This is a genomic window from Pseudomonas sp. S2_A10 (assembly GCF_054668465.1).
Map to the genome: position 1 here is coordinate 3,415,369 of NZ_CP162773.1, position 112,349 is coordinate 3,527,717.

Annotated in this window: 108 protein-coding genes, 1 tRNA gene and 1 pseudogene (2 of these 110 only partly in view); 63 read left to right on the forward strand and 47 right to left on the reverse strand. The window is 60.1% G+C overall.

Annotated features, from left to right (window positions below; translation table 11 throughout):
* Together AB4N41_RS15370 and AB4N41_RS15375 are read left to right on the forward strand one after the other, a co-directional pair.
* Positions 1–365, forward strand: the end of a protein-coding gene (locus AB4N41_RS15370) for a hypothetical protein (RefSeq protein ID WP_056783506.1). The gene continues 490 nt to the left of window position 1, outside the view; the window shows 365 of its 855 coding nt (coding positions 491–855); its start codon lies beyond the left edge, outside the window; the stop codon is at positions 363–365.
* A gap of 2 nt (positions 366–367) precedes the next feature.
* Entirely contained in the window at positions 368–5,899 is a 5,532-nt protein-coding gene (locus tag AB4N41_RS15375; protein ID WP_290127525.1) for a calcium-binding protein, read from the forward strand.
* Between the two features lie 64 nt (positions 5,900–5,963).
* Here the strand turns inward: AB4N41_RS15375 and AB4N41_RS15380 are convergent, their stop codons facing one another.
* Positions 5,964–7,076 carry an enoyl-CoA hydratase/isomerase family protein gene (locus AB4N41_RS15380; protein ID WP_252877640.1) on the reverse strand — a complete coding sequence of 371 codons (1,113 nt, stop codon included), beginning with the start codon at positions 7,074–7,076 and terminating at the stop codon, positions 5,964–5,966.
* A 132-nt stretch (positions 7,077–7,208) separates the two neighbouring features.
* Here AB4N41_RS15380 and ung point away from each other — a divergent pair, with 132 nt between their 5' ends.
* Positions 7,209–7,901 carry a uracil-DNA glycosylase gene (ung, locus tag AB4N41_RS15385; RefSeq protein WP_252877641.1) on the forward strand — a complete coding sequence of 231 codons (693 nt, stop codon included), beginning with the start codon at positions 7,209–7,211 and terminating at the stop codon, positions 7,899–7,901.
* A 119-nt stretch (positions 7,902–8,020) separates the two neighbouring features.
* Here the strand turns inward: ung and AB4N41_RS15390 are convergent, their stop codons facing one another.
* The 4 genes from AB4N41_RS15390 to AB4N41_RS15405 are packed head-to-tail and all read right to left on the reverse strand — an operon-like array spanning position 8,021 to position 12,055.
* Complete coding sequence (locus AB4N41_RS15390) at positions 8,021–9,055, reverse strand: AbrB family transcriptional regulator (protein ID WP_056783516.1); 1,035 nt, start codon at positions 9,053–9,055, stop codon at positions 8,021–8,023.
* The gene (locus AB4N41_RS15395) at positions 9,048–10,562 is read right to left on the reverse strand and encodes a tripartite tricarboxylate transporter permease (RefSeq protein WP_016771277.1); all 1,515 of its coding nucleotides are present in this window, start codon (positions 10,560–10,562) and stop codon (positions 9,048–9,050) included. The genes AB4N41_RS15390 and AB4N41_RS15395 overlap by 8 nt, the downstream gene beginning before the upstream one ends.
* Position 10,563: 1 nt before the next feature.
* The gene (locus AB4N41_RS15400; RefSeq protein WP_095180598.1) at positions 10,564–11,022 is read right to left on the reverse strand and encodes a tripartite tricarboxylate transporter TctB family protein; all 459 of its coding nucleotides are present in this window, start codon (positions 11,020–11,022) and stop codon (positions 10,564–10,566) included.
* Positions 11,023–11,077: 55 nt separating this feature from the next.
* A complete protein-coding gene (locus AB4N41_RS15405; RefSeq protein ID WP_024011991.1) occupies positions 11,078–12,055 on the reverse strand; it encodes a Bug family tripartite tricarboxylate transporter substrate binding protein in 978 nt (325 codons plus the stop codon).
* Positions 12,056–12,499: 444 nt separating this feature from the next.
* On the opposite strand from AB4N41_RS15405, the gene AB4N41_RS15410 reads away from it, so the two are divergent.
* Complete coding sequence (locus tag AB4N41_RS15410; RefSeq protein ID WP_024011992.1) at positions 12,500–13,171, forward strand: response regulator; 672 nt, start codon at positions 12,500–12,502, stop codon at positions 13,169–13,171.
* On the forward strand, positions 13,164–14,549 hold the full coding sequence (locus AB4N41_RS15415; RefSeq protein WP_039760888.1) for a sensor histidine kinase: 1,386 nt from the start codon (positions 13,164–13,166) through the stop codon (positions 14,547–14,549). The genes AB4N41_RS15410 and AB4N41_RS15415 overlap by 8 nt, the downstream gene beginning before the upstream one ends.
* Before the next feature lie 129 nt (positions 14,550–14,678).
* Here AB4N41_RS15415 and AB4N41_RS15420 read toward each other — a convergent pair whose 3' ends face one another.
* A complete protein-coding gene (locus tag AB4N41_RS15420) occupies positions 14,679–15,500 on the reverse strand; it encodes an HDOD domain-containing protein (protein WP_016770675.1) in 822 nt (273 codons plus the stop codon).
* 34 nt (positions 15,501–15,534) lie between these two features.
* Positions 15,535–16,476, reverse strand: coding sequence for a CAF17-like 4Fe-4S cluster assembly/insertion protein YgfZ (gene ygfZ / locus AB4N41_RS15425; protein ID WP_252877642.1), 942 nt, complete (start codon positions 16,474–16,476; stop codon positions 15,535–15,537).
* A gap of 150 nt (positions 16,477–16,626) precedes the next feature.
* On the opposite strand from ygfZ, the gene AB4N41_RS15430 reads away from it, so the two are divergent.
* Together AB4N41_RS15430 and AB4N41_RS15435 are read left to right on the forward strand one after the other, a co-directional pair.
* On the forward strand, positions 16,627–16,881 hold the full coding sequence (locus tag AB4N41_RS15430; protein ID WP_007911418.1) for an FAD assembly factor SdhE: 255 nt from the start codon (positions 16,627–16,629) through the stop codon (positions 16,879–16,881).
* A complete protein-coding gene (locus AB4N41_RS15435) occupies positions 16,865–17,317 on the forward strand; it encodes a protein YgfX (protein WP_095180600.1) in 453 nt (150 codons plus the stop codon). Before AB4N41_RS15430 ends, AB4N41_RS15435 begins: the two co-directional genes overlap by 17 nt.
* On the opposite strand, the gene nadB is transcribed toward AB4N41_RS15435, so the two are convergent.
* A complete protein-coding gene (nadB, locus tag AB4N41_RS15440) occupies positions 17,286–18,902 on the reverse strand; it encodes an L-aspartate oxidase (protein WP_150742396.1) in 1,617 nt (538 codons plus the stop codon). The two genes, AB4N41_RS15435 and nadB, sit on opposite strands and share 32 nt — an antisense overlap.
* 557 nt (positions 18,903–19,459) lie before the next feature.
* Here nadB and rpoE point away from each other — a divergent pair.
* The 4 genes from rpoE to AB4N41_RS15460 all read left to right on the forward strand — a co-directional run bounded on the left by rpoE (position 19,460) and on the right by AB4N41_RS15460 (position 23,275).
* A complete protein-coding gene (gene rpoE / locus AB4N41_RS15445; RefSeq protein ID WP_003172477.1) occupies positions 19,460–20,041 on the forward strand; it encodes an RNA polymerase sigma factor RpoE in 582 nt (193 codons plus the stop codon).
* A gap of 30 nt (positions 20,042–20,071) precedes the next feature.
* Positions 20,072–20,659, forward strand: coding sequence for a sigma-E factor negative regulatory protein (locus tag AB4N41_RS15450; protein WP_008077804.1), 588 nt, complete (start codon positions 20,072–20,074; stop codon positions 20,657–20,659).
* A gap of 8 nt (positions 20,660–20,667) precedes the next feature.
* Complete coding sequence (locus tag AB4N41_RS15455; protein WP_122691665.1) at positions 20,668–21,633, forward strand: MucB/RseB C-terminal domain-containing protein; 966 nt, start codon at positions 20,668–20,670, stop codon at positions 21,631–21,633.
* 208 nt (positions 21,634–21,841) lie between these two features.
* The gene (locus tag AB4N41_RS15460; RefSeq protein ID WP_150742398.1) at positions 21,842–23,275 is read left to right on the forward strand and encodes a DegQ family serine endoprotease; all 1,434 of its coding nucleotides are present in this window, start codon (positions 21,842–21,844) and stop codon (positions 23,273–23,275) included.
* Positions 23,276–23,356: 81 nt separating this feature from the next.
* Here the strand turns inward: AB4N41_RS15460 and AB4N41_RS15465 are convergent, their stop codons facing one another.
* A complete protein-coding gene (locus AB4N41_RS15465; RefSeq protein ID WP_024011999.1) occupies positions 23,357–24,790 on the reverse strand; it encodes a M48 family metalloprotease in 1,434 nt (477 codons plus the stop codon).
* 98 nt (positions 24,791–24,888) lie between these two features.
* Here AB4N41_RS15465 and AB4N41_RS15470 point away from each other — a divergent pair, with 98 nt between their 5' ends.
* On the forward strand, positions 24,889–25,128 hold the full coding sequence (locus tag AB4N41_RS15470) for a sulfurtransferase TusA family protein (RefSeq protein ID WP_016771269.1): 240 nt from the start codon (positions 24,889–24,891) through the stop codon (positions 25,126–25,128).
* A gap of 32 nt (positions 25,129–25,160) precedes the next feature.
* A complete protein-coding gene (locus AB4N41_RS15475; RefSeq protein WP_016771268.1) occupies positions 25,161–26,231 on the forward strand; it encodes an AI-2E family transporter in 1,071 nt (356 codons plus the stop codon).
* A 119-nt stretch (positions 26,232–26,350) separates the two neighbouring features.
* Here the strand turns inward: AB4N41_RS15475 and AB4N41_RS15480 are convergent, their stop codons facing one another.
* Positions 26,351–26,824: a peroxiredoxin gene (locus AB4N41_RS15480; protein WP_041478861.1), complete on the reverse strand. Its 474-nt coding sequence runs from the start codon at positions 26,822–26,824 to the stop codon at positions 26,351–26,353.
* A 10-nt stretch (positions 26,825–26,834) separates the two neighbouring features.
* A complete protein-coding gene (locus AB4N41_RS15485; RefSeq protein ID WP_024012001.1) occupies positions 26,835–27,395 on the reverse strand; it encodes a glycine cleavage system transcriptional repressor in 561 nt (186 codons plus the stop codon).
* A gap of 328 nt (positions 27,396–27,723) precedes the next feature.
* On the opposite strand from AB4N41_RS15485, the gene dapA reads away from it, so the two are divergent.
* The 7 genes and pseudogenes from dapA to AB4N41_RS15520 all read left to right on the forward strand — a co-directional run.
* The gene (dapA, locus tag AB4N41_RS15490; RefSeq protein ID WP_016771265.1) at positions 27,724–28,602 is read left to right on the forward strand and encodes a 4-hydroxy-tetrahydrodipicolinate synthase; all 879 of its coding nucleotides are present in this window, start codon (positions 27,724–27,726) and stop codon (positions 28,600–28,602) included.
* 17 nt (positions 28,603–28,619) lie between these two features.
* Entirely contained in the window at positions 28,620–29,735 is a 1,116-nt protein-coding gene (gene bamC, locus AB4N41_RS15495; RefSeq protein ID WP_016771264.1) for an outer membrane protein assembly factor BamC, read from the forward strand.
* A gap of 6 nt (positions 29,736–29,741) precedes the next feature.
* Complete coding sequence (locus tag AB4N41_RS15500; RefSeq protein WP_024012002.1) at positions 29,742–30,503, forward strand: MBL fold metallo-hydrolase; 762 nt, start codon at positions 29,742–29,744, stop codon at positions 30,501–30,503.
* 28 nt (positions 30,504–30,531) lie between these two features.
* On the forward strand, positions 30,532–31,245 hold the full coding sequence (gene purC, locus AB4N41_RS15505) for a phosphoribosylaminoimidazolesuccinocarboxamide synthase (RefSeq protein ID WP_150636519.1): 714 nt from the start codon (positions 30,532–30,534) through the stop codon (positions 31,243–31,245).
* An 84-nt stretch (positions 31,246–31,329) separates the two neighbouring features.
* Positions 31,330–31,419 (forward strand) — tRNA-Ser (locus tag AB4N41_RS15510).
* Between the two features lie 120 nt (positions 31,420–31,539).
* A complete protein-coding gene (gene chrA / locus AB4N41_RS15515; protein ID WP_252877643.1) occupies positions 31,540–32,895 on the forward strand; it encodes a chromate efflux transporter in 1,356 nt (451 codons plus the stop codon).
* A pseudogene (locus AB4N41_RS15520) lies at positions 32,895–33,014 on the forward strand (manganese catalase family protein); the annotation flags it as partial. The gene chrA and the pseudogene AB4N41_RS15520, both read left to right, overlap by 1 nt.
* Positions 33,015–33,052: 38 nt before the next feature.
* Here the strand turns inward: AB4N41_RS15520 and AB4N41_RS15525 are convergent.
* Entirely contained in the window at positions 33,053–34,051 is a 999-nt protein-coding gene (locus AB4N41_RS15525) for a ribonuclease Z (RefSeq protein WP_252877644.1), read from the reverse strand.
* 196 nt (positions 34,052–34,247) lie between these two features.
* On the opposite strand from AB4N41_RS15525, the gene AB4N41_RS15530 reads away from it, so the two are divergent.
* Positions 34,248–35,825, forward strand: a complete 1,578-nt coding sequence (locus AB4N41_RS15530) for a histidine kinase famiy protein (protein WP_252877645.1) — start codon at positions 34,248–34,250, stop codon at positions 35,823–35,825.
* Between the two features lie 152 nt (positions 35,826–35,977).
* On the forward strand, positions 35,978–36,955 hold the full coding sequence (locus AB4N41_RS15535) for an SDR family oxidoreductase (RefSeq protein ID WP_252877646.1): 978 nt from the start codon (positions 35,978–35,980) through the stop codon (positions 36,953–36,955).
* Between the two features lie 113 nt (positions 36,956–37,068).
* Here AB4N41_RS15535 and AB4N41_RS15540 read toward each other — a convergent pair whose 3' ends face one another.
* Positions 37,069–37,260 carry a YegP family protein gene (locus AB4N41_RS15540; RefSeq protein WP_016771242.1) on the reverse strand — a complete coding sequence of 64 codons (192 nt, stop codon included), beginning with the start codon at positions 37,258–37,260 and terminating at the stop codon, positions 37,069–37,071.
* 275 nt (positions 37,261–37,535) lie between these two features.
* Here AB4N41_RS15540 and AB4N41_RS15545 point away from each other — a divergent pair, with 275 nt between their 5' ends.
* The 6 genes from AB4N41_RS15545 to AB4N41_RS15570 all read left to right on the forward strand — a co-directional run bounded on the left by AB4N41_RS15545 (position 37,536) and on the right by AB4N41_RS15570 (position 43,241).
* Complete coding sequence (locus tag AB4N41_RS15545) at positions 37,536–38,501, forward strand: glycosyltransferase family 2 protein (RefSeq protein WP_150636528.1); 966 nt, start codon at positions 37,536–37,538, stop codon at positions 38,499–38,501.
* A gap of 3 nt (positions 38,502–38,504) precedes the next feature.
* Positions 38,505–39,215: a class I SAM-dependent methyltransferase gene (locus AB4N41_RS15550; protein WP_252877647.1), complete on the forward strand. Its 711-nt coding sequence runs from the start codon at positions 38,505–38,507 to the stop codon at positions 39,213–39,215.
* Complete coding sequence (locus AB4N41_RS15555) at positions 39,212–39,598, forward strand: GtrA family protein (protein WP_252877648.1); 387 nt, start codon at positions 39,212–39,214, stop codon at positions 39,596–39,598. The genes AB4N41_RS15550 and AB4N41_RS15555 overlap by 4 nt, the downstream gene beginning before the upstream one ends.
* A complete protein-coding gene (locus AB4N41_RS15560; RefSeq protein ID WP_252877649.1) occupies positions 39,595–41,700 on the forward strand; it encodes a DUF6311 domain-containing protein in 2,106 nt (701 codons plus the stop codon). Before AB4N41_RS15555 ends, AB4N41_RS15560 begins: the two co-directional genes overlap by 4 nt.
* 89 nt (positions 41,701–41,789) lie before the next feature.
* A complete protein-coding gene (locus tag AB4N41_RS15565; protein ID WP_056783563.1) occupies positions 41,790–42,710 on the forward strand; it encodes a LysR substrate-binding domain-containing protein in 921 nt (306 codons plus the stop codon).
* Between the two features lie 165 nt (positions 42,711–42,875).
* Complete coding sequence (locus AB4N41_RS15570) at positions 42,876–43,241, forward strand: 5-carboxymethyl-2-hydroxymuconate Delta-isomerase (RefSeq protein WP_041478855.1); 366 nt, start codon at positions 42,876–42,878, stop codon at positions 43,239–43,241.
* Positions 43,242–43,244: 3 nt separating this feature from the next.
* On the opposite strand, the gene AB4N41_RS15575 is transcribed toward AB4N41_RS15570, so the two are convergent.
* Together AB4N41_RS15575 and AB4N41_RS15580 are read right to left on the reverse strand one after the other, a co-directional pair.
* Positions 43,245–44,180: a LysR family transcriptional regulator gene (locus AB4N41_RS15575; RefSeq protein ID WP_150742405.1), complete on the reverse strand. Its 936-nt coding sequence runs from the start codon at positions 44,178–44,180 to the stop codon at positions 43,245–43,247.
* 176 nt (positions 44,181–44,356) lie between these two features.
* Entirely contained in the window at positions 44,357–45,529 is a 1,173-nt protein-coding gene (locus AB4N41_RS15580; RefSeq protein WP_252877651.1) for a cyanate transporter, read from the reverse strand.
* 403 nt (positions 45,530–45,932) lie between these two features.
* Between AB4N41_RS15580 and AB4N41_RS15585 the strand changes: the two genes are divergently transcribed.
* From AB4N41_RS15585 to AB4N41_RS15605, 5 genes are all read left to right on the forward strand, one after another.
* Positions 45,933–47,582 (forward strand): phosphoethanolamine transferase, encoded by a 1,650-nt coding sequence (locus tag AB4N41_RS15585; protein WP_252877652.1) that lies wholly within the window; start codon positions 45,933–45,935, stop codon positions 47,580–47,582.
* A gap of 163 nt (positions 47,583–47,745) precedes the next feature.
* Entirely contained in the window at positions 47,746–48,879 is a 1,134-nt protein-coding gene (gene rnd / locus AB4N41_RS15590) for a ribonuclease D (protein WP_056783576.1), read from the forward strand.
* The gene (locus AB4N41_RS15595) at positions 48,876–49,169 is read left to right on the forward strand and encodes a YcgL domain-containing protein (protein WP_041478850.1); all 294 of its coding nucleotides are present in this window, start codon (positions 48,876–48,878) and stop codon (positions 49,167–49,169) included. Before rnd ends, AB4N41_RS15595 begins: the two co-directional genes overlap by 4 nt.
* 105 nt (positions 49,170–49,274) lie before the next feature.
* A complete protein-coding gene (locus AB4N41_RS15600; RefSeq protein ID WP_041478849.1) occupies positions 49,275–50,207 on the forward strand; it encodes a D-2-hydroxyacid dehydrogenase in 933 nt (310 codons plus the stop codon).
* 254 nt (positions 50,208–50,461) lie between these two features.
* Complete coding sequence (locus AB4N41_RS15605; RefSeq protein WP_016771232.1) at positions 50,462–50,911, forward strand: YcgN family cysteine cluster protein; 450 nt, start codon at positions 50,462–50,464, stop codon at positions 50,909–50,911.
* A 121-nt stretch (positions 50,912–51,032) separates the two neighbouring features.
* Here the strand turns inward: AB4N41_RS15605 and AB4N41_RS15610 are convergent, their stop codons facing one another.
* The 4 genes from AB4N41_RS15610 to AB4N41_RS15625 all read right to left on the reverse strand — a co-directional run bounded on the left by AB4N41_RS15610 (position 51,033) and on the right by AB4N41_RS15625 (position 53,249).
* On the reverse strand, positions 51,033–51,410 hold the full coding sequence (locus AB4N41_RS15610) for a YgaP family membrane protein (protein WP_252877654.1): 378 nt from the start codon (positions 51,408–51,410) through the stop codon (positions 51,033–51,035).
* Between the two features lie 81 nt (positions 51,411–51,491).
* Entirely contained in the window at positions 51,492–51,962 is a 471-nt protein-coding gene (locus tag AB4N41_RS15615; protein ID WP_007911337.1) for an RNA methyltransferase, read from the reverse strand.
* A gap of 127 nt (positions 51,963–52,089) precedes the next feature.
* Positions 52,090–52,515: a YajD family HNH nuclease gene (locus AB4N41_RS15620; protein ID WP_460060184.1), complete on the reverse strand. Its 426-nt coding sequence runs from the start codon at positions 52,513–52,515 to the stop codon at positions 52,090–52,092.
* A 47-nt stretch (positions 52,516–52,562) separates the two neighbouring features.
* Positions 52,563–53,249 (reverse strand): spermidine synthase, encoded by a 687-nt coding sequence (locus tag AB4N41_RS15625; RefSeq protein ID WP_252877655.1) that lies wholly within the window; start codon positions 53,247–53,249, stop codon positions 52,563–52,565.
* Positions 53,250–53,329: 80 nt separating this feature from the next.
* Here AB4N41_RS15625 and AB4N41_RS15630 point away from each other — a divergent pair, with 80 nt between their 5' ends.
* Entirely contained in the window at positions 53,330–53,614 is a 285-nt protein-coding gene (locus AB4N41_RS15630; RefSeq protein ID WP_016771228.1) for a hypothetical protein, read from the forward strand.
* Here AB4N41_RS15630 and AB4N41_RS15635 read toward each other — a convergent pair.
* Both AB4N41_RS15635 and AB4N41_RS15640 read right to left on the reverse strand, forming a co-directional pair.
* Positions 53,611–54,084, reverse strand: a complete 474-nt coding sequence (locus AB4N41_RS15635) for a cyclic nucleotide-binding domain-containing protein (RefSeq protein ID WP_016771227.1) — start codon at positions 54,082–54,084, stop codon at positions 53,611–53,613. The genes AB4N41_RS15630 and AB4N41_RS15635 overlap by 4 nt on opposite strands.
* A 235-nt stretch (positions 54,085–54,319) precedes the next feature.
* The gene (locus tag AB4N41_RS15640; protein ID WP_252877656.1) at positions 54,320–56,374 is read right to left on the reverse strand and encodes a S9 family peptidase; all 2,055 of its coding nucleotides are present in this window, start codon (positions 56,372–56,374) and stop codon (positions 54,320–54,322) included.
* A gap of 236 nt (positions 56,375–56,610) precedes the next feature.
* Between AB4N41_RS15640 and AB4N41_RS15645 the strand changes: the two genes are divergently transcribed.
* From AB4N41_RS15645 to AB4N41_RS15655, 3 genes are read left to right on the forward strand one after another with little or no spacing between them, the layout of a single operon-like run.
* Positions 56,611–57,108 (forward strand): hypothetical protein, encoded by a 498-nt coding sequence (locus tag AB4N41_RS15645; protein ID WP_056783588.1) that lies wholly within the window; start codon positions 56,611–56,613, stop codon positions 57,106–57,108.
* 15 nt (positions 57,109–57,123) lie between these two features.
* The gene (locus tag AB4N41_RS15650; protein WP_041478844.1) at positions 57,124–57,900 is read left to right on the forward strand and encodes a class II glutamine amidotransferase; all 777 of its coding nucleotides are present in this window, start codon (positions 57,124–57,126) and stop codon (positions 57,898–57,900) included.
* Between the two features lie 12 nt (positions 57,901–57,912).
* Positions 57,913–58,455, forward strand: a complete 543-nt coding sequence (locus tag AB4N41_RS15655; protein ID WP_016771223.1) for a DUF2937 family protein — start codon at positions 57,913–57,915, stop codon at positions 58,453–58,455.
* Positions 58,456–58,683: 228 nt separating this feature from the next.
* Here the strand turns inward: AB4N41_RS15655 and AB4N41_RS15660 are convergent, their stop codons facing one another.
* On the reverse strand, positions 58,684–59,598 hold the full coding sequence (locus AB4N41_RS15660) for a LysR family transcriptional regulator (protein WP_095180652.1): 915 nt from the start codon (positions 59,596–59,598) through the stop codon (positions 58,684–58,686).
* Positions 59,599–59,757: 159 nt separating this feature from the next.
* Between AB4N41_RS15660 and AB4N41_RS15665 the strand changes: the two genes are divergently transcribed.
* From AB4N41_RS15665 to AB4N41_RS15680, 4 genes are all read left to right on the forward strand, one after another.
* Complete coding sequence (locus AB4N41_RS15665; RefSeq protein ID WP_016771221.1) at positions 59,758–61,044, forward strand: MFS transporter; 1,287 nt, start codon at positions 59,758–59,760, stop codon at positions 61,042–61,044.
* 62 nt (positions 61,045–61,106) lie between these two features.
* The gene (locus AB4N41_RS15670; protein ID WP_252877657.1) at positions 61,107–61,859 is read left to right on the forward strand and encodes a 5-oxoprolinase subunit PxpA; all 753 of its coding nucleotides are present in this window, start codon (positions 61,107–61,109) and stop codon (positions 61,857–61,859) included.
* A complete protein-coding gene (locus tag AB4N41_RS15675; RefSeq protein WP_252877658.1) occupies positions 61,856–62,560 on the forward strand; it encodes a 5-oxoprolinase subunit B family protein in 705 nt (234 codons plus the stop codon). Before AB4N41_RS15670 ends, AB4N41_RS15675 begins: the two co-directional genes overlap by 4 nt.
* Positions 62,557–63,480, forward strand: coding sequence for a 5-oxoprolinase subunit C family protein (locus AB4N41_RS15680; protein ID WP_252877659.1), 924 nt, complete (start codon positions 62,557–62,559; stop codon positions 63,478–63,480). Before AB4N41_RS15675 ends, AB4N41_RS15680 begins: the two co-directional genes overlap by 4 nt.
* Positions 63,481–63,568: 88 nt before the next feature.
* Here the strand turns inward: AB4N41_RS15680 and AB4N41_RS15685 are convergent, their stop codons facing one another.
* Both AB4N41_RS15685 and AB4N41_RS15690 read right to left on the reverse strand, forming a co-directional pair.
* The gene (locus tag AB4N41_RS15685; protein ID WP_252877660.1) at positions 63,569–64,747 is read right to left on the reverse strand and encodes a vWA domain-containing protein; all 1,179 of its coding nucleotides are present in this window, start codon (positions 64,745–64,747) and stop codon (positions 63,569–63,571) included.
* 12 nt (positions 64,748–64,759) lie between these two features.
* On the reverse strand, positions 64,760–65,605 hold the full coding sequence (locus AB4N41_RS15690) for an AAA family ATPase (RefSeq protein ID WP_007911294.1): 846 nt from the start codon (positions 65,603–65,605) through the stop codon (positions 64,760–64,762).
* A 225-nt stretch (positions 65,606–65,830) separates the two neighbouring features.
* Between AB4N41_RS15690 and AB4N41_RS15695 the strand changes: the two genes are divergently transcribed.
* Complete coding sequence (locus AB4N41_RS15695; RefSeq protein ID WP_095180658.1) at positions 65,831–66,328, forward strand: helix-turn-helix domain-containing protein; 498 nt, start codon at positions 65,831–65,833, stop codon at positions 66,326–66,328.
* Here AB4N41_RS15695 and AB4N41_RS15700 read toward each other — a convergent pair.
* Complete coding sequence (locus AB4N41_RS15700; protein WP_056783605.1) at positions 66,325–67,401, reverse strand: DUF748 domain-containing protein; 1,077 nt, start codon at positions 67,399–67,401, stop codon at positions 66,325–66,327. The genes AB4N41_RS15695 and AB4N41_RS15700 overlap by 4 nt on opposite strands.
* Positions 67,402–67,542: 141 nt before the next feature.
* On the opposite strand from AB4N41_RS15700, the gene cysK reads away from it, so the two are divergent.
* Both cysK and AB4N41_RS15710 read left to right on the forward strand, forming a co-directional pair.
* Positions 67,543–68,517, forward strand: coding sequence for a cysteine synthase A (gene cysK, locus AB4N41_RS15705; RefSeq protein WP_095180659.1), 975 nt, complete (start codon positions 67,543–67,545; stop codon positions 68,515–68,517).
* Between the two features lie 184 nt (positions 68,518–68,701).
* Positions 68,702–69,640 carry an aspartyl/asparaginyl beta-hydroxylase domain-containing protein gene (locus tag AB4N41_RS15710; RefSeq protein WP_252877661.1) on the forward strand — a complete coding sequence of 313 codons (939 nt, stop codon included), beginning with the start codon at positions 68,702–68,704 and terminating at the stop codon, positions 69,638–69,640.
* A gap of 46 nt (positions 69,641–69,686) precedes the next feature.
* Here AB4N41_RS15710 and AB4N41_RS15715 read toward each other — a convergent pair whose 3' ends face one another.
* Entirely contained in the window at positions 69,687–69,863 is a 177-nt protein-coding gene (locus AB4N41_RS15715) for a hypothetical protein (protein ID WP_252877662.1), read from the reverse strand.
* Positions 69,864–69,906: 43 nt separating this feature from the next.
* Positions 69,907–70,443 (reverse strand): hypothetical protein, encoded by a 537-nt coding sequence (locus AB4N41_RS15720; RefSeq protein ID WP_056783608.1) that lies wholly within the window; start codon positions 70,441–70,443, stop codon positions 69,907–69,909.
* A gap of 446 nt (positions 70,444–70,889) precedes the next feature.
* On the opposite strand from AB4N41_RS15720, the gene AB4N41_RS15725 reads away from it, so the two are divergent.
* Positions 70,890–71,753 (forward strand): DMT family transporter, encoded by an 864-nt coding sequence (locus AB4N41_RS15725; protein ID WP_252877663.1) that lies wholly within the window; start codon positions 70,890–70,892, stop codon positions 71,751–71,753.
* Positions 71,754–71,866: 113 nt separating this feature from the next.
* Here the strand turns inward: AB4N41_RS15725 and AB4N41_RS15730 are convergent, their stop codons facing one another.
* Positions 71,867–72,775 (reverse strand): DMT family transporter, encoded by a 909-nt coding sequence (locus tag AB4N41_RS15730; RefSeq protein ID WP_236167958.1) that lies wholly within the window; start codon positions 72,773–72,775, stop codon positions 71,867–71,869.
* A 214-nt stretch (positions 72,776–72,989) separates the two neighbouring features.
* Between AB4N41_RS15730 and aceK the strand changes: the two genes are divergently transcribed.
* The 5 genes from aceK (at position 72,990) to AB4N41_RS15755 (ending at position 81,398) form a co-directional block, all read left to right on the forward strand.
* Positions 72,990–74,711 carry a bifunctional isocitrate dehydrogenase kinase/phosphatase gene (aceK, locus tag AB4N41_RS15735; RefSeq protein WP_056783617.1) on the forward strand — a complete coding sequence of 574 codons (1,722 nt, stop codon included), beginning with the start codon at positions 72,990–72,992 and terminating at the stop codon, positions 74,709–74,711.
* Positions 74,712–74,985: 274 nt separating this feature from the next.
* Complete coding sequence (hrpA, locus tag AB4N41_RS15740; protein ID WP_252877664.1) at positions 74,986–78,897, forward strand: ATP-dependent RNA helicase HrpA; 3,912 nt, start codon at positions 74,986–74,988, stop codon at positions 78,895–78,897.
* Between the two features lie 399 nt (positions 78,898–79,296).
* A complete protein-coding gene (locus AB4N41_RS15745) occupies positions 79,297–80,418 on the forward strand; it encodes a beta-ketoacyl-ACP synthase III (RefSeq protein WP_016771207.1) in 1,122 nt (373 codons plus the stop codon).
* A 135-nt stretch (positions 80,419–80,553) separates the two neighbouring features.
* Positions 80,554–81,165, forward strand: a complete 612-nt coding sequence (locus AB4N41_RS15750) for an RNA polymerase sigma factor (RefSeq protein ID WP_041478829.1) — start codon at positions 80,554–80,556, stop codon at positions 81,163–81,165.
* On the forward strand, positions 81,159–81,398 hold the full coding sequence (locus AB4N41_RS15755) for an anti-sigma factor family protein (protein WP_252877665.1): 240 nt from the start codon (positions 81,159–81,161) through the stop codon (positions 81,396–81,398). Before AB4N41_RS15750 ends, AB4N41_RS15755 begins: the two co-directional genes overlap by 7 nt.
* 264 nt (positions 81,399–81,662) lie before the next feature.
* On the opposite strand, the gene AB4N41_RS15760 is transcribed toward AB4N41_RS15755, so the two are convergent.
* The gene (locus AB4N41_RS15760) at positions 81,663–82,985 is read right to left on the reverse strand and encodes a putative porin (protein ID WP_095180665.1); all 1,323 of its coding nucleotides are present in this window, start codon (positions 82,983–82,985) and stop codon (positions 81,663–81,665) included.
* A gap of 280 nt (positions 82,986–83,265) precedes the next feature.
* Here AB4N41_RS15760 and AB4N41_RS15765 point away from each other — a divergent pair, with 280 nt between their 5' ends.
* Positions 83,266–84,390, forward strand: coding sequence for a GNAT family N-acetyltransferase (locus AB4N41_RS15765; RefSeq protein ID WP_252877666.1), 1,125 nt, complete (start codon positions 83,266–83,268; stop codon positions 84,388–84,390).
* Between the two features lie 118 nt (positions 84,391–84,508).
* On the opposite strand, the gene AB4N41_RS15770 is transcribed toward AB4N41_RS15765, so the two are convergent.
* The 4 genes from AB4N41_RS15770 to AB4N41_RS15785 all read right to left on the reverse strand — a co-directional run bounded on the left by AB4N41_RS15770 (position 84,509) and on the right by AB4N41_RS15785 (position 88,738).
* Positions 84,509–86,341: an ABC transporter ATP-binding protein gene (locus tag AB4N41_RS15770; RefSeq protein WP_252877667.1), complete on the reverse strand. Its 1,833-nt coding sequence runs from the start codon at positions 86,339–86,341 to the stop codon at positions 84,509–84,511.
* A gap of 88 nt (positions 86,342–86,429) precedes the next feature.
* Entirely contained in the window at positions 86,430–86,993 is a 564-nt protein-coding gene (locus AB4N41_RS15775) for a peptidylprolyl isomerase (RefSeq protein WP_150742416.1), read from the reverse strand.
* A 3-nt stretch (positions 86,994–86,996) separates the two neighbouring features.
* Positions 86,997–87,800: an alpha/beta fold hydrolase gene (locus AB4N41_RS15780; protein WP_252868971.1), complete on the reverse strand. Its 804-nt coding sequence runs from the start codon at positions 87,798–87,800 to the stop codon at positions 86,997–86,999.
* Between the two features lie 14 nt (positions 87,801–87,814).
* Positions 87,815–88,738 carry a LysR family transcriptional regulator gene (locus AB4N41_RS15785; protein ID WP_016771199.1) on the reverse strand — a complete coding sequence of 308 codons (924 nt, stop codon included), beginning with the start codon at positions 88,736–88,738 and terminating at the stop codon, positions 87,815–87,817.
* 49 nt (positions 88,739–88,787) lie between these two features.
* Between AB4N41_RS15785 and AB4N41_RS15790 the strand changes: the two genes are divergently transcribed.
* The 3 genes from AB4N41_RS15790 to AB4N41_RS15800 all read left to right on the forward strand — a co-directional run bounded on the left by AB4N41_RS15790 (position 88,788) and on the right by AB4N41_RS15800 (position 91,421).
* Entirely contained in the window at positions 88,788–89,102 is a 315-nt protein-coding gene (locus AB4N41_RS15790; protein WP_016771198.1) for a hypothetical protein, read from the forward strand.
* Between the two features lie 232 nt (positions 89,103–89,334).
* Positions 89,335–89,934: an FMN-dependent NADH-azoreductase gene (locus AB4N41_RS15795; RefSeq protein WP_252877668.1), complete on the forward strand. Its 600-nt coding sequence runs from the start codon at positions 89,335–89,337 to the stop codon at positions 89,932–89,934.
* Between the two features lie 620 nt (positions 89,935–90,554).
* The gene (locus tag AB4N41_RS15800) at positions 90,555–91,421 is read left to right on the forward strand and encodes a carboxylate/amino acid/amine transporter (protein WP_122699726.1); all 867 of its coding nucleotides are present in this window, start codon (positions 90,555–90,557) and stop codon (positions 91,419–91,421) included.
* Between the two features lie 106 nt (positions 91,422–91,527).
* On the opposite strand, the gene AB4N41_RS15805 is transcribed toward AB4N41_RS15800, so the two are convergent.
* Positions 91,528–92,826, reverse strand: coding sequence for a mechanosensitive ion channel family protein (locus AB4N41_RS15805; protein ID WP_056783642.1), 1,299 nt, complete (start codon positions 92,824–92,826; stop codon positions 91,528–91,530).
* Between the two features lie 191 nt (positions 92,827–93,017).
* On the opposite strand from AB4N41_RS15805, the gene AB4N41_RS15810 reads away from it, so the two are divergent.
* Complete coding sequence (locus tag AB4N41_RS15810; protein WP_024012040.1) at positions 93,018–94,358, forward strand: DEAD/DEAH box helicase; 1,341 nt, start codon at positions 93,018–93,020, stop codon at positions 94,356–94,358.
* Between the two features lie 51 nt (positions 94,359–94,409).
* Here AB4N41_RS15810 and AB4N41_RS15815 read toward each other — a convergent pair whose 3' ends face one another.
* The 3 genes from AB4N41_RS15815 to AB4N41_RS15825 all read right to left on the reverse strand — a co-directional run bounded on the left by AB4N41_RS15815 (position 94,410) and on the right by AB4N41_RS15825 (position 95,962).
* Positions 94,410–94,685 (reverse strand): hypothetical protein, encoded by a 276-nt coding sequence (locus AB4N41_RS15815; protein WP_460137850.1) that lies wholly within the window; start codon positions 94,683–94,685, stop codon positions 94,410–94,412.
* Between the two features lie 103 nt (positions 94,686–94,788).
* Positions 94,789–94,962, reverse strand: coding sequence for a YhfG family protein (locus tag AB4N41_RS15820; protein WP_110645024.1), 174 nt, complete (start codon positions 94,960–94,962; stop codon positions 94,789–94,791).
* A 256-nt stretch (positions 94,963–95,218) separates the two neighbouring features.
* Positions 95,219–95,962 (reverse strand): DUF899 domain-containing protein, encoded by a 744-nt coding sequence (locus AB4N41_RS15825; protein WP_252877669.1) that lies wholly within the window; start codon positions 95,960–95,962, stop codon positions 95,219–95,221.
* 174 nt (positions 95,963–96,136) lie between these two features.
* Here AB4N41_RS15825 and AB4N41_RS15830 point away from each other — a divergent pair, with 174 nt between their 5' ends.
* The gene (locus AB4N41_RS15830) at positions 96,137–96,529 is read left to right on the forward strand and encodes a transcriptional regulator (protein ID WP_095180673.1); all 393 of its coding nucleotides are present in this window, start codon (positions 96,137–96,139) and stop codon (positions 96,527–96,529) included.
* 120 nt (positions 96,530–96,649) lie between these two features.
* Here the strand turns inward: AB4N41_RS15830 and AB4N41_RS15835 are convergent, their stop codons facing one another.
* The 3 genes from AB4N41_RS15835 to AB4N41_RS15845 form a co-directional block, all read right to left on the reverse strand.
* Positions 96,650–97,519, reverse strand: coding sequence for a DUF6279 family lipoprotein (locus tag AB4N41_RS15835; protein WP_252877670.1), 870 nt, complete (start codon positions 97,517–97,519; stop codon positions 96,650–96,652).
* A gap of 77 nt (positions 97,520–97,596) precedes the next feature.
* On the reverse strand, positions 97,597–98,313 hold the full coding sequence (locus tag AB4N41_RS15840; protein WP_252877671.1) for a TorF family putative porin: 717 nt from the start codon (positions 98,311–98,313) through the stop codon (positions 97,597–97,599).
* Positions 98,314–98,516: 203 nt separating this feature from the next.
* Complete coding sequence (locus AB4N41_RS15845) at positions 98,517–98,705, reverse strand: hypothetical protein (RefSeq protein ID WP_016985943.1); 189 nt, start codon at positions 98,703–98,705, stop codon at positions 98,517–98,519.
* Positions 98,706–99,044: 339 nt separating this feature from the next.
* Between AB4N41_RS15845 and AB4N41_RS15850 the strand changes: the two genes are divergently transcribed.
* The 3 genes from AB4N41_RS15850 to AB4N41_RS15860 all read left to right on the forward strand — a co-directional run bounded on the left by AB4N41_RS15850 (position 99,045) and on the right by AB4N41_RS15860 (position 101,551).
* The gene (locus AB4N41_RS15850; RefSeq protein ID WP_460137851.1) at positions 99,045–99,881 is read left to right on the forward strand and encodes a CvfB family protein; all 837 of its coding nucleotides are present in this window, start codon (positions 99,045–99,047) and stop codon (positions 99,879–99,881) included.
* Between the two features lie 94 nt (positions 99,882–99,975).
* Complete coding sequence (locus AB4N41_RS15855; protein WP_056783671.1) at positions 99,976–100,368, forward strand: DUF2177 family protein; 393 nt, start codon at positions 99,976–99,978, stop codon at positions 100,366–100,368.
* A 253-nt stretch (positions 100,369–100,621) separates the two neighbouring features.
* Positions 100,622–101,551, forward strand: coding sequence for a DMT family transporter (locus tag AB4N41_RS15860; protein WP_041478962.1), 930 nt, complete (start codon positions 100,622–100,624; stop codon positions 101,549–101,551).
* Here the strand turns inward: AB4N41_RS15860 and AB4N41_RS15865 are convergent.
* Positions 101,499–102,680, reverse strand: a complete 1,182-nt coding sequence (locus AB4N41_RS15865) for an MFS transporter (RefSeq protein WP_252877672.1) — start codon at positions 102,678–102,680, stop codon at positions 101,499–101,501. The genes AB4N41_RS15860 and AB4N41_RS15865 overlap by 53 nt on opposite strands.
* 103 nt (positions 102,681–102,783) lie before the next feature.
* Here AB4N41_RS15865 and ptrR point away from each other — a divergent pair, with 103 nt between their 5' ends.
* A complete protein-coding gene (gene ptrR, locus AB4N41_RS15870; protein WP_252877673.1) occupies positions 102,784–103,677 on the forward strand; it encodes a putrescine utilization regulator PtrR in 894 nt (297 codons plus the stop codon).
* A 142-nt stretch (positions 103,678–103,819) separates the two neighbouring features.
* Complete coding sequence (locus AB4N41_RS15875) at positions 103,820–103,948, forward strand: PA1414 family protein (protein ID WP_003184145.1); 129 nt, start codon at positions 103,820–103,822, stop codon at positions 103,946–103,948.
* 161 nt (positions 103,949–104,109) lie between these two features.
* Here AB4N41_RS15875 and AB4N41_RS15880 read toward each other — a convergent pair whose 3' ends face one another.
* The 4 genes from AB4N41_RS15880 to speB all read right to left on the reverse strand — a co-directional run bounded on the left by AB4N41_RS15880 (position 104,110) and on the right by speB (position 108,590).
* Positions 104,110–105,489 (reverse strand): sodium:solute symporter family protein, encoded by a 1,380-nt coding sequence (locus tag AB4N41_RS15880; protein ID WP_041478965.1) that lies wholly within the window; start codon positions 105,487–105,489, stop codon positions 104,110–104,112.
* Between the two features lie 163 nt (positions 105,490–105,652).
* Positions 105,653–107,155 carry a purine-cytosine permease family protein gene (locus AB4N41_RS15885; RefSeq protein WP_056783681.1) on the reverse strand — a complete coding sequence of 501 codons (1,503 nt, stop codon included), beginning with the start codon at positions 107,153–107,155 and terminating at the stop codon, positions 105,653–105,655.
* A gap of 51 nt (positions 107,156–107,206) precedes the next feature.
* The gene (locus AB4N41_RS15890; RefSeq protein WP_252877674.1) at positions 107,207–107,629 is read right to left on the reverse strand and encodes a YybH family protein; all 423 of its coding nucleotides are present in this window, start codon (positions 107,627–107,629) and stop codon (positions 107,207–107,209) included.
* Between the two features lie 10 nt (positions 107,630–107,639).
* Entirely contained in the window at positions 107,640–108,590 is a 951-nt protein-coding gene (gene speB / locus AB4N41_RS15895) for an agmatinase (RefSeq protein ID WP_003222717.1), read from the reverse strand.
* Between the two features lie 396 nt (positions 108,591–108,986).
* On the opposite strand from speB, the gene AB4N41_RS15900 reads away from it, so the two are divergent.
* Both AB4N41_RS15900 and AB4N41_RS15905 read left to right on the forward strand, forming a co-directional pair.
* Positions 108,987–109,880 (forward strand): LysR family transcriptional regulator, encoded by an 894-nt coding sequence (locus AB4N41_RS15900; RefSeq protein WP_095180681.1) that lies wholly within the window; start codon positions 108,987–108,989, stop codon positions 109,878–109,880.
* 7 nt (positions 109,881–109,887) lie between these two features.
* Entirely contained in the window at positions 109,888–110,484 is a 597-nt protein-coding gene (locus AB4N41_RS15905) for a tRNA-uridine aminocarboxypropyltransferase (protein ID WP_252868978.1), read from the forward strand.
* Positions 110,485–110,602: 118 nt separating this feature from the next.
* Here AB4N41_RS15905 and AB4N41_RS15910 read toward each other — a convergent pair whose 3' ends face one another.
* Both AB4N41_RS15910 and AB4N41_RS15915 read right to left on the reverse strand, forming a co-directional pair.
* Positions 110,603–111,964 (reverse strand): HlyD family type I secretion periplasmic adaptor subunit, encoded by a 1,362-nt coding sequence (locus AB4N41_RS15910; RefSeq protein ID WP_039761043.1) that lies wholly within the window; start codon positions 111,962–111,964, stop codon positions 110,603–110,605.
* A gap of 10 nt (positions 111,965–111,974) precedes the next feature.
* Positions 111,975–112,349: the 3' portion of a type I secretion system permease/ATPase gene (locus AB4N41_RS15915; RefSeq protein WP_252877675.1), read on the reverse strand. It continues 1,785 nt past the right edge of the window; 375 of the gene's 2,160 nt are visible here — the last part of the coding sequence; its start codon lies off the right edge, out of view; the stop codon is at positions 111,975–111,977.

A 112,349-nucleotide genomic window follows, 5' to 3' on the forward strand; every position in this document is an offset into this window, starting at 1 on the left:
GGCTGGAGATTTGGCTCGATGCACCTCCGCCGCATTTCAAGAATGAAGATTCGGTTAGAACGTTTGTCATTACTGGCTGGCCGCGGCGAGATGGAACCCCTCGGTTGATCAACTGTGACGGCTTGATTCGCCCGGCTTCGGAGGAAAAGCTGACTGACGAGAAACTGGCAAGGTTCAGCAGAACTGAATTGGAAAATCTTGATTTCGACAAACTGAATTTCTTCTGCGCTATCAATCTGGATAACTTCGACTTCGCTGGTGGGCACGGTGGCGTAAAACTCGGATTAGCGTCATTACGCGAAGCACCTGAGATGCTCAAGTATCTCAGTGGTTATCTTTCACGGGCTGTTATTACAAGGAAGTAACAATGAGTTATGTTTTTAGCGACATGGAAAAATCAGAGATTTTCAACGCGGCTAATATTTGCAAAGGAATGAGGCTGAGCTCAAAACGAATTCAGTACGATGCGCTGAAAATAGCAGGGGCAAGCTGCGCCCCCCTGTACCAAAAGCTGTTCGATATTATTGGTGAAAAAGTTTCTGACGTTGTAACTGCCGATAAAGAGGCCGGAGAAGTGCTGAAAAGCGCCAGACTCTGGCTTGCCGTGGCCATTGATGCCAACGGTGGAAACGGTGCCTACTCTGCCCTGATTCGTGGTTACACCTCCCGCCAGGGTGAACTAAGACTGAATACAATTTTCAGTGAAGACCTGATGCAGCTTTCATCCAACCAGGTTGCCGTCAACTTCATCAATACCCTGATCAACGGATCCCTTGCCGGTCAACTGGCACCCTGGACCGTGCCGTCAATCAGCCAGATCGCAGAAATCGACGCCAGCGCGATTGGCGAGGCTCTGTTCAAGGAGGTTTGCGGGGAGGACGACACCGCCGTTAAGCGTAATGCCGGCTGGTCTGGAACGGTCGGTTTCAGCTTGTTAGGTGGAAAGCCTCCCTATGAAACGTGGAGACTGATCTCTGCGGGCGACCCGGATGCGGAAGATGGCGGCCCACCCATCCAGGCAAAGCCCAACCGGCTCGACGACTATAAAAACATTCTCTTCGCCATCGACGCCTACAGCGTCGGCCTGCGAGCGGCGATCAGCAATTTCGGCATCAATCCACTGCAAAGTCTGCTATCGGTCGTACCCGAGCAAATCAACATCGCGCTGGCCAGTGGCAGTGTGAATCCGCTGATTCAGCATGTAGTCAAAGGCACGCCTGTTGCCGCCGTGGTCGAGCTGATCTTGCGCTACGGCCAGAACGAATTTCTCGACATGTTCAAGCGCACTTACGACGGCGATTCTGCTGCCACACCCACCACCAACGACACCTTCGCCAGCAATGCTTACGCCTTCTTCTCGGCATTCTCCCCAGAGCAGTCGCAAAGCATCGTCACCCGAACAATAGGCGAGTTCGGCAATGCCAATGCATGGGCGAAACTGGCAGGCGAGGCGACGCCGCTCGGTCTGGCGTTGCGCAACTCTTTGCAGCAACTCAGTGAAGTCGTCATAGAGCGAGCCGACGGTTATCCCGACCGCAACCTCGAGCTTTACGATCCGCACACTGGCGAAGGCTTTATCACCGCGCAGTGGCTGGCGGACCGTGCGCAGATGCTCGCCCGTTTGATTGCCCGAACCCAAGGCTCGTTTGGAGAACACTCGCTGCAGCAGTTTTCCTACTCCGATCTCGCCTCCGGCAAACAGGCGCCGATGACCACCGGAGTGCTGAACTCGTTGGCCATGTTCGGTGATGACGGCGGGCGATCTTTCGCCGGTGGCGCCAATGCCGATCATCTGTATGGCGGCGAGGGCAATGACTCAATCGATGGGATGGCCGGTCACGATGTCATTGAAGGTGGTCACGGCAATGACTCGCTAACCGGAGGTGACGGCAATGATGAGTTGTACGGGATGGCCGGTGACGATGTTCTGATCGGAGGAAAGGGTAACGACTCCTTGATCGGGGGCGAAGGCAACGACCGTTATGAATTCGCCAGCGGCGATGGCATCGACGAGATTCTTGATGCCAACGCCGATGGGCAACTGTGGATCAATGGCGCACCGATTCCCGCACTCAAACGCCGCGCGCCTCTGAGCAATATCTGGTCTACCGAGGATCGGTCCATCACCCTGGCGCTTGTTGAAAACACCCTCAACATCAAATACGGCCAGGGCGATCTGGTGGTGATCAAAAACTTCCAGCCCGGGATGCTTGGCATCCGCCTCCCTGAATACGAGGGGCAGCCGCTCACTGCTGCGGATCTGACGCTTCAGGGCGACTGGAAAGCCAAAGACGCCGATCCCACTGTCCCCGGCGATCAGCCCTCCTTTGATGAGCTGGGCAACGTGGTGCTGCTGCCCAAGGTCAAACAGCGCAACAAGGCCGACGTACTTTACGGTTCCGCCGCAGACGATGTCATTCTCGGCCTGGGCGGTTCTGATCGATTGTTTGGCAAGGCTGGAGACGATCGGTTATTCGGCGACAAGCAGACGACAATCGAAAAGGCCATGGCCGACGGTGACGCCAAGGGCAAGGCGAATCGCGGAGACTGGCTCGACGGCGGGCAAGGTGACGATTTGCTTATCGGTACGGCATCCCGAGATGTTCTGCTCGGTGGCAATGACCGGGATACCTTGATCGGCGGTGCTGGCGACGATGTGTTATCCGGAGACGAAACCACCGGTGCGCTGGAACAAGGTTGGTCGGTTAAGCGCGCTGCCGTCACGATTGCTCGCGGTGTGACCAGTCACCGAGCGGTCTATTCAAAGGCCTCGATAAACAGTGCGCCCGAAGGCGGTAGTGACGTGCTGTATGGGCAGGGCGGCAAGGACATTATCAACGGCGGCTGGGGAGAGGACCTGCTTGACGGCGGAGCTGACGACGATTTTCTCAAAGGCGATCAAGGTAACGACACCCTGACCGGTGGCAGCGGCAACGACGTGATGCTTGGTGACAACCTCGATTGGGGCGGTGGCCTGCCCAGCAGACACCATGGCAACGATGTGCTGGACGGCGGCAGTGGTGATGATTCACTCGGCGGTAACGGTGGCAGCGACGCTTTGTATGGCGGCCCTGGCAACGACATTTTGCAGGGTGATGACGGCGTACTGGACGGCGTCGAAGGCGATGCCGCGCATTTTTTTGGCGATGATCTGCTGGACGGTGGCCTCGGCGATGACACGCTCTGGGGCGGCGGTGGCGATGATTTGCTCTTCGGCGGCGAAGGCCATGACGATCTGATCGGCGACAGCCCTGACCATCCGGTTCGTTATCACGGCAACGACTTTCTCGATGGCGGCGCGGGGAATGACACCCTGCGCGGCATGGGTGGCGCGGATACGCTGGTGGGTGGCGCAGGGGCTGATTTCCTCGATGGCGATGTGTCTGACCTGCAACCGGGCGGGAGCAACAACGACGTGCTTCAGGGCGGCGAAGGAAACGATACGTTACAGGGTGGTTTCGGTGCCGACACGCTGTACGGCGGCGCGGGTGACGACATTCTTGCCGGCGATTACGAAAACAGCGCTGAGGCCGAGCAGAATGCCGATTATCTGCACGGTGGCTCAGGCAACGACACGCTGCTCGGAGGCGCTGGCAACGACACCTTGCTGGGCGGGGAAGGGACGGACTACCTTCGCGGCGATTCTGGCGACAACGTGTTTGATGGCGGTCCCGGTGCTGACGTGCTGGATGGCATGGATGGCGCTGACATCTACTATTTCGGCGCTGGCGACGGTCTGGATATCGTCACCGATGCCGGCGGCCGCAACATCATCAGGTTCGGTGCAGGGTTTTGCGCGCAAAGCCTGAAGGCCGACGTTATCGACGCTACCGTCGGCACGGTGTTGCGACTGGCCAATGGCACGGGCGACGCGATACTCATCAAGAATCACGAGCGGTGGAAGGATTCCACATTCAGTTTCAGCGACGGCGTGGTACTTGATTACGCAGATGTCCTGCGCAACACATTGCCACCGATAGAGACGGCCGAGTCACCCGTACCGGAACCTGTCACCGCCCCGGCAACCCCTGAAAGCAAAGTTGCGGATCCGGTTAAGCCAGATGATGTGACCGCTGCGGCGCAAGGCCCAGTGGCATCTGTTCAAACGGTGAACTGGACCGATGAGTTCCTCGCGCAAATCAAGTCAAAACGCTCCGCCCGCAGACACGCCACAGGTTTTACCTTGAATGAGCAAGGCGTCTGGGTTCGCAGCCATATCACTACCACCGACACCGGTTACACCACTCACACCGAGCTGATCGATGGCAGCGTCGGAGCGGGAGCACTGTCTGAAACGCCGCCATGGATGAAGGTTGATGCAGGGCACGCCGTGGTCAGTGAAAGGCAGTCGACAACCACAACCCGTGTCGAACATAAACCGGTGAAAGCCGAGGGAGCAATGCCTTCCTCTGCTCAGGCGCCTCGCTATTATCGATCCGGTTCGGCCAACGGGTTTTCATTCAATACGGGCGACGTATTGGTTGAGGGCCGAAAGGAATCCGGCGCGCTTGAAGGCTGGTACGTCTATCCGGCGGCAAGCTTCAGTTCGGGCGCAACAGTGCCCAAGGCGTTTCGCTGGGATGTCACAACTGAAACGATCAAACGCAAAATCGTCCATGGCGACGATGCCGGCGGGCGAGTCAACGTCGAAGTGGAAAACGTTTTCCACGGCGGCGCGGGTGATGATCTGATCGTCGCTTATGCAGGCTCCCCACTTGACTACGGCACTGTCGGCGACAGAACACCGGGCGCGTTTTTATCCGCAGGTGCAGGTGACGATACCTTGCTGGGCGCCGAGGGCGCCGACTATCTGGTCAGCGGGGCAGGGGATGACTGGCTTTACGGCGAAGACGGCGCCGACACCTACATCGTGCAAGCGTACGCCGCAGCGACCACCACGATTGCGGATGTGCCGAACCCTGTTTTCCACCGCGCAGAAGTTGGCGCAGCGGAGTGGAAAGACGAGTACGGAATGTCCGATCAGGACACGGTCGTCCTTCCAGCAGGCGCGCAGCGCGATGCACTGCAATTGAGCTGGGGTGCTGCGCTGATAGAGACCACTCATGTCGAGCTGGAGCCCAACCCGGATCGCGCGGCTTACCGCAACCCGCCGAAAGCGAAAATGCTTCATCCGACACTCGATATCCAATGGGGCGGGACGCAAAAAGTCCGCATCGTCTTGCCCCACAACGGTGAACTTGAGGGGGCCGGTATTGAACTCGTCAAGTTCGCCGATGGGTCGGTCGCAAGTTTGAAGCAGCTCCTGGAATCAAGTCAGCTCGGCTCTGCGCCCGAGACTTTTCATACGGGTGTCATCGTCAACCATCCCATCCGTTCAACTTCCTTGCGAGACGAACGAGCGCTGCCACTCGTGGGCGGTCGGGGCAACGACACGATAAGCGGCGCGGGGGAGATCCGAGGCATGCACGGGGATGACGTGCTCACGGGCAGCCTCGGTGATGATCTGCTGGTGGGTGGGTCGGGCAATGACACGCTGACCGGCGGTGCTGGAAATGATATCTACCGATACGATGGCCTCGGCAGGGACGTAATCATCAACAACGGAGGCGGCCTGGACGGGATCGATTTTTCCGAACGCAGGCTGACGATCGACAACCTGAAGTTTCACCGTGAGCGTGATGATCTGGTGATCGTGGTCGACTACGGCATGGCACCGAAAATCCGGGTTTCCAGGCACTTTGCCGAAGGTGAAAGCGCTATTGGCTTCATAAGAGTCAGCGAAGGAACAGCGACTCAAGACTACAGCGCGACGCAGATTGCCGAGCGCCTGCACCCGCTTCCGCCATTAAGGGATGTCGAGGATATTTTGATAAAGGGCGACGATGAAGCGCAGCGGGCCATGAGGGAAATCATTGAGTTCTACGAACTGAATGTCTGACAAGACGACCGATTGAGCCGGCCCGCGATGGCAATTCAGTCGCCATAGCGGGCCTCGCGTCACCTCAATACTGGGTCAGATCCGCCAACGGATGCCGTCCCTCCCAGACTTTATGAAAGTGTGCCTCGACCACCGCATCCGGCACGCTACTGATATCCGGCCAGTGCCAGTGCGGCTTCTGATCCTTGTCGATCAACCGCGCACGCACGCCTTCGCTGAATTCCGGATGACGGCAGCAATTGAGGCTCAGGGTGTATTCCATCTGGAATACTTCGGCCAGCGACATGTGCCGCGCGCGGCTGATCTGTTCCCAAACCAGATGCGCGGTCAGCGGCGAGCCCTCGGTCATGGTTTTCGCCGCTCGGGCGATCAATGGATCGCTGCTGTCGAGGTGCAGACTGATGGCTTTCCACGCACAGGTGACGTCGCTGACATCGAGCAGTTCGTCGATCAGCTGGCGACGCGGCAGCCACTGCGCTTCGGGCATTTGCTCAAGTGCCTCCTGCTGCAGAGCCTTGAGCAGGCTGTTGAGCTGCATGGCGGTCTGTTCCTGCCAGTTCAATTGCAGCAAGCCTTCGATCAATTGCGGTTGCTGTTCGTCGAGCAGGAAACGGTCGGCCAGATCCAGATCCAGTGCATCACGGCCGTTGATGTGCGCGCCGGTCAGGCCGAGAAACAAGCCGAGCTTGCCCGGCAATCGGGCGAGAAACCAACTGGCGCCGACGTCCGGATACAGTCCAATAGTGATTTCCGGCATCGCCAGACGGCTGCTCGGCGTGACGATCCGCGTGCTCGCGCCCTGCAGCAGACCCATGCCGCCACCGAGCACATAACCGTGACCCCAGCAGATCAGCGGCTTGGGATAGGTATGCAGGCTGTAATCGAGGCGATATTCCGCGCTGAAAAACTGCGCGGCCAACGGCGGGACTTCGCCGGGGTGAGCGCGGCAGGCTTCGACCAGGCTGCGCACCTCACCGCCGGCGCAGAAGGCTTTGGCGCCGTTGCCGCGCAGCAGCACGCAGACGATTTGCGGGTCATTGGCCCAGGCGTTCAATTTGTCGCTGAGGGCGTTGATCATCGACAGTGACAGCGCGTTCAACGATTTTTCGGCATCCAGGCTGGCGATGCCGATGCGTGCGCCGTCGGTGCCGGTAAGTTCTTCGAAGTGCAGATTCATCGTGACCTCGATCGGAAATTTGAGCGATCAGTATGATCGCTATGGGGGAAAGTGCCGGATCTGCGTCAGATCAATTGACAAGCGTGGTCGGCTTTCCTAGGGTTCGCCCCATTGTTTTTGCCGGAAATGACCATGACTGCTGACGACCGTATCAAACTCGAACCGAGCTGGAAGGAGGCACTGCGTGCTGAGTTCGACCAGCCTTACATGGCAGAGTTGCGCAGCTTTCTGCAGCAGGAGCGGGCAGCCGGCAAGGAGATCTATCCGCCGGGACCGCTGATTTTCAACGCACTGAACTCAACGCCGCTGGACAAGGTGAAAGTGGTGATCCTCGGCCAGGACCCGTACCACGGCCCGGGCCAGGCCCACGGTCTGTGTTTCTCGGTGCAACCGGGCGTGCCGGCGCCGCCGTCGCTGGTCAACATCTATAAAGAGCTGAAACGCGACCTCAATATCGACATTCCCAACCACGGCTACCTGCAGAGCTGGGCCGAACAGGGCGTGCTGCTGCTCAACACCACCATGACGGTTGAGCGCGCCAACGCCAACGCGCACAAGGACAAGGGCTGGCAACACTTCACCGACCGCATCATTGAGGTGGTCAGCGAACGGCAGCCGCATCTGGTGTTCATGCTCTGGGGCGCCCATGCGCAGAGCAAGCAGAAGCTGATCGACGCGACCAAGCACCTGGTGCTGACCTCGGTGCATCCGTCGCCGTTGTCGGCCTATCGCGGGTTTTTGGGCTGTGGGCATTTCAGCCGGACCAACAAGTTTCTCGAACAGAATGGCGAAACGCCGATCGACTGGCGCTTGCCACCGATTTGATGTGTCGACCGGGTTGGCCCCTTCGCGAGCAGGCTCGCTCCCACAGGAATTGTGTGCAAGCCACAAACCCCCTGTGGGAGCGAGCCTGCTCGCGAAAAGAGCGACCCGATCTCGCAGACTTAGGCGGGATGACGATTCCAGTACTTGAACAACGGCTCCGCCAGAAACAGCACAAACAACAGCCGCATCACCTGCATCGCCGTCACCAGCGGCACCGACAGTTGCAGGGTCTCCGCCGTCAGGCTCATCTCGGCGATCCCGCCGGGCATCATGCCCAGGGTCAGCGAACGCAGATCCAGATGGGTCAATGCACTCAAGCCCAGCGCCGCCAGCGACGCGATCAACATGGTCAGCGCCGTGCCGATCAACGTCCGGCCCATGAACGACGGCGCGCGGCGGAAGAACTGCCGATTGAAGTGACAGCCCAGGCCGCTGCCAATCAGCCATTGGCCGATCTGACTGCCGCCATTGGGCAAACCGATGTGCAGATCCCAGGTGATGCTGACCGCTGCACTGACCAGTAACGGCCCGAACAGCCATGGATTGGGTTGGCGCAGACGCTGCCAGAGCCAGGCGAGCAGGGCGCCCGCCGGAAACAGAATTGCCAGCCAGCGCCAATCGACGCTGCCGGCGTGAGAAATCGGCGTGCCGTCACCGAGCAGATACTTGAACGCCGCCGGCACGCACAACACCACCACCAACACCCGCAGACTCTGCCCGGCCGCGACATGGCTGAGCAGTGCACCGTTACGCGCGCCGAGGTTGACCATCTCCCCGGAACCACCGGGCATGCTTGAGAAAAACGCCGTGGCGCGATCCTCGCCGGTGCGGCGCATCAGCCATACGCCGACCACCGCCGACAGGCTGGTGACCAATGCACCGAAGAAAATCAAACCGAAATGACTGAGCACCTGTTCCATCACCAGCGGGGTGAAGTGCAGGCCGATACCGATGCCGACGATCCACTGGCCGCACTTGCGCCCGCCAGGGATTTCCGCCAGTTGCCACGGCGTCAGGCAGCGCACCAGGATGATCGCCAGCAACGAGCCGACCATCCACGGTAGCGGCCAGCCGATCTGACTGGCGATGAAACCGCCAAGCAGACCGACCAGCGGGGTGCCCCACCAGGCTTTCAGGGACAAGCGATCAAACATCGGCAATGACGCGCCGTGCCGCCGAACGTTTACGCCAGATGCGAATCAGCGGCATCAGCAGCATGATCGCGGTGAGGATCCAGCAACCGAAGGTGATCGGACTCGACCAGAGAATCTCCAACGCGCCATTGGAGATCGACAGCGCGCGACGCAGGTTCTGCTCCATCAGGCCACCGAGGATGAAGCCCAGCAGCAGCGGCGACAGCGGGAAATCCAGCTTGCGCAGGATGTAACCGAAGATGCCGATACCGATCATCAGGAACAGATCGAAGGTGGTCGCGTGCACCGCGTAAACGCCGATCCCGGTGATGATCGCGATGATCGGCACCAGCGCCCAGTTCGGCACGGCGAGGATGCGGGTGAATACGCGGATCATCGGGATGTTGAGGATCACCAGCATCACGTTGGCGATGAACAACGACGCGATCAGACCCCAGACGATGTCCGGTTGCTGTTGGAACAGCAGTGGACCCGGGGTGATGTTGTACAGCGACAGCGCGCCGATCATCACCGCAGTTGTGCCCGAACCCGGAACGCCGAGGGTCAGCATCGGAACGAGAGCGCCGCACGCCGCGCCGCCGATTGCGGTCTCTGGCGCGGCCAGACCACGCGGATCACCTTCACCGAATTTGCCGCTGGTGCCAGCGATGCGCTTCTCGGTCATGTAGGCCACGGCACTGGCGAGCGTTGCGCCGGCACCGGGCAGCACGCCCATGATGAAACCGAGCACGCCGCAGCGCACGTTGACGACGAAAACCGACGCCGCTTCCTTGAAGTTGAACATCATCCGGCCGGTGGCTTTCACCGCTTCCTGGCCGTGGTGGGTCTTTTCCAGCAGCAGGAGGATTTCGCTGATCGAGAACAGACCCAGCACCAGCACCACGAACTGGATGCCGTCGGTCAGGTGAATGTTGTCGCCGGTGAAACGGTACACGCCACTGTTGGCGTCGATGCCGACGGTGGAAAGGAACAGGCCGATCAGCGCCGCAATAAAGGTCTTCAACGGTCGATCACCAGCCATGCCGCCGAGACAGACAATCGCGAACACCATCAACACGAAGTATTCCGCCGGTCCGAAGGCAATCGCCCATTTCGCCAGCAGCGGCGCAAACAGCACCATGCCGCAGGTGGCGATGAACGCGCCGATGAACGAACTCCACGCCGACAGTGACAGCGCGACACCGGCCATACCTTTACGAGCCATCGGGTAGCCGTCGAGGGTGGTCATGACGGTGGAAGCTTCACCCGGAATGTTCAGCAGGATCGAGCTGATCCGGCCACCGTATTCGCAGCCCAGATACACCGCCGCGAGCAGGATCAGCGCCGACTCCGGCGGCAGGCCGAGCGCGAACGCGATCGGAATCAGCAACGCCACGCCATTGATCGGACCAAGGCCCGGCAACAGGCCGACGACGGTGCCGATCAGGGTGCCGCACAGGGCGGTCACCAGGTTGTACGGGCTCAGCGCGACGCCGAAGCCCTGACCCAAATAGCCAAGGGTATCCATATCAGTTCTCCAGGACGCTGAGCAGGCCGAGGGGCAGCGGAACATCCATCAAGCGATCGAACAGCAGATAGAGACCAACCGCCATCAGGCTGATGATGACCACGCTCGGCAGCCAGCGGCCGCCATAGAGACGGGCCATCGGTACGCCGGTAATGATGCTGGCCACGATGAAGCCAAGGGGTTCGAAGGTGCCGGCAAACACCAGCAGCAACACCACGCACAGACCGATCTTGGTCAGGGTTTCGCGATCCAGCGGCGGCTCATCCGGGTTGTGTTTGATGGGGGCCGGGCGAACCACCATGTACAGCAGCGCCAGCCCCATCAGGCCGAGCATCAGCAGCGGAAAGGCGCGTGGGCCGACGGGTTCATAGGAAAAAGCCGCTTGGTACGGCCACGCCATCAGTGCCAGGCCGGCACACACCAGCAGCAACACCGAGGCGAAAATGCGTTGAATAAGCATGGGAGCTCCTGTGCTGCGTCCCCGCGTAGGAGACGCAGCCACTAGACAGAGACGATCACTGGATCAGGCCGAACTCTTTGGCCAGCACTTTGTAGTCGGCGACCTGCTTCTTCACGTAGGTGTCCAGTTCCGGGCCGGTCATGGCGAACGGGAACAGCTCACGCTGATCGCGCAGCTTGGCGAACTCGTCGGAAGCCAGCAGTTTGTCGAACGAGTCTTTCCACCAGGCGTAGTCTTCGTCGCTGACTTTTGGCCCGAGGTAGAAGCCGCGCACCACCGGCCAGACGATGTCGTAGCCTTGCTCGCGAGCGGTCGGGATGTCCTTCATTTCCGGTTCGTCGAGACGCTTGTCCGAGAACACCGCGAGCAGACGCATGTCACCGCTCTGGATGTGCGGCATGGAGTCGGAGATGTCGGTACTGCCGACCTGGATGTGACCGCCGAGCAGAGCCGTGGCGATTTCACCGCCGCCTTCGAGTGCCACATAACGCAGCTCGCGCGGGTTGATGCCGGCGGCCTTGGCGATCAGTGCGGTCTGCATCCAGTCCTGGCTGCCGACGGTGCCGCCGGAGCCGATAACCACCGAGCCTGGATCTTTCTTCAACGCCTGAACGAGATCATCGAGGGTCTTGTAGGGCGAATCGCTTTTCACTGCGATGGCACCGTAGCTGGTGCCGACGGCCGCGAGCCAGCGCACGTTGGTTTCATCGAAGCGACCGAACTTGCCCTGGGCCAGGTTCAGCAGCGAACCGCTCGACCACGCCACCAGCGTGCCGGCATCCGCCGGACGTTGCGCGACCACCGCGTTGTACGCCACCGCGCCGACACCGCCGGGCATGTAGGTGACGCGCATCGGCTTGCTCAGCAACTTCTGGTTGACCAGTGCGCTCTGCACCAGTTTGCAGGTCAGGTCGAAACCACCGCCGGGGGAGGCGGGGGCGATGCATTCCGGACGTTTCGGCTCGGCCATGAGTTGGCCGGCAAACAGCATCGCGCCAGCGGCGAGAGCAACTTTACGCAGTGATACGTTCATTTGAGTCTCCAGAGGAGTTGTTGTTATGGATGGACCGAATGACCAAAGGGCAACGCGAAAACCTAGCGGCAGGCGCAGTTTTCTCGCGGCGCGCGCGCAACGACTGAAACAACGGAGGGGAAACAGGACTGCGGCGAGAAGCCGACGGTGCAACGGTGGAATCGAGCTAGGCGAGCAGGCATTACAGCCTCGGTGCGCATGGAGGGCATGCTGGGGTACTCCGTTATTGTTCTTATGAGTCGAAAACGCTTCATGGCGTTTTGCGTTGCGCTGTGTGGCGGCAGCGGCGACAGTCGAAACTGTCCGTGGGCCGACTCTAACCGGCTAACCTTTCAACAACCTTTCAGTTGTCTTTCACGGTTTTCGGGCTTCACAGCGGCGGTTGCGGCTGTAAACTCCGCGACAAAGCGTGGCGTCGGCCAACCCTGAACGAGGTAAAAATCCATGCGTGTCCTGCTCGTCGAAGACCATTTGCAACTGGCCGAAAGCGTGGCTCAGGCGCTCAAGAGCACCGGTCTGACGGTGGATGTGTTGCACGATGGCGTAGCTGCCGACCTGGCGTTGGGCAGCGAGGAATACGCCGTGGCGATCCTCGATGTCGGTCTGCCGCGCATGGACGGTTTCGAGGTGCTGGCGCGGCTGCGTGCTCGCGGCAAAAACCTGCCGGTGTTGATGCTGACCGCGCGCAGCGACGTCAAGGATCGCGTGCATGGCCTCAATCTCGGTGCTGACGACTACCTGGCCAAGCCGTTCGAACTGACGGAACTGGAAGCGCGGGTCAAAGCCTTGCTGCGCCGCAGTGTCCTCGGCGGCGAGCGTCAGCAGCGCTGTGGTGTGCTGGCTTACGACCTCGATACGCGGCGCTTCACCCTCGGCGACGAACTGCTGACCCTCACCTCGCGCGAGCAAGCCGTTCTCGAAGCGTTGATCGCGCGGCCGGGGCGAGTGATGAGCAAGGAACAACTGGCCGCGCAGGTGTTCGGCCTCGACGAAGAAGCCAGCCCCGACGCCATCGAAATCTACGTGCACCGCTTGCGCAAGAAACTCGATGGCCAGCCCGTGGCCATCGTCACCTTCCGTGGCCTCGGCTATCTGCTGGAAAGCCGCGATGCATAAGCCCAGCAGCCTGCGCTGGCGGTTGCTGTGGAACCTTGGATGGTTGCTGGTGGTGCTGATGCTCGCCAGCGGCTTGAGTGCTTACTGGAACGGTCGCGAAGCCGCCGACACCGCGTATGACCGCACGCTGCTGGCCTCGGCACGCACCATCGCTGCCGGGTTGTCGCAGCGCGATGGCAGCCTCAGCGCCGATGTGCCTTACGTGGCGCTGGACACCTTCGCCTACGACAGCGCCGGGCGCATCTATTACCAGGTCAACGACATTCACCAGAAGCTGATTTCCGGCTACGAAAATCTTCCCGGGCCACCGCCCGGCACGCCGCGCACCGACAGCTATCCGGCGCTGGCGCGCTTTTACAACGCGAAGTACAACGGCCAGAACGTGCGCGTGGTCAGCCTGCTCAAGGCCGTAAGCGAGCCGAACATGAACGGCATGGCGGAGATCCGCGTGGCTGAAACCGACGAAGCGCGGGTCAGCATGGCGCGCAGTCTGGCGGCCGATACGTTGCTGCGCCTGGGCATGCTGGCCGTGGGCGCATTGTTGCTGGTGTGGTTCGCGGTGAGTGCGGCGTTGCGCCCGCTGGAGCGGTTAAGAACCGCCGTTGAGGAACGCCAGCCCGACGACTTGCGGCCACTGCCGTTGGTGGAAGTGCAGCATGAACTGGGACCCTTGGTCCGCGCGCTCAATCATTTCACCGAAAGGCTACGCGGCCAGTTCGAGCGGCAGGCGCAGTTCATCGCCGATGCCGCTCACGAGTTGCGCACGCCGCTGGCGGCACTCAAGGCACGCCTGGAATTGGGCCTGCGCTCAAACGAACCGGAAACCTGGCGCACCACCCTTGAGTCATCCGCACAAAGCACCGATCGCCTGACCCATCTGGCCAATCAGCTGCTGTCGCTGGCCCGGGTCGAAAACGGTGCGCGGGCGATTGCCGAGGGCGGCGCGCAGTTGCTCGATCTGAGTCAATTGGCCCGAGAGCTGGGCATGGCCATGGCGCCTTTGGCGCACAAACGGGGTGTGGCGTTGGCGCTGGAGGCGGATGAACCGGTGTGGCTGCGTGGTGAACCGACCTTGCTCAACGAACTGTTGAGCAATCTGGTCGACAACGCGCTGGCGCATACGCCACCAGGCGGCAATGTGATTTTGCGGGTGACGGCGCCGGCGGTGCTTGAGGTTGAGGACGACGGGCCCGGGATCCCGCTGCATGAGCGCGATCGGGTGTTCGAGCGGTTTTACCGGCGTAATCAGCAGGTCGCCGGCTCAGGTCTGGGCTTGGCGATTGTCGGCGAGATCTGTCGCGCGCATCTGGCGCAGATCACCTTGCATGATGGCGAGCAGGCAGGGTTGAAGGTGCGGGTCAGCTTTATTGCCGGGTAATACTTTTGTGACCAGGGGTTTTTGTGGCGAGGGGATTTATCCCCGCTCGGCTGCGCAGCAGTCGCGGTTCGGATCGCAGAGTCTAGGGTCGCTTCGCAACCCAACGGGGATAAATCCCCTCACCGCAGGTCAGTAGAACATCGACCGCGATTCTTCCAGATCCGCGCAGAACTGCTTGTTCTCCGGATCAATCCCCAGCTTCCTGAACGCCGGCACGCTAAACGGGTCAATCCGCGCAAACGGATGATCGGTGTCCTTGCGGCAATACAAATTGGCCACTTGCACGACATCGACGTAATCGATGCGCGTCGAGTCGCGGCTGAAGTCTTGATACAGCAACGGCAAATGCACCAGGCGCTCGGGAAACTCCCAGACCCGCAGCAATTTCTCGCCCAGCAATGGGTGAATCTGCTCGATCACATGGGTCAGGCTGACCGCATCCGAGAGCAGTTCATTGTGGTCTTCGGCGTAAGTCAGAATCGGCAGCACGCCAATCTGATGCACCAACCCGCCGAGTGCCGCCTGATCGGGTTTGAGCTGGGTGTGGCGACGACACAGCGCATAGCTGACGCCAGCGATTTCCAGACTGCTGCGCCAGACTTCGCGCATCTTCTGTTCGACCACTTCGGAGCGGGCATTGAAGATCTGCTCCATCACTAGACCGATCGCCAGGTTGCTGCTGTAGTTGATGCCCAAACGGGTAATGGCGGTGTGCAGGTCGGTGACTTCCTGCGCAGCGCGCAGCAGCGGACTGTTGACCACTTTGATCAGGCGCGCCGACAGCGCGGTGTCGCGGCCGATGACTTTGCTCAGATCGCTGACGCTGATTTCCGGATCCTCGGCGGCCTTGCGAATCTGCAGGGCCACTTCCGGCAACGTTGGCAGAACCAGGTCATCGTTATCGATGGCCGCAACCAAATCCTGTTGGACCTTTTCCGCCAGTTCGCTCATTTGGACTCTCTAGGGTGTTGCAACAATGCTGCGATCAACGCTGGATTTCGCGGTCGCGATCCAGTTCGTAAGGCAGGTCGAGCACGTGCAACGCGGGGCCTTCGAGGGCGCCCAGACGCAAATCACCGGCTTCGGCAGCTTCGGCCTGCAACACGGCCAGGAGTTCAATGTTTCCCTCGGCATTGGCCGCCAGCACCACTTCGCCGATCGAGCTGTTGTGGCTGGGCGCGAACAACTGAGTGCCGGGCTCCGGCAACTCGGCCGCGTCGAGGCGCAGGCGGTACAGGCGCCGCTTGAGCTTGCCCAGATACTGCATGCGCGCGACGATTTCCTGGCCGGTGTAGCAACCTTTCTTGAAGCTCACGCCGCCGACCGCCTGCAAATTGAGCATCTGCGGGATAAACAGCTCGCGGGTGGAAGGCATGACCTGGCCGATACCGGCGCGGATCTGGCCCAGCAGCCATTGATTCAGTTCGCCCTCAGCCAGCGTGGCGGACAGTCGGCTTTGAATGTTTGGCGCCTGAGCGGCAGACACCCAGAGTTCGGCGCGCTCGGGCGAAACGCGAATTGCGATCAGGCCTTCGTTGCGCACAACGCTGTCGGTTTCGGCGGGCAGTGCCAGACCGAGGCTGGTCAGGGCTACGTCGCCATGCGCCAGACCGAAGCGCACCCAGGCGGCGCTTTCGTCGGTCAGTTTCGATTTGGAGAACACCGCGTACTTTTTCAGGTCGGCCAGTTGCGGTTCGAGCAGCTCGCTGGCCATCGCCATCACCACGCCGTCACCTTCAAGCAGGATGCGGAAGCTCGACTGCATCCGGCCTTTCTGTGTGCAGCGGGCGCCAAGGCTGGCGCGGGTGTCGCTCAGGTAATTGATGTTGCAGGTCAACTGGCCTTGCAGGAATTTTCCGGCGTCCGCACCGCGAACCGCGAGTACGCCTTCATGAGACAGGGTGCAGAAAAAAGCAGAATCGGCCATGGGTCATCGCAGGGTAAATAGACTGGGGCACATCATAAGGGGGCAGGGTTGAAATGGGTAGTTGATAAAGGATTACGGGTGCCCGACCAAAGCCGACTGTGCGGCCCGCGCCGGGGCTGTATACTGCCCGGCAAATTCGAGGAGGGCTCCATGGTCGAACAAGTTGAACTGAATCGCCTCTTTTGGCACAGCCGTCGCGGCATGCTTGAGCTTGACGTGCTGCTGGTGCCGTTCGTGCAGGAGGTTTACGCGACGTTGAATCAAGTGGATCGCGATCTGTACGTGCGTTTGCTGACCTGTGAGGATCAGGACATGTTCGGCTGGTTCATGGAGCGCAGCGAGTCGGAAGATCCCGAGCTGCAACGCATGGTCCGGATGATTCTGGATCGTGTCCAGCCCAAGTAATACGTTCGAATGCCGCTGGCATGCCTCACGGCAGTTGCTGGCGGCGTATCTGTTGGCCCAGGCGTTCGCCATGGGCTCGTTGTTTCTTCTGTCGATTCCACTCTGGGCCAGTCTGCTCGGCGCTTGCGTCTGTGCGCTGCATGGTTTTTGGGTGCTGCCACGGCAGATTCTGCTGAACCACCCGAAAGCATTCTGCGGCTTGCGCCGCGATGGCGATGGCTGGCAGGTCTGGAATCAGGCTGATGGCTGGCAAGCGGTGCAACTGCGCCCGGACAGTCTGGCGCTGCCATTGATTGTGGTGTTGCGCTTTCGTTTGCGCGGAGAGTGGCGGGTCAGGTCGATCTGCGTACCACGTGACTCGCAGGCGGCGGATCTGCACCGACGCCTGCGAGTGCGGCTCAAGTTCAGCCGGCGTAGGTGGGCGGCACCAGAATAGTGTCGAGCGCTTCGGGCAGCATATCCGGATAGTCGAGGGTGTAGTGCAGCCCGCGACTTTCCTTGCGTTCCATGGCTGAGCTGATCATCAATTCGGCAACCTGTGCCAGATTGCGCAGCTCGATCAGGTCGCGGCTGACTTTATAGTTGCTGTAAAACTCATCGATCTCATCCAGCAGCAGACGCACCCGGTGCTGCGCCCGTTGCAAGCGCTTGTTGGTGCGCACGATGCCGACGTAGTCCCACATGAATCGGCGCAACTCGTCCCAGTTGTGCGCGATGATCACGTCTTCATCCGAGTCGGTGACCTGGCTGGCGTCCCAAGCGGGCAGGGCGTTTGGCGCCGCGACCTCATCAAGTTGCGCGAGAATGTCCGCCGCTGCCGAACGGGCATAAACGAAGCATTCCAGGAGTGAGTTGCTGGCCATGCGATTGGCGCCGTGCAGGCCGGTGAAGCTGGTTTCGCCGATGGCGTAGAGGCCAGGCACGTCGGTGCGACCGTGCTGATCGACCATCACTCCGCCACAGGTGTAGTGCGCGGCGGGAACCACCGGGATCGGTTGTTTGGTGATGTCGATGCCGAAGCCCAGGCAGCGTTCATAAACAGTCGGGAAGTGAGTTTTTACGAACGATTCAGGCTTGTGGCTGATGTCGAGATATACGCAGTCGACACCCAGGCGCTTCATCTCATGGTCGATGGCCCGCGCGACGATGTCACGAGGCGCCAGCTCGGCGCGTTTGTCGAAGCGATACATGAAGCGCTCGCCGTTGGGCAGCTTCAAATGCGCGCCCTCGCCACGCAGGGCCTCGGTGATGAGGAAGCTTTTGGCCTGCGGGTGATACAGACAGGTCGGATGGAACTGGTTGAATTCCAGGTTCGCCACCCGGCAACCGGAGCGCCAGGCCATGGCGATGCCGTCACCGCAGGCGCCGTCGGGGTTGCTGGTATAAAGGTAGACCTTGGCCGCGCCGCCCGAAGCCAGAATCACGAAACGTGCGCCGTAGGTGTCGACTTCGCCCGTGGCGCGGTTCAGCACGTAAGCGCCCAGGCAACGATCGCCTTCCATGCCCAAGCGGCGTTCGGTGATCAGATCGACGGCGACGCGCTGTTCCAGCAATTCGATGTTTTCACGCTCTTTGGCCTGGGCCAGCAAGGTTTTGAAGATCGCGGCACCGGTGGCGTCTGCAGCATGGATGATGCGCCGATGACTGTGGCCGCCTTCGCGTGTCAGGTGAAATTCGAAACCACCATCTTCAGTGCCGGACTGTTCGTCGCGGGTGAACGGCACACCCTGGTCAATCAGCCATTGGATGGCTTCGCGGCTGTGCTCGACGGTGAAACGCACAGCGTCCTCGTGACACAAGCCGCCGCCAGCGTTGAGGGTGTCGTCGACGTGGGATTCGACAGTATCGGTATCGTCGAGCACGGCGGCAACGCCACCCTGGGCCCAGAATGTCGAACCGTTGGCGAGGTCGCCCTTGCTCAATACGGCAATGCGCAGATGACCGGGCAAGGTCAAAGCGAGAGTCAAACCGGCAGCACCGCTGCCAATCACCAGAACATCGTGTTGGAACTGTTGGCTCATTTCAGGATTCCGCTCAAAGCGACCCGGGTCGGGGTTGGCGCAAGACAGCTGGATCGGCGAGTCAAGACAGCCACACAGCCCACTAGTATATAGAGGGGTTGGGCGGCACAATAGCCAGGCCCAGATGGCATTGTGAGACTACTGCGCAGTAAAAAGCGCTGTGCTTCGTCGGAAGTTTTTTTCATCGGTTTTGAAAAATGACACCTGTATCGGCGCTGAAACAGTCTTTTCCGAGCAGGGTTGCGCAATGTCAGGTGGGTACGGCTATAAATAATTGGAACTTTTGCCAAAGGCCCAAGATCAATAGACGGTGCCAGAAACCAGGGACAGTGTCGGCTTCAGTGCGGAATCTGCGTTTGGATTCCTGCCGGCGAAACCGATAACAAGATTATTCGCGCAGCCGGTTTATCCCGCGCTGCGTTTTTCGTGCGTGCCAAATCAGAGCCCGCAGGAAACTTGCTTGGAGGGGGAGAACTTTTGCGAAAAGCCCGAGTCTATGTTTGCAAGTCTGGTCGTTTAGTAATGCAAGTCTCCTCCGGGCTTATCGAGGAGTGTTCATGCTAACCCAGGAAGAGGATCAGCAGCTGGTCGAACGCGTACAGCGTGGCGACAAGCGAGCTTTCGATCTGCTGGTGCTGAAATATCAGCACAAAATTCTCGGGTTGATCGTGCGTTTTGTGCACGACACCCATGAAGCCCAGGACGTTGCTCAGGAAGCCTTTATCAAGGCGTATCGGGCACTTGGAAATTTCCGCGGTGACAGTGCGTTTTATACGTGGCTGTACCGTATTGCCATTAACACGGCAAAGAACTACCTGGTTTCCCGCGGCCGTCGGCCGCCGGATAGCGATGTAAGTTCGGAGGATGCAGAGTTCTACGATGGCGATCACGGCCTCAAGGATCTCGAATCACCAGAGCGTGCATTGCTGCGGGATGAGATCGAAGGCACCGTCCATCGGACCATCCAGCAACTGCCAGAGGATTTGCGTACGGCTTTAACTTTACGTGAATTCGATGGTCTGAGTTACGAGGACATTGCGAGCGTCATGCAGTGTCCGGTGGGTACCGTGCGCTCCCGGATTTTCCGCGCTCGGGAGGCCATCGACAAAGCCCTGCAACCGTTGTTGCAGGAAAACTGAGACAGCGGCGACAGCCAAGAGAGGAACGCCATGAGTCGTGAAGCCCTGCAGGAATCGCTGTCCGCAGTGATGGATAACGAAGCGGACGAACTGGAATTGCGTCGAGTGCTTAGCGCACTGGATGATGTTGATACCCGTGAGACCTGGGCTCGTTACCAGATCGCTCGGGCAGCCATGCACAAGGATCTGCTGCTTCCGCGTCTGGATATCGCTGCGGCAGTGTCCGCTGCGCTGGAAGACGAAACGGCTCCGGCCAAAGTATCCCGCAGCCCATGGCGCAACCTGGGTCGCCTCGCTGTTGCCGCTTCGGTAACCGTGGCCGTTCTGGCCGGTGTTCGCCTGTACAACCAGGACGAAATCGCTGGTGTTGAACTGGCCCAGCAGTCGAATCAGCCTACTCTGGCCACTCCACAGGTCAAAGGTCCGGCAGTTCTGGCTGGTTACAGCGAAAGCTCGGAAGCGACTGGTCCTATGGCTAACGGCGTTCTGCAAGGACAGCCAGGCTGGCATGATCAGCGTCTGCCAGGCTATCTGCGTCAGCACGCTCAGCAGGCTGCACTCAAAGGAACTGAAAGCGCGCTGCCATACGCACGTGCCGCAAGCCTGGAAAACCGTTAAGGAGGATCATGCGCGCCATCCCTCTACTTTCGCTTCTGCTCAGTGGCTGGTTCATCGTTCCAGCCCACGCTGACGAGGCCCAGGACTGGTTGACCCGTCTGGGCCAGGCCGAGCAGCAGCAAAGCTTTCACGGTACTTTCGTTTACGAGCGCAACGGCAGTTTTTCCACGCACAACATCTGGCACCGTGTCCAGAATGGCCAGGTCCGCGAGCGGTTATTGCAGCTCGACGGTTCGGCTCAGGAAGTCGTGCGCATTGATGGACGAACTCAATGCGTCAGCGGCACCCTGATTGCGGGATTGGGTGACTCGCCCAACGCTGCCGCCCGTGCGCTGGACCCCAAAAAGCTGAAGAATTGGTATGACCTTGCTGTCATTGGCAAGTCGCGCGTGGCCGGTCGTGATGCAGTGATCGTGTCGCTGACCCCTCGTGATCAGCACCGATACGGTTTCGAGCTGCATCTGGACAAGAAAACCGGCCTGCCGCTCAAGTCGTTGCTGTTGAACGATAAAGGGCAATTGCTCGAGCGCTTTCAGTTCACCAGCCTCGACACCGATGAAATCCCGTCGGACAAGGATTTGCTGGCAGACGCCGATTGCAAGCCGATCAACATCGCAAGCGACAAGGCTTCTGCGGCGAAGACCGTGCAAAACTGGCGCTCGGACTGGCTGCCGCCAGGCTTCGAGCTGACCAGCAGCAGTTCGCACAAGGATGCGCAGACCAAGACCCAGGTCAGCAGCCTGATGTATGACGATGGCCTGGCGCGTTTCTCCGTGTTCCTTGAGCCGTTGAACGGTGCAACCGTCACCGATACTCGTACCCAGTTGGGCCCTACCGTCGCGGTATCCCGTCGTTTGACTACACCGCAAGGTGAAATGATGGTCACGGTGGTTGGCGAAATCCCGATTGGCACCGCCGAACGAATTGCTCTATCGATGCGTAACAACGATGGCGCTGCGACCAGCAAGCAGTGAGCTGATTTCAGTCATTTCCACCTCGTCGTCGAGACGTCGAAATGTTTGCTGAGCATTTTCATTTGCAAAACCCCTGAAAATTTTTTATAGGTCAGAGCCTCACGGCTCTGGCCTTGTTTGTTGTTCCCGGAACAAAAATACCGGTCTGTGGTTTCCGGTGTTCCTTTGCTCCATATCGCTTAACCCTGCTCGTCGTAACGGGAGCTGTATGTCGATACCTAGTTTGAAATCTTATCTTTCCATCTTCGCCACCGTGCTGTTGCTCGGTCAGGCGGTCCCTGCTGCGCAAGCGGCCGATCTGCCTGATTTCACCCAGTTGGTCGAACAAGCGTCGCCAGCGGTAGTGAATATCAGTACCACGCAGAAACTGCCGGACCGTCGCGTGAATCAGCAGATGCCGGATCTGGAAGGTCTGCCACCGATGCTGCGCGAATTCTTTGAGCGCGGCATGCCGCCTCAGCAGCGCTCGCCGCGTGGCGACGGGCGTCAGCGTGAAGCGCAATCGCTGGGTTCGGGGTTCATCATTTCGCCGGACGGCTACATCCTCACCAACAACCACGTGATCGCCGATGCTGACGAAATCCTCGTCCGTCTGGCTGACCGCAGTGAGATGAAAGCCAAGCTGGTCGGCACCGATCCACGTTCCGACGTGGCGTTGCTGAAAATCGAAGGCAAGGATCTGCCGGTGCTCAAGCTCGGCAAATCCCAGGATCTGAAGGCTGGCCAGTGGGTCGTCGCGATCGGTTCGCCATTCGGCTTTGACCACACCGTGACCCAAGGCATCGTCAGCGCCGTCGGTCGTAGCCTGCCAAACGAAAACTATGTGCCGTTCATTCAGACCGACGTGCCGATCAACCCGGGCAACTCCGGTGGCCCGCTGTTCAACCTGAACGGTGAAGTGGTCGGCATCAACTCGCAGATCTACACCCGCTCCGGTGGCTTCATGGGCGTTTCGTTTGCCATCCCGATCGACGTGGCTATGGACGTTTCCAATCAGCTCAAAAGCGGTGGCAAAGTCAGCCGCGGCTGGCTGGGCGTGGTCATTCAGGAAGTGAACAAGGACCTCGCCGAGTCATTTGGTCTGGACAAGCCAGCTGGCGCGCTGGTAGCGCAGATCCAGGATGACGGCCCTGCGGCCAAGGGCGGCCTGCAGGTTGGCGACGTGATCCTGAGCATGAACGGTCAGCCGATCGTCATGTCTGCCGATCTGCCGCATCTGGTCGGCGCGCTGAAGGCTGGCGCCAAAGCTAATCTGGAAGTGATTCGAGAAGGCAAGCGCAAGAACGTCGAGCTGACTGTCGGCGCAATCCCGGACGAGGATAAAGAGCTGGACGCACTGCCGAAATCCGGCGCGGAAAGCAGCAGCAACCGCTTGGGTGTTGCGGTCGGCGAATTGACCGCCGAGCAGAAGAAAGCCTACGACCTCAAAGGTGGTGTGGTGATCAAGGAAGTGCAGGACGGTCCTGCGGCCCTGATCGGTCTGCAGCCGGGTGATGTGATTACTCATCTGAACAACCAGGCCATCGGCTCGGCCAAGGAGTTCACCGACATTGCCAAGGCATTGCCGAAGAACCGTTCGGTGTCGATGCGCGTGCTGCGTCAGGGCCGTGCCAGCTTCATCACCTTTAAACTGGCTGAATAAGCCAGCAACAAGGTAAAAAAGAAACCGCCTCGAAAGAGGCGGTTTTTTTGTGTCTGAAGTTTTTGTCTTGCTTGGAAAGACTCAGCCCATCATGTCCTTGACCATACGCTCCTGTTCCATCAGCTCACGCTGGCGGGCATCGATGCGTGAGGACAGCGGGAAGTTGTTGCCAGCCTTGCGCTTGGCGAAGTCCAACTGCTGAATGGCCTGGCGGTAATCGCCGACCAGCGCAAAATACTCGGCTCGCGCCTGATGCAGGCCGATGATGTTGCCCGACAAGCCACGGGTTTCAGCAACCTGATACCAGACGTCCGGATCATCCGGGCGGGACTTGAGCAGGCTGTCCAGCGCCTTCTCGGCATCGGCGGCGCGATTCTGTTTCAACAGCAGATCGACACGCACCTGATTCAGCGGATAGTTGCCCGGGAACTGCGTGAGCATGCGGTCGACCCGTGACTGCGCATCGGGCAGGCGATTGTTGGTGATGTCCAGATCGACCTGCGCGAGGTTGTAGATGATCTCGTTCGGCGACTTGGCCAACAATTGCTTGAGGTTCTCGCGGGCTTCGTTGAGCTGGCCGCCCTTGATCTGGGCGATGGCGAGGCCGTAACGCGCGACATCGTTTTTCGGGTTCTCATCGAGCAGGGCGCGGAAACGCTTGGCGCCCAGCCCCGGGGTTTCCTCGTAGATCAACTGCACCCGCGCGCGAATCAACTGGTAGCGCATGCTGTCTTCGATGCCGCCCGGTTTCGCCTGCTCGGCGCGGTTGCGGGTGTCGGCGATACGCGATTCGGTAACCGGGTGGGTCAGGAGGAATTCTGGCGGTTTGGCGTCAAAGCGGTACTGGCGCATCAGGCGTTCGAACATGGTCGGCATCGACCGCGGATCGTAACCGGCCTTTTCCAGGTTGAGGATGCCGATGCGATCCGCCTCCTGTTCGTTTTGTCGCGAGAAGCGCCGTTGCTCCTGCAACGCCGCAGCCTGGGTGCCAGCGATGGTGGCGATGCCGGCATCACCGCCGCCGGCCGCCGCAATGACAATGCCGGCCAGCAACGCGGCCATCATCGGCACCTGCATTCTTTGTGAGGCTTCCACCCCGCGAGCAAAGTGACGTTGCGACAAGTGCGCCAATTCGTGGGCGAGCACCGAGGCGTATTCACCTTCGGTTTGCGCATTGAGGAACAGGCCGCCGTTGACCCCGACTACGCCGCCCGGTGCAGCGAAGGCGTTGAGCTGCGGGCTGTTGATCAGGATGAATTCCAGACGTCGGTCGGAGACCTGGCTGGTCTCCACCAGTTTATAGACGCTGGATTCGACGTAATCCTTGAGTTGCGGATCGTTGAGCTGGGAAACCTGACTGCGCAGCATGGCCAGCCAGGCACGGCCGAGCTGGTATTCCTGTTGCGGCGAGACAATGGCAGAGCTGGCGTCGCCGAGTGACGGCAGATCGTCGGCAAAGCCTGGTGAGGCGAGCAGGCAAGCGAGCGTCAGCAGGGTAGGGCGCAGAAAAGTCATGCACAAAGCCTTGGAGGACAAAGACCTTACTGTAGCCGGACACCGAAGCCGCGACCAGATATTCTAGGCAGCTCGACAACCCGAACCGGAGTGACGCAATGACTGACGCTGTAGCCCACGACGTGGAACTGGACGCCAGTGGCCTGAACTGTCCGTTGCCGTTGCTAAAGGCAAAAATGGAGCTCAATAAACTGCAAAGCGGCGCTGTACTCAAGGTCATCGCTACCGATGCCGGCTCGCAACGCGACTTCCGCACCTTTGCCAAATTGGCCGGTCATGCGCTGTTGCGCGAAGAAGACGAGGCTGGCGTCTACCGTTACTGGTTGAAAAAAGCCTGACGCGAGCGCGTTAACAATCGAAGGGATTATTGATGTTCAAAGTGTTACGCGACTGGATTCAGCGCTACTTCTCCGATGAAGAAGCCGTGGTGCTGGCAGTGCTGCTGTTTCTCGCCTTCACCGCCGTGCTCACCCTCGGCGGCATGCTTGCGCCGGTCTTGGCGGGCATGGTGCTGGCGTATCTGATGCAGGGCCTGGTGGTGACGCTCGAGCGGCTGCGCGTGCCGGGCGGCGTGGCGGTGGGGCTGGTGTTTGCGCTGTTCATGGGCGCGCTGATGCTGTTCATCGTCGTGGTCCTGCCGCTGCTATGGCATCAATTGATCACGCTGTTCAACGAGTTGCCGGGCATGCTCGCCAAGTGGCAATCGCTGCTGCTTCTATTGCCCGAGCGCTATCCGCATCTGGTGTCCGACGAGCAAGTCTTGCAAGCCATCGAGGCGGCGCGGGGCGAGATTGGCAAGTTCGGTCAGTGGGCACTGACTTTCTCGTTGTCGAGTTTGCCGCTGCTGGTGAACATCATGATCTACCTTGTGCTGGTGCCGATTCTGGTGTTCTTTTTCCTCAAGGATCGGGCGATGATCGGTGAGTGGGTGCGCGGCTATCTGCCTCGCGAGCGCGCCCTGATCACCCGTGTCGCCCAGGAAATGAACCGGCAGATCGCCAATTACATTCGGGGCAAAGGTATCGAGATCGTGATCTGCGGCGGCGTGACCTACATCGCCTTCATCGCGCTGGGCCTGAACTACGCGGCGTTGTTGGCGTTGCTGGTAGGTTTGTCGGTGGTGGTGCCGTATGTCGGTGCGGTAGTGGTGACCGTGCCGGTGCTGCTGATTGCGCTGTTCCAGTGGGGCTGGAGCGATCAGTTCATCTACCTGATGGCGGTCTACGGAATCATTCAGACGCTGGACGGCAACGTGCTGGTGCCGTTGCTGTTTTCGGAAGCAGTGAACCTGCATCCGGTGGCGATCATCTGCGCGGTGTTGTTGTTTGGCGGATTGTGGGGATTCTGGGGTGTGTTCTTTGCGATCCCGCTGGCGACGCTGTTCAAGGCTGTGCTCGATGCGTGGCCGCGCAAGGAGCCGGTGGTGGCGCCGTTGCTTTAAATCGGGGTGAGGCTTTTGGCCTCATCGCTGGCAAGCCAGCTCCCACAGGTTTTGTATGTGCTGAACCCTGTGGGAGCTGGCTTGCCAGCGATGGCGTCGGTGACGACGCAGCAAAAACATCAGGCTTTATTCAGAGCCTCAGCCGCCGCCAGCACGGCATCAACATGCCCCGGCACTTTCACGCCACGCCATTCCTGACGCAGCACACCGTCCTTATCAATCAGGAAAGTGCTGCGATCAACGCCCAGGTATTCCTTGCCATACAGCTTTTTCAGCTTGATCACGTCGAACAGCTGGCAAACCGCCTCGTCCTTATCGCTGATCAGCTCGAATGGAAATTCCTGTTTGCCTTTGAAGTTTTCGTGCGACTTCAAGCTGTCGCGGGAAATGCCGAAGACTTCGGTGTTGGCAGCCTTGAATGCCGCATATTGATCGCGAAAGCCCTGGCCTTGAGTGGTGCAGCCCGGGGTGCTGTCCTTTGGGTAGAAGTAGATCACCACTTGCTTGCCCTTGAGTTCGGACAGGCTGACGGTCTGCCCGCTGGTCGCAGGCGCGGTGAAATCCGCAACCGGTTGGTCGATGACAACGGCCATGAAAGCTTCCTTACATTGGGTTTTGTGGGCGCCAAGGCTCGATCAGGGCATCCAGGTTCATCGCGTCGGCGAAATCGAGGAACTGATCGCGCAGCCAGCTGATCTGGGTGTTGGCCGGCAGGGTCACGGTGAACGTGGCGTTGAGCATGGTGCCGCCGGTCTGCGGAGCCTGGTAAGTGTCGCAGGTGAGGTTTTCCAGTTCGACGTTATGGTCCATGAAGAACTGGCACAGCTCATTGATGATGTCCGGGCGATACGCCGAGCTGACGTAAGCCACGTAAGGCAGCGCTTGCGGACGATTTTCCAGAGCGGCGCTGCGCACCACGTTGACGGTGAAAGCGTGACGCTTGGCCAGCAATGGCAGGCTGCCTTCGAGGCGCGCGAGGGCGTCCCAGCTACCGGAAACTTCCAGCACCAGAGCGCTGCACTCGCCGTGGCGGGTCAGGCGAGAGGTGACGACAGCGCAGCGGTTTTCATGGCTGGCGCGGCACAGGACGTTGGTCAGCTCCATGGGGTTGGCGCCGAGGGCACTGATGACAAGGAATTGTTCGCGAACTGTGGGGGTGGACATGCAGCATTCCTAAAGCGATGAGCGGTCGGTAGGTTGACGGGCATTGGTGGCCGGGCGTGCCTGTTCTGGCGGTCCGTATAAAGAGCCCCGGCCAGCGTTCGCGGCTCGCTCCACTGTGCGGGAGCGCGTCGATGCGACGCAGGAACGGGGCCTGGGAGGCCGAAAGGGGAGGCTGAAACCCGGCGTACAAGCTGATCTGTACCGATCAAAGTCTGAAGGGTAGCGAAAAGCGGCGCCAAGGGGAATGGCAGCGGCGCAGTACTTCGCTTGTGCAAGCATCTTGGCGCCAGTACCATTACCGCTCTCTTTTTCCGGCAGGAGCGGTTTCATGATTGCGGGCAGTATGGTGGCACTGGTCACTCCCATGGATGCACAAGGGCGTCTTGACTGGGACAGCCTCAGCAAACTCGTGGACTTCCACCTCAAGAACGGCACCCATGCCATCGTCGCCGTCGGTACTACCGGCGAGTCGGCCACCCTTGATGTAGAAGAGCACATCGCCGTCATCAAAGCCGTGGTCAAACAGGTTGCCGGGCGCATTCCGGTCATCGCCGGCACCGGCGCAAATTCGACCCGCGAAGCCGTCGAGCTGACCCGCAACGCCAAGGCTGCCGGCGCCGATGCCTGCCTGCTGGTGGTTCCTTATTACAACAAGCCGACCCAGGAAGGCCTGTACCAGCACTTCAAGCACATCGCTGAAGCGGTCGACATTCCGCAGATTCTCTACAACGTTCCCGGCCGCACCTCCTGCGACATGCAGGCCGAGACGGTGATTCGCCTGTCCACCGTGCCGAACATCATCGGCATCAAGGAAGCCACCGGCGACCTCAAACGCGCCAAAGCGATCATCGATGGCGTGAGCAAGGATTTCATCGTGCTGTCCGGCGATGATCCGACCGCTGTTGAGCTGATCCTGCTGGGCGGCAAAGGCAACATCTCGGTCACCGCCAACGTCGCCCCGCGCGAAATGGCTGACCTGTGCGAGGCCGCGCTGAAGGGCGACGCCGATACCGCACGCGCAATCAACGAAAAACTGATGCCGCTGCACAAGGACCTGTTCATCGAAGCCAACCCGATTCCGGTGAAGTGGGCTTTGGTCGAAATGGGCCTGATGCACGAAGGCATCCGCCTGCCACTGACCTGGCTGAGCACCCCTTGTCATGAAACGCTGCGCTCGGCCCTGCGCCAGTGCAACGTCCTGGTTTAATTGAGGAAGTACAACGCATGAAGCGAATGGCCGGACTTTCCGCACTTGCCTTGATTATCTCCAGCACCAGTGGCTGCGGATGGGTCTGGGGGCCGGAAGGTTATTTCCGCGACCGTGGAAGCGATTACCTGCAAGCGCAACAGACTGCACCGATGCAATTGCCACCGGATGTGAGCACTGCCAAGCGCCTCGATCCGCTGTTGCCGATCCCGCGCAACGTGGCCGATGACACCGCGACGGGCGAATACGTCGTGCCGCGTCCTCAGCCGCTGTCGGCGGTTGCCGATGCCACTGATTACTCGCTGCAGAAGAGCGGTGATTCGCGTTGGGTCGTAGCCCAGCATCCACCGGCCGAAGTCTGGCCAGTGGCGCTGCAGTTCTTCCAGGACAACGGTTTCCGTCTGGATGAACAGCGTCCGCAGACCGGCGAGTTCACCACTACCTGGCAGCACTCCGACGAGCTGTCCGCTTCGATGGCCAAGCGCCTGAGTGCGGCCGGTATCGCCAGCGACAGCGAAACCCGTGTGCGCGTACGTATCGAGCCGGGCGTGCAGCGCAACACCAGTGAAATCTACGTAGTCAGCGCCGAGCGTCCTGCCGGCAGCACGGCCGACGTGGCCTTCACCAACCGTTCGGTCAACACTGGCCTGGACGCTGCGCTGGTCGACGACATGCTCGCGAGCATGAGTCGCACCTCCGAGAAGGGCGGCTCGGTGTCGATGCTGGCCTCGCGTGATTTCGACGCGCCGAGCCGTGTCAGCCTGAACGAAGACGGCAGCGGCAACCCGGTGTTGAACGTCGGTACCGATCTGGACCGCGCCTGGTCGAGCGTCGGCCGTGCGCTGGAACAGGGCGAATGGCGCGTTGAAGACATCAACCGCAGCCTGGGCCTTTACTACATCAACCTGGCCGAAAAAGCCGAGAAGAAAGACGACAAGCCTGGCTTCTTCAGCAGCCTGTTCGGCAGTGCGCCGAGCAAGGAAGAAGTCGAAGCCCGCGCCGAGCGTTATCAGGTTCGCCTGAGCAAGGTGGGCGAGAACATCCAGGTCACCGTCGAAAAGAACATCAACACCGTCGCGCCGGCCGATGTCGCGCGTAAAGTGTTGAGCGTGATTCAGGACAACCTGGGCTGATCCGATATGCGTTTTGCCGTTCTCGGCAGCGGTAGCCAAGGGAACGGCACGCTGATCGCCAGTGCTGATACGTACGTGCTGGTGGATTGTGGTTTTTCCCTGCGGGAAACCGAAAGACGTCTGTTGCGCCTGGGTGTGCACCCGGCGCAACTGAGCGCGATACTCGTGACCCACGAACATGCCGACCACGTGCATGGCGTGGGTTTGCTGTCTCGGCGCTACAATCTGCCGGTCTACCTCAGTCGCGGCACACTGCGCGGGATGCGCAAACCGCTGGAACCGGCAGGCTTTCTCGCCGGCGGCGAGCAACTGCAGATCGGCGCACTGAACGTCGGGGTCATTGCCGTGGCCCATGACGCGCAGGAGCCGACCCAGTACGTCTTCAGCGATCAGGAACAGCGGCGCTTCGGCCTGCTGACCGACCTGGGATCGTTCTGCGAGCGGGTGCTGGATGGCTATCGGGACCTCGATGCATTGATGATCGAGTCCAACCATTGCCGCGACATGCTGGCTCGTGGTCACTACCCGTACTTTCTCAAGCAGCGGGTGGGCGGCGAACGCGGACATCTGAACAACCATCAGGCGGCATTCCTGGTGGCCGAGTTGGGCTGGCAGGGCTTGCAACACCTGGTCCTGGCCCATCTGAGCAGCAAGAACAACCTGCCGCAGCTGGCCCGGCAATGTTTTGTCGACACCCTCGGGTGCGACCCGGACTGGCTGCAACTGGCCGATCAAGATTCAGGGCTCGACTGGCGCCACATCGCCTAGCCCACCTACTTAGCAAGCGGAGCCCATCATGGAAAAACGTGAAGAACTCTACCGCGGCAAAGCCAAATCGGTTTACAAGACCGACGACGCTGACCGCTTGATCCTGCTGTTTCGCAACGACACTTCGGCGTTCGACGGCAAGCGCATCGAACAGCTCGATCGCAAAGGTATGGTGAACAACAAGTTCAACGCCTTCATCATGCAGAAACTCGAAGCGGCCGGCGTGCCGACCCAATTCGACAAACTGCTGGGCGACAACGAGTGCCTGGTGAAGAAGCTCGACATGATCCCGGTGGAATGCGTCGTGCGTAACTACGCCGCCGGCAGCCTGGTCAAGCGTCTGGGTGTCGAGGAGGGCATGAAGCTCAACCCGTACACCTTCGAACTGTTCTTGAAGGACGACGCCAAGGGCGACCCGTTCATCAACGAATCCCACGTTGTTGCATTCGGCTGGGGCACCGCCGAGCAACTGGTGCGCATGAAGGAACTGTCGCTCAAGGTCAACGAAGTCCTGAGCAAACTGTTCGACGACGCCGGCCTGCTGCTGGTCGACTTCAAGCTTGAATTCGGCGTGTTCAGCGACGGCTCCATAGTCCTCGGCGACGAGTTCAGCCCGGACGGCTGCCGTCTGTGGGACAAGGACACCAAGAAGAAGATGGACAAGGACCGCTTCCGCCAGGGCCTCGGTGACGTCATCGAAGCCTACGAAGAAGTCGCCGCTCGTCTGGGCGTACCGCTTTAATCGACGCAAGCATCTGATAGCACGGAAAAAATTTCGTTTGGGGGGTTCGCAACCGACGAAAGTGTTGTTATGATGCGCGCCGTTGGAGAGATGCCAGAGTGGCCGAATGGGACGGATTCGAAATCCGTTGTACCTTCACCGGTACCTAGGGTTCGAATCCCTATCTCTCCGCCATTATTGAACAAGACGAAGCCCCCGTAATCATTGCTGATTACGGGGGCTTTTTCGTTTCTGGCGTTTTGTTCGCAATGCTTTTCGGGTACAACCTGCCGACTGCATAAAAGGAACAGCTCGATGAGTGAAGTTCAGCCGTTGGCGGGTGATGACGAGGTGAAGCCGCAGAGCGTGAGTCTGCGTGAGGCGTTCTGGTTCTGGTTGAAGCTGGGCTTTATCAGTTTCGGCGGGCCGGCCGGGCAGATTTCGATCATGCACCAGGAGTTGGTCGAGCGCCGGCGCTGGATTTCCGAGCGGCGTTTTCTGCATGCCTTGAACTATTGCATGTTGCTGCCCGGGCCGGAGGCGCAGCAATTGGCGACCTACATTGGCTGGCTGATGCATCGAAGCTGGGGCGGGATTGTGGCCGGGGCGTTGTTCGTGTTGCCTTCGCTGTTCATCCTGATTTTCCTGTCGTGGCTCTATATCGCCTTCGGTGAGGTGCCGGTAGTGGCCGGGCTGTTTTACGGGATCAAGCCTGCGGTGACGGCCATCGTCGTGCAGGCGGCCCATCGGATCGGTTCGCGGGCGCTGAAGAACAATTGGCTGTGGGCGATTGCGGCGGCGTCGTTTACGGCGATCTTTGCGTTCAATGTGCCGTTTCCGCTGATCGTTTTGGGTGCGGCGGTAATCGGCTATTGCGGCGGACGCTTGGCGCCTGAGAGGTTCAGAGCCGGCGGGCATAGTGCGGCGAAGAAGTCTTTCGGTCCGGCGTTGATCGACGACGACACGCCAACACCGGCCCATGCCCGTTTCAGCTGGACGAGACTGGCCATGCTCGCCGTGATTGGCGCCGCGCTGTGGGCATTGCCGATGGGCGTGTTGACCGCGCTGTTTGGCTGGCAGGGCACGCTGACGCAGATGAGCTGGTTCTTCACCAAGGCAGCGCTGCTCACCTTCGGTGGAGCTTACGCAGTGTTGCCCTACGTCTATCAAGGTGCGGTCGGTCACTACGGCTGGCTGACCCCGACGCAGATGATCGACGGCCTGGCGCTAGGCGAAACCACACCGGGGCCGCTGATCATGGTGGTGGCGTTTGTCGGTTTTGTCGGCGCTTATGTGACGCAGGTGTTCGGCGCCGATCAGGTGTTCCTCGCCGGAGCGGTCGCCGCCGCGCTGGTGACGTGGTTTACCTTTCTGCCCTCATTCCTGTTCATCCTCGCCGGCGGCCCGCTGGTGGAGTCGACGCATGACGAACTCAAATTCACCGCGCCGCTGACCGCCATCACCGCCGCGGTGGTCGGCGTGATTCTCAATCTGGCGTGTTTCTTCGGCTATCACGTGCTCTGGCCGCAGGGTTTCAGCGGCAGCCTGGACTGGACGTCGGCGTTGATTGCGCTTGCGGCGGCCATTGCGCTGTTTCGCTTCAAGCGCGGAGTGATTCAGGTGTTGCTGGGCTGTGCGTTGGTTGGGTTGGTGGTGCATTTGCTGCGTTAGTCTCGGCCGGCGTGCCATGGACGGCGGCGTATATCGACACCGTCGGTGAGCCTACCGCCGACATGCGCTCCAACATCGCAGCTGAAGCACGGGCGAAGATCGTCTATGAGCGCTTGATGGGGCGCGCGCTTGACATCAGGCGGCGCGCCCCGGTTAATCACTGTGAAATCTTGGTGACTTGCAAAGATTTGCGCTCGATCGCTACGGGCTGCAAATGCCCCAAACGGTCGAGGTGATAGCGCTGCAGATCCCGCGCCAGAATCAGTTGGCCGTGATACAGCGCTGCCGCTTCGTTGCGCACATCCTCGATCGACGGGCTCACCGCCGGATTGGCCTGATAGCGCGCGCTGAAATGCGTCAACACCAGATTGCGCACCCCGGCTGATTCGGCAAATCCAGCGACAGCGGCGGCGCTGCTGTGGCCGTAACTGGCACGAGCGCGGTCGATTGCTGCCTGCACGAATGTCGCTTCATGCACGAGCACATCCGCCGATTGCGCCACTTCGGCCAGCAGTGCCGGCCGATCGTTATCGCCGCAGACAATGATGCGTCGATCAGGTCGTGAACTCAGCAGATAGTCGCGAGCGTGCAGCATCCGCCCGTCAACCTCCACGTCCTGACCGTGGGCCAACTGACCCCAGAGCGGGCCGCGTTCGATACCCTCGGCATCCAGGCGCTGCACGTCCAGACGCGGTTCCGGGTCGGACTCGGTGAACACATAACCGTGACACGGCACCCGATGCGACAGTTCGACGGTCTGCACCTGAACGTTAACGTTGCGCCACTCCGTGAGCGTTTCCACAGCGTGCAGGTTGATCTCGAACGGCAGATACGATTGCGTCACCTCCAGACTCATTTTCAGCCATGGATGCAGCGATGTTGGCAGGATAATGTCCAGTGATCGCGTGCGTCCGGACATGCCGGTGCTCGCCAGCAGACCCGGCAAGCCCAGGCAGTGATCGGCGTGCACATGAGTGATGAAAATCGCCCGCAACTCGCTCAGCGACAGCGGCGTGCGCAGCACCTGATGCTGAGTGCCTTCACCACAATCGATCAGGTACCAGCCCTTGCCGGCAGACGCGATCAGTGCCGTCGCGCTGACGTTGCGCTGGCGGGTCGGCACGCCGGCAGACGTGCCCAGAAACAACAAATCCACGGTGGTTCTCCCTGGCGGATCGGATTTCAGATATTGCGTGCAGTTCTCGGTGAGCTTTCGACAATCAGCGAGGCGATTCGGATCCATCGATGGACTGCGACAATTCATCGGACACCCGCGCTGTCGGCGGCTGGCCTCGGCACTTCGCTCGCTGATGATGGTCACAGCGAAACGGAGTCACTTAGCGGAGGTCAACTTGCCCAGAAAATCCAGGCCGATCGTCGACCGCGCCGATGCGGCGACCCTTTCGCAAGAACGCAAAGATGTGTTTTTCGCGGCGGTGCAGGTCAGCCGCATGGCCATGATTGTCACCGATCCAGCGCAGCCCGACGATCCCATCATTTTTGCCAACAATGCGTTTCTTGAACTCAGCGGCTACGAGCTGGAAGAAGTGCTCGGGCGCAACTGCAGGTTTCTGCAAGGCGAGCAGACTGATCGTGCGGTGTTGCAACGGGTCAAGCAAGCGCTGAAACATCACCACGAAACCTGCGTGGAGGTGCTCAACTATCGCAAGGACGGCTCGTCGTTCTGGAACGAGCTGTTCATCGCGCCGCTATTCAACGAGCGCGGACAACTGGTGTATTTCTTCGCTTCGCAAATGGACGTCAGCCGCCGCCGTGACGCCGAGGACGGTTTGCGATACAGCGAAAACATGGAAGCACTCGGGCAGTTGACCGGAGGCATTGCCCACGATTTCAACAATCTGTTGCAAGTGATGATCGGCTACATCGAGCTGATCCAGCACACCGCCAAGCGGCCGAGCATCGATCCGCAACGCATCGTGGTCGGCGCCGGCCACGCTCGCGCGGCGGCGGAAAAAGCACGTTTGCTGACCCAGCATCTGCTGGCATTCTCCCGCCGACAACGGCTCGAAGGCCGGGTGATCAATCTCAATGCCTTGCTTGAGCGCTCTACGCTGCCGACGCATGAATCCGCCGATCTGGAACCGCAATTCGAACTGGCCGAGGACTTGTGGAACTGCCGGCTCGACCCGGCGCAGGCGGAGATGGCGCTGAACCATTTGCTCTCCAACGCCTGCGATGCGCTGGTTGACCGGCAACAGCCAGCGATTACCGTGCTGACCCGCAACGTCGTGGTCCCGGACGCGACCGATCCGCACCAGGGCGGACTGGCGGCGGGGCGTTACGTCTGCATCGCGGTTGCCGATAACGGCGTGGGCATTGCCGCTGACGATCTCGACAAAGTGATGGAGCCGTTTTTCACCACCAAAGAGGAAGGCAACGGTGCCGGCCTCGGTTTGTCGATGGTTTACGGCTTCGTCAAGCAATCCGGCGGTGTGGTCAAAATCGAATCGACGCCGGGACTCGGCACCACGGTGCGCCTGTTCTTCCCGGCGGATGACAGTCAGCTATCGGCATCTGGCTCCGCTGAAACCGCAGAAAATCTCAAGGGCACGGAGCGCATCCTGATCGTCGAGGATCGCGCCGAAGTCGCTGAACTGGCGCGCTTTGTATTGTCCGAACAGGGTTACCACACCGACCTCGCTGCAGATGCGAGCGAGGCACTGGCCGTGCTGCAGAGTAGCGAATACGACCTGGTATTCACCGATCTGGTCATGCCGGGCGACATGAACGGGCTGGCACTGGCGCGGGAAATCAGCCAACGCTATCCGGCCATGAAGATCCTGCTGACGACCGGGTACTGCGCGGACGAGTCGACGCCCAATGAGCTGGCTGACAATGAGTTCGAATTGATCGCCAAGCCCTACGCGCCGGTGGACCTTTTGCGCAAGCTGCGCTTGATGCTCGGCTGAAAAAACGAACTGACGGCGCACGTTCGGCGTCCATCCTAAAGACTGCATTGAACAACCAGTGAGGGACCCGATCCCCGAGGAGATATTGGCAGTGAGCGATGACTTGATGATCAATAACGGGCCGATCGACTGAGCGTCAACGAGGACGGTTCATGCAGGAGCAATCTTTGGTGGTGATTAGCGGCGCCAGTGCTGGCGTCGGGCGCGCGGTGGCTCATCGGTTTGCCGCTGGCGGCTACCACATCGGACTGTTGGCGCGTGATCCGGCGGGACTGGCCGCCACGCAAGAGGAGCTGCAAGCGTATGGCGTTCAGGTTGAAACCGTCAGCGTCGACGTCGCCGATGCGCTCGCCGTGCAAGAGGCCGCGCAGCAACTGGAAACCGCGCTCGGGCCGCTGGCGGTCTGGGTTAACGCGGCGATGGTCACGGTGCTTTCGCCGATAGAACAATTGTCTGCCGCCGAGATCGAGCGCGTCACTCAGGTGACCTATCTCGGCACGGTTCATGGCACCTTGGCGGCGCTGTCGTTGATGCGTCCGCGTAACAAAGGATTGATCATTCAGGTCGGCTCGGCGCTGGCCTATCGGGCCATTCCGTTGCAGGCCGCTTACTGCGGGGCAAAATTTGCCGTGCGCGGTTTTACCGATTCGTTGCGCTGTGAGTTGCTGCATGAGCGCAGCCATATTCGCGTGTGCATGGTGCAATTGCCCGCGATCAATACCCCGCAGTTCGACTGGGCGCGCAACAAATTGCCCAAGCGTCCCCAACCGGTGCCACCGATTCACGACCCCGACGTAGCGGCACGGGCGATTTTCAGTGTGGTAAAGCATCCTCCGCGAGAGTTGTGGCTAGGGTGGTCGACGATCAAAGCGATTATTGGGCAGTCGGTCATGCCCGGTCTGCTCGACCGTTTGATGGCGCGAAGTGCATGGTCCGGTCAGCAGACCAACGAGCCTGAAGACAACGAGCACCCGGACAACCTGTTCGAAGTGCAGCCGGATCGGCATCAGATTCGCGGCCGCTTCGTCGGCCGCTCCAGGGACGCGGCGCTGGCGTTGACGTCTACTCAAGTGATGGCGATATCGGCAGTGATTGCCATATTGGTCGGCGTAGTTCTGTTACAGCTCTGATGCTTTCCCGGTTCGCTCCACTGTCGACGCATCTCTGCGCCCGCTGCTAGAGGCGCCGGGGTGCATGGAAGCAACAAATGCAGCACATGCACCTTTGATGACTGTGGTTTCGTTCAGATCTCTTTGATCGGCGTCTCGCCCTGTACGGCTTTGATCAGGTTGATCACGTGCAGGCAATCAGCCTTGTTCACATACGATTCGCCACTGGCCACCGTCTCGTGGTTGCGCGCACGCAGGCGCCAGCGCCATTGGCCTTTGCCAGTGCTGGGGGTGCCTCGGGTTTGTCGGTAGATTTCGAAATACATACGGTTCGCTCCCTGCGATCGATAGGCGCGCCCACCTGTGTGGCGCATCGACGCAAGCCTAGCGCAGCGGTTTTTTTTGGCTATCGGGGATTTGTTTCCAATCGTTCGCGGATGTTTCTGAAAGACGCTGGCCAGAGCGCCGCGACTGCCCGGCGAATTGGCCGATATGACGCCGTGTCCTGCTTGCACGTGCGTGCCGGCTGCTGCTTAATACGGCACGGCTCATGGCCTCGAAAGACTTTCGATGACCGACAAACTATAAAAAGAGCACTCCTTTGACTGAGCACGGAACGCAACAGGCCGGGCAGGTGACGTTGTCGCTGGTGATCCCCGTTTTCAACGAGGCCGACAGCCTCGACAGCTTTCTTTCGCGCATCGACGACGTCTTTCAGACGCAGGCACTGATCGATCTTGAACTGGTCTTCATCAACGATGGCAGCACCGACACCACCCTTGAGCGCTTGCTTGAGCGGCAGCGGCAAGACTCGCGTCTGCGCATCGTCGATCTAAGCCGCAACTTCGGCAAGGAAGCGGCGTTGTCGGCCGGTCTGCAAATGGCCACCGGGCAGATCGTGGTACCGATCGACGCCGATCTGCAGGACCCGCCGGAAGTCATTTTGCAGATGATCGAGCGCTGGCGCGAAGGTTACGAAGTGGTGCTGGGGCATCGTGTCAGCCGCCGCAGCGACACGTGGGCCAAATCGACCTCGGCCCACTGGTTCTATCGCCTGCACAACCGCATCGCCGAACAGCCGTTGCCGGAGAACGTTGGCGACTTCCGCCTGATGGACCGCTGCGTGGTCGATGCCTTGCTGACCCTGCCTGAGTCGCGACGCTTCATGAAAGGTCTGTTCGCCTGGGTCGGTTTCCGCACCACTCATGTCGACTACGAGCGCCCCGAGCGCGTGGCCGGGCAAAGCAAATTCAATGGCTGGCGGCTGTGGAACTTCGCCCTCGAAGGCATCACCAGTTTCAGCACCGAGCCGCTGCGGGTCTGGACTTACCTGGGGGCAACGGTTTCGCTGGTGTCGTTTGCGTTCGCCATGTTCATTGTCCTGCGCACACTGATCCACGGTGTCGACTTGCCTGGTTATGCCTCGCTGATGGTCGCAGTCACGTTCCTTGGCGGTCTGCAATTGATCGGCATTGGCGTACTCGGCGAATACCTTGGCCGCACCTATATCGAATCCAAACGCCGGCCGGTTTTTCTGGTGCGTCGCGTTTACGACCCCAAGGACTGACAGATGGATCTCAAGGAAACCGACATCCTCGGCGACAGCATCGATGAGCATTGGTATTACTGCTGCAAAGCGGCGGCGACCCGGCGATTGCTGGGTAACATGCCGATCCGGCGAATACTCGATGTCGGTGCCGGCTCGGGGTTTTTCTCGCATCATCTGCTGACCCACACCGACGCGCATGAGGCGTGGTGCGTCGACATCAGTTACCCCGCCGATTCAAGCGCCACCACCGCGGGCAAACCGGTGCATTACCGCCGCGGCATCGACAGCATCGATGCCGATCTGGTGTTACTGATGGACGTGCTCGAGCATGTCGACGACGACCTCGGCCTGCTCAAAAACTATGTCGATAAAGTGCCTTCGGGCAGTCGTTTTCTGATGACGGTGCCGGCGTTTCAGTTTCTCTGGAGCGGTCATGATGATTTTCTTGAGCACAAGCGCCGCTACACCCTCGCGCAATTCGAAACCCTGGCGGGCGATGCCGGTTTGACCGTACAGCGCGGCACCTATTATTTCGGTGCGGTGTTTCCTATCGCCGCGGCATTGCGCCTGATACCTCAAGGTTCGCAAACCGCACGGCCGCAGTCGCAACTCAAGCGTCATCACCCGTGGGTCAACAGCGTGCTCAAGACTCTTTGCCGACTGGAGTTGCCGTTGATGGGCAGCAACCGGCTGGCCGGTTTGAGCGTCTTTGTGCTGGCGCAGAAACCGTGATCGACAGTGATCGTTCAGCGTTGGTTCGCCGTGGTCTGCGCTTTGCCCTGACCGGGCTGTTCGTCACTGCGCTGCATGCGCTGGTGGCCGTGATGTTCATCCGCTTCATCGCGCCCGAACCGCCGCTGGCCAATGGTTTCGCCTTTGCCGTGGCGACCGTTGTGTCTTATGTGATCAATACCACCTGGAGCTTTTCAGCTCGCCTGCACGGGCGCACGTTACTGCGCTTTGTGTCGGTCTCGGCGGGCGGTTTTCTATTGGCGATGCTGGTTGCCTGGGCGGCGCAAGTGGCGGGGTTGCATTATCTGCTCGGGATCGGTGCCGTGGCCATGACGGTGCCGGCGTTCACATTCGTTTTGCATAATTTCTGGACGTATCGATGAAGCTTTGCTCAACCTCTCGGGCGGCTGCGCTGTTGCCTGTGCTGCTAGGCATTCTGGCCTTTTTTATCGTGGTCGGCCCACGGGCGTTGAACCCGATGAACATTGCCTGGCTGGGCGACGGCGACCCGGCCACCCATTACCAGGGTTGGGTGTTTTTCCGGCACTCGCCATGGAGCTTTCCGCTGGGGCTCAATCCGTCTTATGGACTTGAATTGAGCAATGGCTTGATCTTTTCCGATTCCAATCCCCTGTTCGCCTTTTTGTTCAAGCCGTTTTCGGCGCTGTTGCCGGAGCCGTTTCAGTATTTCGGACTGTGGTTGCTGACCTGCTTCATTCTGCAGAGCTGGTTTGCCTGGAAACTGCTCGGCCTGGTGACCCGCGACGCGGTTCTGCGGTTGCTCGGCACCGGGCTGTTTTTATTCGTTCCGGCCATGCTGATCCGCATGAGCGTGCACCTGTCCCTGGGCGGGCATTTCATGTTGCTGGCCGCGCTGTACCTGGCGCTGCGGCCCTTCACGCCCAAGCGCTCTCTGGCCTGGGGAACGTTGCTGGCGGCGGCCGCGCTGATTCACGCCTATTTGCTGGCGATGATTGCGCTGATCTGGCTCGCCGATCTCGCAGCGCACACCCTGCGGCGACATCTGGCGCCGCGCAAAGCTGTGGCCGAACTGATCGGTCTGTTTTTGCTGGTGAGTCTGTGTTGCTGGCAGGCGGGCTACTTCAGCGTCGGCGATGACGGTCTGGCACTGATGGGCTACGGTCTGTTCCGCGCCAATGTGCTGAGCTTTTTCGACCCGGGAACCTGGTCGTTTGCCCTGCGCGACATGCCCGGTGTGTTGGGCGATGGTGACGGTTTTGCTTTCCTTGGTTTGGGTGTGGTGTTCCTGTTCATCTGCGCCTTCGCGGCATGGCTGCAACGCGGCACGGATGTTCACCTCAAGCCACGTCGCTACCCGTTGCTGTTGCTCGCGCTCGCCGGCCTGGCGCTGTTTGCGTTTTCCAACAACATCGGGGTCGGCCCATTCGAGTTGCACATCCCGCTGCCGGATGCGGTGGTGGCGGTGGCGACGATTTTTCGCGGTTCGGGGCGGATGATCTGGCCTGTCATGTACATGGCGATTTTCGCCATTCTGTACGTGGTGATTCGCGGCCATACTTCGCGCACGGCACGGATTCTGCTGAGCATTGCCCTGTTGCTGCAAGTGGCGGATACGCGTTCCGGTTGGGGAGAGTCGCGCAACCTGTTCATGGCCACGCCGGCGCCACAATGGCCGACGCCACTGGTTGATCCGTTCTGGGATCAGGCAGCCCACCATTATCAGGCGGTGCGCTGGCTGCGCCCGGAGAATTATCCGGAGCAGTGGCGAACGCTGGCCGAGTATGCGGGACGCCATCATATGCCGACCAATGCGGTCTACCTCGGCCGCATGAGTACCAAGGCCACCGAGGCGGCCCAGGCTGTGGCCGACCAGATGGTCAGCTCTGGTCAATACGCCGCCGATACGTTGTATGTACTCGATAGCCGCACTGTGCTGCCGGCCGCGCTGACTCTCAATCGCGAGACTGACGTACTCGCCAGAATCGACGGTTTGAACGTGCTGGCGCCCGGCTGGAAGCGTTGCGCCGATTGCCCGCCCATCGTGGCCGCGGATCCCCTTACGCTGATTTCGCCAATGAAGTCGAACGAGCGCGTGACCTTCAACGTTACCAGCCTGGCGACGTTTTTCCTCGGCAGCGGATGGTCGAAAAGCGAACCGTGGGGTACGTGGTCCGAGGGCAGTGAATCGCAAATCATTCTGCGGCCCGAGGCCCCGGTGAGATCATTTGTGCTGGAAGCCAACGCTTTGATTGCGCCGTCGCATACCGAACAGGGGCTGGAGATTAGCGTCAACGATGTGCCGGTGCTCTCCACCCGCTTGCTCAAGGCCGAAGCGAACGTTGTCAGCGTTGATCTGCCAGCGGAAGTCCAGCAGCGCATTGAGCGTGAAGGCGTGCTGGTGATTCGTTTCCAGCACGCCGATGCCGTCAGCCCGAGAGCGCTGGGCATGGGACTCGATCCGCGCAAACTGGCCATTGGCATTCTGGCGTTGACGCTTCATTGACCCTTCAGTGACTGTTCGGCGCAGCGGCCCATAGACGCGGTTCTTGGGCCTTTCTACACTGCCGCTATTCCGGGGAGCAGGGGCAAAGGATGAACCGCAATGAACTACGCAAGGCCGACATCAACCTGATGGTGGTGTTCGAGACCCTGATGCTCGAACGCAACGTGACCCGCGCGGCGGAGAAACTGTTCCTCGGCCAGCCGACCATCAGCTCGGCGCTCAACCGTTTGCGCACGATGCTCAACGATCCGCTGTTCATCCGCGTCGGCCATCGCATGGAGCCGACGGCCCGCGCTGAAGATATTTACCGCCATCTCAAACCGGCACTGGATTCACTGTCGGCGGCGCTGAGCCTGACCCGCGATTTCGATCCCGCGACGAGCACCATGACCTTTCGCATCGGCCTGTCCGACGACGTCGAATTCGGCCTGCTGCCGCCGCTGTTGCGCGCGTTGCGCCAAGAGGCGCCGAGCGTGGTGTTCGTGGTGCAGCATGTCGATTACTGGCGCATTCCCGACCTGCTCGCTGCCGGCGATATCACCGTCGGCATCAGCCAGACCCGTGGCCTGCCGGCCAACGCCAAACGCAAACTGCTGCGGCATATCCAGCCAAGCATCCTGCGCGCCGATGCCTCTGATACGCCGCTGACCCTCGACGAATATTGCGCCCGCCCGCATGTGCTGGTGTCACACACGGCCAATGTTAGCGGTTACGCCGATGAGTGGCTGGCGGAACTGGGCCGCACGCGGCAGGTGGTGTTGTCGGTGCCGCAATACAGCGCACTGCCGGCTTTGCTGGCCGGCACCGACCTGATCGCCAGCCTGCCGGATTACACCGCAGCGGCGATGGCGGCGTCCGGGGCGCTGTTCCAGGAACCGTTCCCGTTCAAGACGCCAACACTGGACCTGTCGATGGTCTGGCTCAGCCACGTCGACAGCGACCCTGCCGAACGCTGGCTGCGCTCGCGGCTGGAAGCATTCATGAGTGAACGGCCGCTTATTCAGATCTAACAGATGCCACGTATCCCTGTGGGAGCGAGCCTGCTCGCGAAGCGGTTCAGCAGGCGCGGGTGTGCAACCTGAAAGGACGCTTTCGCGAGCAGGCTCGCTCCCACAAATGACGCTGTGTGATTGTGGTATATGTACGCCCCCGCATCCGCCGACTGGAGATCCGCAATGCCACACCTGCACATGGAATACACCGCCAACCTGACGCAGTTGAACGCTGACATCGCCCTGATCCGGCTCAACAACACGCTGGTCGGTTCCGGTCAGTTCGGCGCGGAGTTCGATATCAAGAGCCGCGCGATCAAGATCGACAACTTCAAGGTCGGCACGGCGCAGGGCGAGCGTGCCTTCGTCCATGTGAAACTGGCCTTGCTCAGCGGGCGCTCGGCAGAGATCAAGAAGCAGCTCTCGCAAAGTCTGCTGGCAGTGTTGCAGGAACTCTGCGAATGGCCGGCCGGGCTCGAAGTGCAACTGTGCGTCGAACTGCTCGACATCGATCGCGAGTCGTACAGCAAAGCCGCCATCGGCATCTGACGTTCAGGCGTTTTCCAGCTCGCTGCACACCTGAATCACCTGCTCGCGCAGCCAGACGTTGGCGCTGTCCTGATCGGCGTTCTGGCTCCACTGCATGTCGAGGGTGAAACCCGGCAGGCCGTTGGGCGCTTCGCAGTGGTTGAACACCGCGTCGTTGGTCAGCAGACGCTGGATACGCCGGGGCAGGGTGAGGATGAAATCGGTGCCGGTGATCATCTTCAACGCGGCGCTGTAGCTGTTCGATCGCGCGACAATCTGACGTTTTTGCGCTTGCCGTGCGAGCCAGCCGTCGACCATGTTGGTGCTTGAAGTCCACGGCGTTGGAAACACATGCCGACGTTCGGTGAATGCTTGCAGGCTCAGGCGCGGTTCGAGTGGTGTGGCGCGTTTGTCGAAGACGCAGACCAGGTCATCTTCCAGCAACATCCGTGATTTCAGATCCGCATGCTGGCGGTGAAAGTGCGGGCCGAAACTGATCACCAGATCGAGGCTGCCGTCGCGCAACTCTTCGGCCGGAACGTCGGTTTCGAATTTGTGCATGTTGACCATCACCGGTAAGTCATCGAAGTCGAAGCGCTTCAACAGACGCGGCAGAATCAATTGCTCGAAGTATTCCGGGGCGCAGATGTTGAAAGTCACCGCCTGCCGGCTCGGGTCGAAGGCCGGGGCGCCGGCATGACAGAGGTTGATGCTTTCGAGAATCTTCTGCACATGGCCGTACATGCTGCAGGCCTTATAGGTCGGACGCATGCCAGTGCGGGTGTTAACGAATAACTCGTCTTCGAAACTGGTGCGCAGTTTCTTCAGGCAATAACTGACGGTGGACTGGCTGACGAACAGGGTTTCCGAGACATCGGTGACACTGCTCTGCTCGTACACGGCGACGAATACCATCAAGTCCTGCATATCGAGCTTGCGAAGCAAATTACTGTTCAGCATGAGTTCCGTCTCGCTGTGCCCCTTGCGCAGAATTCGCGCAAACGTGTGCGTACGATCCTAACGGAACGATGGTGCCAGGAGAAACCCTCGTAGGACATTTCACGGACACATGTGGGACAGAAACTTTTAGCAACACGACGTTGCCAATCTCGTGCGCAAAAGATGGCCAGAGGCCTCTAGCCCGGGCAGGGCAAGTGACGTGTGTAGTCGCGAGGGTTGAAGCGCACAACCATCAGCAGCATGAGCACCACTACTGCAGTCAGCGCCCACCACGCGCCTTCGAAACTGCCCAGCCGATCACGAATGATCCCTGCCAACAGCGGCGACAGTCCTGCGATCAGATAACCGATCCCCTGTACAAACGCGGTCAGGCCACCGGCGCGCTGCGGCTCGTCGCAGTGATCCAGCGCGACGATCAGGCTCATCGGAAACAGACCGCCAATCCCCAACCCCAACAGACAAGGCCATAACAGGGCCAGAGTTAGCGGGGCGAGAATCAGCCCGCAGAAACCGCCGATGATCAGCAACAGCAGAACCGCCAATATCCCACGCCTATCACGACTGCGATTGGCGATCGCCGGCACTACCAGCCCGGAAATGACCTCCATCGCTGTAAGAAAACCCAACATCAACCCGGCGTTCTGTTCACTCCAGCCTTTTTCCACGTAATACGGGGCAAGCCAGGCGAGGACACAGGTGTAGGACGCCGTACCGAGGCCAAAGAAAATCGCCAGCAACCAGGCGCGACGGCGCGTGATGAAAGATTCCCGCTGGGTCACCCTTGGTAGGGCTTGCGCGGGCTGCAAGCACCAGACCAGCAACGCGACCAATGCCAACGCCGCCCAGATGGCCAGCCCGATGCGCCAACTGCCGGTCTCCACCATCACCAGCGGCGCGAACGATGCGGCAATCGCGGCGCCGCCCATGATCGAAGTCACGTAGATGCCCATGCACAACGCCACGTTGTCAGCAAAGCGCGTCTTGATCAGCGCCGGCATCAATGCCTGAATCAGGGCTATGCCAATACCGGCCAGTATCGCGCTGACGATCAGCTCGACCGCAGAATCGATAAACAGCCGTGACACGTTCGCCAGCCCGATGACAAGCAGCGACAGCAGCACCGTGCGTTGTTCGCCCAGACGCTGGCTGATGCGCAGGCCGAAGAACATCGCCAGCCCCATGGCCATGACCGGCAGCATCGTCAGCAAAGAGGCAAGCGTGAAGCTCAACGGTATATCGCTACGGATCGCCGACAGCAGCGGCCCGATGGCTGCCATTGAGGGGCGCAGATTAAGTGCAACAAGAATGATCGCGAGTATCAGCCAAGCGGCGGGGCGGGAGTGATTCATCAGCAGGCCTTTGAGTGGGGAGGCTGATGATTAGGCGTCGCGGCGCGCGCATCGGCAAATCAGAAAACCCCGGGCCAGACCTAAAAACTCGATAACACCCCTGTCCCGATGTGGGAGCGAGCCTGCTCGCGAATTCGTTCCTCCAGACAAACATTCATTTGCTGACATTGCGCTTTCGCGAGCAGGCTCGCTCCCACAGAGGACATTGTGAAGTGCCTGAAACTGAATAAACCCTGAACCATTCTCAAATACTCGCAAACTTTCACGTTCGTACTCCGAGGCAACTAATCATTAGCATCTTTTTCACGAAAAATTGATCCATGCCTGCCTAAAGTTTGGCATGCCTCGGTGAATGAATTTTTCACAATCGACGAGGCTCTTCTTTCAGGAACAGTCACTCATCATGTTGAAGTTAAAAGCCGTGCGCCCGGAATGGGTGACGTTGTTTGCCAGCGCCTTTTTGTTGCTCGGTTTCAATCTGGTGCTTTGGCAACACCTGTTCGAGATCACCGCCGCCGATGGCAAGGGCATCGCCATGCGCGTGGCGTTCGGCGTGATGATCCTTGCCGCGTTCAATATCGTGCTGACGATATTCGCGTTCCGGCCACTGCTTAAACCACTTTTGACTCTTTTGTTTTTAGTCAGCGCCGGCGTGGCTTATTTCATGAGCCAATATGGCGTCATGATTGATGCGGGCATGTTGCGCAACTTTGCCGAGACCAACGCGACGGAAGTGCGTGATCTGCTTTCGTTGAAGTTGTTCGCTTATATTCTCTTGCTGGGTGTTTTGCCGTGTTTGTTGTTGTGGAAAGTACCGGTCAATTATCGGCGCTGGCATCGCGAGTTGTTCAGCAAAGTTATTGTCAGTGTTGCCTCGGCGGCGGTGATCGGCGTTGTGGCATTGGCCAACTATCAAGGTTTGTCGTCGCTGTTTCGCAATCACCACGAAATTCGCCTGATGCTGGTGCCGAGCAATTACATCGGCGCATCCATTGGTTATCTGCAAGAGCAAGTTGTCTCGGCGCAGCAGCCGTTCATCAAGATCGGCGAAGATGCCCAGCGCAACCCCGACTTGCAGCTACAGCCACGCAAATCCCTCACCGTGCTGGTGGTAGGGGAAAGTGCGCGGGCGCAGAACTTCGGCATTCTCGGTTACGACCGAGACACCACCCCGCAACTGGACAAAGAGGCTGGCCTGATCGCTTTCACTGATGTGCATTCCTGCGGCACGGAAACGGCTGTCTCGGTACCGTGCATGTTCTCCAACATGGGCCGCAAGGATTACAACGCCAGCAAGGCCAGGAATGAGGAGGGCTTGCTCGACGTACTCAAGCGCGCCGGCATTGATGTGATCTGGCGCGATAACCAGTCCGGCTGCAAAGGCACTTGCGACCGCGTCACGGTGCAGGATGTCAGCAAGTTTCAAGACCCGGCGTTGTGCGCCAACAGCGAATGTCGCGATGAAATCCTCCTGCAAGGGCTGCAAAGTTTTATCGATCACTTGGACAAGGACACCGTCCTGGTTCTGCACCAGATGGGCAGTCACGGCCCGGACTACTTCAAGCGGTATCCCAAGGAGTACGAACACTTCACTCCGGTCTGTGAAAGTAACGCGCTGAACAATTGCAGCCGCGAAAGTATCGTAAACGGTTACGACAACACCTTGGTCTACACCGACCATGTGCTGGCGAGCCTGATCGATGTGCTGCGCAGCAATCAGGACAAAGTCGACACCGCCATGCTCTATCTGTCGGACCACGGCGAATCGCTGGGCGAGTACAACCTGTTTCTGCACGGCACGCCTTATATGCTGGCGCCCGAGCAACAGAAGCATGTAGCGATGCTGGCGTGGTTCTCTGACAGCTATCAGAAGGCCTATTCGGTCGACACCCATTGCCTGCAACTGAGCCGGGACAAGCCGCTTAGCCAGGACAATCTGTTCCACTCGATGCTCGGCCTGCTGGAAGTGCGCAGCAGCGTCTATCAACCTGCCTTGGACATGTTTGCCGGCTGTCGTGGCGCGGTGATCGACGGCGTGTTGGCAAAGCAGTGAAGCGTTTCCTGCCCGTCGCGCCAATGCGACGGGCCTTTCTGTTTCTGCTGTCAGACTATTCTTGCTGACAGGCAAGACATTTCCTTACAGCTCTTGCCCTTCAAAGGCGCGTAAATCGTCGGTGGCGATATATACTGCGCGCCATTCTTCAAGGGAGAGCCGTGTGGCTATCGATATTCACTGGATTCGCGACAACGAAAGCCTCGCGCAGTTTTGCGCCGAGTGGCAGCAGCTGCCGTTCGTTGCCCTCGACACCGAATTCATGCGGGTCGACACCTTCTACCCGATTGCCGGCCTGTTGCAGATCGGCGACGGCAAACGCGCCTACCTGATCGACCCGCTGACCATCAACGCCTGGCAACCGCTGGCCGAGTTGCTGGAAAACCCGGCGGTGCTGAAAGTCCTGCACGCCTGCAGCGAAGACCTCGAAGTACTGTTGCGCCTGACCGGCAGCCTGCCGGCGCCTCTGTTCGACACGCAACTGGCCGCCGCTTACCTGAACCTCGGCTTTTCGATGGGCTACTCGCGTCTGGTGCAGGAGGTGCTCGGCATCGACCTGCCAAAGGGCGAAACCCGTTCCGACTGGTTGCAGCGCCCGCTGTCCGAAACCCAGATCAGCTATGCCGCCGAAGATGCCGTGCATCTGGCCGAGGTGTTCGTCGAGTTGCGGCCCAAGCTGTCCGACGACAAGTTCGCCTGGGTGCTGGAGGATGGCGCCGAACTGGTCGCCAACCTGCGCCGCGAAACTGATCCTTACGAGGTGTATCGCGAGGCGAAACTGGCGTGGAAGTTGTCCCGTGCACAACTCGCCGTGCTGCGTGAGCTGTGCGCCTGGCGCGAAAAAGAAGCCCGCGCCCGCGACCTGCCGCGCAACCGCATCGTCCGTGAACACTCGCTGTGGCCCTTGGCCCGCACGCAGCCGGATAACCTCGCGGCGCTGGGCAAGATTGAAGACATGCACCCGCGTACCGTACGTCAGGACGGTCAGTTTCTGCTTGATCTGATCAAGCGCTCTGGCAGTGTGGGGCCAGATCAATGGCCGCCGGCAGTGCCGGAGCCGTTGCCGATCGAAGCCGCTGCGTTGATCAAACAACTGCGCGCGCTGGGTCAGGCCGAGGCCGAACGCTTGGGTATTGCCCCGGAACTGATGCTGCGCAAGAAAACCCTCGAAGCCCTGGTCAAAAGCGGCTTCCCCGAGGGGCCTTACCAATTGCCCGATTCGCTGCGTGGCTGGCGCCGCGAATTGCTCGGCCAGAAGCTGCTCGACAGCTTGGCCACCGCCGGAGAACAGCCTTGAAACGTATTTGCTCCATCTACCAAAGCTCCAAGCGCAGCGGCATGTATCTCTACGTGCTCAAGAGCGATGCGCTCGAGCGCGTGCCGGAAGCGCTGATGACGGCTTTTGGCAAAGCGAAGCATTCCTTCGATCTGGTGCTGTCGCCCGAGCGCAAGCTGGCCAGCGAAGACATCACCGTGGTTCTGGAAAACCTCGACAAGCAGGGCTATCACCTGCAAATGCCACCGGCCGAGGACGAGTACATCGAGCACTTGCCCGAAGAGTTGCTGCGACGCAACGACCCGGTCTGACCCGCGAGGCCCTGTTCTGGGCCTCGGTTAACCCTGGAACTGTTTTTACCGCGATGGCCGGCCCGACCCCGGCGGCTGTCTGCACGGTTTGCGAAAGGTTTGAAGATGCGCGTTCTGATTGCCGAACACGACTACGCGATATACGCCCGCCTGCTGCGTCAGGCGCTGCCCGAGCTTGAAATCCTGACCAGCGGCGACTCCGCCGAACTGGCGCGTCAGGCCGCCGATTGCCCGGTGTGGCTGGGCCAGCCGGATCTGCTGGCGACCTTGCTGCGCCAGGGCCATCAACCGCAATGGCTGCAATCGACCTGGGCCGGCATCACGCCGCTGCTCGCCGACGGCCTGCGCCGCGACTATCGCCTGACCCGCGCCGTGGGAATCTTCGGTCAGGTCATGGCCGAATATGTTTTGACCTACATCCTCGGCCACGAGCGCGAAGTGCTGGCGCGGCTGGTCAGCCAGGTCGAGCGCAAGTGGGACAACCGCAGCGGCCAGAGTCTGGTCGGGCGCAAGGTGCTGATCGTTGGCACCGGTGACATCGGCCAGAGCGTTGCGCAGTTTCTGCGGCCGTTCGGCGTCGAGCTGTACGGCATCGCCAGCAGTGCCCGCGAACAGGCACCATTTGTCGAAGTCGGCGCGCTGGCCGATCTTCCGCGTCTGGTGGGCGAAGTGGATTACGTGGTCAATCTGCTGCCGAACACCGAACACACCCACGATATCTACGACGCGGCGCTGTTCAAGCAATTCAAGCCGACCGGATTGTTCATCAACGCTGGGCGTGGCGTCGCAGTGGTCGATGCCGATCTGGTAGAAGCCTTGAAGGAAGGGCATCTGGCCGGCGCGGTGATCGACGTTTGCCGTCAGGAGCCATTGCCGCAACGCCATCCATTCTGGACCGCATGGGGCTTGTTGCTGACCGGGCACAGTTCGGCACCGACCTCGCCGGCGCTGATGGTGGATTTGTTTGTGCAGAACCTGAAAGCGTATGAGGCAGGTGAAGCTTTGCGCGGCGAGGTGGATTTCACCCGCGGTTACTGACTCTCCACCGATTTCACTGTGGGAGCGAGCCTGCTCGCGAAGAGGGCGTGTCAGTCGACAACAGCGTGTCTGACACAGCGCTTTCGCGAGCAGGCTCGCTCCCACTTTGGTTTCAAAGTGTAGCCACCAGTTTGCTCAGCGGGCGGCGCTGGTGCGGACAAGCGGATTTACCGGCAGTCGCCAGCGCTTGGCCCCCGCGCCCGCTGGCACTAGACTGGCGGCCTTTTCACCACCTTGATGTTGATGCTTGAGCCATGGCCGCCATAGTCGAACCGTTCTGGAAACGCAAAACCCTCGATCAACTCGATCATGAGGAATGGGAATCGCTGTGCGATGGCTGCGGTCTGTGCTGCCTGCAAAAGCTCGAGGACGAAGAAGACAACAGCGTCTATTACACGCGCATCGCCTGCAAACTGCTGGATCTGAAAACCTGCCAGTGCAGCGATTATCCGAACCGGATCAAGTTTGTCCCGGACTGCATTCAGCTCACGCCGGGTCAGGCGGAAGAATTCAAGTGGCTGCCGCCGACCTGTGGTTATCGTCTGGTCAGCGAGGGCAAGGATCTGCCGTTATGGCATCACCTGGTGTGTGGCGACCGCGACGCGGTGCACCATGAGCGGATTTCCCAGTCCGGGCGCATGCTCGCCGAAGGCAGCGTGCCGGAGGATGACTGGGAAGATCATCTGATTTTTCGCGCGGGTTGATGAGGTGGTGGGTTGTTGAATCCGTAAAGATCAAGAGATCGCAGCCTTCGGCAGCTCCTACAATGGAAAACGTGATTTCGTGTAGGAGCTGCCGCAGGCTGCGATCTTTTGCTTTAAAGCCTCAGACGCCAGCCTTCGGCGAGGTCAGCGAATCATTGCCGGTCACAGTGGCTGTTTCAGTAGCCACTTCGGCATTGGTCTTCAACTTGCTCAGTTCTTCCCCGGCGCGTTCGATCTTCGCCCGCACGTTGCTCATGTCCTGACGGCCTTTTTCCAACAGGCTTTTCGCCGAGCAGTGTCCGGTGATGCCACGGGCTACGGCCATGCCGCCGAGCGCCACTTGCAGCAGGCCGAATACGCCGCCACGGCGCAGGCCCTTGCCGACCATCAGCACGCCGCCGGTCAACGAGCCGACGCGCTCCCAGCCATGCACATTCTTGTGCGAAGGCGACTGGAACGGGGTGGATTCGATGCGTTCTACGCGTTTGAGCTCGCTCATGATCTATCTCCAGGCAGGGTGCGATTGATAGATAAGCTGACTGCCATGGCGGTCAGCTTGTTCCATCGAATGTGCGACGCTTCAGCGGAATTTCGGCCCGGAGCGCGTGTTCAGGCCCTTGGCCATGCGGTCGTAGAGCACGACGTTGACCGTGGCGGCGAGATTCATGCAGCCGGTGGTGGGGATGTACACGACGTCTTCGCACCAGTCGCGAATCTCTTTATCCAGCGAGCCGTCTTCCGGGCCGAAGATGTAGAGGGCGCGGTCGGGGTGGGTGTATTCCGGCAGCGGCCGTGCGCCTTCGACCAGCTCTACCGCGACGGGCACGCAGTTGAGCGGAAGGATTTTTTTCAGGTCGTCGATGCCGATCAACGGGATGTCGTAGTGCACGCGCTTGGTGTCGGTGACGAAGTCGGCGGCGCGTTCATAACGCTTGCCGGTGTAGAACACCGACGCCACGCCGTAACAGCCTGCGGCGCGCATCACCGAGCCGACGTTCTCCGGTGATTTGGGGTTATACAAACCAATGCAGCTGTACCGTTTGTCTGCCACGAGCGGGGTGCCTTCGGGAAAAAGAGGGCGATTATACGGGGATTGGGGGAGGGCGGGCAGATTCGAGATTTGTGGTGCCTGGCCGGCCGCCTTCGCGAGCAGGCTCGCTCCCACAGGGGAACGCATTTCAACTGTGGGAGCGAGCCTGCTCGCGAAAGGGCCAGCTCAGGCGATGAAGATCTTCAATCTTCTTTTTCATCAGGCCAGCCAGGGCCGCAAACGGGTTATGCGTGGCCTTGGCGATCTTCGGGGTGCTCAGCGAGCCGTCGCCGAAATACTGCTGATCGGTGTAACGCGAGTGCTCGTTGTCGTGGCAATACAGGCACAACAGCTCCCAGTTCGAGCCGTCCTGCGGGTTGTTGTCGTGGTTGTGGTCGCGGTGATGCACAGTCAGTTCGCTCAGGCGCTTGCCGGAAAACTCACGGGCGCAGCGGCCGCAGACGTGTGGGTACATCTTCAGGGCTTTGTCGCGGTAGCCCATTTCCTTGTCGCGCTGGTTGTCGGCGAGGATGCGGTCCAGCTTCGACGTGTTGGTGGGGGTGGACGAACTCATGGGTTCACCTTTGCAGAAAGACTGATGACGGTTATGCGCAGTTTAGCTCAGCCCTTGAGCTTCTCGGCAATCCAGATCGTGTGACGGGTGCCCTTGTTGCCGTGGGCGAAGACCTGGACTTCTTCGGCCTTGAAACCGGCCTTCTTCAATTTGTCGGAAAACTGTCGGTCGGCGCTGGCCGACCATACCGCGAGCACACCTTTGGGGCGCAGCGCCTTGGCGCAGGCATTCAGACCTGCGGCGGAATACAGCCAGCTGTTGGCCTTTTGAGTCAGGCCTTCGGGGCCGTTGTCGACGTCAAGCATGATCGCATCGAAACCGTTCGGCTCGCTTTGCAGCACGTTGGCCACATCTTCCTGACGGATCACCGTGCGCGGGTCGAGCAATGGCCTACCGGATTTCTCCCCGAGCGGGCCGTGATTCCACTCGACCACGCCGGGCACCAGCTCAGCGACCACCACTTCGGCGGACTTGCCCAGATGCTTGAGTGCCGAGGCGAGGGTGAAACCCATACCCAGGCCACCGATCAACACCCGCGAATTCGACCGGCCGGCGACCTTGCGGCAGGGAATTTCTGCCAGTGCGTCCTCGGAACCGTGCATGCGCGTGTTCATCAACTGTCCGCCGTCGCCGCCCTGGATCTTGATGACGAAATCCTCGCCATACTCGAACAGGCACAGGGCACCGCCGTTTTCAGGGATCGGGGTGGTGTCGAGCAGAACGAAACGTTTCATGGAAATCTCTAAAGGGGGGAAGGCAAGCAGGCGCGTTGGGAGTAGCCTGAGCACAGACTAAAGGCCAAACGGAGCCCTTGATGAAGCGCACCATTCTAACGGTCATTACCCTGGCCGCGCTCGCGATTACTGCAGTGCAGGCCCAGCAGAGCGTTCCGGTCAGCCCGACGCCGCAGCCCGGCTCGCCCGGCACCGCGACGCCGACGCCGTATCCGCAGATCACCCCGATCACCCTGCCCAAGTCGGGCGCCGGCAGCGGCAGCCCACCGCTGGTACCGATCGAAATGCCCAGCCCGCCGAGCAAGGATCAACCGGTGCCGGGCATCGAGCCGAACGGCAACAAGGTCAAATCCCCCGGCGGTTAAACCTGTTGCGCGGCGAGTTGGCCGTCGGCCATGCGCAGGCGTTTGGACAGCGAGACGGCGAGGGCGCGGATGATCTTTGCGGCGATTTTTGGTGCGTCGTTGAGCATTTTTTCCAGCGAGTCCTTGCCCAGGTTGAGCAACTGACAGTTGCTCGCCGCGATACACGTGGCCGAGCGGCGCTCGCCATCAAGCACGGCCATTTCACCGAAGGCCCGGCCGCTGCGCAGGGTGGCCATGGTGATGACCTGGCCGTCAGCGCCGGTTTTCTGCACGGCGACCTGGCCGGTGTGGATGATGCACATGAAACTGCCGGCATCACCCTCGCGAAAAATCGCCTCGCCTTCAGCCACGGTGCTAATGCTGAAATAGCCGGAGGCGGCCGCGAAGTCGGCCAGCTGCAATTGATCGAACAGGCCACAGTCCATCAGCCAGTCGCGGATCTCGTTGTTCAGAAAGGTCGGTTCAGACATGTCGATGCGGTCTTTTTGTTATCACATTTCAAGGCTATACACGGATCCCGTAGGAATGGGCTTTTGTGGCGAGGGGATTTATCCCCGCTCGGCTGCGCAGCAGTCGCAAATCCTGCCAACTCGGTGCTTCAGGAATACTGAGTTTGCAGGTTTTGGGGCCGCTTCGCAGCCCAACGGGGATAAATCCCCTCGCCACAAGGGTCTGCTGTAAGACCCAAGCCACCCACAGAGTTCCTCAGGCAATCTGCAAAACCTTGAACACAAATGCATATTCGAGCGCTACGTCACGTAATCCCTGATAGCGCCCGCTCATACCGCCATGCCCGGCGCCCAGTTCGGTCTTGAGCAGCAGCACATTGTCGTCGGTCTTGGTTGCGCGCAATTTTGCTACCCACTTGGCCGCTTCCCAGTACTGCACGCGGCTGTCGTTGTAGCCGGCGATCACCAGCAGTGGCGGATAAGCCTGCGCGGTGACGTTTTCGTACGGTGCGTAAGCCTTGATCCGATCATAGACGTCCGGTTCTTGCGGGTTGCCCCATTCGTCGTATTCGGTGACGGTCAGCGGCAGATCGGGGTCGAGCATGGTGTTGAGCACGTCGACGAACGGCACTTCGGCAATCGCCACGCCGAACAGGTCCGGGCGCTGGTTGAGCACCGCGCCGATCAGCAGGCCACCGGCGCTGCCGCCGCTGATCGCCAGTTTTTCCGCCGTGGTGATGCCGTTGAGGATCAGAAACTCAGCGCAAGCGATGAAGTCGCTGAAGGTGTTGTGTTTGTGTTCCTGCTTGCCGGCGCGATACCAGGCTTCGCCCAGCTCGCCGCCGCCGCGTACGTGGGCAATGGCGAAGGCCATGCCGCGATCGAGCAGACTCAGGCGGGCGTGAGAAAACCACGGATCGAGGCTGGAGCCGTAAGCGCCATAACCATACAGATACAGCGGCACCGGTTTACCGACCATTTCGCGCTTCATCACCAGACTGATCGGCACCTGCGTGCCGTCCGGGGCGGTGGCCCACAGGCGTTGGCTGACATAGGCGTCGGCATCAAATTGGCCGAGTACCGGGGTTTCCTTGAGCACCGTTTGCTCGCCGCTGGCAAGAATCAACTGGCGCACCTGGGCCGGGCGATTCAATGCTTCGTAGCGCAAGCGAATGCGGTCGCTCTCGAATTCCAAGCTGTTTTGCACGTGGAGGCTGTAGGCCGCATCGGGCAATTGCACGCGATACGGCGCCGAGCCCTGCGGGTGAACCTCGATGATCGGCAGGCCACCTTCGCGCAGACTCAAAGTCATCGCCTCGGTGTTGAGGCTGACACCGTCGAGCATCACTTCTTCGTTGTGCGGGATCAGGTTCTGCCAGTCGGCCTCGCTCGGCGGCACGCCAGTGTCCGGGGCCTGATACAGGGCGAAGTTGATGCCGTCGCGGTTGGTACGGATAAACCATGTCCAGACGCCATCGAGCAGGCCGTGGTCGACGTCGTATTCGTGATCTTCGACCCGTGGCGCCAGGCAGCTGAACGGCAGGTGCGGTTGGTTGGCGTCCAGCGCCCAGACTTCACTGGTGGTCTTGCTGCCCAGCGACAGCAGCAATTGCTGTTCGGAGCTGGCGCGGTAGCAATGCAGGAAGAAACGCCCGTCCGGCTCGTGAAAAACCTCTTCGGCGGCAGTGCCATCAAGGCGATAGCGGAACAGTTTGTGCGGGCGATGGGTGTCGTCGAGCACACCGAAAAACAGGGTCAGGCTGTCGTTGGCCCAGGTCATGCTGCCGTCGCAGTCCTCGAATTCCAGTTCGCTGACCTTGTCGTTGGACAGCTCCTTGACGAACAGCGTGTAGATCTCGTCGCCCGAGGTATCGACGCTGTAGGCCAGGCGCTGGTGATCGGGGCTGATGCTGAAAGCACCGAGCGAGAAGAAACCGCCGTTGGCCAGCGCATTCGGGTCGAGCAATAGTTGCTCGCGGCTTTCATCGAGGGTCAGGCTGTCGTCCGCCGGGCGCGGGCAGCGGTAGTGCCGGGCATATTCGTCACCGGCGGTGGTGCGCGTGTAATAAAGGTAGGGGCCCCAGGGCGAGGGCAGGGACAGATCAGTCTCGAGAATCCGCCCCTTGATTTCGTTGAACAGGCTTTCGCGCAGCTCGGCCTGATCGGCGATTTGCGCTTCCTGATAAGCGTTTTCAGCCTTGAGGTAGTCGAGCACCGCGTCGGTATCGCGTTCCTGCAGCCAGGCATACGGGTCGGCGCCGGGCGCCCGCTGGGCAATCGGGGCAGTCATGACATTGGCGGATTGGGGCATGGAAGGCTCTCGGACAATATTCGGAATTGGGTTGTTCGCAGGTCTTGAAAGCGCCGCAGCCCGTGTGGGAGCGAGCCTGCTCGCGAAAGCGGTGTGTCAGGCAACGCTGTTGCAACTGACAGTCCGTATTCGCGAGCAGGCTCGCTCCCACAGGGGCGGCTGCTGGCCGTCTGGTATTGGGACAAGCCGCATGGGCGAAAAGTCGTTACTATAAGCGCCTATTTGCCTGCCTTGCCATGGACACCATGACCGAGAACGACTATCTGATCGCCTGGGGCCTTTACGCCTTTGCCGCCGTGGGCTGCCTGCTGGTATGGATGCGCCTGACCACCTGGATGTGGCGTTGGCTGCGCGAGCCGCTGCGTGTGCTGATGGCGGTGTTGCTGTTCAGCCCGACCATCGTCGATCCGGTGAAAGCCAAAGTTGCACCGGCCATCGCCATCACCGCCCTGGACATGCTGTTCAAGGTCGGCAACAACGCCTGGCGCGCGGTTTCCGATCTGTTCATGTACGGCATGATCGCCTTCGGGGTGTATCTGGTTTTCGTCTTGATCCGCCTGCCGATCGAGCGTGCCTCGGTAGCACGGCGTGAACGCGCCGAGGCAGCCAAGGCCGCCGCCCGTGCCGAAGAGCGCGACGATGATCAACCGTTCGGTGGCGCCGGTGACGACCGCTACGGTCGCCCGCCAGTACCGAACAATCCGCAGCGCATGCGGGTCGAGCCGCGTCTGTAACCCGAGAGTCCGCACATGTGTGAATTACTGGGCATGAGTGCCAACGTGCCGACCGACATCGTGTTCAGCTTCACCGGCCTGATGCAGCGTGGCGGACGCACCGGCCCGCACCGCGACGGCTGGGGCATTGCCTTCTACGAAGGGCGGGGCCTGCGTCTGTTTCAGGACCCGGCAGCGAGCAGCGAGTCGGAAGTTGCGAACCTGGTGCAGCGTTATCCGATCAAGAGCGAAGTGGTCATCGGCCATATTCGCCAGGCCAACGTCGGCAAGGTCTGCCTGTCCAACACCCACCCGTTCGTCCGCGAACTGTGGGGGCGCAACTGGTGTTTCGCGCACAACGGCCAGCTCGCTGACTTCACTGCGATCAAGAGTTTCTACCGACCGGTCGGCGATACCGACAGCGAAGCGGCGTTCTGCGATTTGCTCAACCGGGTACGCGCAGCCTTCCCCGAGCCGGTCGATATCGAAGTGCTGCTGCCGGATCTGGTCGCAGCGTGCGCCGAATATCGCAGCAAAGGCGTGTTCAATTGCCTGCTCAGCGACGGTGACTGGCTGTTCTGTTATTGCTCGACCAAACTCGCCCAGATCACCCGCCGCGCCCCGTTCGGCCCGGCGCGGCTCAAGGATGTCGATGTGATCGTCGACTTCCAGGCCGAAACCACGCCCAACGACGTGGTCACGGTGATTGCCACCGAGCCTTTGACCGAAAACGAAACCTGGACCCGTTACGAACCGGGCCAATGGAGCCTGTGGCGACGCGGCGAATGCGTCAGCCAGGGCAAGACCGAATAAGGATTTGCATCCATGTTGCTCAGTTATCTACGGCTGGTGTTGTTTGCGGCGGGCCTGTTGATCGGTGTCCAGGTGCCGGGGTTCATCAACGATTACGCCCAGCGTGTCGAAGCGCACCTGATCGAAGCGCAGACCGGTCTGCGTGGTTTCCAGGGCACGGCGGATCAGTTTTTCAAAGGCGATATGCAGGCGCTGGTCGCACATTACCGTGCCAGCGAAGACCCGATTTTTCGCAGCGATGCCGACAGCCTGAACACCTTGCTCACCCGCCAGGTCGCGCTGGACAAGCAATTCCAGGCGATGCAAGGCCCGTGGTATGTGCGCTTCCTGCAAGTGGTGCTGGCCGCCGATCCGGATATTCGCAAGGAAACCTGGAACGGCTACAGCTACCAGATCCTGCTGACGCCAGAGGCGATGATCTGGGGCATGAGCGGCGCGTTGCTGCTGTCGTTCGGCATCGAATGCCTGTTCCGCCTGATCGACTGGGTGGTGCTCGGCGGCCGCCGCCTGCGCCAGAGCCGACCGATCGAAGATCGCGATGTGCGCGGTTTGTAAGACTTGCACAATCCCCTCTGGCAAGAGAGGCCTTATGGCATGGGGGGAGTGGGTTCTGTGGCGAATGAGTTCCGTGGCGAGTGGGTTCTGTGATGAATGAGTTCTGTGGCGAGGGGATTTATCCCCGTTGGGCTGCGCAGCAGCCCCAAAACCTGCACTGAAAGACCGCGTTGGCCGCAATCACGACTGCTGCGCAGCCGAGCGGGGATAAATCCCCTCGCCACGTAATCATTCAGTAAGGGTGATGTAGTCCTTGCCGACCTTGTGCGCATACCCCGCCAGGACCTGCTGACACAACGTCACGATCTCCTCGACCCACTCAACCCCGACCCGCCACGACACCACCACCGGCAGATTCGCCGGCCGCTGCTCGATGTCGAGCAAGATCAATTCGCCCCGTGCCAGCTCCTCGGTCACCAGCACCGGCGGCAGCGCGCCGATACCGAAGCCGTCGCGCAACAACCGGGTGATCGCCGACACCGAGTTCACGCAATTCAAGCGTGGCGCCATGACGCCGCTGGCCTGCATCAGCGCGACGATATCCTGATGCGGTCGTGAGTTTTTCGAATAGGTGATGATCCGCTCCTGCGCCAGTTCGGCGAGGTCGGCGTAGTCGCGGTTGTAGATCGAATTGCTGGCGACGATCCAGCCCAGCGGATGGCTTGCCAGCTCGAGGCTGCGCACGCTTTCGTGACGGACCAGATCGGTTTGCAGAACCAGATCAAGGAAGCCTTTTTGCAGTTGATCGCAGAGGTTCAGCGCGGTATCCGCGACCAATTCGATTTCCACGCGTGGGTACAGATCGGTCATCTGCGCCACCAGCGGGCTCAGCCAGGTATGGATCACTGTGTCCATCACGCCGATACGCACCCGGCCGACCTTGCTCGAACGGGTCTCGATCGACTGCTTCAGCGCCGCCATGGTGTCGAGCATCTGCTCGGCATAGTCGAGCACTTTCAGGCCTTCCGGGGTCAGGCTGACGCCGCGTGAGTCGCGCAAAAACAGCTTTACGCCCAGCTCGCCTTCGAGCACCGCAATGCGGCTGGAAATCGATGCCTGGGTGGTGAACAGCTTGTCAGCGGTCAGGCGAAAACTCTTCAGGCGCGCGACCCAGACAAAGGTCTCGAGAAACTTCAGATTCATGGACAAGGCTCGAGTGACAAATTTTTCTTATGCCTAAGGCGGGTTTTTATTCGTTGGACGGCGCAGGGCAGGGCGACGAAAAATCGACGCATCCGGTTCCCACGATAGGCGTCGTCGGAGCTTCGAACAAGACCAATAAAAGCCCTGCGGAGATTTGCCATGAGTGCTCCCGATACCCTCCCTTTATCCAAGCCTGCGGCTCGCCCCGGACCTTTCGACTGGTACCGCAACATCAACCAGCAGGAGCGTCGCACGTTCTGGAGCTGCAAGATCGGCTACGGTCTGGACGGTATGGACACACAGATGCTCAGCTTCGTCGTGCCGACGCTGATCGCGATGTGGGGCATCACTACGGGCGAAGCGGGACTGATTCACACCAGCACCCTGATCGCCTCGGCGATCGGCGGTTGGGTCGCCGGGATCCTCTCCGACCGCATCGGCCGCGTGCGCACCCTGCAACTGACGGTGCTGTGGTTCGCCTTCTTCACCTTCCTCTGCGGCTTCGCGCAAAACTACGAACAATTGTTGATCGCCCGCACCCTGATGGGCTTCGGTTTCGGCGGTGAATGGACCGCTGGCGCAGTGTTGATCGGTGAAGTGATCCGCGCCAAGGATCGCGGCAAAGCGGTGGGCATGGTGCAATCCGGCTGGGCGCTGGGTTGGGGCCTGACGGCGATTCTGTACGCGCTGCTGTTTTCGGTGTTGCCAGCGGAAGATGCCTGGCGCGCGCTGTTCATCCTTGGCATCGTGCCGGCGATATTCGTGATTTTTGTCCGTCGCCTGGTGAAAGATCCGGAGATATATCGCGAAGCCAAAGCCGCGCAAACTCCGGAAAACCCGGCGAAGTTCTACGAGATCTTCGCACCGGGAATGCTCTTCACCACATTTCGCGCTTCGTTGCTGACCACCGGTGCGCTGGGCGGCTACTACGCGATTACCTCCTGGCTGCCGACTTTCCTCAAGAACGAGCGCGGTTTGAGCGTGCTTGGCACCGGTGGTTATCTGGCGATGGTGATCGTCGGTTCCTATGTCGGTTATGTGATCAGCGCGTATCTGACCGACCTGCTGGGGCGGAAAAAGAACTTCATTTTGTTTGCCGTCGGCTCGTTCACCATCGTTCTGCTCTACACGCAGATGCCGGTCAGCAATGGCGTGATGCTCTGGCTGGGCTTTCCGCTGGGCTTCTTCGCCTCGGGGATTTTCAGCGGCATGGGCGCGTTTCTCACCGAATTGTTCCCTACGCGGATACGCGGCTCGGGCCAGGGTTTCTGCTACAACATCGGCCGCGCGCTGGCGGCGTTGTTCCCGCTGTTGATCGGCCTGCTCAGCCAGAAAGTGCCATTGAGCATGGGCATCGGCGCCTTCGCGGCGGTCTCCTATGGCGTGGTGATTCTGGCGGCGCTGAGCCTGCCGGAAACCCGTGGCAAGCAACTCGACGCGCAGTAACTGATACCCTGCGCAGAAGTCTCCTACAGATAAAAAGACCAGCAGCTACAGGAGTGTTCACCGTGAGCCGCCTGCTATTGAATTGCGACATTGGCGAGAGCTTCGGCAGCTGGACCATGGGTCTGGACGCCGAAGTCATGCCCTTCATCGATTGCGCCAACGTTGCCTGTGGTTTCCATGCCGGCGACCCGAGCATCATGCGCAAAACCGTGGCGCTGGCGCTCGAACACGGCGTGCAGATTGGCGCGCACCCGGCCTATCAGGATCTGGTCGGATTCGGCCGACGTTCCATGGCCTATTCCGCGCAAGAGCTGCAAGACATCCTGCATTACCAGATCGGTGCCCTCGACGGCATCTGCAAGGCGCAGGGCGGACGCGTGAGCTACGCCAAACCCCACGGCGCGATGTACAACGACATGATGGCCAACCCGGCGCAATTGCGTGCGGTGGTGCAGGCCGTGGCCGCTTATGATCGCAATCTGCCGCTGATGTTGATGGCGACCCGAGACAACGCTGCGGCGCAGCAAATTGGCGATGAATACGGCGTAACGCTGTGGTTTGAAGCGTTCGCCGACCGTGCCTACGACAGCGCCGGCCGGCTGGTCTCCCGGCAATTGCCGGGCGCCGTGCATCACGATGCCGAAAAAATCATCGAGCAAGCGCTGACCATCGCCGATGGCGGCGCGCTCACCGCCAGCGATGGCAGCACCTTGATCCTGCGCGCCAATACATTGTGTGTACACGGCGACAACGCCAGTTCCGTGGCTGCGGTGCAGCGCATTCGCCAAGCCTTGCAGCAGTCGAGTGCGTCATGAACCCACGGATTGAAGTGGTGGCGCTCGACTGCCTGATGCTGCGTCTGTTCGATGACATCGCCGAAGCCAACATGCCGTGGCTGCTCGCCGCCAGCGAGCGTTTGCGCACGGTGTTTGGCGCCCGGCTGATCGATCTGGTGCCGTCCTATACGACGTTGATGGTGCATTACGACCTGACGCTGTTGAGTCCTGCTCAGGCGCGTGACTTGATCGCCGAAGCGCTGGTCGATCTGTCGCCGAATGCGCGCCGTGCCGGGCAGTGCCACGTCTTGCCGGTCTGGTACGACTTGAGTGTCGGCCCGGAACTGAGCCTGCTGGCTGAACGCAGCGGTCTCGCGGTGGAGGAGGTGATTCGTCGCCACAGCGCACGGGAATATCAGGTGTTCGCGTTGGGCTTTGCGCCGGGTTTTGCCTTCATGGGCCTGGTCGAAGAAATGCTCGCCGCGCCGCGCTTGAACACACCGCGCAAGAAAGTCGCCGCTGGCAGCGTCGGTATCGCCGAGCGGCAGACCGCTGCCTATCCGGTGGTCTCGCCCGGTGGCTGGAACCTGATCGGGCGCACCCCGGCGCAACTGTTTGATCGCCATCGCGACGGCTACAGCCTGATGCAACCGGGCGACACGGTGCGCTTCGATGCCGTCGATCACGCCGAATTCATACGCTTGGGCGGCGATGACACACCACTGGAGGCGTTGGCATGAGTCGATTGACGATCGAAGCCAGCACACCGCTGTGCCTGTTGCAGGATGCCGGGCGGTTTGGCGTGCGGCATCTGGGCGTGACTCAAGGCGGCGCGGCGGATTGGTGTTCGATGAGCTGGGCCAATTGGCTGCTCGGCAATGAGCTGGATGCAGCAGTGGTTGAAATCACCCTCGGCGGGTTTGCTGTTGTGGCTGAAGAGGATTGCCTGCTGGCGCTGGCGGGAGCGGATCTCGGCGCGCAGATCGACGGCCAGCCGCTGGCGCCGTGGCGCAGTTTCAAATTGGCGAAAGGCCAGACATTGCGATTTACCCAGCCGTTGCTTGGCGCTAGAGCTTATCTGGCGGCCCCCGGTGGGTTTACTGCGCCTAAGGTGCTGGGCAGCAGTGCCACGGTGGTGCGCGAAGAATTGGGCGGGCTTGATGGCATGGGCCTTCCGCTCGCCAAAGGGGCGGTGCTCGGTTACAGCGGCGAAGCGTTGGCAGTACGGGAAATGCCTTCGGCGCTGCGGCCGGATTTCAAAACGCACGCGCCTTTGGACTTGGTGCTCGGCGCACAGATCGGCCAGTTCAGCGGGCAGAGCCTGTTCGATGTGTTCAACAGCGCCTGGACCATCGACAGTCGCGCCGACCGCATGGGCATCCGCCTGCTCGGCTCGGCGTTGCAATATCAGGGCGCGCCGATGATCTCCGAGGGGATTCCGTTGGGCGCGGTGCAGGTGCCGCCCGATGGCCAACCGATCGTGTTGCTCAACGATCGCCAGACCATTGGCGGATACCCGCGCCTGGGCGCGTTGACGCCGCTGGCGCTGGCACGATTGGCGCAATGTCTGCCGGGAGTGAAGGTGAGATTGCGGCCGGTGGTGCAGGACGTCGCGCACCGCGAGCATGTCGAGTATTTGCAGCGCTTTAAAGATCGCTAAAAGCTTCGCGAGCAGGCTCGCTCCCACAGGTAAAAGCATTCCAATGTGGGAGCGAGCCTGCTCGCGAAGGCGTTCGTCGAGTTAACGATTATTTGGAAAGAAACCGCATCCCTTCTTCAAGTCCGCGCAGCGTCAGCGGATACATCTGATCCTCGACCAGATCGCGGACGATGTTGGTCGACGAGGTATAGCCCCAGGTATCTTTCGGATACGGGTTGATCCAGATGAGCTTCTTGTATTTCTCCATGAAGCGCTGCATCCACACGTAACCCGGCTCTTCGTTCCAGTGCTCGACGCTGCCACCGGCCTGGGTGATTTCGTAAGGCGCCATGGCGGCGTCACCGATGAAGATCACTTTGTAGTCGGCGCCGTATTTATGCAGCAGATCCTGGGTCGAGGTGCGTTCGGAAGTGCGGCGCATGTTGTTCTTCCACACTGATTCATAAATGAAGTTGTGGAAGTAGAAATACTCAAGATGCTTGAACTCGGTCTTGCAGGCCGAGAACAATTCCTCGCAGATCTTCACGTGCGCATCCATCGAACCGCCGATGTCGAACAACAGCAGCAGCTTCACCGTGTTGCGCCGTTCGGGGCGCATCTGGATGTTCAGCAGGCCGGCATCCTTGGCGGTGTGGTCGATGGTGCCGTCGATGTCGAGTTCTTCCGCCGCACCCTGACGGGCGAACTTGCGCAGACGACGCAGGGCGACCTTGATGTTGCGCGTGCCCAGTTCCACCGAATCGTCGAGGTTCTTGTACTCGCGCTGATCCCAGACCTTGACCGCTTTGCCCTGACGCTTGCCGGCATCGCCAACGCGGATGCCTTCCGGGTTGAAACCGCCGGAACCGAACGGGCTGGTGCCGCCGGTGCCGATCCATTTGTTGCCGCCGGCGTGACGTTCCTTCTGTTCTTCCAGACGCTTCTTGAATTCCTCGATGAGCTTGTCCAGCCCGCCAAGGGACTGGATCTGCGCGCGTTCTTCGTCGCTCAGCGAACGCTCGAATTCCTTGCGCAGCCAGTCTTCGGGAATCAGCGCCTGCAAGTGATCGTCGAGTTTCTCCAGGCCATTGAAGTAGGCACCGAACGCGCGGTCGAACTTGTCGAAATGGCGCTCGTCCTTCACCAGAATCGCCCGCGACAAATAATAGAACTCGTCCATGTCGGCGAAGGTCACGCGCTGTTTCAGCGCGTTGATCAGGTCGAGCAGCTCGCGTACCGACACCGGTACCTTGGCTGCACGCATTTCGTTGAACAGGTTGAGCAACATGGCAGCAGCCTCTTAGCGGGTGCCGCGCCGGCTCATGAACGCCAGGCGCTCAAGCAGTTGCACGTCCTGTTCGTTCTTCACCAGTGCGCCTGCCAACGGCGGAATGGCTTTGGTCGGATCGCGCTCGCGCAGCACCGCTTCGCCGATGTTGTCGGCCATCAGCAGTTTCAGCCAGTCGACCAGCTCGGACGTCGAAGGCTTTTTCTTCAGGCCCGGTACCTTGCGCACGTCGAAGAACACGTCGAGCGCTTCGCTGACCAGGTCCTTTTTGATGTCCGGGTAGTGCACGTCGACGATTTTCTGCAGGGTAGTGCGGTCGGGGAAAGCGATGTAGTGGAAGAAGCAGCGGCGCAGGAAGGCGTCCGGCAGCTCTTTCTCGTTGTTGGAAGTAATGATGATGATCGGGCGCTTCTTCGCCTTGATGGTTTCGTCGATCTCGTAAACGTAGAACTCCATCTTGTCGAGTTCTTGCAGCAGGTCGTTGGGGAACTCGATGTCGGCCTTGTCGATCTCGTCGATCAGCAGAATGACCCGCTCTTCGGACTCGAAAGCCTCCCAGAGCTTGCCCTTCTTCAGGTAATTGCGCACGTCATGGACTTTTTCATTGCCCAGCTGCGAGTCGCGCAAACGGCTGACCGCGTCGTACTCGTACAGACCCTGATGGGCCTTGGTGGTGGACTTGATGTGCCAGGTGATCAGCTTGGCCCCGAACGACTCGGCCAGTTGCTCGGCGAGCATGGTCTTGCCGGTGCCCGGCTCACCCTTGACCAGCAGCGGCCGTTCCAGGGTGATGGCGGCGTTGACCGCCAGCTTCAGGTCATCGGTGGCGACGTAGGCCTGGGTGCCTTCGAACTTCATCTGCAAATCCTCGAACGGTAACGCTGACCTTGCGGGCAGGGCGGGGCGAATAATCGGATGCCCGACTATAACGCGCACGCCGGTCGACTGTGAACGCAGACGGCTTATTCAGTCTCTGAATGGAGCGTCACATGTTGACTCAGTCTCGGCGGATGGCCAGTATTCCGGTATCGCCGATTTGGCGATAGCCTTTCTTACTCGGTTAGTAAAAAGGGCAGAAAATCGATGTTACCCATGAAACGGCCGCGTCTGCGATCTGCGCACGTCCTGTCGGATTTCAGGTTGGCGCTGACATTTATCAATGGTCAGGAACTGACAGTTGATTTGGGGATGGATATTCATACTTATCCAGGTCTGCGGCCACTGCTTGATCGCGAAGTCTTTGCGACTGCCGTAGTCGGGGACGAGGGGTGGATCGTTGAATGGGTTGATCCCGACGTACAGATCGGTGCAGACACCTTGTATATGGATGCGCTAGCGCAAAATGCCCAGGATGAGAACACGCGCATTTTTATCGATTGGCGCGCCCGTACCGGACTTTCTCTCAATGATGCGGCCGAAGCGCTCGGTGTGAGCGCTCGCAGCATCAGCCGTTACAGCAATGGGCGTGAAGCAGTGCCACGTTCTTTGGCGTTGGCCTGTCTGGGCTGGGATTCGCTGCAACAGCGTTCATCGATAGCGGCCGAAGACACAGGTCGATATGTCGTCAACCGCAAAAATTAACCCTCATCCGGCTTCGGCCGCTCATATCGCGCATTGAATGCCTGGATGAAGCCATTGCGCAAAATCTGCAAAAACGCTTCGAAGGCGTTGACGTTCTGCTGGTGAACATTGCCGCTGAGTTCGACGCGAGTGGCGAACTGGTTTTTGTTCTGGTTTTTCAGCACGGTCTCGGTGCCGCCGACCAGCGCTTCCCAGATTGAGCGGAACAGGCCTTTGTTCTTGTTCTCGACGTCCTGCTGCCAGTTGAAAACGTCGACGTCGCGCAGCAGGGGTTTGATGTAGCCGGTGAGTCGGGCTTTCTCCGCTTTCGCTTCGATAACCACGTCGCCGTGGCCGGCGTTGAAGTCGAACTTGCCGTAGGCGGCGGCGAAGTCGTTCATGCGTTTGAGCTCGATGTCGCGAGCGCGCAGACGGAATTCAAAGTCTTCGAAGTTGCTCAGCGGATCGAAGGTGGCGGTGGTTTCCAATGGCGCGTGGCCCAGCAGCAAGGCCTTGCCTTCAAAGCGGGCGTCGCGTTTGCCTTCCTTGTCGACCACATTGGTCAGGTTGTAGATGCTGGCGTTGACGTTGCTGGCATTCATGTTCACCGGCGGCTTGGAATTGAAGTTGCGGAAGGTGATACGGCCGTCGTTGATCTGCACTTCATCGAGGGTGATCGGCAGCAGCTTGCCCAATTGTTCACGCCAGTCGGTGCCCTGACCGGTTTGCGAGTTCTGCTTGTTGGGGCCACCGTCGACGAAGTTGATTTCGGGATTGAGGAATTGCACCTGCGCGACCACGGCATGGTCGTACCAGAGCGAATGCCAGCTCACCGACAGGTCGATCAACGGCGCATCGACGAACGGCACCGGGACCTTGCCGTCGACCTTGACGATTTTCAGGCCGTTGATTTTGTACGCACCACGCCACAGCGCGAGGTCGACATCGGTGATCTGTCCACGGTAATCGCCCATGTCCGCGAGCTTGTCATTGAGGTAGTCGCGTACCAGATAGGGCAGGGCGAAATGCAGGGCGACCAGCAGCACCACGACACCCGCCAGGGTCCAGAGCGGCCAGCTGTAACGACGTTTCATGCCATTGTTCCTTCAAGAGTGTGGCTTGACGATTCAATGCGATTGACTCCGCGCGTTTGCAGACGTTCGACCCGACTGGACTGTGATCGGCAACGGGCTTACCTTGGAAGGCTGAATTCAACGCTGCATAAGGACCCAGCCATGAGCCGTATTTACGCTGACAACGCCCACTCCATCGGTAATACGCCGCTGGTCCAGATCAACCGCATCGCGCCGCGCGGGGTTACGATTCTGGCCAAGATCGAGGGGCGCAATCCCGGTTACTCGGTCAAATGCCGAATCGGCGCCAACATGATCTGGGACGCCGAAGGCAGCGGCAGACTCAAGCCGGGCATGACCATTGTCGAGCCGACTTCCGGTAACACCGGTATCGGTCTGGCCTTCGTTGCCGCTGCGCGTGGCTACAAGTTGATGCTGACCATGCCGGCATCGATGAGCATCGAGCGCCGCAAGGTTCTTAAAGCCTTGGGCGCGGAACTGGTGTTGACCGAGCCGGCCAAGGGCATGAAGGGCGCCATCGAGAAAGCCGCGGAAATCGTCGCCAGCGATACCGATAAATATTTCATGCCGGCGCAATTCGATAACCCGGCCAACCCGGCGATTCATGAAAAGACCACCGGCCCGGAAATCTGGAACGACACCGACGGCGCCGTGGATGTGCTGGTGGCTGGCGTCGGCACCGGCGGAACCATTACCGGTGTCTCGCGGTATATCAAGAACACCGCCGGTAAACCGATTCTGTCGGTGGCCGTCGAGCCGGCGTCTTCGCCCGTCATCACCCAGGCTCTGGCCGGTGCCGAAATCAAGCCGAGCCCGCACAAGATTCAAGGCATCGGTGCCGGTTTTGTGCCGAAGAATCTTGATCTGTCGATGGTCGATCGTGTCGAACAGGTGACCGATGAAGAATCCAAGGCCATGGCTTTGCGCCTGATGCAGGAAGAAGGGATTTTGTGCGGCATCTCCTGCGGTGCTGCCATGGCGGTGGCGGTGCGTCTGGCGGAGAAACCAGAGATGCAGGGTAAAACCATCGTCGTGGTGCTGCCGGATTCGGGCGAGCGTTATCTGTCGAGCATGCTGTTCAGTGACCTGTTCACCGAGCAGGAGAACCAGCAGTAAGCCTGTTGATTCAGGTCAGCCGAGGTTCAGGTGCTGCATGTTAATAAAGGCTTTGTTGCGTAATGCTTAACACTGAATCTTGCGTCAGGCGGGTTTTTCCCGGAGCCGGTAGTGTTTATCATGGCCGGCTGCCATGCCGGGTAAAGGGCATTGCGCAGCGTTGTCTTTATTCAAGGAGTTGTTGATGACCGTTTCGTTTGCCGCCAAGGCGTTTGTGCTGTTGCTGTTTCTGGGCAGCACGCTCTATGTGCATTTGCGCGGCAAGGCGCGTTTGCCGGTATTGCGCCAGTTCGTCAACCACTCCGCGCTGTTCGCGCCCTACAACGCTTTGATGTACCTGTTTTCCGCAGTGCCATCCAGACCGTATCTGGATCGCAGCAAGTTTCCGGAACTGGATGTTCTGCGCGACAACTGGGAAACCATCCGCGACGAAGCCATGCACCTGTTCGACGAAGGCTACATTCGCGCTGCCGAAAAGAATAACGATGCCGGTTTCGGTTCGTTTTTCAAGAAAGGCTGGAAGCGTTTCTATCTGAAGTGGTACGACAAACCGTTGCCATCGGCCGAAGCCCTGTGCCCGAAAACCGTGGCGCTGGTCAGCGCCATTCCCAACGTCAAGGGCGCGATGTTTGCGCTGCTGCCGGGCGGCAGTCACCTCAACCCGCACCGCGATCCGTTCGCCGGCTCGCTGCGCTATCACCTCGGTTTGTCGACGCCCAACTCCGATGATTGCCGGATCTTCGTCGACGGTCAGGTCTATGCCTGGCGCGACGGCGATGACGTGATGTTCGACGAGACCTACGTGCACTGGGTCAAGAATGAAACCGCTCAGACTCGAGTGATTCTGTTCTGTGACATCGAACGCCCGCTGAGCAACCGCCTGATGACCCGGATCAACCGCTTCATCAGCGGCTGGCTCGGCCGCGCCACCGCGCCGCAGAATCTTGATGACGAACGCGTTGGCGGCATCAACCAGGCTTATGCCTGGAGCAAGAACTTCAGCGACCGTTTCAGCGGCGTGGTCAAGCAGTGGAAGCGCCGCCATCCCAAGGCCTACAGAGTAATGCGCCCGGTGCTGGCGGTGCTGGTGCTAACGTTGATAGGGTATTGGTTGTTTGGTTGAGGCTGGATCAGACAATAGAAAACCGCTCTTTGGGAGCGGCTTTTCATTAGCGGAAGGAAAAGGACGACCCGGCTAATACGCCGCTTGGCTCTTCAACGGCTGGATTGGCCAGTGCATTCCTGATGCGATGCATCTCGGTTTCAGATAATTCAACAGATCGCTGCTTTTTCTCCATCTTTCTGGATTTGAAGTTTGATGCTTTCTTTTCAACGACAGCTTTCATGGGATCTCCCACGTTGATCACTAAATGAGCAGGTGCTCAGATACTAGACTTGGTCAATACGCTTCACAAGACGGCCCTCAGAGTCGAATTCGAAACCCAGTTGACGGTATAGAGGTATAGCTCCCGAAAGAGGCTCCTGAATTTCGATTTGCTGGCTGCCGATGATACGTGCGAAATGAGTGACGGCAGTCAGGGCGAAGGTCGCTATGCGGCCCTTGAGCGGGTGTTCGTTTGGGTGCCCCTCAAGACGCACAATCTTGACTCTCAGTCGGCTTTGGTTCGGATTGGCGAAGCAAAGTCCGCACAGTTCACGATCAAACCAGATTGCCAGATCGAAGCTCATTGGTTCTTTGGCTTTCCATCGGACAATTTCCTCCCAGCAGAAATGCGGATCGAGCCATTGCTCATAAGCTTTCATGGCGGACGCATCAATAGCCTCGAAGCGAACCTTGGAATAATCAACGTCAACAATTGCGCGCGCCTCGAGTTCGCTGTGTAGCTTCGCAAATGTAACTGCCGCCCGCTTCCTCGCCTCCGACCGATAAACCTGATACCGCAAATACGTCCGTTTCCTTGGCATATGATCTCTTGCATTCCATGTCTCCTGACAATCCGTTGCCACGCCAATAACCCTAACCACCCGGCACCAGACTGTCGCTACCGGCCCTTCGCCCAAGTCATTGCAATCTGTGTCCCGGGCTGGTTATAGTCAGCCCGGTTGAGCGCCATGCTCACGCCTTCATTTCCTCAATAAAGATCAGCATCCATGCCTGCATCCCTCATCAACGCGGTAGTCGATTCAGCGGTCAACGCTGGCGTCGTGCCGTGCGGGAATCGGCAGCCTGTGCAGATCAGTCATTACCCTCCACCTGTCAGTAGCACGCCGGTGTGCGCAGTCGTTTCGCCGCCGGGCGTTGGTGTTCGGGGCTGATCGGCAGTTTCTGCTGACCCCCGCGCCCGCCAGAAAAACCTACTGAATTTCAGCTTCGGCTGAGTTGGCTTCTTGCCTGACTACAGGTGGTATTCATGTTTGTCCTTTCGAAACAATCCGCGCTCGCGGCGACGTCCACGAGCCTGTTCGTTCTGCTGTGGAGCAGCGGGGCGATTTTCTCCAAATGGGGCCTGGCCCATGCTTCGCCCTTTGCCTTTCTGCTGATTCGCTTCGCCATCGCCCTGTGCGGGCTGGTGGTGCTGGCGCCGCTGCTCAAACTCAAGTTGCCCAAGGGTGGCAAACCGATGCTGTTTGCGATCGCCACCGGCGTGGTGCTGTTGGGCGCCTATCAGATCTTTTATCTGCTGGCGCTGGACTGCAAAGTCACGCCGGGGGTGATGGCCACTCTGATGGGCGTTCAGCCGATTCTCACCGTGGTGCTGATGGAGCGCCAGCGTTCGGCGAGCCGCCTGTTCGGCCTGACGCTGGGGCTGACAGGGCTGATCATGGTGGTTTATCAGGGCATAGGTCTGGCCGGAATGTCCTGGGCTGGCATGTTGTTCGGTTTGCTGGCGCTGGCGAGCATGACGCTCGGCTCGATCATGCAAAAACGCATCACCGACAATCCGCTCGGTACGCTGCCAGTGCAGTACCTGGCCGGCCTGTTGCTGTGCGCGGTGTTCGTACCGTTCCAGCCGTTTCACTTCGAGCACAGCGCAGGCTTTATTGTCCCGGTGTTATGGATGGGCCTGGTGGTGTCGGTGCTGGCGACGCTGTTGCTGTATCGACTGATCGCGCGGGGCAATCTGGTGAATGTCACCAGCCTGTTCTATCTGGTGCCGGCGGTGACGGCAGTGATGGATTACCTGATTTTCGGCAATCGGCTGGCGGCGTTGAGTGTGCTGGGGATGCTGCTGATCATTGTTGGATTGGTATTTGTGTTCCGTAAAACCGGATAGCCGATAGGCAGGTGGCGCTTGTTGCGCCGCCTTTCGCGAGCAGGCTCGCTCCCACATTGGAATGTATTTTTCTGTGGGAGCGAGCCTGCTCGCGAATATCTGCGGCAGAAAATCTAACGGACTGACACTTTTGCAGGCCTCACCACCGCCGGCTTCAACACCAGCCACAACGCCGCCGCAATCAGCACCCCGCCATAAATGTGCGCCATCGACAACGGCTCATCCAGCAACAACGCCCCCCACAACACGCCGAACGGCGGGATCATGAAGGTCACGGTCATCGATTTCACCGGGCCGATCGAGCTGAGCAGGCGGAAATAGATGATGTAGGCAAACGCCGTGCAACCCAGGCCCAGGCCGAGCAGCGACAGCCAGACCTGCCAGCCGCCCCAGCTGACCGGCGGCGCAGTGATCACGCTGTAGGCGAACAGCGGCAGCAAAAACAACGTCGCCCCGAGCATGCTGCCCAATGCCGACAAACGGCTGTCCAGCCCACCGGCCTGATCCAGCCAGCGCCGCGCGAGGAAACCGGCAAAGCCATAACAAGTGGTCGCCAGCAGGCACGCGACCGCGCCCATCAGCAGTTGCAGGTCGAAGGCCACGGGACCGGCGCGTGTCAGCACGCCGACGCCGAACAGGCCGAGGAACACACCGCCCAGCTTGGCAATCGTCAGTTTCTCGCTGAAGAACAAACCGCCAATCAACACGCCCATCAGCGGCGTCGTGGCGTTGAAGATCGCCGAATAGCCGGCCGGCAATACCTGAGCGGCAACCGAGTACAGCGTCGCCGGAATCCCCGAGTTGATCACGCCCAGTAGCATCACGGTTTTCAGCTTGCCCTTGAAATCCCAGCTGATGCGCATCAGCCCAAGGATCACCAGCAGCCCGGCAGCCGCGATCGACACGCGAAAGAACCCGGTCGGGATCGTGCCGATCACCGGGGCAATGATGCGCATGAACAGAAAACTCGCGCCCCAGATAGCGGCCAGCGACAACATGCGGAAAATATCGACAGGGCTCACGGCGGGCTCCTTGCTTGATCGGGACGAGAGTGTTGCCGAGCGTCCGGATCATGGCAACCGCTATTCGGGCTTTTAATTCTGCCTTGGGATTAACCTGCGCGAGAAACCCCGTCAACGGTCAGCGCCGTATCGGTTTTGGCAGAAATTGCGCTTTTCCTGCGAGCGCTTCCGTGACTAAGCTCAGACCAACCGAATTCCCGCCGAGGTTTCATTTATGTCGCAGCAATGGCCAGCCACCGAGATCGCCCGGATGATCCTCGCCGGCTTCGACGATTACCGCGAGCATTTCCGCCGCATCACCGATGGCGCGCGCGAGCGCTTCGAACAGGCGCGCTGGCAGGAGGCGCAGGCCGCGTCGGCGGCGCGGATCAGTCTGTATGAGGAAAAGGTCGGCGAAACCGTCGCTCGCCTGCGCGAGTATTTCGACGAAGAGACCCTGATGAACGTCAGCTGCTGGCCGCTGGTGAAAAGCGCCTATATCAGTGTCATCGACCTGCGCTTCGACGATGAGCTGTCCGAAACCTGGTACAACTCGATTTTCTGCGGGCTGTTCAGCCACGACCTGATCAGCGACGGCTGCATGTTCATCCACACCACGCGCCCAAGCCTGCGCCGTGCCCGCGCCGCGCAAACCCGTACGTACAAGCCGCAGGGCCAGTTGTCCGGGATGCTCGCCAGCATCTTCGCCGATTACCGCTTCAGCGAGGATTACGCTGATTTGCCCGGCGACTTGCTGCGGCTCGAAGCGCAATTGCGCGAGAACCTGCCGGACTGGGTGTGCAAGGACCCGGAACTGAGTGTCGAGCTGTTTTCCTCGGTGCTCTACCGCAACAAGGGCGCGTATCTGGTCGGACGCATCTACACCCGCGACGAGCAATGGCCGCTGGTGATTCCGCTGTTGCACCGCGAAGGCCGGGGCATTCAGATCGATGCATTGATCACCGACGAAGCCGATGTGTCGATCATCTTTTCTTTTACCCGTTCGTATTTCATGGTCGATGTCCCGGTGCCGGCGGAGTTCATCGGATTTCTGCGGCGCATCCTGCCGGGCAAGCACATCGCCGAGCTGTACACCTCGATCGGCTTCTACAAGCACGGCAAGTCGGAGTTTTACCGCGCGCTGATCAATCACCTGGCCAACACTGACGACCAGTTCATCATGGCCCCGGGCGTGCGCGGCATGGTCATGAGCGTGTTCACTTTGCCGGGTTTCAACACCGTGTTCAAAATCATCAAGGACCGTTTCTCACCGTCGAAGAACGTCGACCGCGCCACGGTGATCGAAAAATATCGACTGGTGAAAAGCGTCGATCGGGTTGGGCGTATGGCCGATACCCAGGAGTTTGCTGATTTTCGCTTTCCGCTGAGCAAGTTCGATCCGGCGTGCCTCGAAGAACTGCTTGAGGTGGCGCCGTCGACGGTTTCGGTCGAAGGCGAAACCGTGCTGATCCGCCACTGCTGGACCGAACGCCGGATGACCCCGCTCAACCTGTATCTGGAAAATGCCAACGACGCCCAGGTACGTGAAGCGCTTGAGGATTACGGCCTGGCGATCAAGCAGCTGGCGGCGGCGAATATTTTTCCCGGGGATATGCTGCTGAAGAACTTCGGCGTCACTCGACACGGCCGGGTGGTGTTCTACGACTACGACGAAATCTGCTTCCTGACCGAAGCCAACTTCCGCCACATCCCGGCACCGCGCACGCCGGAGGATGAAATGGCCTCTGAGCCGTGGTACTCGATCGGCCCGCTGGACGTGTTTCCCGAAGAGTTTCCACCGTTCCTGTTTGCCGATGCCGGACAGCGCAAGCTGTTCGATCAGTTGCATGGCGAGTTGTACAACGCCGATTACTGGAAGGGCTTGCAGGAGGCGATTCGGGCGGGGAAGGTGATAGACGTCTTCCCATATCGGCGCAAGGGCCTCGACAACGAGTAGCTCTTTTAAAAGCCCCTCACCCCAAGCCCTCTCCCAGAGGGAGAGGGAGCTGACCGAGGTGTCTTGGGTCAAACGCCGAGCTGAAAGAGCTCGGCGATTATGGATTCGGCAAAGCTCTTTCAGGTCGATGTACCTTTGAAGCATCCCCCAATCGGTCCCCTCTCCCTTTGGGAGAGGGCTAGGGTGAGGGTCGCAATCCCCCTGACACGCCACAACCCCCCCAAATCTGCGACAATCCGCCCCTGCATAAATAGACGACCGAATTGCCTACCCGATGACCGACGAATCGCCCTCCATCGACAAACTGCTGAAAAACCTCGATCACGCCATGCTCGCCGACCGTCACCGGCTGCGGCGGCAGTTGCTTGAACTGCGCAAGAAACCCGACGAGGCCAAACTGGCCCAGTGGGTGACGCGCATGCAGGCGTCCTGTGAACAGGTACTGGCGCGTCGCGCGAGCCTGCCAGTGATTCGTTACGACGACAGTTTGCCGATCGCGGCCAAGCGCGACGAAATCAAAAAGGCCCTGGAGCAACATCAGGTGCTGATCATCGCCGGCGAAACCGGTTCGGGCAAAACCACCCAGTTGCCGAAAATCTGTCTGGAAATCGGTCGTGGCCAGCACGGTCTGATCGGCCATACCCAGCCGCGTCGGATCGCCGCGCGCAGTGTCGCCAGTCGCGTCGCCGAAGAACTCGGCACGCCGCTTGGAGCGCTGGTCGGCTATCAGGTGCGCTTCGAGGATCAGAGCGATGCCAACACCCTGATCAAGCTAATGACCGACGGTATTCTGCTGGCGGAAACCCAGAACGACCGTTATCTGGAACGCTACGACACGATCATCGTCGACGAAGCCCACGAGCGCAGCCTCAACATCGATTTCCTCCTCGGTTACCTGAAAACCCTGCTGCCACGCCGTCCCGACCTGAAGGTCATCATCACGTCGGCGACCATCGATCTGGAGCGCTTCTCCAAGCACTTCGATGACGCGCCGATCGTCGAAGTGTCGGGGCGTACTTTCCCGGTGGAAACCTGGTACCGGCCGCTGACGCTTGAGCAGGACGAGGAGGGCAACCGGGTCGAGGATGACCTGACCGTCGATCAGGCGATTCTCGCCACCCTCGACGAAATCGCCGCCTACGAGCGCAGCGAACGGCGCAGCCCCGGCGATGTGCTGGTGTTCCTGCCCGGCGAGCGCGAGATTCGCGACGCCGCCGACATGTTGCGCAAGGCCCAGCTCAAGCACACCGAAATCCTGCCGCTGTACGCGCGCCTGTCGCCGGCTGAACAGCAGCGCATCTTCCAGTCGCACCCGGGCCGTCGTGTAGTGCTGGCGACCAACGTCGCCGAAACCTCGCTTACCGTGCCGGGCATTCGCTATGTGATCGACAGCGGCACCGCGCGCATCAGTCGCTACAGCTATCGGGCCAAGGTGCAGCGCTTGCCGATCGAAGCGATTTCCCAGGCCAGCGCCAATCAGCGTAAAGGTCGTTGCGGCCGGGTTGAGCCGGGTATCTGCGTGCGTTTGTACAGCGAAGAGGATTTCCTCGGCCGCCCGGAATTTACCGATCCGGAAATTCTGCGCACCAACCTCGCCGCCGTTATTTTGCAGATGCTCCATCTGCGCCTCGGCGAAATCACCGCGTTCCCGTTTATCGAACCCCCGGACGGCAAGGCGATCAGCGACGGTTTCAACCTGCTGCAAGAGCTTTCGGCAGTAGATCGCAACAGCCAGCTGACCCCGCTCGGTCGACAATTGGCGCGCTTGCCGGTCGACCCGCGCATGGGCCGCATGCTCCTGGAAGCGGCCAGGCTCGGCAGTCTGCAGGAAGTGCTGATCGTCGCCAGCGCCATGTCGATTCAGGACCCGCGCGAGCGTCCACCGGAGCGTCAGCAAGCGGCGGATCAGGCCCATGCGCAATGGAAGGATCCGGATTCGGACTTCGCCGGGCTGGTGAATCTGTGGCGTGGTTTCGAAGAGCAACGTCAGGCGCTGACCGCCAACCCGCTGCGCAACTGGTGCCGGAAGAATTTCCTCAATTACCTGCGCTTGCGCGAGTGGCGTGATTCTCACCGTCAGTTGAGCCTGATCTGCCGCGACATGCAGCTGAGTCTGAACAAAGAGCCGGCGGATTATCCGAAGCTGCACAAAGCGGTACTGGTCGGCTTGCTCAGCCAGATTGGCCAGAAAACCGAAGACGGCGATTACCTCGGGGCGCGGCAGCGGCGCTTCTGGATTCATCCGTCGTCGGGCATCGGCAAGAAGCGTCCGCAGTGGCTGATGACCGCCGAACTGGTGGAAACCACCAAGCTGTACGCGCGCATGGTCGCCAAGATCGACGCCGACTGGATCGAGCCGCTGGCCGGGCACCTGATCAAGAAAAACCATTTCGAGCCGCATTGGGAGAAGAAGCGCGGCCAGGTCGTAGCTTATGAGCAGATCACCCTGTTCGGCCTGATCGTGGTCGGTCGCCGCCCGGTGCATTACGGCCCGGTCGATCCGGTGGTGTCGCGTGAGCTGTTTATCCGCGAAGGCCTGGTGCGCGGCGAGATTCAGTCGCGGGCCAAATGCCTGAGCGCCAATCAGAAACTGCTCGAGCAGCTCGACGAACTGGAAGCCAAGGCTCGCCGTCGCGACATTCTCGCCGACGAAGAAACCTTGTACGCCTTCTACGATGCGCGTCTGCCGGCGGAGATCCACCAGACCGCGACCTTCGACAGTTGGTACAAGGTCAACAGCCAGAAAGACCCGCAGCTGCTGATCATGCGCGAAGAAGACGTGCTGGCCCGCGAGGCCAGTGAAGTCACCGCCCGTGATTACCCGGACACCCTGCACATCGGCGATCTGGAACTGGCGCTGACCTACCATTTCGAACCCAATCACCCGCGCGACGGCGTGACCTTGCGCGTGCCGGCGCCGTTGCTGCCGATGTTGCCGCCGGAGCGTCTGGAATGGCTGGTACCGGGCCTGATCGAGGCCAAGTGCATTGCCCTGGTGCGCAACCTGCCGAAAGCCCTGCGCAAGAACTTCGTGCCGGTGCCGGACTTCATCAAGGCCGCGTTGCAGCGCATGACTTTCGCCGAAGGTTCGCTGCCGCAAGCGCTCGGTCGCGAGCTGCTGCGCATGACCGGCGCGCGGGTCAGCGATGAAGCGTGGGCGGAAGCGGCGCAGCAGGTTGAAAGCCACCTGCGCATGAACCTGGAAATTGTCGACGGCGAGGGCAAGTTCCTTGGCGAAGGCCGCGATCTGGCTGAGCTGACCGCACGCTTCGCCGAAGCCAGCCAGGCCGCGCTGGCGGTGCCGCAGAGTGCGAAAAGTCAGCAGCCGGTGGAGGCGAAAGTCTTTGCGCCGGTAGCAGAAAAGACCCAGCAGAAGATCGCCGGGCTGTCGATGACGGTGTACCCGGCGCTGGTGGAAGAGGGCGGCGCGGTCAAGGAAGGGCGCTTCTCGACCCCGGCCGAAGCCGAGTTCCAGCATCGTCGGGCCTTGCAGCGTTTGTTGATGCAGCAACTGGCCGAGCCGGCGAAATTCCTCCGGGGCAAGTTGCCGGGGCAGACTGAACTGGGCTTGCTGTATCGCGAACTGGGCCGCGTCGATGCGCTGGTCGAAGACATTCTGCTGGCCAGCCTCGACAGCTGCATTCTCGAAGGTGAAGACCCGTTGCCCCGTGATGGCGCCGGATTGGCGGCACTGGCCGAACGCAAACGCGGCAACTGGACCGAGCACGCCGAGCGGGTTGCGCGGCTGACGCTGGAAATCCTCAAGATCTGGCACGGTCTGCAAAAACGCTTCAAGGGCAAGATCGATCTGGCGCAAGCGGTGGCGTTGAACGACATCAAGCAGCAGATCGGCAATCTGGTCTATCCGGGTTTCGTCCGCGAGACGCCGATGCAGTGGCTCAAAGAGTTGCCGCGTTACCTGAAAGCGGTCGAGCAGCGTTTCGAGAAACTCGGCGCACAGGTGCAGAAGGATCGCGTCTGGAGTGGCGAACTCGCTGGCCTGTGGGCGCAATACCAGACCCGCGCGGCCAAGCATGCGCAGGAAGGCAAGCGTGATCCGCAGCTGGAGTTGTACCGCTGGTGGCTGGAGGAATACCGCGTGTCGTTGTTCGCGCAACAGTTGGGGACGAAAGTGCCGATCTCCGACAAGCGCCTGAGCAAACAGTGGAGCCAGGTCGAGCCCTGACCTGCAGCCATACACAATCCCCCTGTGGAGCGGGCTTTGTGGCGAGGGGATTTATCCCCGTTGGGTGGCGAAGCCGCCCCAAGACCTACGCCTCGGTTCATCAGATACCGAGCGTGGTGGGTTGGCGACTGCTTCGCAGTCGAACGGGGATAAATCCCCTCGCCACAGAGTTGAGTTCATGGAGTGAATGGCAGTTGTGCTTGAGAACGGCGCCAAAACCTCGGGTTTATGGCAAACTTCGCCACCATAACCCGCCGTTTCGCGACCCAGAGCCTTCGGCCGTGTCGCGCTGCGGAATAAAACGATGCCAGGTTTGCGTCCCCCGGATGGGAATAGACCCTTTGCGTGTTGGTACGACGGTTCCAGCACTTTCTGCCTGAACAGATTAGAGAAACGACCATGCATAATGTCGTCATCAGCGGCACCGGCCTGTACACACCGGCCAACAGCATCTCCAACGAAGAGCTGGTGCAGTCTTTCAATACCTACGTCGCCCAGTTCAACGCCGATAACGCCGAGGCCATTGCCAGCGGTGAAGTCCAGGCCCTGACCGAATCCAGCGCCGCGTTCATCGAAAAAGCCTCGGGTATCAAGAGCCGCTTTGTCATGGACAAGGACGGCATCCTCGATCCGCAACGCATGGCCCCGCGCCTGCCCGAGCGTTCCAACGATGAATGGTCGGTGCTCTGCCAGATGGCCGTCGGCGCGGCTGAACAAGCCCTGCAACGAGCCGGCAAAACCGCAGCCGACATCGACGGCGTGATCGTTGCCTGCTCCAACCTGCAACGCGCTTACCCGGCCATCGCCATCGAAGTCCAGGAAGCGTTGGGCATCGAAGGTTTTGGTTTCGACATGAACGTGGCGTGTTCTTCCGCCACCTTCGGCATCCAGGCCGCCGCCAACAGCGTGCAACTGGGCCAGGCGCGGGCGATCCTGATGGTCAACCCGGAGGTCTGCACCGGGCACCTGAACTTCCGTGATCGCGACAGCCATTTCATCTTCGGCGATGCCGCGACTGCGGTGATCATCGAACGCGCGGATCTGGCGACCTCCCCGTACCAGTTCGACGTGGTCAGCACCAAATTGCTGACCAAGTTCTCCAACAACATCCGCAACAACTTCGGCTTCCTCAACCGCGCGGCAGAAGAGGGCATCGGTGCCCGCGACAAGCTGTTCGTGCAGGAAGGCCGCAAGGTGTTCAAGGATGTCTGCCCGATGGTCGCCGAGCTGATTGGCGAGCATCTGGAAGAGAACCAGCTCAACGTTGGCGACGTGAAGCGTTTCTGGCTGCACCAGGCCAACCTGAGTATGAACCACTTGATCGTGCGCAAGCTGCTCGGCCGCGAAGCTACCGAAGAAGAAGCTCCGGTGATTCTCGACAGCTACGCCAACACCAGCTCGGCCGGTTCTGTCATTGCTTTCCATAAATATCAGGATGATCTGGCCTCGGGTTCGCTGGCGGTGCTCAGCTCCTTCGGTGCCGGTTATTCGATCGGTAGCGTGTTGCTGCGCAAGCGCTGAAACAGGTTAATTTCCCCTTAATCGCGTCGATCTTTCCTACATCCGAAGCGATTGAAACGCTGTAATTTTTCGGACGTCGCGGCAGGTGCACACCTGCCGCGTTCATTTTCGAAGTCCGGACAAGGGGATTGATGGATGGCGGCTGACGACACCCAACTGCTCACGCGCCTGCTGGCGGGGGAGCAAAAGGCTTTCAAGGAACTGGTCACCACGTATCAGAGCGCCATGCGCGCTGTGGCTTACGCGATTGTCGGCCAGCGTCATGTCGAGGAAGTGGTGCAGGATGCCTGGCTGTCGGTGGTGCGCCATCTGGCCAGCTTCGAAGGCCGTTCCAGCCTCAAGACCTGGTTGCTGACCATCACCGCCAATTCGGCCAAGAGTCGCTACAAGCTCAATCGCCGGGAGGTCCTGCTCGACGACCTGCCATCGCCCCACGGCACCATCGGTGACGATCGCTTCTCTTCCAGCGATGGCCACTGGCTGGTCGCGCCGTTCGCCTGGCACCAGGACACCCCCGAAGCGCTACTCACCGAAAACGAACTGCGCGAATGCCTCGAACATACGTTGCTGAGTCTGTCCGAGTTGCAGAGCAGTGTCCTGCTGTTGCGCGAACGCCAGGGCCTGGAGCTGGAAGAGATCTGTAATCTTCTGGAGATCTCGCTCTCCAATGTCCGCGTGCTGCTGCACCGGGCACGCTTGAAGGTCTTTGCGACCGTGGAACATTTTGAGGAGACAGGAGAATGTTGACCTGCAAGGAGCAAGTGGCACGATCCAGCGATTATCTCGACGGCCAACTGAGCTTTCGCGAGACGCTGATGGTGCGTCATCACCTGTTGTTCTGCCCGAACTGCCGGCGCTTCATGCGGCAGATGCGCGTGATGCAGGCAACCCTGAAGGCGATGCCCGAAAAAAAGGAAGAGGGAGTGGATGCTTTGGCTGAGCGTCTGGCCGAGCAACGACGAAAAGACAACCCCCTGTAGGAGCTGTCGAGTGCAACGAGGCTGCGATCTTTTGATCTTGTTTTCAGGATCAAGATCAAAAGATCGCAGCCTTCGGCAGCTCCTACAGGGGTTTTTGCATCCTGCAGAAATAACCCGGTGCGGGTGAAACGAACGGATGATGGGGATCGTCCCGCCCGCACCGGAGTGAGGCAGCTTCAAGCCTCAAGCCTCAAGCCTCAAGCTGCAAGTAAAGGCATTCACTCGCAGCTCTTGGCTTGTAGCTTGTAGCTTGTAGCTGCCGTTTTAGAACTTCGCTTCAGCATCCAGCTGCAGGGTGTTGGCATCTGCATCGCGCTGGCTGCGGCTGGCGAAGTCGGCCTTGGTCAGGAAGTACGTGGCGCCGACGGCGAAGTTCTTGTCGATGTCGTAACCGACCTTGAACTTGTGCCCGCGCGAACCGGTGGTGCCGTTGGCGAAGTCGGAGTCGGTGAAGGCGCCGACCACGGCATTGCGCTGCACGTCGCGATAGTTGTAGTCGAGGTTGAAGCCGAAGACTTTCGACTTGGCGCCGAGCAACCATGCGGTGTCCTGATCGGTCACGGCATCGTTGTTCTTCACGTACTGGCCGTAGAACGACAGTGGCATTGGCAGGCCGCCGATGTCGATCTGGCTGAACCCTTCATACAGACGGAATTGGTTGTTCGCCGAGTTGCCGTTGACTGCCAGCGCGCACGGCGTCGAGGTGCCGGTGCAGCGGCTGTCTTCGTCGTTCTGGTAGGCGTAGACACTGCCGCCGACGGTCATTTTCAGGTTGTCGGTGATGTTGAAGCGGCTGCCCAACTGGCCAGCGGTCAGGCGCAGGTCGTGGCGGAATTGCACGCCGTCGCCGTCAACGTTGTCCTTGAGGTTGTAGTTACCCAGGCTGCCGAACAATTCGGCGCTGCCGCCCAATGGATACTTGTAGGTAACGGCCAGACCTTCCGGGTTGATATCGCTGTCCCAGATCACGTCGCCCATGCTCACCCACGGTTGCAGCATCTTGCCGCCGATCACGTGCAGGTTCTTGATCTGATCAGGGTGATAGTCGATGTAGCCGAGGTCGAGCCAGATCTGCTTCTTGTCGAAGTAGTTGTCCTGATCCTGGTTGGTCGAACGCGCGTCGTCACCGCCGCCAGTGGCGATGCGGATACCGGTGTCGACTTGCGGGTTGATCTCGGTGTAGGCGCCCAGACGCGCACGGATGCGCTGGCGATCCTTGTCGCGGCCGCCGTTGTTCGGCTCGCCGTCGATCTTGATGGTTTCCTGGCGGATACGTACGTCGCCCTTGAACTGGGTCTTCGCCGCCCAAGCCAGTTTCTGGTCGAACAGGCTCTGTTCGTTGGTCTTCTTCGCGACCGCCGCCACTTGTTCGTTGGTTTCCTGCTGCGCCTGTTGGGCGATTTGCTGAGCCTTCTGATCCTTGGCCAGTTCTGTTTGCAGCTCGATGTACTGCGCCTGGGAAATCGACCCGTTGGCCTTGAGCATGTCGAGCAGTTTGGCGTCGACTGCAGCACTGGCCGGAACGCTCATGGCCAGCAACAAGCCGCCGCACAGGGCCGCTGCAGTTTTCGTGGAAGCAAGACGCATAGCAATCTCCGAAGATGAAGGGGATGGCTGAACCATCCTGGGCACAACCGGCTGAAGGCCGGAAAACTGTGTCCGGGTTAGAACCCGGCGCTCTAAAAACAGGCGCCAGTATCGCGATGGTTTATGACAGAGCGGTGGCACAGTGATGGCAGGTTGATGACGATGCGTATCAGGCGTGAACTATCGAGTTAGAGCGCTGTCCGCCGATTGAGCGTGTGCAACGGGGTCGCGATCAGCGATACTCGCCGGGCTTTGTCGCCAAGCTGTGGAGTGCCAGTGAATGCCGTTGCAACGCCTGCAAGACCTGTCAGAAATCGCCCCGGCAAGCTGGGATGCGCTGGTGCCGGACAACCAGCCGTTCCTGCGTCACGCCTTCCTCAGCGCGCTGGAAGACAGCGGCAGTGTCGGCCCGCATTCGGGCTGGCAGCCCGAACATTTACTGCACATCGAAGATGATCGACTGATCGCCGCACTGCCCAGTTATCGCAAGTGGCATTCCTACGGCGAGTACGTCTTCGATCACGGCTGGGCCGATGCCTGCGCGCGTGCCGGCATCGATTACTACCCCAAACTCCTGACTGCTGTGCCCTTCAGCCCGGTCAGCGGTCCGCGCTTGCTGGCGGCGAAGGTCGAGGACGGTTTCGAACTGCTGAAAAGCCTGCCGGGCTATCTGCAGATCGAAGAACTGTCCAGCGCGCACATCAATTTCACCGATCCGTTTACCGATGCGGCGATGGCCGAGCAGCCGGGCTGGCTGCAGCGCATCGGCTGTCAATATCACTGGCAGAACCGTGGTTACCGCGACTTTCAGGACTTCCTCGACGCCCTCAGTTCGCGCAAGCGCAAGCAGATGCGCAAGGAACGCGAGCAGGTGGCGGGGCAGGGCTTCGAGTTCGAGTGGTTGGAGGGGCGAGAGCTGGACGAGGCACAGTGGGATTTCGTGTACGCCTGCTATGCCAACACTTATGCGGTGCGGCGTCAGACGCCGTACCTTACGCGCGAGTTCTTCAGTCTGCTGGCCGAACGCATGCCCGAAGCGATTCGCGTGGTCTTGGCCAAACAGGGCTCCCGGCCGGTGGCGATGGCGTTCAGTCTGGTCGGTGGCGACAGTTTCTACGGGCGGTATTGGGGTTGCCTGGCCGAGTTTGATCGGCTGCATTTCGAGACGTGTTTCTATCAGGGCATGGATTACGCGATTGCCCATGGCATCCAGCGTTTCGACGCCGGGGCGCAGGGCGAGCACAAGTTGATTCGCGGCTTCGAACCGGTGATCACCCATTCCTGGCACTACCTGCGCCATCCTGGGTTGAAAGCGGCGGTGAAGGATTTCCTGCAACAGGAACGCGCCGGCATCCTCGCCTATGCCGAAGAAGCGAAAACCGCCTTGCCCTATCGCCAAGCATAGATCCCTGTGGGAGCGAGCCTGCTCGCGAAAGCGTCGGGTCAGTTGACGAATTTGTCGCTGATCCACCGCATTCGCGAGCAGGCTCGCTCCCACAGTTTTTTCACCGCACCGCCAGGCATCAGTCGATGCCGACAAACCCGCCGGTCTGGTGCGCCCACAAGCGCGCATACAAGCCGCGATGGGCGAGCAGTTCGGCGTGGGTGCCGCTCTCGGCGATCTTGCCGTTTTCCAGCACCACGAGGCGATCCATGCGCGCGATGGTTGAGAGACGGTGGGCGATGGCGATCACGGTTTTGCCCTGCATCAAGGTCTCGAGGCTTTCCTGAATCGCTGCTTCGACTTCCGAATCCAGTGCTGAGGTGGCTTCGTCCATGATCAGGATCGGCGCGTCCTTGAGCAGTACCCGCGCAATCGCGATGCGCTGGCGCTGACCGCCCGAGAGTTTCACCCCGCGCTCGCCGACATGCGCGTCGAAACCGGTGCGGCCTTCAGCGTCGGACAGCAGTGGAATGAACTCATCGGCGCGAGCCTTGTGCACCGCCTCCCACAGTTCAGCGTCGGTGGCGTCGGGTTTGCCGTAAAGCAAGTTATCGCGGATCGAGCGGTGCAGCAGCGAGGTGTCCTGAGTGATCATGCCGATCCGCGCACGCAGGCTTTCCTGGCCGACTTCGGCAATGTTCTGCCCATCGATCAGGATGCGCCCGCCCTCGACGTCGTACAGGCGCAGCAACAGGTTGACCAGGGTTGATTTGCCGGCGCCGGACGGGCCGATCAAACCGATTTTTTCCCCCGGTTTGATGTTCAGGTTGAGGTCGCCGATGATGCCTTTCTTCTTGCCGTAGTGAAAATCCACGTGCTCGAAACGCACTTCGCCCGAGGCCACGGCCAGCGGTTTGGCCTGCTCGCGGTCGGTGACGCTGACCGGTTGCGAAATGGTGCGCAGACCGTCCTGGACCATGCCGATGTTTTCGAAAATGCCGGTGACCACCCACATGATCCAGCCGGACATGTTGACGATACGAATCACCAGGCCGGTGGCCAGGGCAATCGCGCCGACGGTGATCAGCGACTGCGTCCACAGCCACAATGCCAGCGCCGTGGTGCCGACAATCAGCAGGCCGTTCATCGCGGTGATCGCCACGTCCATGCTGGTCACCACGCGACCGGCCATCTGCGCTTTGACGGTCTGTTCCTCGATCGCTTCCTTGGCGTAGTGCTGTTCGAAGTTGGTGTGAGCGAACAGTTTCAGCGTGGCGATGTTGGTGTAGCCGTCGACGATACGGCCCATCAATTTCGAGCGCGCGTCAGAGGCTTCCACCGAACGCTCTTTCACGCGCGGCACGAAGTAATACAGCGCGCCGATGTAGGCGACGATCCAGGTCAGCAACGGGATCATCAGGCGCCAGTCGGCCTCGGCGAACAGCACCAGCGAGCTGATCGCATAGATCACCACGTGCCACAGCGCGTCCACCGCTTGCACGGCGGAATCGCGCAGCGAGTTGCCGGTCTGCATGATGCGCTGGGCGATGCGCCCGGCGAAGTCGTTCTGGAAGAAATTCAGGCTCTGCTTGAGCACGTAACTGTGGTTCTGCCAGCGGATCATGCTGGTCATGCCGGGGCTAAGGGTCTGATGCACCAGCAGGTCGTGCAGAGCAAAGAAGATCGGTCGCAGCACCAGAGCGACCACCAGCATCCAGGTCAATTCGAGGGCGTGGTCGCTGAAGAAATTCGGGTTGGGCGTGCCTTGCGCCAGATCGATGATGCGGCTCAGGTAACTGAACAGCGCAACCTCAATCAATGAGGCAAACAGGCCGATAACAAGCAGGGCAGCGAAACTCGGCCAGACCTGCTTCAGGTAATAGACGTAGAAGGGCCAGACGCGGTCCGGCGGGGACGCCGTCGGGGCGTCGCGGAAGATATCGATAAGTTGTTCGAAACGGCGATAGAGCATCAGATAACCGCCCGGAATCCGGGCTCTCCTTTTATCAGTGCGAGCGGCGCAGGCTCAGCCCGGCGCCGCTCGATATGCCCGGCGAAACTCAGTCGATGCGCTTGGCCGACTTGATGATCACAGGGTCGACAGGCACGTTTTGCATGCCTTGTTTGGTGGTGGTCTGCGAGTTGACGATGACGTCTACGACGTCCATGCCCTTGACCACTTTGGCGAACACCGCGTAACCGGCGTCACGGCCCGGATCGAGGAATGCGTTGTCGGCAACGTTGATGAAGAACTGGCTGGTCGCCGAATCAGGGTTGGAAGTACGCGCCATCGACAGGGTGCCGCGAACGTTGTGCAGGCCATTGCTGGCTTCGTTCTTGATCGGCGCCTTGGTGTCTTTCTGTTGCATCTGCTGGGTGAAGCCGCCGCCCTGAGCCATGAAGCCCGGGATCACGCGGTGGAAAATGGTGTTGTTGTAGAAACCGCTGTCGACGTATTCAAGGAAGTTCTTCGTGCTGATCGGTGCCTTGACCGGGTCCAGTTCGATTTCGATCTGGCCGTTGGTGGTGTCCAGCAGCACGTGGGGCGCCTTGGCCGGGGTAGCAGCCATCAGGTTGGCGGCAAACAGTACGGAGCCGGCGGCGAGGGCGAGTTTTTTCAGCATGGGTCAGTGATCCTGAGAGTGAAGGTCGGCTGTGGCGAGAAAATCCAGCAGCGTGTGATTGAAGCGTTCGGGTTGATCGAGCGGGGTGGCATGGCGCGAGTCGTCAATGACCACCAGCCGCGCATCCGGCAGCAGTTTTACATAGGTTTCTTTTAACGCCACCGGTGTGTAATCACGGTCGGCGCTGATGACGAGCGTTGGACAGGACACCCGGGAAAGTCGTTCCTGAACGCCCCAGCCCACGATCGCATCGAAGCTGGCGAGATAAGCACGTTTGTCGTTTTTTGCCCAGCGTTCGGCCATTTTCCGTCGCAGATCGGCCTGTTCCGGCTTGGGGAAAAGTTTGCTGCCGAGGGCTTTGCCGATGGTTTCCAGGCTGAGCAGGCGCATCAGGCTCCAGCGTTTGAACCACTGCCAATAATCATCGCGCGTGCGCAATTTGACCTGTGGCGCGCTGTTGACGATGGTCAGGCTCTTGAGCGCTTGCGGCTGATCGACGGCCAGTTGAAAGCCGATCATCCCGCCCATCGACAGCCCGACGTAGTGCACCGGGCCGAGGCGCAGGTGCTCGATCAAGGCCAGCAGGTCGGCGCTGAACCCGGCAATGCTGTAGCGCTCGCGGGGTTTGTCCGAGCGCCCGTGGCCGCGAATGTCCGGGACGATTACCCGGTAGTGCGCGGCCAGCGCCGGGATCTGCATTTCCCAGTCCAGTGTGCTCGAGCCGAGCCCGTGGACCAGCAGCAACGGCGCACCGTGGCCATATTCCTCGTAGTGCAGGTTGCAACCTTCGTGCTCGAAATACGCCATCGGTGAACTCCGTGTCAGGCTTGTTCAGGTGCGGCGAACGGTGCGTCCAGCGGCAAGGTGTCGAAGGTGCGCAGCAGTTCGATGAGGATCTGCGTGGCCGGGCCCAGGGGTTTGTCCTTGTTCGAATACAGATAGAAGCTCGAATTGCGGCTGCCGCCTCGATCCAACGGTAGCAGCTTGAGCGAACCATCCTTCAATTCGCGGTCGATCATGTGTCGCGGTAGCCAGGCAAAACCCAGGCCGCTGCTGACAAAGGTCGCGGCGGTGGCAAGGCTGCCGACGGTCCAGCGCTGCTCGGCGCCGAGCCAGCCGACATCGCGCGGCTGCTGGCGGCCGGAGTCGCGGATCACCACTTGCATCTGGGTTTCCAGATCCTGAAAGCTCAGCTCGCGGTTGAGCCGATGCAGCGGATGATCAGGGTGGGCAACGGCGACGAACTCGACATCGCTCAACTCCGCACCCAGGTAGCCCGGAATGCTCAGGCCGGTGATCGCCAGGTCCGCCACGCCTTCGAGCAGCACTTCCTCGACCCCCGACAACACTTCCTCGCGCAGACGCACGCGGCAGCCGCGACTCTGCGGCATGAACGCGGTCAGGGCGCGGACGATCCGCGCGCTCGGGTAGGCCGCATCCACCACCAGCCGCACTTCCGCTTCCCAGCCTTGCTCCATGTGATGGGCGAGGTCTTCGAGTTGGCTGGCCTGTTTGACCAATTGCCGCGAACGGCGCAACAACACGCCGCCGGCCTCGGTGAGCACAGCTTTGCGCCCGTCGATGCGCAGCAACGGCACGCCGAGCTGATCCTGCATGCGGGCGACGGTGTAGCTGACCGACGATTGCGAACGGTGCAGGGCCTCGGCGGCCTGGGCGAATCCGCCGTGGTCGACCACGGCCTGCAATGTTCGCCATTGATCAAGGGTCACGCGGGGCGCTTTCATCAATAGCTCCTCTTGTCCTAAGCTGGCCGTCCCTCATGGAGACTGCCGAATGAAAAAATTCTGTTGTGTGGTGCTGGCGCTGCTGCCGTTGACCGCGTTTGCCTATCCGATCGATGTGCAAAAGGATCTCAACGGCATGAAGATCGACTACGAGACTTACGACACGGACAACGACATCGGCTCGATCCGCGTGGCCAACTACGGTGATGTCGACGCGACCTGCCGTGCGGTGTTCAGCAACGGCCCGGAAGCACCACGCACGCGCAGCATCGATGTGCCGGCGGGCAAGCATAAAAACGCCACGGCCAAGTTCACCCGCGAGATCATCAAGCTGCGCATCAAACTGACCTGCACCCCGAAATAACGCGATTACCCTGTGGGAGCGAGCCTGCTCGCGAAGACGGAGTGTCATCCAGAGATGATGTGACTGACATTCGGCTTTCGCGAGCAGGCTCGCTCCCACAGGGGATATGGGTTTAGCTTATAAACGAATTTATCGATGGATTACAGCGGATATTTGCGCTTTTTCATCGATTCGACTCTGTTTAACCTTCACTCCATCGACTTACAACATTCTCGGATGGAGGCTACACACCATGTCCCGCGTTCTGATCATCGAAAGCAGTGCCCGCCAGCAAGATTCGGTTTCCCGTCAACTGACCCAGACCTTCATCGCTCAGTGGAAAGCCGCGCACCCTGCCGATCAGATCGCCGTGCGTGACCTCGCCGCGAACCCGGTGCCGCATCTGGACGCCAATTTGCTGGGTGGCTGGATGAAACCCGCCGAACAGCGCAACGACAGCGAACAGGCGTCGCTGGACCGCTCCAACCAATTGACTGATGAGCTGCTTGCCGCCGACGTGCTGGTGATGGCTGCACCGATGTACAACTTTGCGATCCCGAGCACGCTCAAGGCCTGGCTTGACCATGTGCTGCGTGCCGGGGTGACCTTCAAGTACACCGAAACTGGCCCGCAAGGTCTGCTCAGCGGCAAGCGCGCCTTTGTCCTGACCGCTCGCGGTGGCGTGTATGCCGGTGGCCCGGCGGATCATCAGGAACCGTACTTGCGGCAGGTGATGGGTTTCATCGGGATCAACGACGTGACCTTTATCCATGCTGAGGGCATGAACCTGGGCGGTGACTTCCAGGAGAAGGGCCTGAATCAGGCCAACGCCAAATTGTCTCAGGTCGCTTGATCGGTTAATCGCCAGATAATCGCCGATTGTTTAAGTGACCTGGCGCAACCCCTTCAAGGTTCCACGCGCATCGAACCTCCCTTTGCACTTTTGCTCCTGAGTGCTGTAGCCCGATTGAACGCTTTAGCGAGATCGGGCTTTTTTTTGTCTGGGTTTTCTTGGCGGCCTTTGGGCCGACCAGGCTCTTGGGGTTTTGGGTGAATATCCGTTACTGCGGTGTTGCGGCTGGCGGTTCCGCTCTTACAGCGGGTCACTTTGGCAAACGCTCCAAAGTAACCAAAGGTCTGTGCCCCAACGTTCGGCCCGCTCGATGGGGCTCGGGGTTCCTTCGCTGCGGGATCGATCCCTCCGCTCAGCCTGCCGACGGGGCGGGTGGATCAAGATCAAGAGCGGTACTCGAGCTTGCGCTCATTGTGTTGAGCGGTGGAGGGCCGGTTTTTGGCTTCTTTGGATTCGATGCGGTATTTCATGTCGGCGTAGCTTGCCCAACCACCTCGGTCAGTCCCCTCTCCCCTCCGGGAGAGGGCTAGGGTGAGGGGCCTTTGATTCCGGCGCCGTTTGCTGTTGGAGCCCATCCGAAAAACCGCTATCGTCGCCGCCATTCGATTTTCGAGGCGAGCATGGGCTATCTACTTTTTGTCACGCTGATCCAGGCGTTTTCCTTCAGTCTGATCGGCGAATACCTGGCTGGGCATGTCGACAGTTACTTTGCGGTGCTGGTCCGTGTGGTGTTGGCCGGGCTGGTGTTTATTCCGTTGACGCGCTGGCGTTCGGTGGAGCCGGCGTTCATGCGTGGCATGTTGCTCATCGGCGCGTTGCAGTTCGGGGTGACTTACGTCTGCCTGTACCTGAGCTTCCGCGTGCTGACGGTGCCGGAGGTGTTGCTGTTCACCATTCTCACGCCGCTGCACGTGACGTTGATCGAAGACGCGCTGAACCGCCGCTTCAACCCGTGGGCGTTGATTGCTGCGCTGGTAGCAGTCGGGGGTGCGGCGGTGATTCGCTTCGACAGCATCAGTCCCGACTTCTTCATGGGCTTTCTGCTGCTGCAACTGGCCAACTTCACTTATGCCGCCGGGCAGGTCCTCTACAAGCATCTGGTGGCGAAGCATCCGAGTGACCTGCCGCATTACCGCCGTTTCGGTTATTTCTACCTCGGTGCATTGGCGGTTGTGCTGCCAGCGTTCCTGTTGTTCGGCAAGTCGAACTTTCTACCGGAAGCGCCGTTGCAATGGGGCGTGTTGCTGTTTCTCGGTCTGGTCTCGACTGCATTGGGTCTGTACTGGTGGAACAAGGGCGCGTGCATGGTCAACGGCGGAACACTGGCGGTGATGAACAACCTGCACGTGCCGGTGGGGTTGCTGTTGAATCTGCTGATCTGGAATCAGCATGAGGAACTGGGGCGGTTGTTCCTTGGCGGGGGTGTGATTCTGGCAGCGGTGTGGATCAGCCGGTTGGGCATCCGCAAATCCCCGGCCGCCGCATAACCCCTGTGGGAGCGAGCCTGCTCGCGAAGGCGTTGGGTCAGATAAGTATGGGGCGACTGACACATTGCATTCGCGAGCAGGCTCGCTCCTACATTTGATCTTTGGGTTACATCAGGTGTTTTTCCGGCTCGGGAATACTCGCCGAGCCCAACACCGCCGGCAGCAACCCGGCGCGCAAATCCCCGCCACTCGGCTGTTGATACAGGCTCAACCCGAACTCCGGCAACACAGCCAGCAGGTAATCGAAAATATCCCCCTGAATCCGCTCGTAATCGGCCCACACCGTGGTGCGGGTGAAGCAGTAGATTTCCAGCGGAATGCCCTGCGCGGTGGTCTGCATCTGCCGGACCATGCAGGTCATGTTCGGCTGAATCTCCGGGTGACTCTTCAGATACGCCAGCGCATAGGCGCGGAAGGTGCCGATATTGGTCATGCGGCGGCGGTTGGCCGACATCGCCGCGACATTGCCCTGGGCTTCGTTCCAGGCCTTGAGCTCGGCTTTCTTGCGGCCCATGTAGTCGGTCAGCAGGTGCACCTGCGAAAGCTTTTCTTCCTCGTCGTCGCGAATAAAGCGCACGCCGCTGGCATCAATGAACAGGCTGCGTTTGATCCGCCGACCGCCGGACTGCTGCATGCCGCGCCAGTTCTTGAATGACTCGGACATCAGCCGCCAGGTCGGGATCGAGACGATAGTCTTGTCGAAGTTCTGCACCTTGACCGTGTGCAGGGTGATGTCGACCACGTCGCCATCGGCGCCGACTTGCGGCATTTCGATCCAGTCGCCGACCCGCAGCATGTCGTTGCTGGTCAGTTGCACGCTGGCAACGAACGACAGCAGCGTGTCCTTGTAGACCAACAGAATCACCGCCGACATCGCACCCAGACCCGACAGCAGCAACAGTGGTGAACGGTCGATCAATGTAGCGACGATGATGATCGCGCCGAACACGTACAAAACCATTTTCGCCAGTTGCACGTAGCCTTTGATCGAGCGCGTGCGGGCGTGCTCGGTGCGGGCATAGATGTCGAGCAGGGCGTTGAGCAGGGCGCTGACCGCCAGCAGCAGGAACAGAATGGTGAAGGCCAGCGCGACGTTGCCGAGGAAATTCATCGCGGTTTTGCTCAGCTCCGGCACCAGGTGCAGGCCGAACTGAATCACCAGCGATGGGGTCATCTGCGCCAGTCGTTGAAACACCTTGTTGTGGCGAAAGTCGTTGATCCAGTGCAGCGCCGGTTGGCGGCCGAGCATGCGACTGGCGTGCAGGATCAGGTAACGCGCCACTCGCCCGAGCACCAGCGCGATGACCAGCAGCACCAGCAGCGCCAGTCCCGATTGCAGAAGTGGGTGCTCTTCGAGCGTGCCCCAGAGGCCTTGGGCTTTGAGCCAGAGCTGTTTGATATCCATGAGCGAAACGTTTCTTCTGTAAGACGCGAGGGCCGATTAGAGCATTTAAGACGCTGTGTATTGCAGCGAGTGACAAATCGGGCAACAAAAAAACCACTGATTGTCGGCGTTTGCACAAAGAAACTCGGCCTGAGCGCTCGAAACCGGTAACCTATGCAGCTGTTTTTTTGCATATCTTCGAGGTAGCACCCGTGTTTTCCCAATTCGCCCTGCACGAACGCCTGCTCAAAGCCGTGGCCGAGCTGAAATTTGTCGAGCCAACGCCTGTGCAAGCCGCGGCCATTCCGCTGGCGCTCCAGGGGCGTGATCTGCGGGTGACGGCGCAAACCGGTAGCGGCAAAACCGCCGCTTTCGTCCTGCCGATCCTCAATCGCCTGATCGGCCCGGCGAAGATCCGCGTCAGCATCAAGACGCTGATCCTGCTGCCAACCCGTGAGCTGGCCCAGCAGACTTTGAAGGAAGTCGAACGCTTCTCGCAGTTCACCTTCATCAAGTCCGGCCTGATCACTGGCGGCGAAGACTTCAAAGTCCAGGCCGCCATGTTGCGCAAAGTGCCGGACATCCTCATCGGCACCCCGGGGCGGATGATCGAGCAGCTCAACGCCGGCAACCTCGACCTGAAAGAAGTCGAAGTGCTGGTGCTCGACGAAGCCGACCGCATGCTCGACATGGGTTTCGCCGAAGACGTGCAGCGTCTGGTCGATGAGTGCCCGAACCGTCAGCAGACCATGCTGTTCTCCGCCACCACCGGCGGTTCCGGCCTGCGCGAAATGATCGCCAAGGTCCTGAACAACCCTGAGCACCTGCAGCTCAACGCCGTCAGCCAGCTCAACTCGACGACTCGTCAGCAAATCATCACCGCCGACCACAATCAGCACAAAGAGCAGATTGTGAACTGGCTGCTGGCCAACGAGACCTACCAGAAGGCCATCGTCTTCACCAACACTCGCGCCATGGCCGACCGCATCTACGGCCGCCTCGTGGCCCAGGAATACAAGGCGTTCGTGCTGCACGGCGAGAAAGACCAGAAGGATCGCAAACTGGCGATCGATCGACTGAAACAGGGCGGCGTAAAGATCCTCGTCGCGACTGACGTTGCGGCCCGTGGTCTGGACGTCGACGGTCTGGATCTGGTGATCAACTTCGACATGCCACGCAGCGGCGACGAGTACGTGCACCGCATCGGTCGTACCGGCCGCGCCGGCAACGATGGCCTGGCGATCTCGCTGATCTGCCACGGCGACTGGAACCTGATGTCGAGCATCGAGCGCTACCTGAAGCAAAGCTTCGAGCGCCGCACCATCAAGGAAGTCAAAGGCACCTACGGCGGACCGAAAAAGGTCAAGGCCTCGGGCAAAGCCGTCGGCGTGAAGAAGAAAAAGACCGACGCCAAGGGCGACAAGAAGAAAACCGCCGCCAAGACGCCGACCAAGCGCAAGAGCGTCAACCGTCCAAAGCCGGATTCTCTGGTGAGCAGCGACGGCATGGCCCCGCTCAAGCGTCGCAAGCCAGCAGAACCTGCGGCTGAGTAAGCTTTAGAACGCGCATAAAAAAACCGGACAATGTCCGGTTTTTTTTCGTCCTCAACTGTCGGCTTTTTTCTCCGCCGATCCCAGTTCCTTCAAACGCTGATCGATCAACTGGCACTTGTCCGGCAGATTGGCGCTGGCCGTGCCCAGATCCATTTTCTGCAACTCGGCGTTAATCTCCTTGGCTTTTTCCGGATTCTGCTCGGTGAGCTTTGAGACTTCCTTGGCCAGTTGTTCGCGTTTGATCGTCGCCTCTTCCGGCGTGCAAGCCCAGACGGGCAGGGCGCAGGCGAGAGTGGCGGCGAGGGAGAGCTTGATCAGGATTTTCATGGGCAGGCCTCAGTTCCGGTTAAGGCGGGTTAACCGGTTGAGGGCTGAAGCGTGGCAAAAGTTCAGTAAGCTTCGCAGGAGGAATGCGGATCAAAGTCCACAGCTACGTTTCAGCTAATTGCAAGATAGCTTTCAACGCGGCCTCTCGCGTCGGCAGCTTGATCTCGCCTTCACAAGCAGACGGAACGAAACCTTCAAGACGCAAACTCGCTGCGAAGTTGGCTTTGCGATGCTTGGCAAACCAGATTTTTTTGGTTTCTAAACTGAGCTTTTGCATTGGCGCCTGTCCATGTCAGAACCTCGTATTATAGCGGACGCACATCCGCAGAGCCCTGTCGGCTTAATACGGCACAAACGATACAGCGTTGAACAACATTTCGACGTGCGTGCCAAATTCCCAACCAGACATTGTTCTCCTTGGGAGCGAGCCTGCTCGCGAAACAGGCGACACGTTAGCACCGCCTTGTCGTGTAATCGTTTTTCGCGAGCAGGCTCGCTCCCACAGGTCCTCGTGTGTTTTCTCCACAGTGAACTCAAGACCGCTGCTCACCCTGACAGCAACCCGACTTCGGCGCACCGTCATACCGATCATGATGCCGAACCCATTCCATGATCTCGTCTTCATTCCTGCCCTTGGGCGTCAGATCAAGGTAGTGGTAAGCGCCGACCAGCATGTCCAGACCGCGTGCGTACGTTGAATAGGTGTGAAAAATCTCGCCTTCGTCATTGCGATAAAACACGCTCAGCCCCGGCATTTCTTCCTCGGCGCTGTCGGTTTTTTCGTAATTGTAGGTAGCCTTGCCCTCGGCGACATCTTCAGCCCGGGCGCAGACGCCGAAGTCGTAATTGAAATCGCAACCTTCTGACGAGACCCAGTCGAATTTCCAGCCCATGCGTTGTTTGAACGCCTGAAACTCGCGCAACGGCGCGTGGGAAACGGCGACAACTGCGACGTCGTGGTGGGCCAGGTGCTGGTTGGCTCCATCAATGTGGTCACTGAGGAACGAGCAGCCCTGGCAGCCTTGCTCCCAGCCTTTGGCAAACATGAAGTGATAGATGACCAACTGGCTGTTGTTGCCGAACAGGTCATTGAGCTTCAGTTCGCCGTTCGGACCTTGGAAGTGATAGTCCTTGTCGACTTTCACCCACGGCAGGGCGCGGCGCTCGGCGCTGAGGCGATCGCGTTCCCGGGTGAAGGCTTTTTCGCGGGCCAGATGCTGTTGACGGGCGGCGAGCCATTCTTCGCGTGATACCACCGGATGGTTTGTAACGTTCATGACGATGTCTCCTGCGGGTTGAACCGGCTGTTTCAGCCTAGTCGTTTAACCCGGAAGAGAATCGACAGACCGCCGGTCGGTCGCCGCGAAGATATGCGGCTGAACGGCTGCGCAGCGCTTGGGTCACAACCTTTGAAAGCGGCACAAATCACCCGCACCGGAGGTTGAACCAGGATGACAACTTATAACTGGGATTTGATTGAACGTTTGCTGCATGAAGTGCAGAACAGCGCTGGACAGAGCTTCGCTCCCCGCGCTTATGCCGAAGCCTACGCGGCCGAGAAAGCCAGCGCTGGCGAGCCGATCGAGAATCTCGACCATTTGAAAACGTTGGCCTGTGAGTATGAAAGTCTGCTGCTTGACCGTGGTTATATCGAGCCGCGTCCGGATCATGAAGGCAGTACCGGCAACAATTTCATTCTGACGCAGCGCGGTTCCAGCCTGCTGAGCCTGATCGACAGCAGCATCCCCGGCAACGACCACCCGCGTCAGGTGCTGGATGAGCAGGAGGATGCGCTGGATGAGGTGACATTTGATGAAGTCGCTTCAAAGGCTCAAATCGCCTGAGCCAGCGAAATCCCCCTGTGGGAGCGAGCCTGCTCGCGAATACGGTTTGTCAGTGACATTGAACTGTCTGATACACCGCTTTCGCGAGCAGGCTCGCTCCCACATTGGATTCCAGTAATCTCAAGGTTTCTGCGCGGCCTTCAGGCATTTCAGGTCATTGAAGTCCTTACGCACTTTCTCGATTTTCTTCAACAACCGCTCACGCTGTTGCGGCGTGCTCTGCGCCATCAGATCGACAAACAGCGAGCGTGCCTGGGCTTCAGTGTTGGCGTAGGCCTCGCGGTAGTCCGCTGTCCACAACCGCTCGCGGTTGACTAGAAGTGTCTCGATGCGTTGTGGGAATTCCGGGCTTTGGCGTTGCGCAACGGCGGCACTGAACTGTTGCTGCCAGTGCGCGCGGTTGGCGATCCATTGAGTGTTCTGGTCGCCCAAGGCGTTGGTCCAGGCCGCGACGCGTTGTTTCTGTGTGTCGCTGAGCGGACCCAGCCAGTCGTTCAGGCGTTTTTCCATGCGCTCGCCGCGTTCCTTGATCTGTTGGGCCAACGGCGGTTTCACGTATTCCTGCTGACGTTTGCGCAAATCCTTGGCAAACGCGTCGTTCATTTCTGCGACCTGTTTATCGTCCAGGCCCTGCAGCAACTCAATGGCCGAAGGGGTGATTTCCCGGGCGGTTTCGGCAATGGCCTGCTTGGCTTCGGCGGTGCGCTCCTGCAGGGCGACGTCGGTGACCTGATTGCTCTCGACCATGGCCTGCAAACGGTCCAGCCAGTCGAGGTAACCGGGTAACTGCGTGGTGCAGTGCCAGCTCAGATGTTCCTTGAGCCGTTCGTTGAACCAGTCTTTCTGCTCGCCGTTCATGTCCACGTAGTCACTCAGCGACCATGGAATAATCACGTCGAGGTTGCGGTAGGCAAGGCCCACGCGGCTGCAAGCGCCGAGGGCGAGGGTGAAGATCAGCAGGGCGGCAATCTGTTTGAACCAGCGAGACATGGGCAAATCCTTGCGAGAGCCTGGCGTCGGAAATCTGATTCTTATGTGATGCAGGATGCGCGCGGCAGTTCAGCCGATCAATAGAACGTGCGTACAGCCTTGAGGGTGACGAGGCCGTCGCACTCGCTGTTGTGCCCGGAATAGGCCGAGCAATCGCTGCCGCTGAGGCTGGAATTGCTGTAGATCAGATCGAGATCGACACCCATGAATGGTCGCGACAGCTTCACCGACCAATCGGTGAAACTGCTGATGTAACCGCCGTCCACCGCCACCGGTGTGTTCAATTGGTGCGTGGTGTATTTCATGCTCACGCCGATGCCGAACGGCTGATTGCCAGTGAGGTCGGCAAACAAGGTGTTGTTCTGTTTATCCGGGTCGTTGCTCAGGGCAATGCCGAAGCGACTGCCGAGCAGAGTCAGGCCACCAAACAGCTCCTGGCTGTCGAGGGTGTCCACGCGGGGATAGCTGTAATGGATCATCCCGACTTCATAGCCGAGCACCTGATCGAACGGCTGCTTGAAGCCGACGTAGGAATCGATCTCGAGGTTCTTGCCCGGGCTGATGCCCATGCTCGGCGCGTACTGACCGAAATACACGCCGCTGTCGTGGCTCAGATCAAGGCCACCGTGGAACGAGCCGACCGCCGCCGGCTTGACCAGGCCCTGGGCCATGCTGCGGCTGGGCGTGGTGCCGAGCTTGAGATCGAAGTCACCCAGTTCGCCCTGAAAAACCTGCGCGTGCGCGGTCGCGCCTGACAGCAGGCTGACGAACAATAAACAGGGAAATGGGCGCATGCGTCACTCCATGAACCGCGAGCGCAGGGCGAAGGCCTGCTGAAACGCTTGATCTAGACGCGTGCAAGGATACCGGCGAATGCCCGGCATTGATGGCCGTTCGTCGATTTTCGGAGATTTTTGTTTAAAGCGAAGGGGTATTGCGCGGTGCCAGTCCAGGCGCTTCGAAGCTCAAAGCGCCTCTGGACGGGGTAAAACCGGTGTTACTTCTTGCCCAGGCTGATCTGCTTGGACGGGCCGAATGTCTGGCCACTGACGCCTTTGGCAATTTGCTGGATCTCGCCGCCGGACTTGAGGAATGCTGCGATCTGATCGTTGATCGATTCGCTGGTTTCAACGGCTGGAGCTGGCTTTGCTTTGCTGGTGGATGCTTTTACACGCATGGCGGCCATTAACCTTTAGAAAAGTAACTCGGCCAGGCATCGTACAGGAATAACTTGACAATAGCTTGGTAAATATCCCCCGGAATAACCAACCGCAGCGCTGCATTATTGCCGGTTCGACACTATTAATGTTTCGCTAACTCCCTGTTTTAAATAAGAACATCGCGCGAGTGTGAGGCGATTGCGCACAGCCGCAAGCCGCCCGACCGGACTGACGAGCGGCACCTCACCGGGCAGTGATCAAGCAAAATCAACAGGTTGACGCAGATTTTCCGCTGCGAGGATCTGTCGCCCGACGTCTGCGGCAAAAAAGGGTAGAATGCCGCCCACGTATTGAGGGTTTCGGAAATGGCTTTAGTCGGGCGTTACAACAGTTTGCAAGTGGTTAAACACACTAACTTCGGTTTATATCTGGACGGCGGTGCCGATGGCGAAATTCTTTTGCCCAACCGTTATATCCCCAAAGATATTCCCAGCGAAGATGAAGACTGGCTCAACGTATTCATCTATCTGGATAGCGAAGACAAACTTCTCGCCACTACGGAAAAACCCAAAGTTCAGGTCGGCGAAGTTGCCAGCCTGAAAGTGGTTGAAGTCAACAGCATCGGCGTGTTCCTCGACTGGGGGCTGCCGAAAGATCTGTTGCTGCCGTACTCGGAAGAAAAGCGCCAGATGACTGCTGGCGAATACTGCGTGGTGCACGTCTACCTCGACAAACACACGCGCCGCATCACCGCCACCGCGCGCCTCGATCGTTACCTGGACAAGACCCCGGCCACCTACAGCCCGGGCCAGGAAGTTGATCTGTTGGTAGCCGAAGCCACCGACATGGGCTTCAAGGCGATCATCAACAACAAGCACTGGGGCCTGATCCACAAGAACGAGATCTTCAAGTTCATGCGTTCGGGCATGCGCGAGAAAGGCTTCATCAAGGAAGTGCGCGCCGACGGCAAGATCAGCCTGAGCCTGCAACCGGTTGGCCAGGAAGCGGCGAGCAGCCTGAGTTCGAAGATCCTCGGCAAGTTGCGCGAAAACGACGGCACCCTGGCGGTCAGTGACAAGAGTGATCCGGCGTTGATCAGCAGCCTGTTCGGCGTCAGCAAGGGCAACTTCAAGAAAGCCATCGGCTCGCTGTACAAGGAAGGCAAGATCGTCATTCACGCCGATCGCATTGAACTAACCTGACTCACCGCAGGCCCATGTAGAAGCTGCCGAAGGCTGCGATCTTTTGATCTTGATCTTGAAAGTCGGCGGCTCCCACATCTAAAGGGGTGAGCCAATGAAAAAGGCGCTGATCGCATACGTCTCGACGCTACTGACGTTTCTGCTGCTCGATGGCATCTGGCTCGGGCTGCTGATGGCGCCGACCTATCGCGAACTGCTCGGTTCGCTGATGCTGGATAAACCGCTGCTGTTGCCCGCAGCGGTTTTTTATTGCCTGTACGTCATTGGCTGCGTGGTATTCGTGGTCTTGCCGGCGCTGAGCTGGCAGCGAGCGGCGAAGCTGGGTGCGCTGTTGGGGCTGGTGGCGTACGGCACTTATGACCTGACCAATTGGGCGACATTGCGCGACTGGTCGGTGCAGGTGAGTTTGATGGACTGGGCGTGGGGGACAGTGGCGACGGCCGTTGCTTGCACGGTGGGTTATTTGGTGGCACAGCGGTTTGCCTGAGCTGCTCCGGCAGTTGTGTTGGCAATGCTGGCCTCTTCGCGAGCGGGCTCGTTCCCACGTGTTCACCGAACCCTCTGTGGGAGCGGGCTCGCCCGCGAATGACGGCGCAGCCGTCAACCATTCAGCGCTGACGCCACTGACCAAATAAAGGTCTTTTCCAGACGGCTTTTTCCGCGCATCTGATTGATAATCCCCGACACTGTTTTCTGACCATTGGATGGCCTGCCATGTTGTGTGTGTTCGAGGTGTTGCGGTGAGTGCCGAGCGGCGCAATGCCGACGGTTTTGCCCTGCAAGTGATGATCGGCCTGTGCCTGATCTGGGGTGTGCAGCAAGTCCTGATCAAATGGGCGGCGACTGACATCGCGCCGGTCATGCAAGCGGCAGGGCGTTCAGGAATCTCGGCTTTGTTGGTCGGTTTGCTGATCTGCTGGAAGGGCGGCTGGGATCAGGTCGGCAGCACCTGGCGCGGCGGTTTGCTGGCCGGTGCGCTGTTTGGTCTGGAATTCCTGTTCATCGCCGAAGGCCTGCAACTGACCACCGCCGCGCACATGTCGGTGTTCCTCTATACCGCGCCGATCTTCACCGCACTCGGCGTGCATTTCCTGCTGGCCAGCGAGCGTTTGCGACCGCTGCAATGGCTGGGGATTCTGCTGGCGTTCATCGGCATTGCGATTGCCTTCGCTGGCGGTGTGTCGTGGGACAACCTTGATCGGCGCATGCTGCTGGGCGATGCCTTCGGCGTATTGGCCGGCGCTTGTTGGGGCGCGACCACCGTGGTGGTGCGGGCCTCGCGACTGTCGGAAGCGCCGGTGACATTGACCCTGTTCTATCAGTTGCTGGTCGGTTTCATCGGCCTGCTGTTGATCGCGTTGTTCAGCGGCCAGATCACCCACGTCAGCCTGACCACCGTGGCGGTGGCCAGTGTGCTGTTCCAGGGCCTGGTGGTGTCGTTCTTCAGTTACCTGGTGTGGTTCTGGCTGCTGCGCCGTTATCTGGCGGCCAACCTTGCGGTGTTTTCGTTCATGACGCCGTTGTTCGGCGTGACCTTCGGCGTGCTGCTGCTCGGCGAACAGTTGAGCCTGAACTTCGTCATCGGCGCCGTGCTGGTGCTGCTCGGCATCACTTTCGTCAGCGCCGAACAGTGGCTGCGTCGGCGTTTGCGCAAGGCGCTGGGCCAGTAGCCTTGGCCTGCATCGCCAGCGCGCCGGCCAGCAACAGGCCGGCACCGGCGATCAGCAGCGCCGGCTGCAAACCGCCGCTGAAATGGCTGCTCAGCGCCGCCAGCAGCGGGCCGCTCAGCTGGCCGACAGCGAAGCACGCCGTTAGCATCCCGGCGTTGCGCTGAGTGGCGTGGGGCGCCAGCTCTCGCGAACGCTGCATGACCAGTTGCATGCACGCCAGAAACGGCGTGCCGCAAAGGATCACCCCCAACGCCAGGCCGAGGCCGCTGCCCAGCAGACAGGCGAACACTCCGGCCGCTTGCAGCCACAGCGTCGCCATCAGCCAGTGCCGCGTGGTCTCGGGATCATGTCGACGCAAGCTCACCAGCCACACACCGATCGCCGCGCCGAGGCCAAAGCACGGCCAGAACAGATCTGCCTGCCACTGGCCATGAAATTGCGCGTTGGCCATTTGCGCCAGAAACGTCGCCGGAATGATGTAGCCGATGCCGTACAGCGCATACACCAGTGCCAGTCGGCCAATGCCTCGATTCGCTGTTTTCACATGCATTGTCGCTGGCCTCGCTACGGCCGTGGGCTGCGGTAACAACCGCCAGACGCCGAGCATCATCAGCAGCGCAGCCGCCGCGTAAATCAGCCACAGGGTTGCCGATGTCTGCTGCAAGCGGTGTGAGACCAGCGCCAGCAAGCCTGTGAGAAAAATCCCCAGACCCGGTCCGGCAAAGACCAGGGCACCCCAGCGCGGGCGCCCCGCTGCCGCCGCCAGCGGCTGACTGAGCGAAGTAATCATCACCAGCACCCAGGCACTCGCCACCCCGGTGCCAAAGCGCAACAGCAGGTGCGACCAGAAACCGTTGGCCCAGAACGACGCCAGTGTCAGCAGCACGCACAGCCACAGCCCGCCATGCAGCCGTCGCTGCACCTGCTGCGGCCGCTGCGCGAACATCGCATCCACAGCACCAAGCAGATAGCCGAGGTAGTTGGCCGCCGCGATCAGCCCGGCGGCGGTGAGGTCGATCTGCCCTTCGCTGAGCAGGTGCGGCATCTGTGGCGTCAGGGCGAAACGGCCAATGCCCATGGCCATCATCAGGGCAACGAAACAGGCGGATAAACGTATCAGCGGCGACATGGTCGGGCTTCCTTCAAGGCAGCAATGACCGTCAGGCTAGGATCGATTGACTTTCTTTAAAATTGAATAATAGTGAGTAACTTGTTCTGTTCAGGAGAAAGCAGTGGAATTCAGCCAGCTGCGGATATTTCAGGCGGTCGCCGAGGAAGGCTCGATCACCCGCGCCGCCGAGCGCTTGCATCGTGTGCCGTCGAATCTGTCGACGCGCCTGAAACAGCTCGAGGAGCAGCTGGGTGTCGAATTGTTCGTGCGCGAACGGCAGCGTTTGCAGTTGTCGCCGGCGGGCAAGGTGCTGCTCGACTACACCGGCAAACTCTTCGCTCTGCGCGATCAGGCCAGTGCGGCGGTGATGGGCGGGCAACCGGCCGGGGATTTCGTGCTGGGCACCATGTACAGCACGGCGGCGATCCATCTGCCGGCGCTGCTGGCGCGTTATCACAAGCAATACCCGATGGTGAATTTGCAGGTGCAATCGGCGCCGACCGGCGAACTGCTTGAAGGGTTGCTCACCGGTCGCCTCGACGCGGCATTGGTCGACGGACCGCTGGAACTGGCCGGGCTTGATGGCGTGCCGTTGTGCGAGGAACGGCTGGTGCTGATCACTGAAATCGACCATCCGCCGGTACGCACCGCGCGGGACGTGGAAGGGCGCTCGGTGTTCACTTTTCGCCAGGGTTGTTCATATCGCATGCGTCTGGAAGCGTGGTTCGCCCACTACCATGCCGCAATGGGCCGGCCGATGGAGATCGAGTCGTATCAGGGCATGCTCGCCTGTGTGATTGCCGGCAGTGGTGTGGCGTTGATGGCCGAGTCGATGCTCGCCAGCCTGCCGGGTCGCGAAAGCGTCGCGGTGCATCCGTTGGCCGAGCCGTTCGCGGGTGCGACAACGTGGCTCATGTGGCGCAAGGGTATGGCCGGGGCCAACCTGAATGCCTGGATCGACGTGCAGCAAGCGGTCTATCCCGTGGCTTTGCATGAAGTGCGGGAAACCGCGTGAACCAATCGCAACAGATTCTGTTCAATTCAGTAACAGATCATTGCGGATTTGGCCGAGCATTGCGTAGGACTTCGGACTATTATCAGTGCGAAGCGGCCTCAGAATTCCGGCCGCTCAGCACCACCCTGAAGGGGGCATGACGATGAAAGAGAAAATCCAGAACTGGCTGCACGATTTGGGAGTTGCCCTCGGTTTGATCGAACCGCCTCTGCAACCGGTACCGATTCGCACGGACGACGAACAGCGTCGGCGCCAGCCACGTCGCCGTTAATACCTCCGATCAGAGATTTCAGGATCGCAGCCGTCGGCAGTTTCTACAAATGGTAGGAGCTGCCGAAGGCTGCGATCTTTTGCTTTTCGCCAAGCGAAAAAAACGGGTGTGGCTACCGACGCCACACCCGCTGAAGAAAACATCACCTCGTTACAGTCGATTCACACCGCAGTGGCCACGGTCGCCGGGCGCGGCGAGAACAGGCTCACCAGTACGAAGCTCACCAGGCTGACACCCAGGCTGTAATAGATCGGCGTGTTCGCGTCCATGCCGTCCTTGACCATGAACACCAGCGCAGTGACAAAGCCCAGCGTCATGGCGCTGATCGCCCCGGCAGTAGTCGCACGCTTCCAGAAAATCGCGCCCATCAGCGGAATCAGCATGCCACCGACCAAGAGGTTGTAAGCCAGGGTCAACGCGCTGATCACGTCATTGACGACCAGAGCAATGCCCAACACCGCGATCCCCGTCAGCAGCGTAAACAGACGGCTGACCGCGACGTTGGACTGTTTGCCGCCGCGCAGTTTCGGCAGCAGGTCTTCGGTAAGCGTGGTGGACGCGGCGAGCAGGCCGGCACTGGCGGTGGACATCATCGCCGCCAGTGCGGCAGCGATCACCAGGCCGCGGATGCCGTCGGGCAGCGAGACTTTGACGATGGCGGCGAACGCGTTGTTGACGTTGTCCAGATCCGGAATCAGCACATGCGCAGCCATGCCGATCAAGGCGCAGACCAGACCGTAAATGATGCAGTAGATCCCGGCCGAGGTGCCTGCGTACTTGGCGACCTTTTCGCTTTTGGCGGTGAACACCCGCTGCCAGATGTCCTGGCCGATCAGGATGCCGAAAAAGTAGATCATGAAGTAGGTAATGATCGTGTCCCAGCCGATGCTGGTGAAGTTGAAGCTGGCCGCCGGCAGTTGCGCGACCAGTTGATCCCAGCCGCCTACGCGGTACAGGCAGATCGGCAGCAACAGGAACATCAGGCCCACCGTCTGGATGCCGAACTGGACGATGTCCGTCAGGGTCAGCGACCACATGCCGCCGATCGTTGAATAAGTCACCACGATACCGCCGCCCAGCAGTACGGAAATCCAGAAGGGCAGACCGAACAACACTTGCAGCACGGTGCCGATCGCCAGAATCGAGGTCACGCCGATCATCAGCGCGTAAGCGAGCATGATCGTCGCACTGGCGGTGCGCGCCATCGGGTTGTAGCGCTTCTCCAGGACCTGGGTGACGGTGAATACCTTGAGTTTCAGCAAGGGTTTGGCGAGGAACAGGTTCAGCGCGACGATGCCGCAGCCCAGTGCCGCGCACAGCCAGAAACCGGAAATGCCATGCACGTAGCCCAGACGCACAGTGCCGACGGTGGACGCGCCGCCGAGTACGGTTGCTGCCATGGTGCCCATGTACAGCGACGGCCCCAGATTACGCCCGGCAACCAGATAGTCTTCGTGGGTCTTGGCCTTGCGCATACCGTAGTAGCCGAGAATCAGCATCGCAGCGGCATAAATGAGTACGACGAATAAATCCAAAGCCATGATGGCGTGTCTCCGATTGTCTTTTTTATGGTCAAGCAAATGGGGTCTGCAATGCTTTCTGTGGGAGCGAGCCTGCTCGCGAAGGCGGTCTGTCAGTCACATCAACGTTGGATGTGCTGAAGTCTTCGCGAGCAGGCTCGCTCCCACAGGGTTTTGCGTTTATTCAGGCGGCGTGACGTAGTTCGGGTTTTATGGCGGCTTCACTGCGCACATCCGTTGGCCCAAACACCTCCCGAGGTTCCGGGAACAGCTTGAGCAGCGTCAGATACACCACCGACGCCAGGCCCAATGTCACCGGCAAACTGATGTCGATGCCACCGGCCAGTTCGCCCAGCGGGCCGACGAACTGCCCCGGCAGGTTGACGAAGCACAGGCCGACCAGCGCACTCGGAATCCACGCCCCCAGACCGCGCCAGTTCCAGCCGTGGTTGAACCAGTAGCGTCCGCCCTGTTCGCCGCGAGTGAACACTTGCAGGTCATCCGGGCAGTAGAAGCCGCGCCGCACCAGCAGACCGATGATCATGATCACCATCCACGGGGTGGTGCAGGTGATGATCAGCACGGCGAAGGTCGACACGCTCTGCACCAGGTTCGCCGCAAAACGGCCGATGAAGATGAAGGCGATCGACAGCACGCCGATCAGCAAGGTCGCCTTGACCCGGGAAAGCACGCGCGGGAACACGCTGGACATGTCCAGCCCGGTGCCATACAGCGACGTGGTGCCGGTGGACATGCCACCGATCACCGCAATCAGGCACACCGGCAGGAAGAACCAGCTCGGCGACACGGCCAGCAAGCCGCCGACATAGTTGTTCGCGGCGATGTAGTCCGGCGCTTTGATCGCGACGATGGTGGCGGTGGCGAGGCCGAACAGGAATGGGATCAACGTCGCCAGTTGCGCGGCGATCACCGCCAGCATGATCCGGCCCTTCGGCGTCTCACGCGGGATATAGCGCGACCAGTCGCCGAGGAACGCACCGAAGGAAATCGGGTTGCTCATCGCCACCAGTGCCGCGCCGATGAATGCCGCCCAGAACCCGGCCTGACCCAGCGCCACGCTGCCGGCGTACTGGCTGTCGAAAGCAGGGGCGAAGGCGAAGATGCCGAGCAGGAACAACAGGCTCGCGGCCCACACGGCGATGCGGTTGACCCACAGCATGATGCGGAAACCGTAGATGCACACGGTCAGCACCAGCAGCGCGAACAGACCGTAGGCCAGGCCCAGGGTCAGGTCGGTTTCCGGCAAATCGACGAGGCGTTTGGCGCCGCCGACCAGCGCATCACCCGAGCTCCACACTGACAGCGAGAAGAACGCGATCGCCGTCAACAACGACAGGAACGACCCGACAATCCGCCCGTGCACGCCGAAGTGCGCACCGGAAGACACGGCGTTGTTGGTGCCGTTGAGCGGGCCGAACAGACCCATCGGCGCGAGGATCAGTGCACCGACCACCACACCCAGGACAATCGCCCAGACACCGGCCTGAAACGACAGGCCGAACAGCACCGGGAAACTGCCGAGCACAGCGGTGGCAAACGTATTGGCGCCGCCGAAGATCAAGCGAAACAGGTCGCTGGGTCGGGCGTCGCGCTCATGATCCGGGATCTGTTCGACCCCGTTTGTTTCGATGCTGCTAAGGCTTTTTTCGTTGTTGTTGTTATTCATGATCTGCTCCGATCATCAGGCGCGCTCATCGTGCGTGAGCGTCACCATTGGCTAAGGGGGTGGCAGCCCTTCCGGCATTGCGGACAAATGTTCGTGACAGGCCAGCCATAGGCCTTGTTGTTCTAGGCTCGACGCTTGTTTTCTGAAAACAATCGTCTCGCGCTCCTGGCTGAAGTGTTGCTCCCCTTGCATGCGCAGCTCGGTGGCCACGTCATGGATGAAAACCGCCACGTCACCCTGCAGGCTGACAAAGGCGTTGCTCGAGGTGCACGACAGCACCTCGAAACCATCCTCGGCACGCCAGCGGTCCCACAACGCCTGATAGGCATCGCGCGACAGCAATGGCTGGTCGAGGGTGTAGAAGACGAAGCTGGCATCGGTGCTGAATGCGCCGAAGTAAGCTTCGCGATCGTTACGCGCAAACGCGGCGACCAACTTGGCGGCCGCGTGCAGAACCTGATCACGTGCGTGCATGACCCGACCCTCAGCGATGAACCACGCCAGGCAGTACGCAGAGCATTTCGTACAGCAGGTTGGCGGCCAGCAGCGAGGTGTTGCCGGTGGTGTCGTAAGCGGGCGAGACTTCTACCAGATCGCAGCCGATCAGGTCGAGGCCCTGACAGCCACGGACGATTTCAATCGCTTGAATGGTGGTCAGGCCGCCGATTTCCGGGGTGCCGGTGCCGGGCGCCCAGGCCGGGTCGATGCCGTCGATGTCGAAACTCAGATACACCGGACCGCCACCGACCTTCTCGCGCACTTCGGCCATCAACGGCGCCAGCGACTTGTGCCAGCACTCTTCGGCTTGAACGACGCGGAAGCCCTGATCGCGGCTCCAGTTGAAGTCGTCAGCGGTGTAGCCCTGCGCACGCAAACCGATCTGCACCACGCGATCGCAATCGAGCAGACCTTCTTCGACGGCACGACGGAACGTGGTGCCGTGGGCGATCTTCTCGCCGAACATGTGATCGTTGACGTCAGCGTGGGCATCGATGTGTACCAGGCCAACCTTGCCGTGCTTTTTATGAATCGCACGCAGGATCGGCAGGGTGATGGTGTGGTCGCCACCCAGGGTCATCGGGATGACATTGTGCTCGAGGATGTTGTCGTAGGCTTCTTCGATGATGCGCACGGCGTCGAGCAGGTTGAAGGTGTTGATCGCCACGTCACCGATGTCGGCAACAGACAGCGAGTCGAACGGCGCGGCGCCGGTGGCCATGTTGTACGGGCGGATCATCACCGATTCGGTGCGGATGTCGCGCGGCCCGAAGCGCGTGCCGGGGCGCAGCGAAGTGCCGATGTCCAGCGGCACGCCAACGAAGGCAGCGTCGAGGCCGGCTGCGGTCGGTACATGGGGAAGTCGGAGCATGGTGGCGATGCCGCCGAAGCGCGGCATTTCATTGCCGCCCAGTGGTTGGTGAAGAATCTTGTCCACGGGTAGGGCCTCATCGTCTTTGTTTTATTTATGCCGGCGCGCCGTTGAGCACAGGTTCGGACGCCGCTGTGGGGCCGATCATGCGAAATGTAGTGACGGGGAAGAATCGCTACGGGCAAAAACTTAGTTCAGATTTTTCTAAACTAATGGGAGAGGTGGGATTAGACTTTGGTGGGTTCGAATGAAGTGTAGGGCTGAAGATTGTTGCCCTCACCCCATCCCTCTCCCAGAGGGAGAGGGGGCCGACCGAGTTGTTGGCGGAATCTGCATCGACCTGAAAAATCGAGTCGAACTCAGGATTTGAAAGCCATGGAGATCGGCTCCCTCTCCCTCGGGGAGAGGGCTGGGGTGAGGGGCTTTTCCCACATACACACAGTTGCAAAGCCCGGAGTAGACATGGCCAACGCTTTACCCGACCTGAAACTCCTGCGCATCTTCGTCAGCGTCGTGCGCCATCAGGGTTTTGCCAACGCGCAGCAGGAACTCAACCTGTCGACCTCGGCGATCAGCACTTACATGAGCCAGCTCGAAACCGCGCTCGGTCTGGTGCTGTGCCATCGCGGGCGCGGTGGCTTCAGCCTGACCAGCAAGGGCGAGCTGTTCCATCAGGAAACCCTGCGCCTGCTCGCCGAGCTTGAAGGCTTCGAGCAATACGCCGCCGCGCTGAAGGGCGAACTGCGCGGCACGCTCAACCTTGGCGTGATCGATTCCACGGTCAGCGACAAGGCCCTGCCGTTTGCCGAAGCCATCGGCGCCTACAGCCAGGAACACCCGGCGGTGCATCTGCACCTGTCGGTGATGAGCCCTTACGAATTGCAGCTCGGCGTGCAGGACAATCGCCTCGATCTGGCCATCGGTGCGTTTTCCACGCGCATGAGCGGTCTGGTCTACATGCCGCTGTACCGCGAGCAGCACTGGCTGTATTGCAGCAGTCGTCACCCGTTGTTCAACGAGCGGCGCATCCCCGAGCAGGTCATCACTCAGCAACGAATGGTCGGGCGCGGTTACTGGAGTCAGGCGGAACTGGCCCGCCACGGTTTCAAACACAGTGCCGCGACCGTGGAAAGTATGGAAGCGCAGCTGATTCTGGTGCTCTCCGGCGCCTACATCGGTTACCTGCCGGAACACTACGCGCAGGCCTGGGCCGACAAGGGCGATCTGCGCGTTCTGCTGCCAGCGACCTTCGGTTATCAGGCGCCGTTTTCGATGATCATGCGCAGGGGCCGCAGCCGCGAGCCGCTGATCCAGACCTTCCGCGATTTGCTCAAAGCGCAGCTCAATCAGGCTTGAGAAAAAAATGTCCCGACCCCAATGCCCGCGCTGCCTGCGCCCCCAGACCCATTGCCTGTGCCCATTGATTCCGCACCTCGATAGCCGCACCCGGGTGTTGCTGCTGCAGCATCCGAGCGAGGTCAGTCACGCGCTCAATACCGCGCGGCTGGCGGCGCTGGGACTGAGCAATGCCGAGCTGATTGTCGGCGAGGTATTCGAAGATTTGCCGAAACTGTTGAACCAGCCGGGTTATCAGGCGCGCTTGCTGTTCCCGGCTGACGATGCGCAGTCGTTGCAGGTTTACGCGCCAAATGATCAGCCAATGTTGCTGGTCGTCCCGGACGGCACCTGGCGCAAAGCGCGCAAGATGCTGCACCTCAACCCGCTGCTGGCAGCACTGCCACGGGTGACCCTGGCCGAGGGCGGCGTGTCGCGCTATCGCCTGCGCAAGGCGCCGGGGCCGGGAGCGCTATCGACGATCGAGGCGATCGTCCAGGCGCTCGAAACCCTCGAAGCACCGACGACGTTTGCGCCGTTACTGAAACCGTTTGAAGCGCTGATCGAAGGGCAGATTGCGGCGATGGGGGAGGAGACCTTTCAGCGTAACCATGGCGACAGATGATCATTGTCTGTGCGGGCCTCTTCGCGAGCAGGCTCGCTCCCACAGGGGAACGCATTCCAATTGTGGGAGCGAGCCTGCTCGCGAAAGCGCCAGATCAATCACCGCAATTCAAAGATCACTAGCGCTCGCGCATCGCCTCGGTCCGCGCTTTCAGCACCGGTTTGAGCAAGTAATCCAAGACGCTTTTCTCGCCGGTAATGATGTCCACCGTCGCCACCATCCCCGGGATGATCAGCAGCGGTTTCACGTCGCCGCCCAGGTGATTCTTGTCGGTGCGCACCTGAATCAGATAGAAGCTGTTGCCCTTGTCGTCGGTAATCGTATCGGCGCCGATCAGCTCGAGTTTGGCGCTCAGCCCGCCGTAAATCGTGTAGTCGTAGGCACTGAACTTGACCATGGCTTTCTGGCCCGGATGCAGGAACGCGACGTCCTGCGGGCGGACCTTGGCTTCGATCAGCAGGTTGTCTTCCAGCGGCACGATTTCGACCATGTCGCTGCCCGGCTGGACCACGCCGCCGATGGTGTTGACCTTCATCTGCTTGATCACCCCGCGTACCGGTGATGTCACCGTGGTACGGCTGACGCGATCGTCGATGGCGATGCTCGAAGCGGTGATTTTCGACAGGTCGGTGCGTTTCTCATTCAGCTCTTTGGCGGCCTCGGAACGGAAGGTTTGCTCGGATTCGTCGATCTTGCTGCGGATCTCGGCGATGGCCGATTCGGCGCGGGGAATCGCCAGCGTGGTGGCGTTCAGCGAACCACGGATCTCCACGGCGCTGCGCCTGAGCCTGAGGATTTCCACTGGTGACACCGCACCGGTTTTCACCAGCGGTTCGGACATGTTCATCTCTTGTTGCAACAACGCGAGGCTGGAGCTGAACTGGCCTTGCTTGGAACGAAACTCGGCGAGTTCCTGGGTTTTCTGCCGCAGCTGTTCGCTGAGGGTGCGCTGCTCGCTGGCCAGCCGCCGTTGGCGTTGCTCGTACAGCGAGCGCTCGTCCTCGGCGACTTGCGGCGCCTTGGCGATGACTTCAGCGGAGAGTTTGAAGGGGCGTCCCTCGGCCTCCGCTGACAAGCGTTCAACCTGCGCGGTTAGCGCGTAACGGTCGGCCTCGCTCTCGCCCTTGTTCGAGCGAAAGCGCGTGTCATCCAGACGCAGCAGGGTGTCGCCCTTGCCGACCATCTGGCCTTCGCGAACGAAAATCTCGGTGACGATACCGCCCTCAAGGTTCTGGATCACCTGGACCTTGCTCGACGGGATCGCCTTGCCTTCGCCCATGGTCACTTCTTCGAGCACGGCGAATTTGGCCCAGACCAGGGCGGCGATCAGCAGCGCTGCCGCCAGCCATACGGTGATCCGCGATTTGCGCGGCGAATCCTGCAACGCCGCGCCGGCGGTTTCCGGCATGAACTCGGCTTCGGCACTTTTGCCGAAGCTGTCGAAGTAGCCGCGCTTGTTGCTATCGGAAGAAGCAGGCATGGCGTAACTCCTAGACCGCCGCCGAGCCGACACGGCCCTTGCGCAGCGCTTCGATGACTGCTTCTTTCGGGCCGTCAGCGACGACCCGGCCGTTGTCCAGCACCAGCAACCGGTCCACCAGGCTCAGCATTGAGGTGCGGTGGGTGACCAGCAGCAGGGTTTTGCCTTGCACCCAGCCATGCAGTTTCTGCCGCAGCGCATCTTCGCTGCTGTTGTCCATGGCGCTGGTGGGTTCGTCGAGCAGCATGATCGGTGGATCGAGCAGTAACGCGCGCGCCAGCAACACCGCCTGGCGTTGGCCGCCGGATAACAGTTGCCCGCGTTCGCCCACCGGTCGGTCGAAGCCTTGCGGGTGTTGCCGGGCCAGTTCGGTGACGCCAGTCAG

Excerpts from the sequence above, each read along its gene's own strand:
- AB4N41_RS15850 (WP_460137851.1), top strand. The coding sequence starts at position 99,045 with ATGGCTTTAGTCGGGCGTTACAACAGTTTGCAAGTGGTTAAACACACT.
- AB4N41_RS15630 (WP_016771228.1), top strand. The coding sequence starts at position 53,330 with ATGAAGCGCACCATTCTAACGGTCATTACCCTGGCCGCGCTCGCGATT.
- AB4N41_RS15660 (WP_095180652.1), bottom strand. The coding sequence starts at position 59,598 with ATGAATCTGAAGTTTCTCGAGACCTTTGTCTGGGTCGCGCGCCTGAAG.
- nadB (WP_150742396.1), bottom strand. The coding sequence starts at position 18,902 with ATGAGCCAACAGTTCCAACACGATGTTCTGGTGATTGGCAGCGGTGCT.
- AB4N41_RS15775 (WP_150742416.1), bottom strand. The coding sequence starts at position 86,993 with ATGCTGAAAAAACTCGCCCTCGCCGCCGGCTCCGTACTGTTTGCCGCC.
- AB4N41_RS15475 (WP_016771268.1), top strand. The coding sequence starts at position 25,161 with ATGTTCAAAGTGTTACGCGACTGGATTCAGCGCTACTTCTCCGATGAA.
- AB4N41_RS15855 (WP_056783671.1), top strand. The coding sequence starts at position 99,976 with ATGAAAAAGGCGCTGATCGCATACGTCTCGACGCTACTGACGTTTCTG.
- AB4N41_RS15685 (WP_252877660.1), bottom strand. The coding sequence starts at position 64,747 with ATGTTGCTCAACCTGTTCAACGAAATGCGTGCAGCCAAGGTACCGGTG.
- AB4N41_RS15750 (WP_041478829.1), top strand. The coding sequence starts at position 80,554 with ATGGCGGCTGACGACACCCAACTGCTCACGCGCCTGCTGGCGGGGGAG.
- AB4N41_RS15405 (WP_024011991.1), bottom strand. The coding sequence starts at position 12,055 with ATGAACGTATCACTGCGTAAAGTTGCTCTCGCCGCTGGCGCGATGCTG.
- AB4N41_RS15455 (WP_122691665.1), top strand. The coding sequence starts at position 20,668 with ATGCGCGCCATCCCTCTACTTTCGCTTCTGCTCAGTGGCTGGTTCATC.
- AB4N41_RS15585 (WP_252877652.1), top strand. The coding sequence starts at position 45,933 with ATGTTGAAGTTAAAAGCCGTGCGCCCGGAATGGGTGACGTTGTTTGCC.
- AB4N41_RS15755 (WP_252877665.1), top strand. The coding sequence starts at position 81,159 with ATGTTGACCTGCAAGGAGCAAGTGGCACGATCCAGCGATTATCTCGAC.
- AB4N41_RS15865 (WP_252877672.1), bottom strand. The coding sequence starts at position 102,680 with ATGTCGCCGCTGATACGTTTATCCGCCTGTTTCGTTGCCCTGATGATG.
- AB4N41_RS15570 (WP_041478855.1), top strand. The coding sequence starts at position 42,876 with ATGCCACACCTGCACATGGAATACACCGCCAACCTGACGCAGTTGAAC.
- AB4N41_RS15395 (WP_016771277.1), bottom strand. The coding sequence starts at position 10,562 with ATGGATACCCTTGGCTATTTGGGTCAGGGCTTCGGCGTCGCGCTGAGC.
- AB4N41_RS15575 (WP_150742405.1), bottom strand. The coding sequence starts at position 44,180 with ATGCTGAACAGTAATTTGCTTCGCAAGCTCGATATGCAGGACTTGATG.
- AB4N41_RS15905 (WP_252868978.1), top strand. The coding sequence starts at position 109,888 with ATGTCCCGACCCCAATGCCCGCGCTGCCTGCGCCCCCAGACCCATTGC.
- AB4N41_RS15655 (WP_016771223.1), top strand. The coding sequence starts at position 57,913 with ATGTTGCTCAGTTATCTACGGCTGGTGTTGTTTGCGGCGGGCCTGTTG.
- AB4N41_RS15430 (WP_007911418.1), top strand. The coding sequence starts at position 16,627 with ATGGTCGAACAAGTTGAACTGAATCGCCTCTTTTGGCACAGCCGTCGC.
- AB4N41_RS15565 (WP_056783563.1), top strand. The coding sequence starts at position 41,790 with ATGAACCGCAATGAACTACGCAAGGCCGACATCAACCTGATGGTGGTG.
- rpoE (WP_003172477.1), top strand. The coding sequence starts at position 19,460 with ATGCTAACCCAGGAAGAGGATCAGCAGCTGGTCGAACGCGTACAGCGT.
- cysK (WP_095180659.1), top strand. The coding sequence starts at position 67,543 with ATGAGCCGTATTTACGCTGACAACGCCCACTCCATCGGTAATACGCCG.
- AB4N41_RS15715 (WP_252877662.1), bottom strand. The coding sequence starts at position 69,863 with ATGAAAGCTGTCGTTGAAAAGAAAGCATCAAACTTCAAATCCAGAAAG.
- AB4N41_RS15825 (WP_252877669.1), bottom strand. The coding sequence starts at position 95,962 with ATGAACGTTACAAACCATCCGGTGGTATCACGCGAAGAATGGCTCGCC.
- AB4N41_RS15560 (WP_252877649.1), top strand. The coding sequence starts at position 39,595 with ATGAAGCTTTGCTCAACCTCTCGGGCGGCTGCGCTGTTGCCTGTGCTG.
- AB4N41_RS15650 (WP_041478844.1), top strand. The coding sequence starts at position 57,124 with ATGTGTGAATTACTGGGCATGAGTGCCAACGTGCCGACCGACATCGTG.
- AB4N41_RS15550 (WP_252877647.1), top strand. The coding sequence starts at position 38,505 with ATGGATCTCAAGGAAACCGACATCCTCGGCGACAGCATCGATGAGCAT.
- AB4N41_RS15605 (WP_016771232.1), top strand. The coding sequence starts at position 50,462 with ATGGCCGCCATAGTCGAACCGTTCTGGAAACGCAAAACCCTCGATCAA.
- AB4N41_RS15720 (WP_056783608.1), bottom strand. The coding sequence starts at position 70,443 with ATGCCAAGGAAACGGACGTATTTGCGGTATCAGGTTTATCGGTCGGAG.
- ygfZ (WP_252877642.1), bottom strand. The coding sequence starts at position 16,476 with ATGGCCGATTCTGCTTTTTTCTGCACCCTGTCTCATGAAGGCGTACTC.
- AB4N41_RS15830 (WP_095180673.1), top strand. The coding sequence starts at position 96,137 with ATGACAACTTATAACTGGGATTTGATTGAACGTTTGCTGCATGAAGTG.
- AB4N41_RS15640 (WP_252877656.1), bottom strand. The coding sequence starts at position 56,374 with ATGCCCCAATCCGCCAATGTCATGACTGCCCCGATTGCCCAGCGGGCG.
- AB4N41_RS15535 (WP_252877646.1), top strand. The coding sequence starts at position 35,978 with ATGCAGGAGCAATCTTTGGTGGTGATTAGCGGCGCCAGTGCTGGCGTC.
- AB4N41_RS15675 (WP_252877658.1), top strand. The coding sequence starts at position 61,856 with ATGAACCCACGGATTGAAGTGGTGGCGCTCGACTGCCTGATGCTGCGT.
- AB4N41_RS15840 (WP_252877671.1), bottom strand. The coding sequence starts at position 98,313 with ATGCGCCCATTTCCCTGTTTATTGTTCGTCAGCCTGCTGTCAGGCGCG.
- AB4N41_RS15600 (WP_041478849.1), top strand. The coding sequence starts at position 49,275 with ATGCGCGTTCTGATTGCCGAACACGACTACGCGATATACGCCCGCCTG.
- AB4N41_RS15760 (WP_095180665.1), bottom strand. The coding sequence starts at position 82,985 with ATGCGTCTTGCTTCCACGAAAACTGCAGCGGCCCTGTGCGGCGGCTTG.
- AB4N41_RS15465 (WP_024011999.1), bottom strand. The coding sequence starts at position 24,790 with ATGACTTTTCTGCGCCCTACCCTGCTGACGCTCGCTTGCCTGCTCGCC.
- AB4N41_RS15400 (WP_095180598.1), bottom strand. The coding sequence starts at position 11,022 with ATGCTTATTCAACGCATTTTCGCCTCGGTGTTGCTGCTGGTGTGTGCC.
- AB4N41_RS15645 (WP_056783588.1), top strand. The coding sequence starts at position 56,611 with ATGGACACCATGACCGAGAACGACTATCTGATCGCCTGGGGCCTTTAC.
- AB4N41_RS15635 (WP_016771227.1), bottom strand. The coding sequence starts at position 54,084 with ATGTCTGAACCGACCTTTCTGAACAACGAGATCCGCGACTGGCTGATG.
- AB4N41_RS15580 (WP_252877651.1), bottom strand. The coding sequence starts at position 45,529 with ATGAATCACTCCCGCCCCGCCGCTTGGCTGATACTCGCGATCATTCTT.
- AB4N41_RS15745 (WP_016771207.1), top strand. The coding sequence starts at position 79,297 with ATGCATAATGTCGTCATCAGCGGCACCGGCCTGTACACACCGGCCAAC.
- AB4N41_RS15480 (WP_041478861.1), bottom strand. The coding sequence starts at position 26,824 with ATGGCCGTTGTCATCGACCAACCGGTTGCGGATTTCACCGCGCCTGCG.
- AB4N41_RS15390 (WP_056783516.1), bottom strand. The coding sequence starts at position 9,055 with ATGTTTGATCGCTTGTCCCTGAAAGCCTGGTGGGGCACCCCGCTGGTC.
- AB4N41_RS15710 (WP_252877661.1), top strand. The coding sequence starts at position 68,702 with ATGACCGTTTCGTTTGCCGCCAAGGCGTTTGTGCTGTTGCTGTTTCTG.
- AB4N41_RS15900 (WP_095180681.1), top strand. The coding sequence starts at position 108,987 with ATGGCCAACGCTTTACCCGACCTGAAACTCCTGCGCATCTTCGTCAGC.
- AB4N41_RS15785 (WP_016771199.1), bottom strand. The coding sequence starts at position 88,738 with ATGAAAGCGCCCCGCGTGACCCTTGATCAATGGCGAACATTGCAGGCC.
- AB4N41_RS15415 (WP_039760888.1), top strand. The coding sequence starts at position 13,164 with ATGCATAAGCCCAGCAGCCTGCGCTGGCGGTTGCTGTGGAACCTTGGA.
- dapA (WP_016771265.1), top strand. The coding sequence starts at position 27,724 with ATGATTGCGGGCAGTATGGTGGCACTGGTCACTCCCATGGATGCACAA.
- AB4N41_RS15880 (WP_041478965.1), bottom strand. The coding sequence starts at position 105,489 with ATGGCTTTGGATTTATTCGTCGTACTCATTTATGCCGCTGCGATGCTG.
- AB4N41_RS15875 (WP_003184145.1), top strand. The coding sequence starts at position 103,820 with ATGAAAGAGAAAATCCAGAACTGGCTGCACGATTTGGGAGTTGCCCTC.
- AB4N41_RS15500 (WP_024012002.1), top strand. The coding sequence starts at position 29,742 with ATGCGTTTTGCCGTTCTCGGCAGCGGTAGCCAAGGGAACGGCACGCTG.
- AB4N41_RS15885 (WP_056783681.1), bottom strand. The coding sequence starts at position 107,155 with ATGAATAACAACAACAACGAAAAAAGCCTTAGCAGCATCGAAACAAAC.
- AB4N41_RS15380 (WP_252877640.1), bottom strand. The coding sequence starts at position 7,076 with ATGAATCTGCACTTCGAAGAACTTACCGGCACCGACGGCGCACGCATC.
- AB4N41_RS15795 (WP_252877668.1), top strand. The coding sequence starts at position 89,335 with ATGTCCCGCGTTCTGATCATCGAAAGCAGTGCCCGCCAGCAAGATTCG.
- AB4N41_RS15910 (WP_039761043.1), bottom strand. The coding sequence starts at position 111,964 with ATGCCTGCTTCTTCCGATAGCAACAAGCGCGGCTACTTCGACAGCTTC.
- AB4N41_RS15625 (WP_252877655.1), bottom strand. The coding sequence starts at position 53,249 with ATGAAACGTTTCGTTCTGCTCGACACCACCCCGATCCCTGAAAACGGC.
- AB4N41_RS15800 (WP_122699726.1), top strand. The coding sequence starts at position 90,555 with ATGGGCTATCTACTTTTTGTCACGCTGATCCAGGCGTTTTCCTTCAGT.
- AB4N41_RS15790 (WP_016771198.1), top strand. The coding sequence starts at position 88,788 with ATGAAAAAATTCTGTTGTGTGGTGCTGGCGCTGCTGCCGTTGACCGCG.
- AB4N41_RS15450 (WP_008077804.1), top strand. The coding sequence starts at position 20,072 with ATGAGTCGTGAAGCCCTGCAGGAATCGCTGTCCGCAGTGATGGATAAC.
- AB4N41_RS15610 (WP_252877654.1), bottom strand. The coding sequence starts at position 51,410 with ATGAGCGAGCTCAAACGCGTAGAACGCATCGAATCCACCCCGTTCCAG.
- AB4N41_RS15770 (WP_252877667.1), bottom strand. The coding sequence starts at position 86,341 with ATGCTCTATCGCCGTTTCGAACAACTTATCGATATCTTCCGCGACGCC.
- AB4N41_RS15815 (WP_460137850.1), bottom strand. The coding sequence starts at position 94,685 with ATGAAAATCCTGATCAAGCTCTCCCTCGCCGCCACTCTCGCCTGCGCC.
- AB4N41_RS15470 (WP_016771269.1), top strand. The coding sequence starts at position 24,889 with ATGACTGACGCTGTAGCCCACGACGTGGAACTGGACGCCAGTGGCCTG.
- AB4N41_RS15805 (WP_056783642.1), bottom strand. The coding sequence starts at position 92,826 with ATGGATATCAAACAGCTCTGGCTCAAAGCCCAAGGCCTCTGGGGCACG.
- AB4N41_RS15780 (WP_252868971.1), bottom strand. The coding sequence starts at position 87,800 with ATGGCGTATTTCGAGCACGAAGGTTGCAACCTGCACTACGAGGAATAT.
- AB4N41_RS15890 (WP_252877674.1), bottom strand. The coding sequence starts at position 107,629 with ATGCACGCACGTGATCAGGTTCTGCACGCGGCCGCCAAGTTGGTCGCC.
- AB4N41_RS15765 (WP_252877666.1), top strand. The coding sequence starts at position 83,266 with ATGCCGTTGCAACGCCTGCAAGACCTGTCAGAAATCGCCCCGGCAAGC.
- AB4N41_RS15410 (WP_024011992.1), top strand. The coding sequence starts at position 12,500 with ATGCGTGTCCTGCTCGTCGAAGACCATTTGCAACTGGCCGAAAGCGTG.
- AB4N41_RS15460 (WP_150742398.1), top strand. The coding sequence starts at position 21,842 with ATGTCGATACCTAGTTTGAAATCTTATCTTTCCATCTTCGCCACCGTG.
- AB4N41_RS15695 (WP_095180658.1), top strand. The coding sequence starts at position 65,831 with ATGTTACCCATGAAACGGCCGCGTCTGCGATCTGCGCACGTCCTGTCG.
- AB4N41_RS15820 (WP_110645024.1), bottom strand. The coding sequence starts at position 94,962 with ATGCAAAAGCTCAGTTTAGAAACCAAAAAAATCTGGTTTGCCAAGCAT.
- AB4N41_RS15665 (WP_016771221.1), top strand. The coding sequence starts at position 59,758 with ATGAGTGCTCCCGATACCCTCCCTTTATCCAAGCCTGCGGCTCGCCCC.
- purC (WP_150636519.1), top strand. The coding sequence starts at position 30,532 with ATGGAAAAACGTGAAGAACTCTACCGCGGCAAAGCCAAATCGGTTTAC.
- AB4N41_RS15420 (WP_016770675.1), bottom strand. The coding sequence starts at position 15,500 with ATGAGCGAACTGGCGGAAAAGGTCCAACAGGATTTGGTTGCGGCCATC.
- AB4N41_RS15485 (WP_024012001.1), bottom strand. The coding sequence starts at position 27,395 with ATGTCCACCCCCACAGTTCGCGAACAATTCCTTGTCATCAGTGCCCTC.
- AB4N41_RS15680 (WP_252877659.1), top strand. The coding sequence starts at position 62,557 with ATGAGTCGATTGACGATCGAAGCCAGCACACCGCTGTGCCTGTTGCAG.
- bamC (WP_016771264.1), top strand. The coding sequence starts at position 28,620 with ATGAAGCGAATGGCCGGACTTTCCGCACTTGCCTTGATTATCTCCAGC.
- AB4N41_RS15845 (WP_016985943.1), bottom strand. The coding sequence starts at position 98,705 with ATGGCCGCCATGCGTGTAAAAGCATCCACCAGCAAAGCAAAGCCAGCT.
- hrpA (WP_252877664.1), top strand. The coding sequence starts at position 74,986 with ATGACCGACGAATCGCCCTCCATCGACAAACTGCTGAAAAACCTCGAT.
- AB4N41_RS15690 (WP_007911294.1), bottom strand. The coding sequence starts at position 65,605 with ATGAAGTTCGAAGGCACCCAGGCCTACGTCGCCACCGATGACCTGAAG.
- AB4N41_RS15620 (WP_460060184.1), bottom strand. The coding sequence starts at position 52,515 with ATGAGTTCGTCCACCCCCACCAACACGTCGAAGCTGGACCGCATCCTC.
- AB4N41_RS15375 (WP_290127525.1), top strand. The coding sequence starts at position 368 with ATGAGTTATGTTTTTAGCGACATGGAAAAATCAGAGATTTTCAACGCG.
- ung (WP_252877641.1), top strand. The coding sequence starts at position 7,209 with ATGACTGCTGACGACCGTATCAAACTCGAACCGAGCTGGAAGGAGGCA.
- AB4N41_RS15700 (WP_056783605.1), bottom strand. The coding sequence starts at position 67,401 with ATGAAACGTCGTTACAGCTGGCCGCTCTGGACCCTGGCGGGTGTCGTG.
- aceK (WP_056783617.1), top strand. The coding sequence starts at position 72,990 with ATGTCGCAGCAATGGCCAGCCACCGAGATCGCCCGGATGATCCTCGCC.
- chrA (WP_252877643.1), top strand. The coding sequence starts at position 31,540 with ATGAGTGAAGTTCAGCCGTTGGCGGGTGATGACGAGGTGAAGCCGCAG.
- AB4N41_RS15540 (WP_016771242.1), bottom strand. The coding sequence starts at position 37,260 with ATGTATTTCGAAATCTACCGACAAACCCGAGGCACCCCCAGCACTGGC.
- AB4N41_RS15725 (WP_252877663.1), top strand. The coding sequence starts at position 70,890 with ATGTTTGTCCTTTCGAAACAATCCGCGCTCGCGGCGACGTCCACGAGC.
- AB4N41_RS15835 (WP_252877670.1), bottom strand. The coding sequence starts at position 97,519 with ATGTCTCGCTGGTTCAAACAGATTGCCGCCCTGCTGATCTTCACCCTC.